We start from the raw sequence: 111564 nt of genomic DNA, 5'->3' as shown, positions 1-111564 counted from the left end.
TGGTCGTGGTCGGCGACGTGATCAGCTCGCCGTGGCGGTTCGTGGTGGACGAGAAGAACCAGGCGGTCTGCCGGCTGCTCGGGCTCGAGGTCGATGCCCACAGCATCGACCCGGAGCAGTTCGCGGACCTGGTCGCGCTCTTCGACGCGGCCGAGTTCGACGCGCGGGACAAGCGCCGGGCCGAGCAGAACATGCCGGCGTACGAGTTCTCCGCCACCGACCTCAGCCAGCCGGCACCGGTCGAGGTCGACCTGCTCGGAGCGGTCGAGGTGGATGCCCGCGGCACCATCGACGAGGGCCGGATCGCGCTGTCGACGGAGATCATCGCGTTCCTGTCCAGCCAGGACTACGGAGTCCACCCGAACGTGCTGGCCGGTGCGATCTGGCCGCGCGGCATCAGCGAGGAACTGCGCGACGCCGCGCTGGAGCACACCCGCCGCTGGGTCGGCGTGGACGCGATGTACGCCGACGAGTCCGGTCGCTGGATGCTGAACCGCAGCATCGTCCGGGTCGACTGGGACGTGTTCCGCACGCTGGCGAAGCAGGCGACGATGATGGACGACCCGCGCGGGCCGCTCTCGACGGCGCTCAGCCTGGTGCACGGGCCGGCCTGGTCCAACCTGCCGGCCGGCCGCTACTCCTGGCTCGCTGCCTCGGGCATCGAACGCCGGATGGTGGAGGCCGTCGTCGACGCCGCGCTGCGGCTCGCCGAGGCGTCCCTCAACCACAACGACGGCAACCTGGCCCGCACGTCCCTCCAGACCGGCCTGAGCTTCTCGCCGGCCTCGGAGGAACTCTGGCGAGCCACGCTCCGCCTCGCGTCGCACTTCGGCACCACCGCCGACGTCACCAACGTCGCCGGCCAGATGTACGCCGCCCTCGCCAAACACGGCGCCCCCCGCGGCCCCGAAGCCGAGACGGACGCCTTGGTCGACGAGTTGCTCCCGGGCTACCACCGGCCGGCCGCAGTCGCCTGAGCCTGACCAACAGAAACCGCCCTGCACTTCGGTGCAGGGCGGTTTCCGTTGAGCCGAGCGGGGTCAGAGCGTGGAGGCGGACCAGGTGTCGCACCTGGTCATGTCGCCGGACTCCATGCCTCTGGTGAACCAGCGCATGCGCTGTTCGGCGGTGCCGTGGCTGAAGCTTTCCGGGGTGACCTGGCCCTGGGTCTTGGACTGGATGCGGTCGTCGCCGACCGCGGCGGCGGCGTCGAGGCCGCGGGCGATGTCGTCCTGGGAGAGCTCGGTGATGAGCGGTTGGCCGCTCTTGTCCGGGACGGTGGTGGCGTGGTTGGTCCAGATGCCGGCCAGGCAGTCGGCCTGGAGCTCGGACCGAACCGAGTCTGAGGTGGGGCCGTTGCGGGTCTTGATCCGGCCGAGGATGCCGTACAGGTTCTGCACGTGGTGGCCGTACTCGTGGGCGACGACGTACGCCTCGGCGAACTCACCGCCCCTGGCGCCCAGGTCGGTCTGCAGGGTCTTGAAGAACCCGATGTCCAGGTACACCCGCTTGTCGGGCGGGCAGTAGAACGGCCCGACCGCGCTGGTCGCCGGGCCGCAGCCGGTGTTGACCGAGCCCTCGAACACTCGCATCGCCGCCGGGGTGTACTTCTTCCCGCGCCGGGGGAGTTCGCTGGCCCAGAAGCTCTGGATCGAGTTCTGGTAGAAGACGAACCGGCAGTCCTGGTTGTTCTGCAGGTCCGTGCCCTTCTTGCAGGAGTCGAGGTTGCCGGCCGCGGTGTTGCGGACGGCCGGCTCGTCGCTGCCGGTGCCGCCGGGCAGACCGCCGTTCAGCAGCAGGATGACGACCAGCAGGATGATGCCGCCGATACCGCCGCCCACCGGGATCATCCCGCCGGGCAGTCCGCCACCGCCTCCACCACTGCCGCGGGTGTCCTCGACACCGCTGGTGTCGAGATCCGCGTCCGGATTGAATTTCACAGCACTTAGACTAGACCTGAGTGCGGGGGATTCTGCCGTGTCGTGACGCTGCGCCGCCGACCCGCCACTGACCGAGCGACCCCGGACCCTGAGGACACCTGCCACCGCGATGATCACTGTCTCCAATCTCGAGGTTCGCGTGGGTGCCCGCCAGTTGCTCGCGCCCGCCTCGTTCCGGGTCGGCCCGGGCGACAAGGTCGGGCTGGTCGGCCGCAACGGCGCCGGCAAGACGACACTGACCAAGATCCTGGCCGGTGAGGGCCTGCCGGCCAGCGGCTCGGTCTCGTCCTCCGGTGAGATCGGCTACCTGCCGCAGGACCCGCGCACCGGCGACCTGGAGATCCTCGCGCGCGACCGGATCCTGTCCGCGCGCGGCCTGGACGACGTCGTACGCCGGCTGCGCAGCGCCGAGAAGTCGATGGCCAGCGCCGACGACAAGACCCGCGCCAAGGGCATGCGGCGGTACGAGCGCGCCGAGGCCGACCTGCACGCCGCCGGTGGGTACGCCGCCGAGGCCGAGGCGGCCCGGATCGCGGCGAACCTCGGCCTGCCCGACCGCGTCCTCGGCCAGCCGCTGGGCACGCTGTCGGGTGGTCAGCGCCGCCGGGTCGAGCTGGCCCGGATCCTGTTCGCCCAGGCCGAGACGCTGCTGCTGGACGAGCCGACCAACCACCTGGACGCCGACTCGATCATCTGGCTGCGCGACTTCCTGAAGACGTACCCCGGTGGCGTGATCATGATCAGCCACGACGTGAACCTGCTCGAGGAGACCGTCACCCGGGTCTTCCACCTGGACGCGAACCGGGCCGAGATCGACATCTACAACGTCGGCTGGAAGGCGTACCTGACCCAGCGGGAGACCGACGAGCGGCGTCGCAAGCGCGAGCGGGCGAACGCGGAGAAGAAGGCGACCCAGCTGGTCGACCAGGCGAACAAGATGCGCGCCAAGGCGACCAAGGCGGCCGCGGCCCAGCAGATGCTGCGCCGGGCCGAGCGGTTGATGTCGTCGCTCGAGGACGAGCGCAAGCAGGACCGCGTGGCGAAGATCGCGTTCCCGACGCCGGCGCCCTGCGGCAAGACGCCGTTGATGGCCCGCGAGCTGTCCAAGTCGTACGGCTCGCTGGAGATCTTCACCGACGTCGACCTCGCGATCGACAAGGGCTCGCGGGTCGTCGTACTCGGCCTCAACGGCGCGGGGAAGACCACGCTGCTGCGAGTGCTGTCCGGGATCGAGAAGTCCGACACCGGCGAGGTGATCGACGGCCACGGCCTCAAACTCGGGTACTACGCGCAGGAGCACGAAACGCTCGACGTCAACCGGACCGTGCTCGAGAACATGAAGTCGGCCGCCCCGGATCTGAACGAGACCCAGGCTCGCAGCGTGCTCGGCTCGTTCCTGTTCACCGGCGACGACTCGGACAAGCCGGCCCGGGTGCTGTCGGGTGGCGAGAAGACCCGGCTCGCTCTGGCCACGCTGGTCGTGTCCGCGGCCAACGTGCTTCTGCTCGACGAGCCGACCAACAACCTGGACCCGGCCTCCCGGGCCGAGGTGCTGAACGCGATCCGCTCGTACACCGGTGCGATCGTGCTGGTCACCCACGACGAGGGCGCGGTCGAGGCGCTCGAGCCGGAGCGTGTCCTGCTCCTGCCGGACGGCGTCGAGGACCTCTGGTCGCCCGACTACGCGGACCTGGTCTCGCTAGCCTGACCTACTCCGCAGTAATGTTTCCGCCATGACGGAACTCGGGCTGCGGTTTTCAGTGGACGGACCGGTCGCGCGCGTGGTGCTGGACCGGCCGGAGGTGCGGAACGCGCAGACTCCGGGGATGTGGCGAGCGCTCGCCGAGTTCGGTACGGCGCTGCCGTCCGACGTCCGCGTGGTGATCGTGTCGGGGGAGGGGCCGTCGTTCTCGGCCGGCCTCGACCGGCGGCTCATGATGGGCGAGAACGACCAGGGCGAGGAGCCGCTGCTCTCGCTCGGGGCGAAGCCGACCGCCGAGGTGTACGAGCTGATCGCCACCTTCCAGGCCGGCTTCTCCTGGCTCCGGCGGCCGGAGATCATCAGCATCGCGGCGGTTCAGGGGCACGCCGTCGGTGCGGGCTTCCAGCTGGCGCTGGCGTGTGACCTCCGGGTGGTGACCCCGGACGCGCGCTTCAGCATGCGCGAGCCGTCGCTGGGGCTGGTGCCCGATCTCGGTGGCACGCAGCCCCTGGTTCAGCTGGTCGGGTACTCGCGGGCGCTGGAGATCTGCGCGACCACTCGCTGGGTCGAAGCGGCCGAGGCGAAGGAGATCGGCCTGGCGAACATCGTCGTACCCGCCGAGGAGCTCGAGGCGACGGTGAAGGATCTGTCCGACGCGCTGCTCGGACCGCTCCCCGGCGCGATCCGCGAGACCAAGGCGTTGCTCCTCGGTGCCGCGGATCGCTCGTACGCCGACCAGCTCAAGGCCGAGCGAGAGGCCCAGGAGCGCCGGTTGAAGGAGCTCCTGGCCGCCTTCGGCTAGGGCCAGTTGCTGATCTGTACGTCGTTCGGCGAGGGGTCGCCCTTGCCGGTCTCGACGTACTTCTTCAGGCTCAGCAGGAAGCTCGCCCACTTGGTGCTGCAGTGGGACATGAACTCGACCGGCTCCTTCCAGCCCGCGTGCTTGAAGAGGACGATCGTGTAGTCGTCGACCTTCGAGAGCTTGAAGCCGACGTGGGTCCCGATCCACTCCTCGGGGCCGTCGACGACCTCCCAGCGGACGAACTCGCCGGGCTTCGTCTCCAGGACCTTCATGTCGAAGCCTTCACCGCCCGCGCCGGCGAAGCGGAACTGGATCACTCCGTCGACGTCGGTGTCGCCCTTGGTGTCCTCGGTCCACCAGCCGGCCAGGCCGTCGATCGTGGTGAGTGCCGCGGACGTGTCCTCGGGGGACGCGATGACGCCGACTCTGTGCAGGATGTCGTACATAGGAATAGCCCTTCTCAGTTGTCGCGGTTGCGCTGGATGGTCTCGGCGATCCGCTTGATGCGCTGCAGTCGCCGGTCCCAGCTCTCGCTGACGTTCGCCATCTGGGCGATCGCGCGCTCGAGCTGCGCCTCGTCCACGGTGTAGCGGCGTTCGCGTCCGGCCGGCGTGCCATGAACCAGCCCGGCCCGGTCGAGTACGGCGAGATGTTTGGCGACCGCCTGCCGGGTGACCGGCAGGTGATCGCTGAGACTGGTCGCGGTGCCGCCGCCATTCGCGAGCAGGAGATCGAGCATCCGCCGCCGGGTCGGATCTCCGACCGCCGACCAGAGCTCGTCGTCGATCACGGCGTGGACACCAGCCGGTCGACGTACGGCGGGAGCCGGGGGAGGAAGTAGTCCCAGCCGCTGACGTGGTCGTGATAGACCTCGTCGGGCTTCGCGGCCTCCTCGTACCCGGTCTCGGCGAACCGCAGCAGCGTGCCGCCGTCGGACGGGATCAGGTCGAACGTCACCAGCACCGAGTTCGCCGCGGTGGCGACCTCGCCGTCGTAGTCCCACCGGAACGAGAACCGCCGGGGCGGGTCGGCCTCGACGACGGTCAGTGGCACGACCATGGTGTCCGATCCTTGCTTGAACGAGACCGTCCCGGTCGCTCCCGGTACGGCGTCGAGCTCGGCGTCGTCGGGCCACCACTCGCGCAGGTGCTCCGGCGAGCTGACCACCTCGTAGACGACCTCCGGTGAGGCCTCCACCCGAATCTCCCGCTCGATGCTCCGCGCCATTCCGCTCACCCATCCCTTTCGCAACCTTTGGTTGCCTATGACTGTAGGGCACACTCATCTCATGCGCAACCATCGGTTGCATTAAGCTGAAGGGAAGTTCGGGGCGGCCTGGAGTGTTATCAAGGTCACCACACAGGGAGGGGACCGGATGTCAGGCATGATGCGCCCCGGAATGGGCGGGGGCGCGTACGGCTGGCGGCGCCAGGACACGTCCGTGGTCGGCCAGAAGCTGGCCAAGGGCACGCTGCGGCGGATCGTCCGGTTCGCCGCGCCCTATCGCTGGCACATCACGCTGTTCCTGGTGCTCGTGATCATCTCCGCGTTCCTGGTGATCGCCTCGCCGCTGCTGTTCAAGAAGATCGTCGACGACGGCATCAGCAAGGGAAACGCGCCGCTGGTGACCGCGTTGGCCCTGGTGGTCGCCCTGCTCGCGGTCGTCGAGGCGGCGCTCGGCCTGATGCAGCGCTGGTTCTCGGCGCGGATCGGTGAAGGGCTCATCTTCGACCTGCGCACCAAGGTCTTCTCGCACGTCCAGCGGATGCCGGTCGCGTTCTTCACCCGGACCCAGACGGGCGCGCTGGTGTCCCGGCTGAACAACGACGTGATCGGCGCCCAGCAGGCCTTCACCTCCACGCTGTCCGGCGTGGTCTCGAACATCATCAGCCTGATCCTCGTGGTCGGCGCGATGCTGGTGCTGAGCTGGCAGCTGACCGTGGTGGCGATCCTGATGCTGCCGGTCTTCCTGATCCCGGCCCGAGTCCTCGGTCGCCGGCTGGCCGCGATGACGCGGGAGCAGATGAATCTGAACGCCGAGATGTCGACCGCGATGACCGAGCGGTTCAGCGTCGGGGGAGCGCTGCTGGTCACGCTGTTCGGCCGTCCGGTGATCGAGAACCGCGACTTCGGCGAGCGCGCCGGCCGGGTCCGCGACCTGGGCATCCGGATCGCGATGCTCGGCCGGGTCTTCTTCACCGCGCTGACGCTGGTCGCCGCACTGGCGACCGCCCTGGTGTACGGCGTGGGCGGCAACCTGGCCGTCCGTGAGACGTTGACGATCGGGACCCTGCTCGCGCTGGTCGCACTACTCGGTCGGCTCTACGGTCCGTTGACCGCACTGTCCAACGTGCGCGTCGACGTGATGACCGCGCTGGTCTCCTTCGAGCGCGTCTTCGAGGTGCTCGACCTGGAGCCGATGATCAAGGACTCGCCGGACGCGCGGGACGTGCCCGCGGACGCCGCCGGCGTGGAGTTCGAGCACGTCGCGTTCTCGTACCCGACGGCCGAGCAGGTGTCACTGGCCAGCCTGGAGTCGGTCGCGGTCCTCGACAAGCGCGTGTCGGCGCAGGTGCTCGAGGATGTCAGCTTCGTCGTACGCCCCGGGCAGCTGGTCGCGCTGGTCGGCCCGTCCGGTGCCGGCAAGACCACGATCACCAACCTGGTCGCGCGTCTGTACGACGTGAGCGGCGGGGCGGTCCGGGTCGGCGGGCTCGACGTACGGGATGCGACGCTGCAGTCGTTGCACGACACGATCGGGTACGTGACGCAGGACGCGCACATGTTCCACGACACGATCCGGGCGAACCTCGCGTACGCGAAGCCCGGGGCCTCCGACGAGGAGATGATCGAGGCACTCCGGTCGGCGCAGATCTGGGAGCTCGTCTCGTCGTTGCCCGACGGGCTGGACACCGTGGTCGGGGATCGCGGTCACCGGCTGTCCGGTGGCGAGCGGCAACGACTCGCAATCGCCCGGTTGTTGCTGAAGGCACCGAGGATCGTCGTGCTCGACGAGGCCACCGCGCACCTGGACTCCGAGTCCGAGGTCGCCGTCCAGCGGGCGCTCGACACCGCGCTGGAAGGACGGACGTCGCTGGTGATCGCGCACCGGTTGTCGACCGTACGGAACGCGGACCTGATCCTGGTCGTTGACCGCGGCAACATCGTCGAGCGCGGCACGCACGAGCAGTTGCTGGCCCAAGGCGGCGAGTACGCCGACCTCTACCGCACCCAGTTCACCGAATCCGGCACGTCGGCGGGTGTCGGACTGTGATCAAGCTGGCGCTCGCCCTCGCGGTCGGTTACGCGGGCTTCAAACTCGCCTACCACTCCGAGGACGGCCGTCACTACGGCCGGACCGGCGAACGTGCGGTCCGGACGACGCTCGCACTGCTGATCGCCGCGCTGGCGGGCGGCGTCACCTATGTAGTACTCCTTCGGCATTAGGGCGCCGGAGTCTTCTCCGGGTCGTGCTCGAGCAGGTGCAGCACCGGTACGCCGAGGTGGCGCCGGGCCGAGTTCGTCCAGTCGAGGTGGAAGAACTCCGCGACCACGTGTGAGCGGGTCAGGATGATGACCTCCTGGCCTCGCACGTGCTTGACCGTGGCGACCAGGGCGTCGATCGGGCGGTCGTGGGAGATGCCGCCCTCGGCGTTCTGCCCGAGGTCGCGCAGCCGCTGGACACTCCGCCCGGTGCAGCCTTTCGCCTCGGTGTCGATCGCCTTCTGGGCCTCCGCGAGGTCCTGACGCTGGGTGGCGAGCCCCGGTCCGTACAGATCCGCGGTGCCGAGCGCGCTGATCGAGGCCTCCACGCCGGCCTCCGCGTTGTGACACGGCACGAGCACGTGGTACTTGACCGGCTCGGGCATGTCCTGGTGCAGGTCGACCACGCTTTTCGCGTCCGTCGCGGACAGTTCCTGTTCGACGAGCAGTACGACGTCGTACATCTCGTGACCTCCAGTTCCTACCAGTCGGTACCCCTCCATAGTGCCCCCAGAAGGACCGAAAGTACTCAACTGGATCGTTCCAGCCGCCGCCTTCCGTACGTGCGCAGCGCCCGCAGCAGATCCACCTCGCGGAACGCCGGCCAGTACAGGTCGCAGAACTCGATCTCGGACCGCGTCGCCTGCCACAGCAGGAAGTCCGACATCCGCAGCTCACCGCTGGTCCGGATCACCAGCTCCGGATCCGGCAGGCCCGGAACGTACAGGTGGCGGCTGATCTCGTCCTCGCTCAGCGACTCCGCGACCTCCGCCGCCGACCGCCCGCTCGCCGCCGCCTCCTCGAGCAGCGCCCGCACGGCATCCAGCACCTCGAGCCGCCCGCTGTACCCGATCGCGATGGTCAGCTCACCCGCGTCCGCCCGGTCCCGCGTCTCCTCGACCGCCTCCTTCAATGCCCGAGCCGTTGAGTCAGGCAACAAATCCGACTGCCCCGCGACATGCAGCCGCCACCGGTGGTCCCGCCGGACGTGATCGGCCAGCACGGTCTCGGTGAGCTGCATCAGGTAGTCGACCTCGGACGAGTCGCGCCGCCGGATGTTGTCCGCGGACGCGACCCACGCGGTGACACAGCGGATCCCGGCATCCGAGCACCACTGCAGGAACAACTCCAGGTGCTCCGCGCCGAACCGGTGCCCGACGCGTACGTCGTCGTAGCCGGCGCCCCGGGCCCAGCGGCGGTTGCCGTCCATGGCGATCGCGACGTGCTGCGGCATCGGCAGTCCGGCCAGTTGGCGCCGGAGGATCTTGGCGTACAGGCGGTGGAGCGGCTTCATCAGCGTTGGGCGCTGGAGAGGACGTCGGCGAGGTCGAACTTGAGGGGTTCTTCGAGTTGTTCGTAGGTGCAGGACTCGGGGGTGCGGTCGGGGCGCCAGCGGACGAACTGGGCGGTGTGGCGGAAGCGGATGCCTTCCATGTGGTCGTAGCGGACCTCGACGACGAGTTCGGGTCGCAGCGGGGTGAACGAGAGGTCCTTGCCGGCCTGCCAGCGGCTGCCTTCGGCGTTGCGCGGCGTACGAACGCCTTCCTCCTGCTTGGCCCACGCCCACGGGTGGTCGTCGAACGTGGTGACGAGGGGCTGCATCTCCTCGAAGAGCTCCTTGCGCCGCTCGAGCGGGAACGCGCCGATCACGCCGACACTCGCCAGCGTGCCGTCCTCGTTGTACAGCCCGAGCAGCAGCGAGCCGATCCGGTCCGGCCCACTCTTGTGCAGGCGGTACCCGGCGACCACGCAGTCCGCCGTACGCTCCGGCTTGACCTTGAACATGACCCGCTTGTCCGGCTGGTACGTACCGTCCAGCGGCTTCGCGATCAGCCCGTCCAGCCCGGCGCCCTCGAACTGCTCGAACCACTCCCCGGCCGTCTCGTGATCGGTCGTCGCCGGCGTCACGTGGATCGGCGCCTTCACGTCGGCGAGCGCGTCCAGCAGCGCCGTACGGCGTTCCGCGAACGGCCGCTCGGTGTAGTCGTCGTCGCCGAGGGCCAGCAGGTCGAACGCGACGAACCGGGCCGGGGTCTTCTCGGACAGCATGTTCACCCGGCTCGCGGCCGGGTGGATCCGCTGCTGCAGCACCTCGAAGTCGAGCCGGTCGCCGGACTCGCCGATCACGATGATCTCGCCGTCGATCGCGCACCGCTCCGGCAGGTTCGCCTTCACCGCCTCGACCAGCTCCGGGAAGTACCGCGTCATCGGCTTCTCGTTCCGGCTGCCGATCTCCACCTCGTCGCCGTCGCGGAAGATGATCGACCGGAACCCGTCCCACTTGGGTTCGTAGCTCATCGCCCCGCGCGGGATCTCCTTCACCGGCTTGGCGAGCATCGGTTTGACCGGCGGCATGACAGGCAGTCGCATCCCGTCATTCTCACCCAGCCCCAACTCATCGGCGACGGGGCGCGTCGGAGAAGTAGGACGAAATGACCAACTCGGGAGGTTGATCATGATGATCAAAGGTCTTGTGATGACGGCCGCACTCGCGGTGACCGCCCCGATCGCGCTCGGCGGCGCCGCTGCTCCGGCGGTCGCGACCAGCGCGCAGACGACGGTGACTTCCTGTCGAGGCTCCGTCGTGAGGCTCGACCCGGAGACGTACGCCGACCGCCTGGTGCGCGCGTGGGGCCGCGGAGACCGTGCGACGGCGGCCTGCTACGGCACCGCGAGCACTGTACGGGCGTTGTTCGCGCAGGCGTCGCCGGGCGGGATCCATTGGCGCCGGACCTCGGCCGAGGGCGCGGCCGGGACGATCTACGTGACCTACCACGATGACGCCCGTGGCGGGAATCTGACAGTGGGCGTGCAGAACGCGGCGCCCGAGCTGCGGGGGCCGGGTGGCTGGCACGCGGCGTACGCCGTCCGCTTCGTCGGCGAACCGCGCGCGTGGAGCCCGGTGCAGTGGTCCGACAACCTGGTCCGCGCCTGGGGCCGTGGTGACACGAAGTGGATGTCGTACTACGCGACGCCCGCGGTGACGAAGGCCCTGCGGAAGATCGCCACCGTCGGCGGTCCGTCATGGCAGCGCGTCGGGTCCGAGGGTGCGGCGGGCACGACGTACGTCACCTACCGGAACACCAGGACTGGTCACCGGCTCGTCGTCGGCATCTCCAACGTCTGGCTGTCGCGGGGTGACGCCCACGTCGCCTACCGGATCCAGTACCGCTGACCGCGCAGCCGGCGTGGTGGACAGTGAACCGGCCTGGACCGACAATTCAGTGCATGACCTCGGCGCCGCTGGAACGGACACGTCCGTCGGACAGCGAGCGCGATCGTGCTCTGGCCGTTCTCCGCGACGGCGCCGGTTCGGGCCGGTTGTCCCACGACACGTTCATCCGCCGGATGAACTTCGTGCTCCGCGCGCAGACCCGCGCCGAGCTCTCCGACGCGATCCGCGACCTGCCCCGGGCCGAACCACGGGTCGTCACCTGGACGAGGGAACTGCGGAGCAAGCTCCCACGCCTGGGACTCGAGCGTCCACCGGCCAGGAAGCCGGCGCGTCCGACAGTGATCGGCACCTGGCTCGCCAGCCTGCCGCATGTGTCTGTAGTCCGGCGGCCGGCTGCTCCGCCGCTGCCCGGTCTGGCACTGCCGGCCCCGGGCTCGCCGACCGTCCGGATCGGACGCGGCCCCGGTGCCACTCTGCGCCTGCCCGACGTCTCGGTCTCCCGGTGCCACGCCGAGCTCCGGCACGTCGACGACGGCTGGATGGTGCGTGACCTCGGATCGATGAACGGCACCCAGGTCAACGGCCTGCGGATCACGACCCCGGCCCGGGTCCGTCCCGGCGACCAGATCCAGTTCGGTGCCGTCGCGTACGTTCTCACCTGGACGGATCAGCCGTAGGACTTGCATCCGGTACCCAGGTACGGGTTTACCGTCGATCCATGAACGAGCACACCGTCTGGGTCCCCACCGCATGCACCCTCCCCACTGCGGAGCAGCCGTTCCGCGTGGCCGAGTTCGACCAACTCTTCGCCGACCACCTCCGCACGGCTGCCCGCCTCGATCCGCAGACCCTCGACCTGGTGCTCGCCCCCGAGTCCCGCGCCACCGCCGAAGCACTCACCACGAAGGAGAACGAGTGCTGCTCGTTCTTCACCTTCACCTTCAACGCCACGCCCACCGGCGACCTCCGCCTCCGCATCACCGTCCCGCCCACCCGAACCGCCGTACTCGACGGCCTGAGCGCCAGGCTCCCTGCATGAGATCCGGCCAGGTCGCGGCCGCCGCGGGCGTCAACCTGCAGACCCTCAGGTATTACGAACGCCGCGGACTGCTCGACGAGCCGGTGCGCAGCCTCGGTGGGCACCGGGACTACCCGGAGGACGCCGTCACCACGTTGCGGGTGATCAAGGCGGCCCAGCGGCTCGGGTTCACGCTGACCGAGGTGGCAGAGCTGCTCGACACCGCCAGACATCGGCACGCGGTCGGCGAGGGAGCCGGACTGCAGGCGCGGGCACGGACGAAACTGGCGGACGTGGAAGCGAAGATCGCCGACCTGACCGTGATCGCCGAGACCCTCCGCGCCGGGATCGCCGCCGGGTGCGACGACCTGGCCACCTGCGCCGGCGACCCGGACTGCCCGCTGCCGTTCACCAACCTCGACCGGGCGATCGGCCCGGCCGCGCCGGGCGGATCCGAACTTCGGCCGCATCCTCGGGGCGCGTGAATCAGCGCTCGGCGATGATGCGGCCGTCGGCGAGGAAGGGGTCGAACGAGCCGTGGGCGGCCGTGCCGTCCTTGGACGGGATGACCTCCTTGGAGTACTGCGCCAGGTACACGCGCCGGTTGCGGTCGGTGCGGTTGGGGCCGCTGCGGTGGATGACGACACTGGAGAAGACCACGATCGAGCCCGCCTTCGCGGTCATCGGGACACCGGTGTCGGGGCCGAAGTAGCAGACCAGGTCGTTGAGCGCGGGGTCCTGGATGTGCTTGATGTAGGACTTGATGCCGGACCGCGAGTACGGGAGCAGGTAGACCGAGCCGTTCTCCTCGGTGACGTCGTCGAGGGCGATCCAGCAGGTCAGGTAGGGCTCGTGGTCCTCGTGGACGTAGCCGGAGTCCTGATGCCAGGCGAACGCCGTGTCCGGGTCGCCGGCCTTGATCACGTACTGCTCCCAGAACAGGTACGCGTTCTCGCCGAGGGTCTTGCGGCAGATCTCGGCCATCGTGTCGCTGAACAGGAACTGCCGCAGTTCGGGCCGATCCTGGTAGATCATGCTGCTGAAGTACCGCTTGCCCCGGTGGTTGATACCGAGCGAGTCGGTGCCGGCCGCGTCCATCGCGGCGTCGAGCTTGTCGATCGAGTACTGCGCTCCGCCGCGCAGCAGCTCGAGCTGCTCGTCGGTGAGCACGCTGTCCAGCACGAAGTAGCCCTCGTCGCGGAACTGGGCCAGGTGCTCGGGGGTGACCAGGTCGATCGCTGTCATCGTGCAGTCCTCCGTCGGTCGGACTCTCCCTACCTGCTCGACGGTAGGGCGGCGGCGACGGGCAGAGAATGTCTCCGCGCGACCCGGACATGAACATTCTGGCGTTTCCACTGGGTACTGTTGCCGGCATGACCGAGCGGACGATCGTCACGATCGCCGAGGGGCCGGTGACCAGGCTGGGGCAGCTGGTGCTCGCCGGCGAGGTGATCGACGCGGAGCCGATCATGTCGTCGACGCTGCGGGTGATGGACGCGTACGTACTGTCCGTGCTGATCGATGGCGAGGGCAACTATCGCGACGCCGACGGGCGCGTCGAGCGGCTCCGGCCGGGCGCTCACACGCTTGTCCCGCCCGGGTTCCCGCACACGTACCACACGGATCCGGGGGAGCGGTGGACGGAGCTGTTCGTCGTCTTCACGGGTCCGGTGTTCGACGCGCTGGGCCGCCTGGCCGGGGCCGGCCCGCGCTACCCGGTGCCACTGCCGTCCATCGAGGCGCTGCGCACCGTTCTGCGTTCACCACCGCGGACGCGCCGCGTTGCGGAGCATCAGTTGCTGGCGCTGGCAGACTGGCTGATCGACGTCGAGGACACCGTGGAGAGCCCCGACGTGAGCATGGAGATCGTGGACGCGATGGGCCGGTTGGCCGACGATCTCACCGCGAGCACGGACCTGGCCGCCGTCGCGGCCGAGGCGGGCCTGAGCTACGACACCTTCCGGCGCCGGTTCGCGGCCCAGGTCGGTCAGACCCCGGCCGCGTTCCGGAGCGTACGCCGGTTGCAGGCGGCGGCCACGTTGTTGCGGCTGACCGACCTGACCCACCGGGAGATCGCGCGGACGCTGGGTTTCGCCGACGAGTTCCACCTCTCACGCCGGTTCCGCGCCCACTTCGGCGTCTCCCCGCGCGACTACCGCCGGACGTGAGCTCCCGGGGCGGGGGATGGCCGCCAGCAACTTGCGGGTGTACGGGTCCTTCGCCTCACCGATGACGTCGAGCGTCGGGCCCTGCTCCACCATCACGCCCTGGTTCAGCACCATCACCTCGTCGGCCAGCAGCCGGGCGCTGAGCAGGTCGTGGGTGATGTACAGCATGGCGATGCCGCGGTCGCGGACGAGTTGGTCGAGCAGGGCAACGATCTCGGCGCGGATGGACACGTCCAGCATCGAGATCGGCTCGTCCGCGACGAGCACTTCGGGCTCGGGGGCCAGCGCCCGCGCGATGACCACGCGCTGACGCTGTCCGCCGGACAGTTGGTGGGGCAGCTTGTCGAGGTACTGCTCCGCAGGGCTCATCCCGACCGTCTCGAGCAGTTCGGCCGCCCGCGCCCGGGCCTGGGCGCCGTCCAGGCCGAGGTGGTTGCGCAGCGGCCGGCTGAGCGCGTAGGCCACGGTCCTGGTCGGGTTGAGAGCGGAGAACGGATCCTGGAAGACCAGCTGGATGTGCCGCCGGTACCTCCGCAGCGCCCGGCCTCGCAGGTTGTCGACCGGCTCGTCCTTGAACCGGACCGATCCGGCGCTCGGCCGCTCCACACCGGTGAGGATGCGGGCGATGGTCGTCTTGCCGGAGCCGCTCTGGCCGACCAGCGCGGTGACCTGGCCCGGCCGCAGCGCGAACGACACGTCGTCCACGGCCTGGGTCACAGTTGTGCTCAGTCCGCGCCTGGTCTTGTAGACCTTGCTGACGCCGTTCACCACGAGCACCGGCTCGGCATCGACCCGCACCGGAACCGCGGCCGCGAACACCTGGTCGCGACTGGCGGGCCGCAGTTCGGGATGGTCGGTCCGGCAGGTGTCCACCGCCACCGGGCAGCGTGGCTGGAACAGGCAGCCGGCGTGCGACTGCGAGAGGTCCGGCGGCCGGCCCGGGATGAACTCGACCTCGACGACCTCGTCCCGCGGGTCGGCGTACGAACCGAGCAGGCCGGCGCTGTACGGGTGCAGGTGGCGGGCCACCATCTCCGCGGCCGGCTGGTCCTCGACGATCTCCCCGGCGTACATCACCATCACCCGGTCGGCGAGCTCGATCACCGTGCCGAGGTCGTGGCTGATGAACAGTACGGCGAACCCGAGCCGGGCCTGCAGCTCGCGCAGCCGGTCGAGGATCTCGCGCTGGACCACGACGTCCAGGCCGGTGGTCGGCTCGTCGAGCAGGACGAACCGCGGTTCGAGCGCCAGCGCCAGCGCGAGGGCGACCCGCTGCTTCATGCCGCCGGAGAGCTCGTGCGGGAACCGGCGCAGCACCGAGCGGTCCAGCGACACCATCTCGAGCAGCTCGGCGGCCCGGGCGTCGACGTCCAGGTCGTTGCCCAGGGCATCGGGATGCGCCTCGAACGTGTCGGCGAACTGGCGCCGGACGGTGATCACCGGGTTGAGCGAGTTCATACTCGACTGGAAGACGGTGGACAGGTCGACCCAGCGCTGCGATCGCAGCTCGTCCTCGGTCGTCGTGGTCACGTCCCGCCCGTCGAACCGGATCGTCCCGCCGGTGATCGCGGCCGGCTTGTCCAGCAAGCGCAGTACGGCGTTGCCGAGCGTCGACTTGCCGCAGCCGGACTCGCCGAGCAGGCCGACGAACTCGCCGTCGTGCACCTCGAAGCTGACCCGGTCGACCGCCCGGACGGCGGCGGAGTCACGCGGGCTGTACGTGACGCTCAGGTCGCTGACCTCCAGCAACGCCATGTCAGTCCTCCCTCAGGTGTGGGTTGCTCAGCGCGTCGATGCCGAAGTTCATCAGCGTGAACGACGTGATCAGCAGCGCCAGCACGAGTCCGGGCGCCACCAGCCAGGCCCACTGGCCGGTGGTCAGCGCGCCGCCGAGGCTGGCCTGGTTGAGCATGGTTCCCCAGCTCACGGTCTGCGGGTCGCCGAGGCCGAGGAACGCCAGCCCGGCCTCCGCGCCGATCGCGCCGAGCGCGGCACCCATGAAGCCGACCACGATCAGCGAGATCATGTTCGGCACGATCTCGAAGGCGATGATCCGCGCCGTGCTGTCGCCGGCGAACTTGGCCGCGGTGATGTAGTCCCTGGTCCGCAAGGTGATGATCTGCGAACGTTTGATCCGGGCGCCGAACGCCCATCCGGTGATGGTGATGACGAAGATGATCAGCCCGAGGCCCTTCACCGGCGCGTACCCGGCCAGCACGACCATCAGCGGCAGCACCGGCACCACCAGGCCGAGGTTGATGAAGAACGACAGCACCTCGTCCACCACGCCCCGCAGGTATCCGGCGGTGAGTCCGACGGCCATCGCGATGAGAGTGCTCAGCAGGCCGGCCACCAGCCCGACCACGAGTGAGGTGCGAGCGCCGTACACGAGTTGGGAGAAGACGTCCTCACCACGCGCCGTGGTGCCCAGCAAGTGTGCGGCCGACGGTCCCTCGGAGGCCCCGAAGTCGTCGGCCCGCGGGCCGTACGACGCGATCACCGAAGCGAACACGGCGACCAGGATGAACGCCGCGAGCATCAGCATGCCCACCCTGCACTTGCCGTTGCGCCACAAGATGACGAACCAGCCGGGCAGTCTGCTCGATCTGCCCGCGGCCAGTGCGGTGACCCGCACGCCCTCGGTGTCGAGGTTCGCCGATGTGCTCGTCATGTCGCCTCCGCCCTTCGCACCCGCGGATCCAGGAAGCCGTACGTCATGTCCGCGAGGAAGTTCGCGATCAGGACGCCGATGGTGGTGAACAGGAACAACGCCTGCATCAGCGGGTAGTCCTTGTTCGACACCGCTTCCAGCAGCAGCCGGCCCAGCCCGGGGTAGTTGAAGATGGTCTCGACCAGCACGGTGCCGCCGAGTAGCCCGCCGAGTGCGATCGCGAAGCCGGTGACGTTCGGCAGGATCGCGATCCGCGCGCCGTAGGTCAGCGCGATCCGGCGCTGCGGCAGGCCTCTGGCCCGGGCCAGCCGGGCGTAGTCCTCGCCGAGCGTCTGGACCATGTTGTTGCGCATCCCGATGATCCAGCCGATCGGTCCGGTGATCAGCAGGGCCAGCGCCGGCAGCACGCTGTGCTGGAACGCGTCGGAGAAGAACAGCCAGGTCCAGCTCGGGTTGCTGCCGCCGCCGTACCCGCCACCGTCGGGGAACCAGTTCAGCGTGATGGCGAACACGAAGATCAGCAGCAGCGCGACCCAGAAGAACGGCAGCGTGCCGACGAACGTCGACCCGAGCGTGATGACCGAGTCGACCCGGGAGTTCCGCCGGTACGCCGCCCACGCACCGAGCAGCGTGCCGATCGCGAACGACGCCAGCTGGGTGACGCCGACCAGGATCAGCGTCCACGGCAGCGCGGTGCCGATCATGTCGGTCACGGAGTACGGGTAGTACGAGTACGAGACGCCGAACTGACCGTGCACGACGGCCCCGAGGTAGTCCCAGTACTGCGACAACAGGTTCCCGTCCTGCGTCCCGAGCATCTTGCGGATCGCGGCGAGCTGCACCGGGTTGACCGCCTGGGTGTTGCCCTGGAGCCGCTGGAGAAGTGCCTGGGCGGGATCCCCCGGCTGGAGCCGGGGGATCAGGAAGTTCAGCGTCACCGCGGCCCACAGGGTGGCCACGAAGAAGCCGGTACGCCGGAGGAAGTACAGCATCGGTCAGCTCCCGGCCGGGACCAGGTGGGTCAGGACGACGAGGCCGTTGCCGCCGTCGGCGTACGCGTCCTGCTCGTTCGGCCAGCCCTCGGCCTTGGTGGTGTCGTACTGGAACCACTTGGCGCCGTACCAGATCGGGATCGTCGGCACCTGGTTCATCATGATGTCGACGAGTCCGGCCACGGCCTCCTTCTGCGACTTCTCGTCCGGCGAGACCTGCAGCTTGCCGAGCAGCTCGTCGGTCTTCGGGTCCTGCCAGCGGATTTCGTTGCTGGCGGCCTTCTTGCCGATCGGCGCGGTCCGGGCGCTGTTCAGCGGGTCGGCGAAGTTGGCGTACATGTTGCAGCCGCCGCCGAAGACGCCGAACATCATGTCGTAGTTGCCGGTGGCACGGTCCTGGTTGTGCGCGTCCGGCGTCGGCGTCTCCTTCTCGACGGTGAGGCCGAGGGCCTGCAGGTTCTTGATCAGGATGTCGGCGGCCGCCACCCAGTCGACGTACGAACCGGGGACCTTGAAGCTGAACGAGATCGGCTTGCCGTCCTTGCCGAGCCGGCGGCCCTTGCTGTCCTTGGTGTAACCGGCGTCGGTGAGCGCCTTGTCGGCCGCGGCCGGGTCGTACTTGATCAGGCCGTCGTCCGCGAGGCCCTGCGGCAGCCAGTCCTTCTGGCCCGGTACGACGAGTCCGCTCTGACTGGCCTGCGTCACGTAGCCGAGCTGGGCCTTGTCGATCACCTGCTGGTGGTCGAAGGCCGGCGTGAGCGCCTTGCGGAACGCGACGTCGTCGAACGGCGCCTTCGTCAGGTTCATGTAGACGCTGATAACGCCACCAGGCGCGTACCAGTAGTGGTGGTGCTGCGGGTCGCGGTCGACGTACGCCTTCTTGATGTCCTGGACGAACATCGCGTTGGTGTCGTACTCACCGCGGCTGAGCTTGAGCTGCTCGACCTGCCCGCCGGCGTCGGCCTTGTTGAACCGGAGCTCGTTGACCTTGATCTTGTCGGCCTGCCAGTAGTCCGGGTTGCGCTCGACGACCAGCTGGCGCGGGTTGAAGGACTTCAGCTTCATCGGGCCGGTGCCCACCGGTGCGGTCGCGTTCACGAACGTGGTCGGGTCGGCGACCTTCGACCAGACGTGCTCCGGCACGATCTTGACGCCGCTCACCTGGGTGAACACCGAGGCGCCGGGCTGCTTGAAGGTGAAGGTGACCTTGTCGTCACCGGTCGCCTTGACCGACGACAGGAACGTCCACACGCCCTGGGTGTCCAGGACGTCGTACTTCTTCAGCATGGTGAAGGTGAACTCGACGTCCTTGGCGGTGAACGGCCGGCCGTCGTTCCACTTGACCCCGTCGCGGATCGTGTAGACCAGCGTCTTGGGGTCGGACCATTGGTACGACGTCGCGAGCCACGGCAACGCCTTGCAGCTGTAGGTCTCGACGTACATCAGGCTCTCGTAGATGTAGTCGGTCGCGGCGAGCTTGGTGGCGTCGAGGTACGGGTTGTAGTTGGGCTTCGGTGTGGTGCCGCCACCGAAGTCGCCGTAGTTGAGGAAGTCGATCGTCCCGGCGCCGCCGGAGGAGGTCTTGGCCCCTTCGGTGCCCGTACATCCGGTGAGCAGCAGTGCCACGCTGACCGCTACCGCTGCCAGGGTCCTGCGCCATGGTCGTCTCGTCATCCGGGAGTCCTCCTCAGGGTGGTGTGTCCGGCCGCGGCCGGACGTTGGCGGTGCCCCCCATCGGTCCCCGTACTGCGATCCCCTCAGCTCGTCAGATTCAGGACGAACCCCCACAACCGCAGGAACTGCGCAGGATCAGCTCGGTGGGCAGCACGATGTCGCCGGCCGGCTGGCCGAGCGGATCGGCCAGCAGCCGCGCGGTCGTCGCGGCGAGCTCGCGGATCGGCTGCCTGATCGTCGTGAGTGCCGGCCGCACCAGGGCGGCCATCGGCATGTCGTCGAAGCCGGTGATCGCGATGTCCTCCGGCACCCGCAGCCCCCGGCCGAGTGCGCTCAGCAGCAGGCCGAGCGCCGTTTCGTCGTTCGCGCAAACCACCGCGTCGGGCCGGTCGTCGCGATCGAGCAACTGCTCCGCGGCGATGGCGCCGTCGGACTGCTGCAGCCCGACCCGGATCGGCTCGGCCGGCGGCTTGCGCCGGGCCGACTTGTGCGCGGCGAGGAACGCCTGCCAGCGTGCGGTCACGTCGGGGGAGCCGTCCGGCGTGCCGACGAAGGCCAGCCGGCGGTAGCCGTGGTCGACCAGCAGGTGCCGCGTGAGCTTCTTCATCGAGTCGTTGGCGACGCTGACCGAGGCCTGCGCGGGACCCGACTCGCTGGCCATCACCACCACGCGGATCTGCTCGGCCACCTTCGCGATCGCCTCGGTCGACACCGTCCCGCCATGGATCGCCATGCCGTCCACCCGGTCGGCCAGGTCGATCACGGTGGCGTCGGTGTCGGCGCGGGAGTGCGAGGCGAGCACCAGCACGCTGTCGCCGGTCTCCAGGGCCTCGGCCTCGAAGCCCTGGATCAGTTCGGAGAAGTACGGTCCGGACAGGCCGGGGAACACCAGGCCCAGGGCGCCGTGCCGGCGCTCGGCCAGCGCGCGACCGAAGTGGCTGGGCTTGTACCCGTGCTCCTCGATCACCCGCAGCACGCGCTCGCGAACCTCGGGGGAGACCGGCGTCGTTCCGCGCCAGACGCGCGACACGGTCGCCGGGGAGACGCCGGCGATCTCGGCGACCCGGCGTACCGTCACACGGCTGTTGCCCATCGGCAGAACTCCCGATACGTTGGTTGAAACCGGTTTCATGAGACCGGTTTCACGACCATAACCACGACCCCGCCGGTTGGGCAACACCTCCCGGCGCGGCGGCCCGGAACCGATCGAGACCCGGCGAGGACGTGACTGTGAGGACACCTGCGAACCCCCGATCGATACGGCTGGAACGGCGCCGGCTCCTGGTGGACGGCGTACCGAGGATCCTGATGGCCGGCGAGGTGCACTACTTCCGGCTGCATCGCGAGGACTGGGCCGACCGGCTCGACAAGCTCGTCGCCGCCGGCTGCGATGCGGTGGCCAGCTACATGCCGTGGATCGTGCACGAGACGGCCGCCGGCGAGGTGGATCTCAGCGGCGCCACCAGTGAATACCGTGACCTGCTCGGCTTCCTGGAGCTGGCTGCCGAGCGGGACCTGTTGGTGATCGCGCGGCCCGGCCCATTCGTGATGGCCGAGTTGAAGAACGAGGGCGTGCCGTTCCGCATCTACCGCGACCACCCGGACGCCGTACCGCTGGGATGGGACGGCAAGCCGGCCGCCACGGCCAGGCTGGACTACCTCGAGCCCGGCTACCTCGCCGAGGCCGAGCGGTGGTACGCCGCGATCATGCCGGTGCTCGCCGAACGCCTTGTCTGCAAGGGCGGACCGGTCGCCGCGGTCCAGCTGGACAACGAGGTCGGCATGCTCTCGTGGGTCTCGAACACGCCGGAGCTGACCGACCGCACGCTCGCCGACCTTGCCACGTGGGCATCACAGACCTGGGGCCTCTCCGGAAGCGTCGAGCGGTACGGCGTCGACCCGAGCGACACCGGGCGGTGGGCGGAGCGGTGGCGCGCGGGTGGCACCGACGGCGGCACGGTGGTGCAACAGCTGGCGCTGCATCACGATCTCGGTGCGCATCATCGGGACCGGTACGCGCGATATCTCCTGCGGCTGCGGGATGTCGCCGTGTCGCACGGCGTCGACGGAGTACCGTTCCTGGTCAACCTGCACGGCACGTCCGCGGGCCGTGGGCGGACATTCCCGATCGGCATCAGCCAGCTCTCCAAGTCGTACGCCGGGGTGCCGCAGATGACATCGGGCTCCGACCACTACATGCGCGACCTGACCGTCGAGAACGTGCCGGATCTGTATGTGATGAACGCGTTCATGGCCGCCGTCCACGATGCCGACCAGCCGATCACGTCGCTGGAGTTCGAGGCCGGCACCGGCGACTACGGCGAGGATCTGAGCTGGCTGACCAGTCCGGAGACCACCGAACTCAAGACGCGACTGTGTGTTGCCCAGGGCAACCGATTGATCAACTACTACCTGTTCGCCGGCGGGCACAACCCACCGCTGGACGAACCCGTTGGCGATGGCAACGACCGGATCGCGTTCACCGGTGAACGGCACGGCTTCGCAGCCCCGGTCGACCCCGAAGGCCGGCTGAGCCCGACCTACCCCGGTACGGCGAGCGCGGTGCGCGCCGTTCGCGGCGCCGAGCACCTGCTGGCCGACATGAACGAGGACTACGACGACGTCGCCCTCGGCTACGTCCCGGACCACTACCTGACGGAGTATCACCACCCGGACTCAGCTGTCCGCCGTCACCAGGTCGCCGACCTGGAGCGCTACCGGGGGATGGGCCCGCGCGACATCCTCGCCCGCGCACTCCTGCTGGGCGGCTACTCCTTCAGCGCCATCGACCTGTCGTCAGCCGAGCTGGATCCAGCAGGCCCCGCAATCGCTCTGGCAACACCACCGACCCTCGGCCGCCCGATCCAGGCTCGGCTAGCCACCTTCGTCCACGCCGGCGGCCGCCTCCTCCTTCACGGCCGCCTCCCCACCACCGACACCGACGGCACCCCCTGCACCGTCCTGGCCGACGCCCTCACCCTCCACTCAACCGGCGTCATCGAAGGCACCCCGGATCACTTCCCCTCGGTCCGCACCACCTCTTGGGCCGCCACGGAACCAGAAGTCCGAGTAGGCATGCTCGAACACCTAACGGCCGGAGGGGAATCGCCCGTCGCGGACTCGCCGGTTGTCGTGGAGGAATCGGTGGCCGGCGGGGGAGGGGTGGTGGTGCTTGCGGTGGATGTTGCCGATGGCTCGCCGGTGGCTGTGGAGGTTGCGGTGGCGGGCGGTGGACAGGCCGTGGTGCTCGCCTGTGATTACCCGTGTCACCTCGGCTTCTGGCGTGGTGTGCTGGAGCGTCTCGGCGTACGTCGTCGCATCATTGCCGACGGCAACACTCCGGGGCTGGTGACCACGAGCACGGTCGACGCGACCGGTCAGCGGCTGGTGCACCTGATCAACGTCGCGCCGGTGGCTCAGGAGTTCACGCTGACCGTCGACGGTGACTCGCTCGAACTCCACCTCGGCGCTCGCGAGGGCCTCATCCTGCCGATCGGCGTACGCCTCGACGACGCGGTCCTGCGCTGGTCCACCGCCGAGCTGGACGGCCCCGGCGACGGGTCAACTGTGCTGCTACGACGTACCGCCGCCCCGGGCCGCGCGCTGATCGAGACCACCCGCACCGTCTCCGTCGACGACAACAGCGACGCCACCATCACCCGAACCGACCAGGGCAGCCTCATCACCTGGCCCGCCTGCAAGGCCGGCGAACGCTTGACCGTCCACCTCTCCTGAATCCGTCCCTTCTAGGAAGGAACTTGCGACGATGACTCTCTCCATTGGTGTGCTCGGACTCGGCAGTGTGTTCTCCGGGCCGTATGCCGCCTTGATCAGCAAGCTCGAACTGGAAGGGCGGGTGCGGCTGACCGCGGGCTACGACCCGGATCCGGACAAGCGATCCGCGGCGGCCGACCGGTTCGGGATCGACACGTCGGCCGGGCGGCCGGAGGACCTGATCGGCCGAGACGATCTCGACATCGTGCTGGTGCTCACCAGCATGAACCAGCACGGCTCGCTGGCCCGGGCGGCTCTCGAGGCCGGCAAGCATGTCCTCGTCGAGAAGCCGATGTCCACGTCACTGGAGGAGGCCCGCGCGCTGCTTGAGGCCGCCGCGGCCGCGACGGGACAGCTCGTGTGTGCACCGCACATCGTGCTGTCGCCGACGTACCGGGAGATGCACCGGCGGGTTCGCGACGGCGAGATCGGCGATCTCCACCTGGCGCGGGCGAGGTGCGGCTGGTCCGGCCCGTGGTGGGGCCGCTGGTTCTACGAGTCCGGCGGCGGCGCGCTGTTCGACCTCGGTGTCTACAACCTCACCAGCTTGTGCGGGTTCTTCGGCCCGGTCCGGCGGGTCACCGCGATGGTCGGCACCGCCGTACCCAAGCGCGAGGTCAACGGCGAGCTCGTGACGGTCCGCGCCGACGACAACGCGCACATCGTGCTCGACTTCGGCAACGCCCGCTTCGCGTCCATCGCGACCGGGTTCACCATGCAAAAGTACCGGTCCCCGGCGATCGAGCTGTACGGCGCGACCGGCGTACTGCAGATGCTCGGCGACGACTGGGCGCCGGACGGGTTCGAGCAGTGGTCGAACGAGCGCGGATCCTGGGAACTGTACGGCGAACGCGACCCCCACTGGCCGTGGACCGACGGCCTCCGCCACCTGGTCGACTCCATCGAGAACGGCACGCCGACCATCACTCGCCCCGAACACGCCTTCCACGCCCTAGAAGTCATGCTCGCCGCCAAACGCTCCGCCACCGAAGCCCGCGTCATAGAGGTAACCAGCCCCTTCCCCGACCTCAACTACAACACCCCCACCCACCCCGACCACCCCACGCGCCCCACCCACGACCCCCGCACCACCTGAGCAGCACACCTGCCCACCCCCCAGCCCATACCTCTGACGGGTGCGGAGGCCACCATCCCTCACACCTGCTGGGGGTGCAGTGCCCACGCACACACCTGCTGGGGTTGCGGCGCCCGCGCGCTCATGCCTCCTGGGGGTGCGGTGCCCGCGCTCGCACCTGCTGAGCGGTGCGTCGTGCCCACCGCCAGCACCTGTTGGAGGCGCGGTGCCCAGCTCACACCTGCTGAGCGGTGCGTCGTGCGCACCGCCCGTACCTGCTGACGGCCTGCTCTCCCCGCACCTCCTGGGGTGCGCGTGTGCTGTCCGCGATCGGCGCGCCTCAGGTGGGTGGTTAGGGGATGAGGACGACTTTGCCGGTGGTGGCTCGGGTTTCCAGGGCTTGGTGGGCGGTGGCTGCTTCGGAGAGGGGGAAGGTTGTGGTGAGCGCGTGCCAGCGGCCGGTGGTGACCTCTTCGAGGGCGGCTGCTTCCAGGGCGCGCAGCTGTGACGTGAGCTTGGCGCCGATGGCCCAGCCGGCGGTCAGGCCGCGAGTCATCAGGTCCTGGTGGGTGAACTCGATCGAGCCGCCGCCGGACCAGCCGAACATCAGGACCCGGCCACCGACGCCGAGGAGGTCGAACGCCTGCTGGCCGTTCGGTCCACCGACTCCGTCGAGCAGGACCGTGATGTCCCGCTCGCCCAGCTCGGCCTTCAACTCGCGTGCCCACTCGGGATCCCGGTAGTCGAGCGCGTACTGCGCTCCCAGCGAGCGGACCGTCTCGACCTTCGCGGGACCGCCGGCCAGCCCGATCACCGTCGCGCCGACGTTCCGCCCGGCCTGGACCAGATAGCTCCCGATCCCGCCCGCGGCGGCGGTCACCAGTACGACGTCGTCCGCGGTGAGCCGCGCCTGGTTCAGGATCCCCGCGGTCGTCCGGCCGGTCCCGATCGCGGCGACCGCCTGCGCCGAGTCGACGTGGTCGGCGAGTTCGTACAGCGACTCCACCTTGGCCACCGCGCGTTCGGCGTACCCGCCTGGCACCATGCCGAGATGCACCACGACACGCTTGCCGATCCACGCCGGGTCGACGTCCGGCCCGACGACCGTGACGCGGCCGGCGACCTCGCGGCCGGGGATCGTCGGCAGCTCCGGGACCGGGATGGGGCTGCCGCCCATCGTGCCGGCCCGGATCATGGTGTCGACCAGGTGAACTCCGGCGGCCTCCACCTGGATGAGCACCATTCCCGGACCCGGCACCGGATCCGGGACCTCCTCGAAGCGCAGGTTCTCCGCCGGTCCGAACGCATGCAGTCTGATCGCCTTCATGGTCCGCAACGCTAGGACCTCAACTTTGCTTGAGGTCAACAGGTGCCGCTTTCTTACATTGTGTATTAAAGTGCGAGCCAGGGAGGGTGTCGTGGCGAAGATTCTGAAGGGTGCGACCGCACAGGAGACGCACAGCGCGATCCTGGATCTGATCCGCTCCAGTGGCACGGTCACCCGGGTCGACCTCGCGGAGCGGTCCGGCCTGACCGGGGCGTCCATCTCCCGGGTGGTCAAGCAGCTGCTCGCCGACGGTCTGATCATCGAGACCGGGCTCGGCGACCCGACCGGCGGCAAACGGGCGACGTTGCTCCAGTTCAACCCGCGCGCCCGGCACGCCGTCGGCATCTCGATCGACACCCCGAGTACGACGTACGTCGTCACCGACATGAGTGGCCGGGTGATCGAGCAGGTGTCGTCGCGCGGCATCGGCCGGGACGCGCCCACCACCGCGGTCAAGCGGATCACCGCCGAGCTCGAGGACCTCATCGTCAAGGCGGAGATCGAGCCGTCCACGCTGGTCGGGGTCGGCGTCGCGCTGGCCGGCCGGCAGGGCGGGGGAGGGCAGCGGCTGCTGCGGACGAACGCGTCGAAGTACGCCTGGGAGCCGTTCGCCGTCCGGGACACGCTGATGGCCGCGATCGACCATCCGATCGTGGTGGAGAACGACTCGACCTGCGCCGCGATCGGTGAGTTCTGGGCGGGCCGGATCCCGTCCGCGAACGACTTCGCCACTGTGTACATGGCGGCCGGTTTCGGCCTCGGCCTGGTCACCAACGGCGACGTCTACCGGGGCTCGTCGTCGAACGTCGGCGAGATCGGCCACATGGTGCTGGACGTGAACGGCCCGCAGTGCTGGTGTGGCGGCCAGGGCTGCCTGGAGAGCCTGGCGGCGCCGAGGGCCGTGGTGAAGCGCGCCGAGCAGGACGAGTCCCTGGTGAACGAGCTCGCCCTGCGCGGCCGGGAGACGGCGATCCGGTCCGACTTCGCGAAGATCGCCCGGCTCGCGGCGGCCGGGGATCCGCGCTGTGTGCGGTTGCTCGAGGAGTCCGCGACGTACCTGGCCAAGGCGTTGCTGTCGATCACGAACCTGCTCGACCTCGACCAGATCATCCTGGCCGGCCCGGGCTTCAGCGAGGCGGGTGACATCTACGTCCGGATCGCGACGACCGAGATCAACCGGTTGTCGTTCGTCCGTGCGATGCACCCGACCCGCGTCGAGCAGTCCAAACTAGGACCCAGCGCCGCTGCCCTCGGCGCCGCGTCCCTCGTCCTCCACAGCCAGCTGACCCCACATCAGAAGTCGAGCCGCTAGCTCAGGAAGTTCTTCAGCCAGAGCCCGCTCTTCTTCACGATGCGCTGCTGCGTGGCGTAGTCGACGTACACGATCCCGAAGCGCCGGCTGTACCCCCAGGCCCATTCGAAGTTGTCCAGCAGCGACCAGGCGAAGTACCCCTTCAGCGGGAAGCCTTCGGTCACCAGGTCCTGGCACACGGCGACGTGCTGCCGCAGGTAGTCGAGCCGCTCCTCGTCCTCGACCGCCCCGTCGGCGGTCAGCACATCCGGGTACGCCGATCCGTTCTCCGTCACGTACAACGGCAGGTCCGGCGCCAGCTTGTTGATCGTCACCAGGATGTCGCGCAGTCCGTTGGCCTCGATCGGCCAGCCCATCTGCGTCTGCGGCAGACCGGTGTCGACGGCAACGACATTCTCGCTGCCCGGTTGCGTCGACGGACCGGGGGTGGAGATCGGTCCGTCCGGCGCGGCCACCGTCGTCGGGCAGTAGTAGTTCACGCCGATGAAGTCGAGCGGCGCCGAGATCACCGCGAGATCGGCCTCCTGCTCGGCGAACCACTCGGTCATCCCGGTGTCCTCGAGAACGTCCGCCGGGTACGTGCCGGCGAGCAGCGGGTCCAGGAAGAGGCGGTTCCGCAGACCGTCCACCCGTCGCGCGGCGTCGCGGTCCGCATCCGACTCCGACGCGGCGTGGATCGGCGCGGGGTTGAGTGCGATGCCGTACGTACCCTCGCCGGACCGGATCGCGTTGAGCGTCAGGCCATGTCCGAGCAGTAGGTGGTGCACCGCCTTGAGCGCGTCGGAGCCCTCGGTCCGCCCGGGCGCGTGCTCGCCGTTCCCGTAGCCGAGGAACGCCGAGCACCACGGCTCGTTCAGCGTCATCCAATGCTTGATCACGTCGGACAGTGCGTCATGAGTGATCGCGGCGTAGTCGCGGAACCGCTCGGCCGTGTCCCGGACCAGCCAGCCGCCCGCGTCCTCCAGCGGCTGGGGGAGGTCCCAGTGGTAGAGCGTCGCGTACGGCGTGACGCCGTTCGCCAGGCACTCCTCGGCGAGCCGCCGGTAGAAGTCCAGCCCGGCCTGGTTCGTCGCTCCCGAACCGGCCGGGACGATCCGCGGCCAGGCGATCGAGAACCGGTAGGCCTTCAGACCGAGGTCGGCCAGCAGTCGCAGGTCCTCGCCGAACCGGTGGTAGTGGTCGTCCGCGACGTCACCGTTGGTGCCGTCGGAGATCCGGCCGGGGGTGTGCGCGAAGGTGTCCCAGATGCTCGGGCCGCGCCCGTCCGTGGAGACCGCGCCTTCGACCTGGTACGACGCGGTCGCCGCGCCCCAGGTGAAGCCGGGTGGGAAGCCGTTCGTCACGTCGTCTCCTTCGATCCTTCAACCCAGTATCGCTCGTGTGGAAGGAGGGTACCTAACCGGTTAAGTAGCTCGTCCGGCAGGTCGGTCGCCATCGCCTCGAGGAGGGCGTCGACCCGGGCCGGCTTGCTGATCCCGACCACCGTCCCGGTGATGCCCGGGGTGTCCACCGAGTGCCGGAGCGCGGCGGTGGCGAGGTCGGTCCCGAACTCCCGGCAGGCCTTGTCCATCGCCGCGACGGCCTCGAGAACGGCGGCGGGCGCCTCGCGGTAGGCGTACTTCGTGGCGCCTTGCGGGTTGGCGAGGATCCCGCCGCCGTAGATCGCCGCGTTGATCACCGCGATGCCCTCGTCGTTCGCACGCCGGAACAGCGGGCCGGCCGAGTGGTCGACCAGGCTCCACCGGTTGTGCACGAGCAGCACCTCGAAGCCGCCGAGGTCGAGATAGCGGCTCAGCTCGGTCGTGTTGCCGCCGGCCAGCCCGACATGCCCGATCTCGCCGTCGGCGTGCAGTTGCATGAGCGTGTCGACGGCTTCCCGCATCGAGTCGAAGTCGTGCCACTCCGGGTCGTGCAGGTGGACCAGCGGCAGTTCTTCGAGGCCGAGCCGTTCCTTGCTCTCGGCGATGCTTGCGCGGACCCGGGCGCCGGAGTAGTCGCCGTCCTTGGCGTCGACCTTGGTCGCCACCAGGAACCCGTCCGGGAGACCGCCGTACTCCTTGATGGCCCGGCCGATGCGGATCTCGCTCTCGCCCTCGCCGTACCCGTTGGAGGTGTCGATCCAGGTGAGCGGGCTGTCGAACACCCGCAGGATGAGGTCGACCGCCTCCTGCCGGGTGACGTCGTACCCGAAGACCGCGGGCATGCCGGCGATCCCACTGCCGCCGGCACAGACGGCGGACACGGTCAGACCGGTGGAACCGAGGGGTCGCAGCCAGTTGTCTGTCATGCCCCGGAGCCTACGGCGAACGCGAAGCCGTCGGGGTCGACGTAGACGGGCGTCCCGTCCGGCGCGGTCGCCGTGGTCAGACCGGTCGGCGGGTCGCCGGCGAGCTCGGCGTACGCGAAGCCGGCCACGTCGAGCTGCGGCTCGCGGGAGGTCTTGTCCACCTCGTAGGTGAAGACCTCGAGGACGGTGTCGCCGCCCTTGAGGTAGCCGATGCTGAAGCCGCGCTGGTCGTGCGGCTGCTCGATCGTGCCGATGAACGAGAAGCCGTAGTGCTCGTGGTAGTACTCGCTCGTCGTGGCCCGGTCCTCGATCGTCACGGCCACGTGGTCGAACCGCGGGCGCTGCGGTATGCCGAGCGCCCGTTCGCGGGCGACCCCGTCGGCGTCGAGCACAGCGGCGTACTGCAAATCGCCCTGAATCATCTCGAGCAGCGTGCCATCCGGGTCGTAGAAGAAGCAGATCCGGACCGCGCCCTCGGCATCGAGCGGGTCCAGCTTGAACTCCACCCCGGCGGCCTTGAGTACGTCGGCCCGCTCGTCGAGCCGGTCCACCTTGAAGCCGATGTGCCGGAACCCCTTCTGCAGGTCGTCCGGACTCCACGTGCTCTCGTCCCGGCCGTTGCCCACGGCCCGTAACTCGACCGTCGCGGTCACCGCGTCGAGGACGGCGCGCTCCGGCGTCGGCTCGCCGACCACGCGGAGCTCCAGGAACTTGGTGTAGTACTCGACCGAGCGCTGCACGTCCGTGCAGTTGACCACGACGTTCTTGATCGGCATAGCACCTCTCTCAGGATGAGCTAGTTCTTGACCGCGCCGAGCATCATCCCGGCGACGAACTGCCGCTGCATCCGGACGTACACGATGATGACCGGGACGACCGACAGCGTGAGGCCGGCGGTGAGCGCCGGCCAGTTGGTGGAGTACTGGCCCATCAGGGTGAACAGCACGGGTTGCAGGGGCAGTGAATCGGTGTTGCGCAGGACCGTGTTGGCGATCAGGAACTCGTTCCAGGTGGACAGGAACTGGAAGATCACCACGGTCGCGATCCCGGGCCGGGTCAGCGGCAGGATCACCTTCCGGAAGATGGTGAGCTCACTACCGCCGTCGACCCGGGCCGCCTCGATCAACTCATCCGGCAGCGTCTGGAAGAACGCCCGCATCAGGAACATCGCGAACGGCGCGGAGCCGGAGATGTAGAGCACCAGCAGACCGGTCTGGGTGTCGAGCAGCCCGAGTGACTTGAGCTCGAGGTAGAGCGGGATGATCAGCGCCGTCGACGGCATCATCAGCGTGGTCAGCAGCAGCACGAACAGCGTGTTGCGGAACGGGAAGTCGAGCTTCGCGAACGCATACCCGCTGAGCGTGGCGAACACGAGCACGCCGATCACGGTGACCGACGTGATCCAGACGCTGTTCCAGAAGTGCAGCGGGAACTCGATCGAGGTCCAGGCGTCCTTGTACGCCGTACCCGTGAGCTTCCGCGGGATGATCGGCCCGTTGAAGATCGTGTTCTGCTCACGCAACGAGGTGAGCAGCATCCAGACGAACGGGAAGGCCATCAGCACGCAGAACGGCAGCAGGACGAACGTCGCGAACGACTTCCCGACCCACGGCCGCTGTGCATTGGTCACGCTCATCGGTCCGCCCTCCTGGTCAGCCAGAGCTGGGCGATCACGGCCAGCGTGCAGAGGATCATCGTCACGACGCTGAACGCGCTCGCGTAGCCGAGCTGCGGGATCGAGCCCGACGTCGAGCCGAACGCGAGCGAGTACAGATAGGTGCCGAGCACCTCGCTCGCGTGGTTCGGGCCGCCGCCGGTCATCACGAAGATCACGTCGAACGCCTTGAAGCCGTTGAGCAGGCCGAGGCTGACGATCAGCCCGGTGACGACCCGCAGGCTCGGGACCGTGATGTGCCGGAACTGCTGGACGGTGTTGGCCCCGTCCATGGCCGCCGCCTCGTACAGGTTCGGGTCGATGCTCTGCAGGCCGGCGAAGTAGATCAGCATGCTGAAGCCGAGACCGCCCCAGACCGTCACCACGACGATGGCCGGCAGCACCGTCTTCTGGTCGGCCAGCCACGGATGCTGCAGGCTGTCCAGACCGATTGCCCCGAGCAACCGGTTGAGCGTGCCGATGTTCGGGTCGTAGATCAGCTTCCACAACACGGCGGACACGACGAACGAGACGATGCCCGGGATGAAGAGGATGGTCCGGACCAGCACCCCGACCTTCGACCACACCACGTTGACCAGCACGGCGGTGACGAGCCCGAGGAAGGTGAGCACCGCTGTGGTCACGCCGGTCAGCACCAGCGTGATGATCATCGCCCGGCGCGCGACCGGGTCGTTCAGCATCCGGCTGTAGTTGTCGAAGTGCACGAACCGGGGCGTACCGAAGCCACCCCACGAGGTGAGGCTCAGGTACGCCGTGTAGAGGATCGGCCAGAGCACGAACCCCAGGAACAGCACGAAGGTCGGCGCGACGAACAGGTAGCCCGCAAGCCGCTGCGACTTCCGCAGCGGCGAACCGAACCGGTACGACGGCCGCCGGGGGAGCGGCCGCCGACCGGCGGGTGGTGCCGCGCTCTTGCGCGGTCGGGAGAGCGCTGTCGCCATCCGATCAGCCGCCCTTGGCGTTTTGCACGGCCTGCTGCATCTCCTTGGCGACGGCGGCCGGTTCCCCCTTGCCGTCGAAGATCTTGGCCAGCGGATCCCCGGCCGCGACCGAGCCCGGACCGAACGGGATGTGCGGGCACCCGTCGCCGTCGAGCAGCCAGGACGTCATCTGCTTCATGATCGGCAGCTCGATCCGGCTCGCCGCGCTCTTGGTGGCCGGCATCGAGTTGGACTCGTTCATGGTGGGGGAGTACTCGTCCGCGGAGTACATGAACTTCAGGAACTCCAGCGCGGCGTCCTTGTTCTTGCTGTTCGCCGACACCGCCCAGCCGGCGCCGGCCTGGTTCGCGGTCCAGTGCCGCTTGCCGGCCGCGATCGCCGGGGTCTTCATCACCTTGTACTTCTTGTTGAAGGCCGGGGTCGCGTCCTTGGTCAGCCCCTGCGGCGTCCAGCTGCCGTTGAACAGCATCGCCGCCTTCTCGGTGTAGAAGATCTGCGGGGCCTGGTCGCCGCTGGTCCCGGTCGTGCCGGGCTGGAAGACGCCGCCGTTCACGATCTTCTGCTGCAGCTCGATCGCCTGGACGACCTTCGGGTCCTCGTAGGTGACCCCGTCCTTCAGCTGGTCGAGCTTGAGGTAGAAGGTCGGATCGTCGGCAACTTGCGTGATGAGTGGAAGGAAGAAGTCCAGGGAGCTCGTCGTCGGGTTGCAGCTGAGCGCCACCGGGAACTTGCCGGTCGCCTTGATCTTGGCCGCCGCCGCGATCAGGTCGTCCCAGGTCTCGATCTCGTCCTCGCCGACCCCGGCCTTCTTCAGCAGGTCCGGGTTGTAGAACAGGCCGAACGTCTGCGCCATCCAGCCGACCGCGTACTGCTTGCCGTCCAGGGTGTACTCCTGGTTGGCCGAGTCGAAGAAGTCCTTCAGGAAGTCGTCGCCGAGCTCCTGCTTCAGGTCCGCCGAGATGCCGCCGGTGCCGTAGGTCAGCGCCCGCGTGTGCGGCGCGAAGATCTCGGGGACGTCGCCGCCGGCCACCGCGGCCTGCAGCGCCGGCAGGTACTGGTCGGGAGTACCGAAGATCCGGTTCTCGATCGTGATGTTGCTGTGCGCCGCCTGGAACTTCTCGATCAGCTTCGGGAACTGGTCCTCCTGGTCGTTGTACCAGGACCACATCCGGACCACGGCCTTCCCGCCGCTCGTGGTGCCGCCCCCGCTGTCACTGCCACCGCAGGCGGCGAGCGCGGACCCCAGTCCGAGTGCGCCCACCGCTCCCTTGAGTACCGTCCGCCGCCGTACGTGCCGTTCGCCCATCGCCGACTCCTAGTCGCTCACCTCACGAACCTCACACCAACTTCCTAACTGAAAGTAAGAAAGTGGTCAAGGTCGGAAACGGATTTCCGAACTTTTCCAGGACGACGGGTGGTGGGCACAGGACGACGGGTGGGCTCAGGACGGCGGGTGGGCACAGGACGTCGGGTCGGGCTCATAGGGTGTGCGCATGGTGATTCGCCTGAGTGAGCGGTGGCCGGAGGTGAGTTCGGATCGGTTGCTGTCCGAGTGCGTCCCGCCGCCGAGGTTCGCCGACGTCCGGTTCACGACGTACCGGCCGGATCCGGACGAGCCCTCCCAAGCCGAAGCCCTGGGCGTACTCACCGAGCGAGGGGTGCAACTGGCGCGACCTCGCCGGACGCCGGGCCTGTGGTCGCGACTTCGTGGACGCGGAGCCACACCTGAGGGGAAGCCGGGGATCTACCTGGACGGCGGGTTCGGGGTCGGCAAGACGCACCTGCTCGCATCACTGTGGCACGAGGCTGCCGGACCGAAGATGTACTGCACGTTCGTCGAGCTCACCAACCTGGTCGGCGGCCTCGGTCTCCGCGCCGCCGTCGAGGCTTTGTCGTCGTACCGGCTGATCTGCATCGACGAGTTCGAGCTCGACGATCCGGGCGACACGATGCTGATCACCCGGCTGCTCGGTCAGCTGGTCGCCGCCGGCGTCGAGCTGGCCGCGACCTCGAACACGTTGCCGGACAAGCTCGGCGAGGGCCGGTTCCAGGCGATCGACTTCCTCCGCGAGATCCAGGCGCTCGCCGCGCACTTCGACGTACGCCGGATCGACGGCCCGGACTACCGGCACCGCGGGCTCCCGGTGGCCCCTGAGCCGTGGCCGGACGAGCGCGTCGAGCAGACCGCTGCCGAACGGCCGGGCGCGTCCTGCGACCACTTCGTCGACCTGCACCGGCACCTGGCCGAGCTGCACCCGAGCAAGTACGGCGCTCTGCTCGACGGGGTCGAAACCGTCGCGATCACCGACATCCGTCCGCTCACCGACGAGAACGTGGCGCTCCGGATGGTGGTGCTGGCCGACCGCATGTACGACCGCAACCTCCCGCTCCTGGCCGGCGGCGTACCGCTCGACCAGCTGTTCTCCGCGGACATGCTGAAGGGCGGCTACCGGAAGAAGTACCTCCGGGCGCTGTCCCGGCTGATCGCGCTGACACGCGAGTCGGCAGATCAAGCAGCGTCCTGAACCCTGTGGTTCATTGGACGCATGGTGATGCCCGCGGGGTGGCGTGCGGTCAGGCTGTGGCTGGTGCGGGGGCTGCTTACCTGTGCGGGTGCGCCGCGCTCATGCTCGTCGCGCTCGGCGCCGGCGGCAGGAACGTCGGACGTCCGCTGATCTCGGCGGTCGATGAGGCAGGATGGGCGGATGGCGAAGCAGAAGAAGGGGAAGGCGGAGGACGGCGGGCTGCTCGAGCAGTTGCGGGTGCCGTCCGGGCCGGTCGACCTGACGAAGTACGACACGCGCGCCACGCCCGGGTTCAGCGGGACCAAGGACGAGGGCAAGGACGCGCTGGACAGCCTCGGGGCGGAGGTGTCCGACTGGCAGGAGCGGCTCTTCGCCGAGGGGCGCAAGGGCGGCGAGCGGAGCGTGCTGCTCGTCCTGCAGGGGATGGACACGTCCGGCAAGGGCGGGGTGATCCGGCACGGTGCGGGGCTGATGGACCCGCAGGGGCTGAAGATCACGTCGTTCAAGGCGCCGACGGCGGCCGAGAAGCGGCGCGGGTTCCTCTGGCGGATCAAGCAGGCCCTGCCGTCGGAGGGGATGATCGGCATCTTCGACCGGTCGCACTACGAGGACGTGCTGATCGCGCGGGTGCGCAACCTGGTCACGCCGAACGTGTGGGACCGGCGCTACGGGCAGATCAACGACTTCGAGGCCGAGCTGACCGCGTCCGGCGTGACGCTCGTGAAGTGCTACCTGCACATCTCGCCGGAGGAGCAGAAGGCCCGGCTGGAGGCGCGGCTGGACGATCCGACCAAGCACTGGAAGTACAACACCGGCGACGTCGACGAGCGCCAGCTCTGGCCGGACTACATGGACGCCTACCACGCGGCGATCGAGCGGTGTAACACGCCTGAGGCGCCGTGGTACGTGATCCCCAGCGACCGCAAGTGGTACCGCAACTGGGCCGTCACCACCATCCTCCTGGAGACCCTGAAGTCACTCGATCCCCAGTGGCCGGAGGCGGACTACGACGTCACCACCGAGAAGAAGCGCCTGGCCGCGACCTAGTCCGTGCGATGCCCCGCGAGATCAGGCGCGGGGCATCAGCTGTCGGGGTCGAGGTTGTTCTTGCGGAGCAGGTTGCGGAGGTGGGCCACCTGTTCGTGGAGGCGTTCGTTCTCCTCCAGGACGGCGTTGAGCTCGGCCAGTAGATGGTGGCGGCGGCCGTACGTCGTCCAGGTGGAGCTGTCGTCGGCGAGCATGCCGGTGACGGCGGACTCGACGCGCTGGCGGCGGTCGAGCCAGTCCTGGACCTTGCGGCGGACCTCGTCGGGGTCGGAGGTCAGCTTGGTCAGGATCTGGCCGGCGACGCCCTCGCCGTCGCGCAGCAGCCCGAGCAGCAGGTGCTCGGTGTCGAGCTGGTCGGCGCCCCGCCGCCGGGCCTCGTCCCACGCGTACTCGAAGGTGGCCTTCGCCCGCGGCGTGAACGGGATCGACCCCGCCGTACCGCCCGCGGTCCCACGCCCCACGATCTCCACGATCAGGTTCCGCACCGCCGGAGCCGTGATCCCGCATCCTCCTGGCGACGTCCGCGACTCCTTCGGCCCGGTCAGCGCCCGCGCCGCGACGCCGTGCTCCTCCTCGATCAGCGCGAGCAGCAGGTGCTCGGTCCCGATGTAGACGTGGTCGAGCTTCCGCGCCTCCTCCTGGGCAAGCACGACGACCCGCCGGGCGGCGTCACTGAACCTCTCGAACATCTCGATTCCCCTCCACAACAAGTCGTCACCCCACTGCGTGACCTCGCTGTCCAGCAACAGATCGATCCGCAGTTCGTCGTGCAGGTCCTGGCCGGCGGCGTGCTCGAGCCGAGCCCGGATGAACTCGGCGACCTCGACCACGGAGACCTCGCCGGTCGTGATCCGATCCAGCAGGTCGTCCACCTCCTCGACCGGCTCCAGCCGCAGCTCGGCCCGATTCAGCGACGTGAACTGCAGGACCACCGCGACCGCCACCACCCGGTTCGCCCCGTCGAACGGCCGCTCCCGCACCAGCCCCGCGAGCAACACCCCGGCCGCTTCGGCCAACCCGCTGGTCCGTCGTACGTCGCCCAGCACCCGATCGACCGCGTCCAGGTCGGTCCGGCGTACGGCGTCCTCCGACTCGCAGCGCAACACGCGAGCCGCCACCGCGAGCACGTCGTACCGGCCGAGGTAGCGCATCAGTCGTCTCCGCGAAGCCGCCGCAGCGACTCCTCGTGCCGCGCCAGGTTCTCCTCGAGCAGCCGGCTGAACCGGGTGTCCTGCCGGCGCTGATCGACCAGCGCCGTGATCGCCTCCCGGGCGACATCCGACACCGATCGGCCTTCCACCGACGCAACGGTCTGCAGCCGCTCGGCCAACTCCGGGTCGAGCCGCAACAGGATGTTCTTGGTCGCATCCTTCGCCATAGATATCAAGATATCACGCTATCGATCGCCGGATAGGGTAGTCGTGTGGAGAACCTGCGGACGGATGTCGTGGTGGTGGGGCTGGGGGCGTTCGGGTCGGCGGCCTTGTGGCGGTTGGCGGCGCGCGGGGTCGACGTCATCGGGATCGAGCGGCAGGCGATCGGTCATCCGTTCGGGTCGTCGCACGGGACGACACGGCTGTTCCGGGTTGCCTGTATGGAGCATCCGGGGCTGACGCCGATCGCACGGAAGTCGCTGGCGTTGTGGACCGAGCTGGGGGATCGGACCGGTGAGACGTACGTCCGCCAGACCGGATCGCTCAACGTCGGCGGGCCGGACAGTCGCCCGGTGAAGGGTGCGCGTCAGGCGGCCGCCGAGGCGGGTGCGCCGACCACGGATCTCACGCATGACGAGCTGCACGAGCGGTTCCCGCAGTACCAGTTGGACGCGGACGACGTCGCCGTCTGGGATCCCGGGGCCGGGATCTGTTACGCCGAGCCGACCATTCGTGCTCACGTCGCGGAGGCTGAGCGGCTGGGGGCCACGGTCTTTGCGAACACGATGGTGACCGCGATCGACCTCGGCCCGAACGAGGTGACCGTACGGACGCCCACGATCGGCATCACCGCTGACCAGGTCGTCGTCGCCACCGGTGCCTGGTTGAGCAAGCTGGTCCCCGGGGTGCCGCTCTCACCTCGGCGTACGCCGCTGTTCTGGTTCCAGCCGAAGGACGCGGGCTCGGACGCGTTCCGGCTCGGCAACTTCCCGTCGTTCATCTGGGAGTTCGGGGACGGGCGCGGCCTGTGGGGGCACGGGTCCGACGAGGACTTCCTGGTGAAGGTCGGACTGGACGGCGCCGAGCGTGACCGCGGCGTCGATCCGGACGAGCTCGATCGCTACATTCATCCGCGCAAGGACATCACGGAGTTGTCGGCCGCGATCGCCGGAGCCTTCCCGGATCTCGATCCCGAGCCGGTCAAGCTGATGCCCTGCATGGTGACGGACTCGCCCGACGGTCAGTTCCTGGTCGGGCGGTACGACGAAGGCCTGGTGATCGCCGGCGGCGACAGCGGCCACGGCTTCAAGCACTGCGCCGGCATCGGTGAGCTGCTGGCCCAACTCACCACGAAGGAGACGCCGTACACCGACGTCTCCTTCGTGGACCCAATCCGCTTCACCTGAACCAATCCACTCCACCAACCTCGGCCTTCGGCCGGGGGAGGGATGGAGGCCCACGCAGGTTCTAGGCCGTACGCACCAGCTCGGGGCGGGCGATGACCGGGCGGGGGGCCGGGGTGAGGGTGAGGAGGTCGAGGCCGGCTACGCCGTAGCGGAGGAGGACCAGGCGGGCTACCTCGGCGCTGACGCCCAAGGGGCGGGATACGGCCACGGCGCCGGCGCGGCGGGCGGTCGACTCGGCGCGGTCGGGCAGGACGCCGGGGGCCAGGAACAGCGAGCCGACGGCGACGTGACGGCGGCCCTCCAGCCGCCACTGCAGGACGGCCTCGGCCGGCGACGGGGTCGCGGCGCAGGTGAAGGCCGCGGTCACCGGCAGCTTGTGCCGCTGACCCCACAGCCGCGCGAGGCGGGTCACGCTCGCGTTCGCCTGCGAGTCGCTCGATCCGGCGCACGCCAGCACCAGCGCGTCCAGCTCCCGCACCCGGCCGTCCTTGAGCTCGGCCCGCATCCGGCGATCCAGTACGTCGAGCAGCGACTCGTCGTACCCGAGGACGTCGGAGGCGATGATCCGCAGCCCCGGGAACCGGGTCCGCGCCTCGTCGACGACGGCCGGGATGTCGACCCGGGCGTGGAACGCCGACGACAGCAGCAGCGGCAGGATGACGACTTCCTCCACGCCCTCCGCGGCGAGCTTGCCGAGCTTCTGGTACGGCGTGGGCGGGCAGTGGTCGAGGAAGGAGGCTTCGATCCGCAGGTCGTCACGCAGGTCACGCAGGCACTTGACGAGGGCGTGGACGGTGGCGGCCGAACGCGGATCGCGGCTGCCGTGGGCGAGGACTACGAGAGCTGGAGCAGTCATAGCAGTTCCCCTTCTTCGTCGTCGATCATGCCGGCCGCGAGCGTCCACCCGTCGTGGGCGTCGATCAGCAGGAACGATCCGGTGATGGCGTTGCTGGAGTACGGGTCGGCGGCCAGCGGTGCGGCGACCTTGAGTTGCACCTTGCCGATGTCGTTGAGGTCGAGCCCGGTGGCGTCGATGACTCCGAGCGTGTCGAGGTCCAGCGCCCCGGTGATCTTGGTGACGATCGCCTGGGCGGTCGTCGTGGTGTGCTTGATCAGCAGCCGGGCGCCCACGGTCAGCGGGCGGTCCGACAGCCAGCACACGGTGGCGGCCAGTTCCCGGCGGGTGCCGGGGGAGGCCTCGGCGGCGACGATCACCGAGCCGCGGGCGACGTCGATGTCGTCGGCGAGCCGGACGGTGACGGCCTCGCCGGCGACCGCGGACGGCCGCTCGGCGACCGCGGTCGAGGTGGCGGTGACCACGGGCCGGTCGATGCCGGCGATCGACGTACGGCGGCCGGCCGGCAGCACGATCACCGGGTCGCCGACCGAAACGGTGCCGGAGGCAACGGTGCCGGTGTAGCCGCGGTAGTCGCGGTACTCGTCGTCGGTCTGCGGGCGGAGCACGTACTGGACCGGGAACCGCAGCGGCTGGTCGGACGAGTCGATCCGCCCGGTCGCGTTCTCGAGGTACTCCAGCAGCGTGGGGCCGTCGTACCACGGGGTCGCGGTCGAGGGTTCGACCACGTTGTCGCCGACCAGCGCCGACACCGGGATGGCCTGGATGTCGGCGATGCCGAGCTGGTCGGCGACCTCGTTGACGTCCTTGGCGATCTTGGTGAACCCGGCCTCGTCGTAGCCGACCAGGTCGATCTTGTTCACCGCGAGTACGACGTGCGGCACCCGGAGCAGGCCGGCCACGGCCAGGTGCCGCCGGGTCTGCTCGAGGACGCCGTGCCGCGCGTCGACCAGGATGATCACGACGTCCGCGGTGGACGCACCGGTCACCGTGTTGCGGGTGTACTGCACGTGCCCGGGGCAGTCGGCCAGGATGAACGAGCGCTTGTCGGTGGCGAAGTACCGGTAGGCGACGTCGATCGTGATGCCCTGCTCGCGTTCGGCGCGCAGGCCGTCGGTGAGGAGGGCGAAGTCGAAGTCACCGCCGCGGGCCTCGGACACCGTCTTCACGTGCGCGATCTGGTCGGCCAGGATCGCCTTGCAGTCGTGCAGCAGCCGCCCGACCAGGGTGGACTTGCCGTCGTCGACCGATCCGGCGGTGGCGAGCCGCAGCAGCTGGCGCTGGGCGAGCTGACGGGTCTGCTCTACAGCGGTACTCATCAGAAGTAGCCCTCCCGCTTGCGGTCTTCCATCGCGGCCTCGCTGACGCGGTCGTCGGCCCGGGTGGCGCCGCGCTCGGTCAGTTCACTGGCCGCGACCTCGATGACCACCTCGGCCGCGGACGCCGCGGTCGAGGCGACCGCGCCGGTGCAGGACATGTCGCCGACGGTCCGGTAACGGACCACCCGGCGCCGCACGGTCTCGCCGTCGCGGGGCTGCGAGTAGGGGCCGACGGCAAGCAACATGCCGTCACGCTCGAACACGTCCCGCTCGTGCGCGTAGTAGATGCTCGGCAGCTCGATGCCCTCGCGCTCGATGTAGTTCCACACGTCCAGCTCGGTCCAGTTGGACAGCGGGAACACCCGCACGTGCTCGCCGGGCCGGTGCTTGCCGTTGTACAGCGACCACAGCTCGGGCCGCTGGTTGCGCGGGTCCCACTGACCGAACTCGTCGCGCAGGCTGAAGATCCGCTCCTTCGCCCGGGCCCGCTCCTCGTCCCGCCGCCCGCCGCCGAACACCGCGTCGAAGCGGTGCCCGTTGATTGCGTCGAGCAACGGAACCGTCTGCAACGGGTTCCGGGTGCCGTCCGAGCGCTCGCGCAGCCGGCCGTCGGCGATGTAGTCCTCGACGCTGGCCACCTCGAGCCGCAGGCCCAGCGCGTTCACCGTCGCGTCGCGGTAGTCCAGGACCTCCTGGAAGTTGTGGCCGGTGTCGACGTGCAGCAGCGCGAACGGAACCCCGGCGGGCGCGAACGCCTTCCGGGCCAGGTGCAGCATGACGATGGAGTCCTTGCCGCCGGAGAACAGGATCACCGGGCGCTCGAACTCGGCCGCCACCTCGCGGAAGACGAAGATCGACTCGCTCTCGAGCGCGTCCAGCTCGGTGACCGTGGTGTTCAGGATCGCCTCCGGGGCATCGATGATGGCCGTCATGTGTGCAGCCCGCATTCGACCTTGCCCTGGCCGGCCCAGCGGCCGCTGCGCGGGTCCTCACCGGGGGCGACGCGCTGGGTGCACGGCTCGCAGCCGATCGACGGGTAGCCGTCGTACTGGAGCAGGTTGACCAGTACGCCGTTGTCCGCGATGTAGGTGTCCAGGTCGTCCTGGGTCCACGGCGCGATCGGGTTGAGCTTGACCATGTCGCGCTTGGCGTCGTATTCGATGACCGGGGTGTTCGCCCGGGTGGGTGCCTCTTCGCGGCGGATGCCGGTGACCCAGGCCTTGTAGCCGGAGAGGTACCGGTTGAGCGGCTCGACCTTGCGGAGGGCGCAGCACTTGTCGGGCTCGCGCGCGTACAGCTTCTCGCCGTACTCCGCGTTCTGCTCCTCGACCGTCTGCAGGGGGAGGGCGTTGATCAGGTTGATCGGCAGCGTCGCCGCCACCGCGTCCCGGGTGCCGATCGTCTCGGCGAAGTGGTAGCCGGTGTCGAGGAACAGGACGTCGACGCCGGGGGCCGCCTCGGCCGCGAGGTGGGGGAGGGCCCCGTCTGCCATCGAGGCGGTCACCACCAGTTCGTCACCGAAGGTCTCCCGCGCCCACGCCAGCAGTTCCTGCGCCGAGGCGTCGGCTAGTCGTTCGTTGGCCTCCTCGGCCAGCGTCTTCAGATCCGTACTCATTCCACCGTCACCCGCAACCCGATCATCTTCAGCTGGAACACCCGTGCACACGGCCGGCACTCCCACGCGCCGTGCCCTTCCTCCGACGGACGGAGGTCCTCATCGCCGCAATAGGGGCAGTACAGCGGCGCTGCGCGCTCACTCATTGCAAAGCCTCCTCATCAGCACGGGTGACCCACTGGGCGAAACGTTCGCCCTCGTTGCGCTCCTTCAGGTAGTTCTGGGTGACGCGCTCCACGTAGTCGGTGAGCCCGTCGGCGGTGACCTTGTGACCGCGCAGCTTCCGGCCGAAGCCGGCGTCCAGCCCGAGCCCGCCGCCGAGGTGGACCTGGTAGCCCGGCACCTGCTTGCCGTCGGCATCCATCACCAACTGGCCCTTGAGCCCGATGTCGGCGACCTGGATCCGGGCGCATGAGTTCGGGCAACCGTTCACGTTCACGGTGATCGGTACGTCGAGCTCCGGGATGCGCTCCTCCAGTTCGTCGATCAGCTGGGCCGCCTTCGCCTTGGTCTCGACGATCGCCAGCTTGCAGAACTCGATCCCGGTGCAGGCCATCGTGTTCCGCCGCCAGGCCGACGGCCGGGCCTGGAACCCGAGCGCGTCCAGGTCCGCGATCAGCGACTCGACCCGCGACTCCTCGATGTCGAGCACGAGCAGCTTCTGCTGCGCGGTGGTGCGGATCCGGTTCGACCCGTGCGCCGCGACGACGTCCGCGACCTTGGCCAGCAGCGTCCCGGACACCCGTCCCACGACCGGCGCGACGCCGACGTAGTACTTGCCGTCCTTCTGCTTGTGCACGCCGACGTGATCACCCTGGACGGCGGGCACCTCGGGTGCCGGGCCGTCGATCAGCTTCCGCTTGAGGTACTTGGTCTCGAGCACCTCGCGGAACGTCTCGACACCCCAGTCCGCGAGCAGGAACTTCAGCCGGGCCCGGGTCCGCAGCCGCCGGTAGCCGTAGTCACGGAAGATGCTGGTGACACCCCACCAGGCCTCGTGCACCTCCTCCAGCGGGATCCAGGTGCCGAGCCGCTGGGCGAGCATCGGGTTGGTCGACAGACCGCCGCCGACCCACAGGTCGAAGCCCGGCCCGTGCTCGGGGTGGACGACGCCGACGAACGCGATGTCGTTCACCTCGGGGACGACGTCGTGCGACGGGTGGCCGGTGAGCGCGGTCTTGAACTTCCGCGGCAGGTTGGAGAACTCGTTCGAGCCGATGTACTTCTCGACGATCTCGTCGATGGCCGGCGTCGGGTCGATGATCTCGTCCGCGGCGATCCCGGCGACCGGGCTGGCGATGACGACGCGCGGCACGTCACCACAGGCCTCGGTGGTGTAGAGCCCGACGGCCTCCAGCTTCTGCCAGATCGCCGGCACGTCCTCGATCCGGATCCAGTGCAGCTGGATGTTCTGCCGGTCGGTGATGTCGGCGGTGTCGCGCGCGTACGCGGTGGAGATCTCCGCGATCACCCGCAGCTGCTCGGTGCTGAGCTGGCCGCCCTCGACCCGGACCCGCAGCATGAAGTAGCGGTCGTCCAGCTCCTCCGGCTCCAGGGTCGCGGTCTTACCGCCGTCGATCCCGGGCTTGCGCTGGGTGTACAGGCCCCACCAGCGGAACCGGCCGCGCAGGTCGGCGGGGTCGATCGAGTCGAAGCCGCGGTGCGCGTAGATGTTCTCGATCCGGGCCCGGACGTTCAGGCCGTCGTCGTTCTTCTTGTTCTCCTCGTTCTTGTTCAGCGGCTCGCGGTAGCCGAGCGCCCACTGGCCTTCGCCCTTGCCCTTGCGTGGCCGGGCCGGCTTGCGGGTGGCAGGAGCAGACGTGACGCCAGTCATCCGGAGGGTGTCCTTGTCCTCGTGACAGGTGCGTCCGCGTGCGGCGGGCTCGAAGCGTCGTCGATTCGATGCGTTCCGCGCGGTGCGCACCCAGCGGTGATCGGGGGTGATCAGGGGCCGTCATCGGGCCCGGCGGGGTGGCTGTCAGAACATCGAAGGACAACAGATGGCGCTGCGCATCCGCCCGAGGTCGACATGAATGCGACCTACGAGGTGGGTGGAGAGGGCAGCGAGCATGCTCACAAGCGTCAGCGTCAGCGCCCCACAAAGCAACTCCCAATCCTGCATCGTGAGACGAAATCTCACCATGCGGCTATCTCTACCAGTCTGGTGGGGATTGATTCGCGCTCGTAGTCTGTTCCACAAGAATTCTTGTACAAGAATGCTTGTGGAATCTATCGTGCTCCCATGACCCCCGCGAACCGGCGTCCGGCCGACCCCTCGGTGATCGCCGCCATCCACCATCCGCTGCGCCGCCGGCTGATCGACCTGCTCGGCGTGGAGGGCCCCGCCACCGCCTCACAACTGGCCGATCGCACCGGCGAACTGGTCGGCAACATCAGTCATCACCTCAAGGTGCTGGCCGCGGCCGGAGTCATCGAGGAAGCGCCCGAGCTGGCCAGGAACCGCCGCGAGCGGTGGTGGCGCAGCGCCCGCGCGTCGTGGACCTGGTCGGTCGCCGACGCGGCCGGGGAACCCGCCGGCGAGCTCGTGGCAACAGTTTCCGAGGAGAGGAATGTCACGTACCACGCGGACAAGGTCCGGCACTGGTTCGACCTGCGCCACGAGTACGGCGAGGACTGGGTGCGGGCCGCCTTCGCGACGGACAGCTGGCTGACCCTGACACCGGAGCGCCTGACCGAGCTGTCCGGCCGGATCGCAGACCTGATCCAGGAGTACTACGAGAATCCGTCGTCCGAGCCGTCCGCGGTGCCGGTCTACGTCTTCGCCCACGGCGTCCCGGCTCGCCCGTGACCGGTCTCGCGGCCGCGGAGACGACCGCCATCCCGCCGCTGTGCCGGGACCGTCGGGTTCACGCCTGGATCCTCTCGGGAGCGATCTCGGAGGCGGGAGACGTGGCCTGGTACGTCGGTCTCGCCTGGAGTGCCGCCCAGGTCGCGTCACCCGCCGGTGCCGGCCTGGTGATGGGCATCGGGGCGTTGCCGCGGGCGCTGTTCCTGCTGTTCGGCGGTGCGCTGGCCGACCGCCTCGACGCCCGGCGCACGATGATCGCCGCGAACCTCGGCCGGATCGCCGTCCTCGTCGTCGCCGCGATCGTGGTCGCGTCCACCGGGGTCTCGCTGGGGTTGCTGCTCACGGTCGCGGTCCTGTTCGGCGCCGTCGACGCGCTGTACGGCCCGGCGTCGGGGACGCTGCCGCGGCGGCTGGTGCGCTCCGACGATCTGGTCCGGCTGGCCGCGAGCCGGCAGTTGGCCAACCGGCTGGCCGTGTTCGTCGGAGCTCCGCTGGGCGGCCTGTTGGTTGCGCACGGCGGCCTGGTGACGGTGATGGTCGTCGATGCCGTCTCGTTCGCGGTGATCGCCCTGGCGCTGGCCTTCGTCGTCCGGCCACGGTTCCCGCGGCCGGCGCCGAGCGGGCGTTCGATCCGTCGCGACCTGTCCGCAGGGTTCTGGTATCTGCGCCGCGATCGGATCGCCCGGACGCTGGTGATCGCGTTCTTCGGGCTGAACCTCTGTGTCGGACCGGTCCTCGCCGTGGGCCTGGTCCAGCGCACCCACCTAGAGGGCTGGGGATCCGCCGCCCTCGGCTGGTTCCAGGCCTGCTCCGGGATCTGTGCGGCGGTCGGTGCGGTGACCGCACTGCGGTGGAAACCGGCGCGGCCCGCGCGAGCCGGCCTGCTCGTGCTGATCGTCCAGGCGGCCGGTTGCGTGATGATCGGCTCGGTGCCGCGGCCGGTCGTGTTCGTCGCGATGGGGATGATCGGGTTCACCGCCGGCCTCGCGTCGGCGCTGCTGTCGGGCGCGTTCCAGCAGACCATCGAGCCGGCGTACCTCGGTCGCACCTCGAGCATCGTCAGCCTGTCCGACGAGGCCTTGATGCCGGTGGCGATGACCGGGTTCGGTGCGCTGATCTCCTGCACGAGCGTGCCGCTCGCGTGTGCGCTGCTCGGCACCACCTTCGCCGTACTGATGGTGTGGTCCGCGTCCCGCCTGCGCGGCTGAGCTCTGTACTCCGGTGGTGCGGTGCGCTACTTTCCGTGCAAACAATAGGAAACTTTCCTAACGGTTGGTCGGAGGGAGACAATCGTGAGGTCCTTGCGTCGGGTCGGATCGATGGTCGTGGCCGCGGGTCTGGTGGTGGGTCCGCTGAGCGCCGGCGCCGCCGGGACCGGTGGCGTGGTGCGGGTGAATCAACTGGGGTACGGCGCCTTGGACGGCAAGGCGGCGTACGTGATGACGCGGGATGCCGCGACGGGTGCGCGGTACCAGGTGGTCGACCGGTACGGGCATCGCGTGCTGAGCGGGCGGGTCGGCGGTGATGTGGGGGAGTGGAACGCGACGTACCAGCACGTCTACCAGCTCGATCTGTCCGCGTTGAAGGTGCCGGGTCGCTACCGGATCGAGGTCCCGGGTGTCGCGTCGTCGGCGTTCGAGATCAAGGCCGATGGGGATCGGCTGCTGACCGGGGCCAAGGACAAGGCGGTCACGTTCTTCACCGAGCAGCGCGACGGCGCGAACGTCGTCCCCGGGTCGCTCGGGCGGCAGCCGGCACACCTCACCGACCGGGCCGCGCAGGTGTACGACACACCGGTGTTCGTCGATCCGGACAGCGATCAGACCGTCGGAGAGCTCCGCCGGATCGGTGGTCCGGTGGATGTCGAGGGCGGCTGGTACGACGCGGGTGACTACCTGAAGTTCACCCACATCGCGGCGTACTCTGAATCGTTGCTGTGGGCATCGGCTCGGGACGCGCGCCGGCCGGATCGGCAGGTGCTGGCGGAGGCTCGGCACGGGCTGAGCTGGCTCGACAAGATGTGGGACTCACAGACGAAGACGCTCTACATCCAGGTCGGTGTGGGCACGGGCAACGTCGAGGAGACGTTCGTCGGCGACCACGACGTGTGGCGGTTGCCCGAGGTCGACGATCACCTGACCGATCCGTCCGAACGCTTCCTGCGGAACCGGCCGGTGTTCCGGGCGGCCGCGCCCGGCACGCCGATCAGCCCCAACCTGGCCGGTCGTACGGCGGCTGCCTTCGCGCTGGCCGCGCAGGTCGAGACGAATCGTGCGCAGGCCCGGCGTCACCTCGAAACGGCCGCCGAGATCTACGCGCAGGCGCAGACGAAGAATGTCGGGCAGCTGGTCACGTCGTTGCCGTTCGCGTTCTATCCGGAGACGGCCTGGCGTGACGATCTCGAGCTGGGCGCGACCGAGCTTGCCCTCGCCGCGGGCCGGCTGGGTGATCCGCGGGCGGGCGCTTGGCTGAAGCAGGCCGGCTACTGGGCCACGCAGTACATCGAGCACGAGGCGGGCGGCGACACGCTCAACCTGTACGACGTGAGCGCGTTGGCGCACGCGGATCTGATCAAGGCTGCTCGGTCGGACCGACCGCTGGTTCGCCGGCTCGTCGGGGATCTTCAGGCGCAGTTGCAGATCGGTGTGGACCGGGCGTCGGCGGATCCGTTCCGGGCGGGAGCGCAGTACGACAACTTCGACGCCGTGCCGCATGCGTTCGGGCTGGCCGCGACCGCGCAGCTCTACCGGAAGGTGACCGGCGATCGACGGTACGACGACTTCGGCAACCAGCAACTCGCGTGGAACTTCGGCGCGAACGCGTGGGGTGTGTCGTTCATGGTCGGCGTCGGCCAGAACGCCGAGCGCTGCCCGCACCACCAGATCGCGAACATCCTCGGCCGCGAGCTCACCGGCGCGGTCGTCAACGGCCCGAACTCCGAGGACCTCTTCGAGGAGGGCCTCGGCGATCACCTCGACGGCATGAACCCCTGTCCCGCCGACGGTGTCGACCGGTACGCCGAGTTCACCGGCCACGGATCCCGGTACGTCGACGACGTCCGCTCCTGGCAGGCATCAGAGCCGGCCGACGACTTCGCCGCGATCGCCGTGTACGCACTGACTCGCTAAACCCACCCGGTGCTTCAGCCCGACCGGGAGAACGTCCGCGCTGGTCGCCGACTGACTGCGGTGTCGATTGCGGCGGACGTGCGGTCGCAGTGCGGGCCGCTCTCGAGGTCCGTGGCCGGATCTCATGCGTTGGTGCGGGGATGCTCCGCGCGCCAGTTCTTGATCAGCTGGTCCAGGTCGGTCTTGATGAAGGCGAAGAAGTCGGCGGCCTCGGTGAGCCGTTGGCCGACGGGGGAGTCGGCACCGAAGAGGTCGGCGCCGGCGCGGCTGCTCGACTCCCACTCGCCGAGGGCCTCGTTGCGGCGTTCGAGGATCGCGGCGAAGACGTCCTCGCGGATCCGGTAGTGGTCCTTGCGTGAACCGGGCAACCGCTCGCGCGAGATGAACGAGACCTGCAGCAACTGCCGGACCGCGCCGGACACCGCGGGCTGGCTGATCTTGAGCGACTCGGCCAACTCGGCCGCGGTCATCGTGCCGGTCGGGCTGACCAGCATCCGGCCCATCACCCGGGCCGACATCGTCGGTACGCCGCTGTTCGCCAGCACTCCGGCGAAGCGCTCGACGAACTGGCTGATCTGTTCCGGACTGGGCTCCCGACTCATGGTTGAAGCTTACAGTAATTTGATGTATCGCAACTATCACAAACTTCTGATAACTTGAATTTCATGACCTCGACCTCCCACGCCGAAGGGCCGGCGCTGACCGGCGCCCCCCACTTCGGTGTCCTGCTCGCGCTCTGCCTCGCCGTCCTGGTCCTCGGCCTGGACACGACCGTGCTCAACGTCGCGCTGCCGACGCTGGCCGCCGACCTCGACGCCTCCACCAGCCAGCTGCAGTGGATGGCGAACAGCTACAACCTCGTCCTCGCGGCGCTGCTGCTGCCCGCCGGTCTCCTCGGCGACCGGTACGGCCGGCGCAAGATCATCGCGATCGCGCTGACACTGTTCGGCGCGGCCTCGCTGGCGTGTGCTCTGGCTGACTCGGCCGAGGCGCTGATCGCGGCCCGTGCCTTCCTCGGCATCGGCGCGGCGATGATCGTCCCGGTCGCGCTGTCGCTGATCACCGTGCTGTTCCGCACCGAGGAGGAGCGGAAGAAGGCGATCGGCTTCTTCGTCGTTGCCAACAGCATCGGTATGCCGCTCGGCCCGATCGTCGGCGGCCTGCTGCTCGACCACGCCGGCTGGCAGTGGATCTCATCCTGAACGTGCCGATCTCGCTGATCGCCGCCCTCGCGGTCACCCTGCTGGTCCCGGAGACGCGGAGCTCGCGGCGCCCGGCCATCGATTGGCTCGGGATCCTGCTCTCCAGCGCGGGTCTGGCGTCTTTGGTGTACGGCGTGACCAAGGCCGGCGAGACATCCTGGACCGACGGTGTCACCGTGCTGTTCCTGGGGCTCGCCGTCGTACTGATCGCCGGGTTCCTGTTGTGGCAGCGGCGGACCACCGAGCCGTTGATCGAACTGCGGTTGTTCCGCGAGCGGACCTTCACCGGGGGTGCGGTGCTGCTGACGGTCGCGGTGTTCGCGATCTTCGGGTTGCTGTTCACGATGCCGCAGTACTTCCAGGGCATCAACGGATCGGACGCGCTGCACACCGGGCTGAAGTTGTTGCCGTTCATCGGCGGGATGACCGTCGGCGCGAAGCTGGCCGAGCCCGTGGAGTCGAAGGTGGGGACCCGGCTGGTGGTGATGACCGGGTTCGTGGTGATGGCCGTCGGGTTCGTGCTCGGGGCCTTCACCGACCTCGGCACCGGGTACGGCTACACGGCGATCTGGTTCGTGGTGGTCGGGTTCGGCCTCGGGTGCTCGATGCCACAGGCAATGAACGCGGCGCTCGGTGTGCTCGACCCGGAGCGAGCCGGTACCGGATCCGGTCTCCTGCAGGCGTTCCGGCAGGTCGGCGGCACGATCGGCGTCGCCGTACTCGGCACCGTGCTGAACTCGGTCTACCGCCACAACGTCGACACGACCGGACTACCCGCGCAAGCCGCCGACGCGGTCGAGAGGGGCCTGGGCGGAGGGCTCGCGGTCGCAAGCGAGTCCGGCTCGTCCGGCTTGCTGGCCGATGTCCGCGATGCGTTCATGACCAGCCTGAACACGACCATGTGGGTCTCGGCCGCGATCGCGGCCGCCGGCGCGGTGCTGGCCGCCGTACTGATGCCACAACGGAAGACGCCCGCTCCCACGCGCGTGGGAGCGGGCGCGGTGGAACTCAGCTGAGCTCGAGGCCCGGGTAGAGCGGGTGCTTGTCGAGCATCTCGGCCGAGGCTGCCCGGGTCTTGTCCGCGACGCCGTCGGCGAGCACGTACTTCGCCTTGGACGGTGCACCGGCCGACGTGGTGGTCGGCGTGGTCGACGAGAGGACGTCGACGATCAGCTCGGCGACCCGGTCGAACTCGTCGGCGCCGAAGCCGCGCGTGGTCAGCGCCGGCGTACCGATCCGGACGCCCGAGGTGTACCAGGCACCGTTCGGGTCGCGGGGCACGGCGTTCCGGTTGGTCACGATGCCGGCGTCGAGCAGCGCCGACTCGGCCTGCCGGCCGGTGATGCCGTACGACGAGACGTCGAGCAGGACCAGGTGGTTCTCGGTGCCGTCCGTCACGAGCTTCACGCCACGCTTCATCAGGCCCTCGGCCAGCGTGACCGCGTTGTCCGCGATCGCCTGCGCGTATTCACGGAACGACGGCTGCCGGGCCTCGGCGAGCGCGACCGCCTTGGCCGCCATCGTCTGGCTGAGCGGGCCACCCAGCACCATCGGGCAACCCCGGTCGACGGAGTCGGCGTACTCGGGCTGGCAGAGCACCATGCCGCCGCGCGGGCCGCGGAGCGACTTGTGGGTGGTGGTCGTGGTGACGTGGGCGAACGGGACCGGGTCGAAGTCGCCGGTGAAGACCTTGCCCGCGACCAGACCGGCGAAGTGGGCCATGTCGACCATCAGCGTCGCACCGACCTCGTCGGCGATCTCGCGCATCGTGGCGAAGTTCACCTTGCGCGGGTACGCCGAGTAGCCGGCGATCAGGATCAGTGGCTTGAACTCGCGCGCCTTGCGGGCGACCTCGTCGTAGTCGAGCAGCCCGGTCTCCGGGTCGGTGCCATACGAGTGCTGGTTGAACATCTTGCCGGAGATGTTCGGCCGGAAGCCGTGGGTCAGGTGACCGCCGGCGTCGAGCGACATGCCAAGCATCTTCTGGTCGCCGAGCGCCTTGCGGAGCTTGGTCCAGTCCTCGTCGGTCAGGTCGTTGACGTGCTTCGCGCCCGCTTCGGCCAGGGCCGGCGACTCGATCCGCTGGGCCAGGATCGCCCAGAAGGCGACCAGGTTCGCGTCGATGCCGGAGTGTGGCTGGACGTAGGCGTGCGGAGCGTCGAACAGTGCCGTGGCGTGGTCGGCCGCGGTCTGCTCGACGGTGTCGACGTTCTGGCAGCCGGCGTAGAAGCGGTGCCCGATGGTGCCCTCGGCGTACTTGTCGGACAGCCAGTTGCCCATCGTCAGCAAGGTGGCGGGGGAGGCGTAGTTCTCGCTCGCGATCAGCTTCAGCGACGAGCGCTGGTCGGCCAGTTCGGCCTTGATCGCGCCGGCGATGGTCGGTTCCACCGCGCCGATCACCTCGAGCGCGTTGCGGTACGCGGCCGAAGCGGCGGCGGCATCGAAGGGTTGAGTCATCGTTGTCTCTCCTGCGGTTGCAGTGGGTCGAAGGCACCCAGGCGCACGGTGCCGACGGTTTTCGCTCCCCGGTGGTTCTCCACCTCAGCGCGCCAGTCGCGACGCGCTCACCCTATCGTGCGCTCGATGATCGCCGGGAACAGTGTGGTCCGCGGGAGGGTCCCGAAGACGCCGCCCCAGTCGTTGGCCAATCTCGAGGCGACGAAGGCGTCCGCGACCTCGGGCGTCGAGTGCCGGACCAGCAGTGACGCCTGCAGGCACAGGGCCATCCGCGCCGCCAGCGTGCGGGCGCCGGCCTCGGCTCCCTCGACGTCAGCAAGCGCTTGCAGTACGTCGTTCGCCGCGGCGTCGAGGCGCTGGTCGGCGCCGCGCGCCGCCCCCACCTCCAGCAGCCACGCCTCCAGTGACTCCGGCTTCCGCAGCGCCCGCAGCACGTCGAGCGCATTCACGTTGCCGGACCCTTCCCAGATCGAGTTCAACGGCGACTCCCGGAACAGCAGCGGCAGCCCGGACTCCTCCACGAACCCGTTCCCCCCGAGACACTCCAGGGCCTCGGCCACCATGAACGGAGTCCGCTTACAAACCCAGAACTTGGCGAGGGGCAGTGCGATCCGCCGGAAAGCCGCAGCCTGTTCATCACCGTTCACAGAAGCATCCACAGCAGCAGCAAGACGCATTCCCAGGGCGGTTGCTGCCTCGCTCTCCAGGGCCAGGTCGGCGAGCACGTTCTGCATCGCGGGCTTGTCGGCGAGCAGCCCGCCGAAGGCGGAGCGGTGCTTCGTGTGCCAGACCGCCTCCACCAGCGCGCGTCGCTGGAGGGCGGACGACCCCAGCACGCAGTCGAGGCGGGTGGCGGCGACCATTTCGATGATCGTGCGGACGCCGGCGCCCTCGTCGCCGAGGCGGTAGCCGATGGTGTTGTGGAACTCGACCTCGCTGGACGCGTTCGACCGGTTCCCGAGCTTGTCCTTCAGCCGCTGCAGCGCGAAGGTGTTCCGGTTGCCATCGGCAAGCACTCGCGGCACGACGAAGCAGCTCAGTCCGTCCGGCGCCTGCGCGAGGACCAGGAAGACGTCGACCTGCGGCGCGGAGCAGAACCACTTGTGCCCGTTCAGCTGGTACTCACCGTCGTCCCCGGCCGGCGTCGCGGTGGTCAGGTTCGCCCGGACGTCCGAGCCGCCCTGCTTCTCGGTCATCCCCATCCCGGCAAGGACTCCGGTCTTCTCGGCGGCCGGCAACCGGCGTACGTCGTACGACGTCGACGCGAGCTGCGGGATCCACTCCTTCGCCAGCCGCTCGTCCGCCCGCAGGGCGGGGACCGCGGCGTAGGTCATCGAGATCGGGCAGCCGTGCCCCGGCTCGACCTGGGACCAGATGTAGAACCCGGCGGCCCGGGTCAGGTGCGGCGACGGCGAGTCGCTCGTCCACGGCGCGGCCTGCAGCCCGAACCCGACGGCGCGCTCCATCAGCCAGTGCCAGGACGGGTGGAACTCGACCTCGTCGATCCGGTTCCCGTAGCGGTCGTGCGTGCGCAGCACCGGTGGGTGCTGGTTGGCCGGCAGAGCCTGGGCGAGGGCCTCTTCGGAGCCCGCGACCGCGCCGATCCGGTGCAGACCGGGGTCGCCGGACAGATCGGCGTACGGGCGCAGAGCGTCACCGAGCGCCGTGTCGCGCGTGAAGAAGTTCACCCCTTGCAGTGGGGGAGCCTGGTTCGTTACCGCGAATGGGTCCGCCATGTCAGTACGGTAAGCGGTATGGCACGTTCAGGGGCAGGACCCAGGGGTGGGAGCTCCCTCTCATTGGCATGGGTCCGCAAGATCCCCGCGACGACCTGGAAGCTGCTCACCCAGACCGTCGGTGTCTGTCTGCGCTACCGGGTCACCGGTCTCGCGGCCGAGGGGGCGTTCTTCGCCATCCTCTCGCTGCCGCCGCTGATCTTCGGTCTGGCCGGAAGTCTCGGGTACATCGCCAGCAGGTACTTCGAGGTCGAGACGATCGACGACATCAAACAGCAGATCGCCCAGCTGGCGGCCCGGGCGCTGACCGACGACTCGGTCCAGAGCGTGATCGTGCCGACCCTGAACCAGGTCCTGAACGGCGGCCGGCCGGACGTCATCTCGATCGGTTTCGTCCTCGCACTGTGGTCCGGCAGCCGCGCGCTGAACGTGTTCGTCGACACCATCACGATCATGTACGGGATGGGCGGCAAGCGCGGCATCGTCCGGACCCGGGCGCTGTCGTTCAGCCTGTACTGCGCGGCCCTCGTCATCGGTGTGATCGTGCTGCCGCTGGTGCTGGCCGGCCCGGACGCGGTCGACGCCCTGCTCCCGCACCGGCTCGACTTCCTGAACCAGCTGTACTGGCCCGTCGTGACGATCCTCTCCGCGGGCTTCTTGAACACCCTGTACCACCTGTCGGTGCCGGTGCGGACGCCGTGGGTGTCGGACCTGCCAGGGTCGTTCCTGGCGCTGTCGATCTGGATCCTCGGCAGCTTCGTGCTCCGCTGGATCCTGCAGAGCACAGTCGGCGGTACGTCGATCTACGGTCCGCTGGCCGCGCCCATCGCCGTGCTGATGTGGCTGTACATGACGGCGATCGCCGTACTGATCGGTGCGGCACTGAACGCGGTGGTCGACCGGCTGTGGCCGCACAAGGTGCGGGTTGCCGAGGTCAAGGCGGCGGCGGCCGAGGAAGAGGTCGAGCCGGTGATGAAGGCGGAGCCGGAGCGGCACCACGAGCACACACTGACCCCGGTAGAGCAGGACGAGCGGCCGGAGGCCGAGGTGGCCCGCAAGATCGAGGCCCTCGGCCCCCCGCCCGAGAAGACCCTCGCCGCCTCGCCGGACGGTGAGGCCGAACCCAGCCCGGAGCGCAAGCCCGCCTCGGTCGGAAAATCCGGTGCGCAGAGTGACGGCGACGACCTACGCTGACGGCATCGCGACAAGCGGTCCTCGATCAGGACCACCGGACTGGAAGGGAGGCGCAGCCATGAGCCACCAACGGGCCTACTGGGCCGTTGTCTCCCACACCGTCCGTCCGCTGAGCTGATCTCGCGGCCGGACCCTCTGAAAGGTTCGCCGCATGTCAGCAACGCTCCAGGCACTCGGACTCGACGTCTCCACGGCCGAGTACCTGCAGTCACTCCCGGACGACCTCGTGCCGGGACGCGTCACCCGGGTCGACAAGGGCCTGGCGACAGTACTCACCGAGAACGGACCGGTCCGGGCGACCTGGTCCGGTGCTCTCCTCGCCGCAATGGCAGGTGACCCCCAGGCCGGCCCATGTACAGGGGATTGGGCCGTACTGCGGTTCTGGCCGGACGACCGGATCACGCTGGAGTCCGTCGCACCACGCCGTACGGCGATCGTCCGCGCGGAGGTCGGAGGGTCGTCACGAGGCCAGGTGCTCGCGGCCAACGTCGATGTGATCGCTATCGTCGTCGGACTGGTCCCGGAGCCGAACATCGGCCGGATCGAACGCTTCCTCGCGCTGGCGTGGGAGAGCGGCGCGCGTCCGGTCGTCGTACTGACCAAAGCCGACCTCGTCGGTGACGCCGACGACATTGCCGACGACGTGGCGGGTGCTGCGCCGGGTGCCGACGTACTGGTGTGCAGTGCGACGACTGGTTTCGGGATGGACAGTGTGCGGTCGCTGCTGGACGGCAACGCGACTGTGGCTCTACTGGGGTCGAGTGGTGCCGGCAAATCGTCGCTGGTGAACGCACTGGCCGGTGTGGAGCTCCTGGACGTGCAGGACATCCGTGAGGACGGCAAGGGCCGTCATACGTCGGTGCGGCGTGAGTTGATCGCCCTGCCTCAGGGTGGTGTCGTCATCGACACGCCTGGGCTTCGGGGGATCGGTCTGCAGGAGGCGGGGGAGGGGCTGGCCGCGGCGTTCCCGGACATCACGGAGCTGGCCGAGAACTGCAAGTTCAAGGACTGCGTGCACGTCACCGAGCCTGGTTGCGCGGTCCAGGCCGCGCTGGAGGACGGGTCGTTGCCGTACCGGCGCTATGACAGCTGGGTGAAGTTGCAGCGCGAGGCGGCGTACATGGCTCGCCGTACCGACGCCCGGCTGCGGGCCGAGGCGAAGAAGGAGTGGGTCCGCGCGAGCAAGTCCTACCGCCGCGACCCCAAGCCTCGGCAGTGACCGTCTGGGCAGTGACCGGCTCGGCGGTGACCGGCCCGGCGGTGATGAAAGGATCGGAGGCATGGATCGCGCAGTGCTGGTCACAGGAGCCTCCAGGGGAATCGGTGCGGCTACGGCTCGAGCGTTCGCCGCAGCCGGTGACCGGGTAGCCGTGCACTACGGGTCCTCGCCCGATGCCGCTGCGGTGGTGCTGAAGGAGTTGCCAGGTTCCGGGCACGTGATGGTGCAGGCCGACCTGGCTGATCCCGCGGCGATCCGGACGATGGTCGACGACGCGGCGGGCGCTCTCGGCGGGATCGACGTACTCGTGAACAACGCCGGCGTCTACCACCCGCACCGCATCCGGGAGACGACGTACGCCGGATGGCAGCAGGCGTGGGCGGACACGCTGGCCGTGAACCTGGTCGGCCCGTCGAACGTCACCTGGTGCGCCGTCCGCCACATGGGCCGCGGCGGCCGGATCGTCAACGTCTCCTCCCGCGGCGCCTTCCGCGGCGAACCCAACCAGCCCGCGTACGGCGCCTCCAAGGCGGCGATCGTCTCCTTCACCCAATCTCTGGCGCGTTCGCTGGGCCCTGAGGGGATCGCCGTCACCGCGATCGCCCCCGGCTGGACCGTCACCGACATGGCCGCGATGCACCTCGACGGCGACGGGTACGACCGCCGCCGCCTCGAGAGCCCCCTCGAACGCGTCGCCGACCCCTCCGAGGTCGCCGCCGCGATCCTCTACCTCGCCTCCCCGGAAGCCGAGTTCGCCACCGGCACAGTCCTCGACTTCAACGGCGCCTCCCACCTCCGGATGTAATCCGGTCGGCAGACCCGCACGCGCTCCTCGGCGCTAGGTACGATCGAAAGGTGACAGCCCCCGGTCGTGGGACGGCGGCGCCACCGCAGGTGCTGAAGCTCTGCACGTCGGTCGACGGTGTGCGGATCGCTTATGCGCGGCACGGTTCGGGACCCCCGCTGGTGATCGCGACCTGCTGGCTGAGTCACCTGCAACACGACTGGCAGAGCCCCGTGTGGCGGCACTTCCTCGACGACCTCGGCCAGATCGCGACCGTGATCCGGTATGACGAACGCGGGTACGGGCTTTCCGATCGGGACGTCGATGACTTCCGGCTGGAGACGCGGGTCGCCGATCTCGAGGCGGTCGTCGACCATGCCGGACTCGACAGGTTCGCGCTGATGGCCATGGCACAGGGCGGTCCGCCCTCGATCGTCTACGCGGTGCGCCACCCCGAGCGGGTGTCCCGGTTGATGTTCTACGGCAGCTACGCGGCGACGTTCCGCGATCCGACGCCTGAGGACCTCGAGCTCAACGAGACGTTCGAACGGCTGATCAAGGTCGGCTGGGCCCGGCCCGAGTCGGAGTTCCGACGGGTTTTCACGTCACTGATGATCCCCGGCGCCACCGAGGAGCAGATGCGCTGGCTGGATGAGCTGCAGCGCGTGTCGGTCTCGGCGCAGACCGCCTTCGCGGCTCGTCGGGAACGCTTGCGCGACGACGCGATCGAACTGCTGCCGCAACTCGACGTCCCGACTCTGGTGCTGCATTCGCGGGGTGACCGGATGAACGGCTTCGAGGAGGGCCGGCGTCTCGCCTCGACGATCGCGGGTGCGAGGCTGGTGGTGCTGGAGAGCTCGAATCACATCGTGCTCGGCGACGAGCCGGCCTGGCAGGTCTTCGTCGACGAGGTGGCGGCGTTCATGGCGCCGGACCACCGGCCGGGGCCACGGGCAGTCGGTCCCGATGCGGCATCGCTCCTGTCGCCGCGAGAGCGCGACGTACTCCGCCTCGCCGCGGAAGGGCAGGACAACGAGGAGATCGCCCGATCCCTCAGCCTGAGCATCCGCACCGTCGAGCGGCACCTGCACAACACGTACCTGAAGCTCGGCGTCCAGGGAAAGTCTGCCCGCGCCGCGGCGGTCGCCAGGCTGATGACGCGCACCTGACGAGTACGCGTATACCGCCACCACCTGGTGGGCGGACACCTCAAGTTGCGCGCACGCACCGATGCGCGCCACGACGCCGCGTACCTACGGTCGGCTCATGACCACCATCGAGAGTCCCATCCGCAACGGCGTCGACACCGCGGCCCTGTTCGGCACGCTCGACGCCGTGAAGGGCGACAACGACATCGCGAAGTTCCGCTTCCAGGCCACCAACACGTGGCTGAGCGGTACCCACAACCGATCGGTGATCCACGCCTTCCACGGCGCCAAGCAGGAGCTCGCGCACCGGGAGCCGTTCACGTTCGACGCGGACCACCCGCCCGTTCTGGTCGGGTCCGACAACGGCCCCACGCCGGTCGAGTACCTCCTGCACGCGCTGGCCGCCTGCCTCACCGCGGGCATCGCCAACGTCGCGGCTGCCCGCGGGGTGAACCTGACCGAGGTGTCCTCGACTGTCGTGGGCGACATCGACCTGCTCGGCATCCTCGGGTTGTCCGATGAGGTCCGCAACGGCTACCAGCAGGTCCGGGTGAACTTCACCCTGCGGGGCGACGACCCGGACAAGCTGCGCTCCGTCGTTGAGCAGTCCCGCCTGCGGTCGGCCGTGTTCGACGTCGTCACCAACGGCGTGCCGGTGTCCATCGACGTCGACGCCGGCTGACGTCGGCTCTCGGCGGGAGACGACATGAGCCGCATCGAGCTCGACCACGATGTCGTGGTCGTCGGCGCCCGCGCGGCGGGTGCCGCCACGGCCTTTCTGCTGGCCCGGCACGGCTTGCGTGTCCTGCTGGTCGATCGCGGCCGGTACGGCACCGACGCCCTGTCGACCCACGCCCTGATGCGCGGCGCAGTGCTGCAGCTGACCCGGTGGGGATTACTCGACGAGATCATCGCCGCGGGCACACCGGCGGTGCGGCGTACGACTTTCCGGTACGCGGACGACGTTGTGCCGATCGTCCTCAAGGAGTCGTACGGCGTGGACGCGCTGTACGCGCCGAGGCGCACGGTCCTGGACCCGATCCTGGTCGACGCAGCCGCGGAGGCCGGCGCCGAGGTGCGATTCGGCATCGCCGTGACCGGCGTCGAGCGGGACCGTCGCGGTACCGTCACCGGCATCACCGGCCGGGCCCGTGACGGCGCGACCGTGCGGGCGGCGGCACGGATCGTCGTCGGAGCCGACGGCATCAGGTCGACGATCGCCGACGCCGTCGAGGCGCCGTACGAGCGCGTCGGGAAGTCGGTCGCCGCCGTGACGTACGGCTACTGGACCGGGCTCGAGACCGACGGCTACGAGTGGAACTTCAGGCCGGACGCGGCCTCCGGCGTGGTCCCGACCAATGACGGCCAGGCGTGTGTGTTCGCCAGCGCGTCACCCCGCCGGATCGGCCGAGGTGGACTGGAACCGCTCATGAGCATCGTCGCTCAGTCGCCGGGCGACCTCACGGCCCGGCTCGCCGCCGCCGCACCTCCGGCCGCCCTGCGGACCTTCACCGGCAGGCCCGGTTACCTGCGCCGCGCATGGGGCAACGGCTGGGCCCTGGTCGGCGACGCCGGCTACTTCAAGGACCCGCTGGGTGCGCACGGCCTGACGGACGCGCTCCGCGACGCCGAACTGCTGACCCGCGCGATAGTGGCCGTCGTCCGTGACGATGCGCCCGAACGCGAAGCCCTGTCCAACTACCAGACCACCCGCGACGCCCTGTCGACGACCCTCTTCGACGTGACGGACGCGATAGCCGGCCACCGCTGGACCGACACAGAAATCCCCGACCTCCTGCTCCAGCTAAACGCAGCCATGTCCGACGAACTCGAAACCCTGGCCGCCCTCCCACCCCTCCCCACCCCCGCCCACGCCCCCTGCTGAACCCCACCGACTTCGCGCAACGCCCAGCCACCGCCGGAACCATCGACGCGACGCCGAGCCAGAGCCGGAACCCTGCAAGCGGCGAGCAACCAGAGCCGGCAACTGTGAAAGACCGCCCAGCCACCGCCGGAACCGTTCACGCGGCGAGCAACCACAGCAGCCGAGCGAAGCGAAGGCGCAAGGGGGGTGCGGGTGGCGGAGCCCCCGCTCGCGGCAAGCGGAGCGCAGCCGCACAAACGACGAAGGCGACCCGGTCCGCGCTTTCCGCGGACACAGGTCGCCCCTCGCCTTCGTGGACGATACTGGGATCGAACCAGTGACCTCTTCCGTGTCAGGGAAGCGCGCTACCGCTGCGCCAATCGTCCAAGAACAACAACACTCTCAGGTTCTCACGAGAGGGTGTCGAGGTGGAGACGGGATTCGAACCCGTGTACACGGCTTTGCAGGCCGTTGCCTCGCCTCTCGGCCACTCCACCAGTGAGAAAGCCTGGCCTGCCGAACCCTCTCCGAGCGGACGACCGGGTTCGAACCGGCGACCTCAACCTTGGCAAGGTTGCGCTCTACCAACTGAGCTACGTCCGCATCGCTCCGGCGACTGTTTCCGCTCGGTGCGAGAGCAGAACAGTAGCGCACTTTTCGCCCATGCAAAAACCGGATTCCAGGGTGTCGCCATCCGGACGCGGCGAGCGTGAATCTGACCTCATCCGTCCCAACAGCCCCACCCGTCAGGCGCTGGTTTGTCCACTCGCCACGCCGATGCGATCAGGCTTCGAGTGGTGTGAGATCGGTGTCGCGGAGGTAGTCCGGATCGCCGCGGAGCTCGATCCCGGTGATGCGGCCGTCGGTGATGGTGAAGGAGAAGATGACTTGCGGTTCGCCGCGGTACGACCACACCAGCCCGGCCAGCCCGTCGACCAGCGTGAGCCGGGCGGCCTGCGCCCGTCCGGAGAACGTCTCGGCCACCGCCGCCGCACCCGACACCATCGCCGGCATCCCGCCACGCGCGACGACGGCCGGGTCGGCGCGCACCACGACCTCCGGGTCGAGCACCTCGAGCAAGGCCGTGAAGTCCCCACCACGAGACGCTGCGAGGAACGCGGTGACGATCTCCTTCTGCCGGATCGCGTCGGGTCCGGCCGGTTCCGGCGTACCTTGCACTCGCCGGCGGGCCCGGCTCGCGAGCTGCCGCGCTGCGGCCGGTGACTTGCCCAGGATCGGTGCGATGTCGTCGTACGGCACCGCGAACATGTCGTGCAGGACGAACGCCAGCCGCTCGGTCGGCGTGAGCGTCTCCAGTACGACGAGGAGCGCGAGACCGACCGAATCCGCCTGCACGGCCTCGAGCTCGGGATCGGGTACGGCGTCGTCCGCGAGCGCGGGGGAGTGGTCGCCGACCGGCCGCTCGGGCCGGCCGCGTCGCGTCCGCAGCATGTCGAGGCAGATCCGGCCGACCACCGTGGTCAGCCACCCGCCGAGGTTGTCGATCGAGCCCGAGTCGGACCGGCTGAGCCGAATCCACGCCTCCTGGACCGCGTCCTCGGCCTCGGGCGCGGAGCCTAGGATCCGGTACGCGACGCCGTGCAGGCGTTCCCGGTTCTCCTCGAACCGGGCCACCAGCCAGTCGTCCTGACCCATCCCGACCACATCCTTCGTACTGTCACACTTCCCGGCCCGGCGCCGTCATCCGATTGACGGAGCACCACCATCACATGTGACACCGACCCAGAGGAGCTGCACCATGACGGACCCGGCCCGCCCCCTGGCGGTACGCAAGCAGGATGTCCTGCGCCGCCTCGAGGACGACGTCGACGCTTGGGTCGCCACGGCTGCTTCGGACGGTACGCCGTACCTGATGCCGCTGTCCTTCCTCTGGGACGGGGAGTCCCTCCTCCTGTCGACGGCGGCCGGCAACCCCACCGCTCGGAACCTCGCGAAGAACCCCACGCTCCACCTGACGATCGGCCACACCCGGGACGTCGTACACATCACCGCCACCAGCGAAACCGTGCACGCGTCGGACCTCACGGACGCGGTCGGTGACGCCTTCGCCGAGAAGACCGGCTTCGATCCGCGGCCGCTCGCGAACTACCTCTACTTCCGCGCCACGCCGATCAAGATCCAGGCCTGGCGCGAAGCCAACGAGCTCAAGGGCCGCGTCCTGATGGAGTCCGGCGCCTGGCTCATTTGACCTTGAGTGCGGTCTAAGAGGCAGCCTGGCTAGATGCTCTCCACAACGCTTGGGAACGGCCGGACCGTCAGCGCACTGTGTCTAGGGGCGATGAACTTCGGCAGCTCCACGCCGCCTGAAACGGCGAGCGCGATCCTCGACCGCTTCGTCGCCGCCGGCGGAACCTTCATCGACACGTCCAACAACTACAACCAGTGGACCGGACACGGCGGTGAGAGCGAGGAGTTCCTCGGCAGCTGGATGCGGTCCCGGGGCAACCGCGGCCAGTTGGCGATCGCAACCAAATGCGGCGCCAGGACAACCAAACCCGGCAACCCCGACGACGCCCACTGGGAAGGCCTCGGCGCGACGGTCGTCGAGTCCGCGGTGAAGGGAAGCCTCGAACGGCTCGGCACCGATCGCATCGACCTCTACTACGCCCACATCGACGACCGCACCACCCCGCTGGACGAGACCGTCGCCGCTTTCGGTCGCCTGGCGGCCGACGGCACCGTCGACCTGGTCGGCTGCAGCAACCACACCGTCTGGCGACTGGACCGAGCCCGCCAGTTGGCCGCCGCGAAGGGCGTCGCTCCGTACTCCGTCATCCAGCAGCACTTCACCTACCTGTGGCCCAATCCGCCTTCCCTGCAAGGCGTACGGCGCCACGGCACGCCGCACTTCCAGCACGCCGGCATCGAACACTTCGACTACCTGGCCGAACATCCAGACATGACCCTGGTCGCCTACCAGCCGCTCCTGACCGGCGCCTACACCAACCCCACCCGCCCGTTCCCGGCCCAGCGCGGCTACGCCCACCCCACCGCCTACACCCGCCACGAGTCCCTCCGCGCGGTAGCCCGCGACCTCAACGCCACCCCCAACCAGGTGATCCTCGCCTGGCTCCTCCACCAGAACATCATCCCCGTCTTCGGCCCGTCCTCCCTCACCCAACTGAACGAGGCCCTAGACGCCCTCGATCTCGAACTCGACGCCGACATCCTGGACCGCCTCAACAACGCCTAGGCGCTCAAGCATCGGAATCCGGTCGCTGGATGGGAATGGTGCTGGCGGCACCACGGGGTTTTCGGTTAGCGCGCGACGGTAGGAGCCCGCGTGCCAGGGCGGGTTGGAGCAGTCGCGGCGAGCGATAGCGAGAGTAGCGACCGCGTGGGACGGACCAAGTACATGCGAAAGGCCGGTCCACTGGACCGGCCTTGGATACGGGGTGGGCGATACTGGGTTCGAACCAGTGACCTCTTCGGTGTGAACGAAGCGCGCTACCACTGCGCCAATCGCCCGTACTGTTGGTGCTGTTGTTGCCTTGTGGTGCCTTGCGGGTGAAACCATAGCGCATGATGTGAGCGACGATCTAATCGGGGCGGGCTACTCTTGCTGCAGGACGGAGACCCCGTCGCGTTGGAGACGTGATTGTGACTTTCTCGCACGACACCGAGCAGGCGCTCGGCACGCTGGTCCGGCTCGTCAACACCCTGCCCGGACCGAACAGCCAGGTCGACACGATGGAGACGCTCGAGGAGCTGGAGAAGTTCGTCCACGAGCGGGAGTTCAGTGCGGTCGACACGCTGACGGAGAAGGACCTGGCCGAGGTCCGCGACCTGCGGCCGTTGTTCTCGCCGGTCTTCACCACGGACTCCGACGCGACCGCGGCGGCGATGATCAACGCGATCGTCGCGCGCGGTACGACGACGCCGCGGCTGACGAATCACGACGGGCACCCGTGGCACATCCACTACTCGCGGGACGGCGCGTCGCTGGCGTGCCGGATCACGGTGGAGTGCGGGATCGCATTGGCCCAGGTGATCTCCGCCGGCGAACGCGAACGCCTCCGTCGCTGCGAGGCCCCGGACTGTGACGACGCGCTGATCGACCTGTCCCGCAACCGTTCCAAGCGGTACTGCGACGCCCGCACCTGCGGCAACCGTTTGCACGTGGCCGCCTACCGGGAACGCCGCAAAGCCTCCGGGGAGTAGAAGACCTCGCGCACGCGGCCGAAGTGATCGGTCGCGGTCGCGCGGTGCTCGACGTTCCGAAAGACCTTCAGGGGTTGGGTTCGTCGGCGGAGCGGTCCGCGAAGATCTTGGCGACCTGGGCGGTGATGGTGCCCGGGGCTGGGAGGTCGCGGTCGTCGACCCGGTGGATGGCCTGGATGTCGCGGGTCGTCGACGTGAGGAAGACCTCGTCCGCCTCGAACAGCCGCTCCAGCGGTACGTCGCGCTCGGTCGCGCCGAACCACTCGATGACGAGCGCGCGGGTGATACCGGCCAGCGCGCCGGACTCCAGGGTCGGCGTGACCAGCTCACCGTCGTACACGCAGAAGATGTTCGAACCCGTGCCCTCGCAGAGGTTCCCGACCGTGTTCGCGAAGATCGCCTCGCTGCCGCCCCGCTCCTTCGCATAGGCGAGGGCACGCACGTTCTCGGCGTACGACGTGGTCTTCAAGCCGGCGACCGCGCTGCGTTCGTTGCGGACCCACGGCACGGTGACGATCGCCGACGTCGGCGCGGGGCGCTTGATCGCCTGCGTCGCGACGAGCACCGTCGGGCCCGACGTACCGCGATCGGACGACAGCGGTGAGACACCACCTGTGTACGTGATTCGCAACCGGCCGAACGGGATGTCGGGATCGGCCTGCACGACCGTGGCGATGCCCTCCTCGATCCCGGCGACATCCGGCGCCGGCAGGCCGAGACCGACCGCGGACCGAACCAGCCGGTCGAGATGCCGCGTCACCGCGAACGGGCGGCCGTCGACGATCTTGATCGTCTCGAACACACCGTCACCGGTGGTGAGCCCGTGATCCAGGGGCGAGACCGTCGCCTCGTCGTCCTGCAGGGCGCCGTTGAGCCAGATACGCATGTGGTGCTCCTTCCGCGGAACACCTTAGTGCTAAGGCGATCCGGGCCGGCCGGGCCGTCCGAAGGTGACCGGACGATGACCGTACGTCGACGTCCGGGGGACCCCGGTTTTTGAAGTCGGGCGGAGATGGGCTAATGTTCTTCTCGCGCCGGGGGAAACACAAACCTCGGTCGCAACGCGGACGTAGCTCAGTTGGTAGAGCGCAACCTTGCCAAGGTTGAGGTCGCCGGTTCGAACCCGGTCGTCCGCTCGGAGAGGGTTCGGCAGGCCAGGCTTTCTCACTGGTGGAGTGGCCGAGAGGCGAGGCAACGGCCTGCAAAGCCGTGTACACGGGTTCGAATCCCGTCTCCACCTCGACACCCTCTCGTGAGAACCTGAGAGAGTTGTTGTTCTTGGACGATTGGCGCAGCGGTAGCGCGCTTCCCTGACACGGAAGAGGTCACTGGTTCGATCCCAGTATCGTCCACGAAGGCGATGGGCGAGGTGTGCCTGCGGAAAGCGCAGGCCGCCTCGCCTTCGTCATTTGTGCGGCTGCGCTGCGCTTGCCGCGAGCGGGGGCTCCGCCACCCGCACCCCCTTGCGCCTTCGCTTCGCTCGGCTGCTGTGGTTGCTCGCCGCGTGTACAGTTCCGGCTCTGGCTGAGCGATCCTTCACGGTTGCCGGCTCTGGTTGCTCGCCGCTTGACGCTTCCGGCGGTGGCTGGGCCATCTTTCACAGGCGCCGGCTCTGGTTGCTCGCCGCTTGCAGGGTTCTGGCGGTGGCTGGGCGTCGCTTGACGCTTTCGGCTGTGGCTGACGAGTCCGGCCCGGTTTGCTAGGTCAGGCAGCTCGCCCGGCGACAGGTGCCGGCTGGGGTTCGGCAATTCCGCACGGTTGTGGGCTTGGGGGCGGTCGCTCCTGGTGGGCTCGGGGATAACTGGTCGCAGGGGAGTGGGGACGGGTTGTAGTTTCTCGGGGGAGGTGGGGCGTGTGGTGCGGGTGGTTAGTGAGCGGTTGGTTTTGCGGTGGCCGGGGGTGGGGGACTTCGGGGAGCTGTGTGAGTTGTGGACTGATCCCCGGGTGGGGCGGTTCATGGGGGACTACGGGCCTCGGGATGTGGACGGGGTTCGGGAGTGGTTGGCGGGGATTGTGGGGGATGGGGGTCGGGCCGGGTCGCACGTGCAGTTCGTGGTGACGTTGCGGGCCGACGACGCCGTGGCGGGGTGGCTGGGGATGGGGTCCAGCGAGGATCCGCTGGCTGACTGGAACTTCGGGTACGCCGTCCGCGCGGAGTATCGGGGACACGGGTACGCGACCGAGGCGTTGCGGGCCGGGCTCGAGTACTGCCGGGGCGAGCTGGGGATCGGGACGTTGTGGGGTGCCTGCTTCGCGGGGAATGCGGCGTCGGCTCACGTGATGACCGGCGCGGGGATGCAGGAGGTCGGGCCGGACGCGGATGGCAGTCGGCGGTTCGTCTACCCGGCTCGCGGAGCTGCCTGAATCGGTCGGCGGAGCCGGCTGAGATGTACGATGGTCATCTAATTTCACGACTATCGAAGGAGACGGTGGTGGGCGGGCTTCCCGAGGTCATGCGGGGGTTGGAGCAGCCGGCGTTGGACGGGCCCGGCGTACTGCGGCTCGTGGAGGGGATCGCGGTCCCGGTCGCGCGGGCGGGGGACGTGCTGGTGCGGGTGGGGGCCGCTGGGGTGAACTTCGCGGATGTGATGCAGACGCGGGGAACGTACGACGGTGGGCCGGAGGCGCCTTACCTGGCAGGGTTCGAGGCTGCGGGGGAGGTGGTCGCGCTCGGGGACGGGGTGACCACGGTCGCGGTGGGCGCTCGGGTGATCGGGACCGGGTACGGCGCGTTCGCGGAGTACATGGTGATGGCGGCGGACTCGGTCGCTCCGGTGCCGGCAGGGTGGACTGATGAGCAGGCGCTGGGGCTCGTGTTGAACTGGGCGACCGCGCTGGCGGCGTTGCGGCCGTTGGGGCGGGTGAGTGCGGGGGAGACCGTGCTGGTTCACGCGGCGGCGGGTGCGGTCGGCCAGGCGGCTGTGCGGATCGCGAAGTACTACGGGGCGACCGTGATCGCGACGGCCTCCGCTGAGAAACATGAGGTGGTACGGCGGCTTGGGGCCGATCACCTGATCGACTACCGGACCGCGGATGTGACGTCTGACGTGTTGCGACTCACCGGCGGCCGGGGTGTGGACGTCGTACTCGAATCCGTTGGTGGCGAGACGTTCCGTGAGAGCGTGGCCGTAGCGAAGCGGGTGACGGGGAAGGTGATCGTGTACGGCGTTGCGGGTGGGCAGGCGTCGATCAGCAACTGGGAGCTGAACTTCAAGCACCAGGTGCACGTGATCGGACTGCACATCGGCGTACTGATTCAGCAGGCCCCGGAGATCTTCGCCGAGTTGATGGATGAGCTGAATCGGCTGATCGCCTTGGGTGTCTACCCGCCGGGCGAGCCGACCGTGTACGACTTGGCGGACGGACCGAAGGCGTTGGCCGAGTTGGAAGCCCGCGCGACGGTCGGGAAGATCGCGCTCAGGCCGTGATCGATTGGGCCACGCGCAGGCCCAGATCCTCGATGGCGAAGGTCGGGTGGGAGCGGCGTCGGACGGTCGAGCCGACTGAGCGTTCCGGGTCGTCGAAGCCGCCGCCGCGGAAAATGCGGTAGGAGCCGTACGTCGCTGGGTCGTAGAGGTCCCAGCACCATTCCCAGACGTTACCGAGCATGTCGTGGAGTCCCCACGCAGTGGGAGCCTTCTGGCCGACGGGATGTGCTCGCCCGTCGGCGTTGTCGGCGTACCAGGCGATGTCGTCGAGCGGACCGTAGCGGTACGCCGGGACCCCCGTGGTGCAGGCGTATTGCCACTCGGCCTCCGTCGGCAGGCGGTAGCCGGAGGAGATCCAGTCGCAGGTGACCTCTTCGCCGTCGATCGTGTACGCCGCCGGCAGGCCGTCCTCGGCTGACAGCTTGTTGCATAGGGCAACCGCGTCGTACCAGCTGACGCCGGTGAGCGGAACGTCGTCAGTCCCGACGACCGGGTAGCGGGCCAGCCGGAAGGCGGACAGTGTCACCTCCCAGTGGGTGCCGAGGCGGTCGTCCCGGAGGGCGATGGTGCCGGCCGGGAGGTCGACCAGGGGGAGCATCGTCCAACCGTACGTGCGTCAGTAGTACCTCCTCAGCTTCGGCCACAGCGTGGACCAGGGCTCGGTGGTCCCGGCGCACCGCGCGATCGCGGTGCCGTCCTCGTCGTTGGAGACGATGTTGTCGATCGTGCCCACCTGTGAGCAGTCCCGGAAGTGCTCTTCCAACGACGGTGTGCGCTCCTGCTCGACCAGGAGAACCGGCCCGGTGTTGGTGTCCGGCGGGCGACCCCAGTCGGCGAAGCTCATATGACCTGAGTACGCCGTGGGGAGCCCGTGGGAAGGCCCGTAGCGAAGGAGGGCGCCGGCCTCGCCGTAGTTGCCGGCGACGATCGTGGCGGTCGCACGTTGGTCCGGTGGGATCTGCTCCCAGGCGGTCGCGACGGTGGTCGTCAGCGTCTGCCAGCCGATCTGCTCGCCTTGCTCCTTGTTCACCGGGATGACGAAGTCGACCGCGGACGCGGGGAGCACCGGCAAGGTGAACAGCGCGGAGGTCAACGCGGTGAGCACCAGTGCGATGATCGCGAGAGGTCGGTGGCGATCGATCCAACCCAGGGTCGGCTCGGACCCGGCCGCTACGAGGACGAGGAGCAAGGGCAGGGCGTAGTACGCCTTCCCGCCGACCGCCAGGACGACGATGCAGAGCAGCGGATACGCCAAGGCCACGGATCGAGCCCAGGGCATCCGCCACAGTCGCAAGAAGCCGGCGATCCAGACGGGCACGAGGAACGGTGACAGCAGGAGAAGCTGGAGTGGGATGAACGTGATGCGGTTCTCGGTGCCGTCGTCCTGGCTGATGCCGTCTGCAACGGTCAGTTGTGGCCAGCCGTGCTGGAATTGCCACACCACGTTCGGCAGGGCGATGAGGGCGGCTATGGCGACGCCGGCCGGCAGCCACCAGGAGCGCAGCACGTCCCGTGGACCGACGGCGAGCAACGACAGCAACAGGGCGCCGATCGGGAGCACTACGAGGTACTTGTTCTCCAGGGCGATTCCGGCGGTGAGGCCTAGCGCTAGCCACCAGCGGCCGTCGCGGGTCCTCAGCAGCTTGATGGCGAAGAGGGCGATCAGCATCCAGGCCAGGAGGTCGTAGGTCGCCGTCGAGACCAGGTGGCCGACGCCGACGACGAAGCCGGATACCCCTGCGCAGACCGCGGCCAGCAGCTGGCCGCGGCGGTCACTGCCGAACTCTCGTGCGATCAGGGCGACCACGATGACTGTGATCATGCAGCTGATCGTGGAGAGCACGCGGAGGCCCATGACGGTGTCGCCGAAGACGGTGGTCGAGATGCGGGCGAGGAGTGGTGTCAGGGGTGGCTGGTCGATGTATCCCCAGGCGAGATGGCGGCCTGCGGCCATGAAGTAGAGCTCGTCGCGGTGGAAGCCGTACCGCCCGGAGAGCGCGGTCAGCACAGCCCCGACGACGACCGCGACGGACACGACGGGACGAGCTGCGAAGGCAGGCGCTGGTGGGCGGGTCATGCCGGAATGTTGTCAGCCGATCGGGTCCCTCACCAGGACCTGATCCGGAACTCTCCGGGACTTTTGTACGACCCGTGTGGGCGACGCGGATCAGGATCCGTGGTTGACATGCCATCACGATCACCGGCAGCGTCGTCAGGGGGATGATTTGATATGCCAACCGGATGACAGATGAGGTGGCGGCGTGGCGTTGCTGTACGAGCGGATCTGTGCGGATGTTCTCGAGCAGATCCGGCGGGGGGTCCTCCGGCCGGGAGATCGGGTGCCGTCGGAGATGGAGCTGGCCGCGCAGTTCGAGGTCAGCCGGATCACGTCGAAGCGAGCGCTCGAGGTGCTGCGGGAGGCCGGGCTGGTCGAGCGGATCCGCGGCAAGGGGACGTTCGTCGTACGCCGGCTGCCCGACCTGACCGGTGTCACGGTGCCACTGCGCGGCCGCCCGAGGCACGAGGCCCGCTCGATCGCGCTGATCGTGCCGGACATGTCCGAGGCCTACGGTCTGGACCTCCTGAACGCGATCGAGGAGCGCTGCGCGGAGTACGGCGCCCATCTGGTCGTACGGCGAACCCACGGGCGGCAGACCGACGAGGAGAAGGCCGTGGACTCGCTGGTGGCGTCCGTGGACGGTCTGATCGTGTTCCCGGTGCACGGCGACTTCTACAACGCCAGCCTGCTCCGGCAGGTGCTGGCCGGCTACCCGGTGGTCCTCGTCGACCGGCATCTGTCCGGGATCCCGGTCGCGGCGGTGCACACCGACAACGTGGCGGCCGCGCGGGCGCTGACCTCCCGCCTGCGCGATCAGGGGCACCGCCACATCGCCTTCCTCTCCCCACCACCCGTGAACACGTCCTCGATCGAGGAGCGACTGGAGGGGTTCCGCTCCGCGTTCGGCGAGCGCGGACAGGCCCACGAGCTGACCGATCTGCGCAGCACGTTGCCCGGCTCGACGACCACCGAGAGCGTGCGCGCGGACATGGAAGTGATCCGCGAGTTCCGCGACCGGATGCCTGAAGTGACGGCGTACTTCGCCTGTGAGTACAACCTGGCCCGGATGGTGGACCGTGCGCTGGACGGCGACCAGGTGGTCGCGTGCTTCGACTCACCGGGGGACTCCATCGGCGGACCGCCGTACCTGCACGTCAAGCAGAACGAGGCCGAGATGGGCCGGCGGGCGGTCGATCTGCTGCTGGCTCAGCTGCGGGGCGAGCCGGTGCCGAACCTGTCGCTGGTTCCGTTCGAGATAGTCGATGCCGTCGGCAACACCTGACTTTCGGCAGTACGGCGGGAGCCCTGCGACTGTGTAGCGTCTGGGGCATGAGGTGGCGGTGCCTGGGAGATGTCGGCCTGTGGGCCGCGCTGAGCCTCCTCGTGCTCGCCGAGAGCGGTGCCCGGAGCGATCCCTACTGGTTCCAGGCCGCGTGCATCGGCCTACTGTTCGTCGCCGTCTTCGGCCGCCGCAGCTGGCCGCTCGCGTCCCTGACTCTGGTCGCGGTGGCCGAGATTCTCATCCTGGCCTTCGCTCTGGGTACGACGAACGGCGTGCAGATCGCACTGGTCCCGGCGATCACCTTGCTGAGCTATCTGGCCGGCCGACGCGAGACGCAGCTCAAGCACTTCGTCATGGTCTGCAGTTGGTCGCTCGTAGGCATGCTCGCGCTCGCACTCCTCCTCCGGCGCCAGGCCCAGGCCACCGAGGCGATCCTGAGCTGGCTGCTGATGCTCCTGCTCGCCCTGCTGGTCGTCGTCCTGCCGTGGTTGATCGGCCGGTACCGCGCACAACAGGCGTTGCTGGAGTCAGCCGGTTGGGAGCGGGCCGAGCGGATCGAACGTGAGCAGCGGATGGCGATCGACCAGGAGCGGCTGCGAGAGCGCTCCCGGATCGCCGAGGACATGCATGATTCGGTCGGTCACGAGCTGAGTCTGATCGCGCTGCAGGCCGCCGCGCTGGAACTCGATCCCTCGCTGCCGGAGCAGCACCGGAGCGCCGCGACCTCCTTGCGCGAGGCGGCGGCCACCGTGACCGAACGGCTCGGCGAGATCGTCGGCGTACTGCGGGACGCGGACGCGCCGGTGATGCCGCATGACGAGACAGTCGGCGCGCTGGTCGACCGCGCCGCCGCGTCCGGTCTGGCGGTGCGCCTGATCGAGGAGGGTGAGGGGGAGCGCTCCCCGATGGTGGATCGGGCCGTGCATCGCGTCGTCCAGGAGTCGCTGACCAATGCCAGCAAGCACGCCCCGGGTGCGGCGGTGACGGTGACGGTGACATCCGGCAAGAACGACGTACGCGTCACTGTCGTGGACACCGGAGCCACGCGGGCCCTCCAGTCCAGGTCCACGAGCGGCGGTGGACTGGAAGGGTTGAAGGAGCGAGTCCGGCTGGTCGGCGGATCGTTGACCGCGGGGCCGCGAGCCGCCGGCGGCTTCGAGGTGGTCGCGACCATGCCCCGCGCAGGTGGTCGGCCGGAGCCGCCGGCCGTTCCCACCGCGGCGGTCGAGCGCGCCACGGTACGGCGGAGTGCGCGGCGCGGCCTGATCACCGCCATCGCCGCACCGCTGATCCTCGGGGCAGTCGTCGGAGTGGTTGCCCTCGGCTACTACCTGATGGCCGGGTACAGCTCGATCCTGCGGCCGAGCCAGTACGACGCCCTGACCCTCGGGCAGTCCGAGGACGAGGTGCGAGACGCACTGCCTGCGATGCAGATGATCGACCCGCCCACCGAGCGCTACGACCCGCCGGAGGGCTGGACCTGCAGCTACTACCGCCCGGACGGTCCCTTCTCGATCAACTACGCGTACCGCCTGTGCTTCAGCCGGGGCGTCCTCGTCGCCAAGGCGATCGCGCAGACCGGCTCGGTGCCACCGACCCCCGAGGGGAACAGATGATCAGGGTCCTGCTGGCCGACGACGAGGCGATGGTGCGGGCCGGCGTCCGCGCGATCCTCGGCACCGACGACACGATCGAGGTCGTCGCCGAGGCAGCGGACGGCGTGGAGGCCGTCGAGGCGGTACGGCGGCATCGGCCGGACGTCGCCGTACTCGACATCCGGATGCCACGGATGGACGGCCTGGCGGCGGGTGCCGAGATCCGGCGGACCGTGCCCGACACGGCAGTGGTCATGCTGACGACCTTCTCCGAGGACGCGTACATCGCCCGTGCGCTGGGCGACGGCGCGAGTGGCTTCCTGCTGAAGTCCGGCGATCCGCGCGATCCGCGCGAGCTGATCGCCGGCCTGAAAGCTGTCGCGGAAGGCGCCGCCTATCTGTCGCCGCGCGTTGCCCACCGCGTGATCGCCGAGCTCAGCGCCGGATCCGGTGGCGGAGCGATGGCCCGGGCCGCGGCCGCCAAGGAGCAGGTCGCCGTACTGAGTCCTCGTGAGCTGGAGGTGCTCGGACTGGTCGGTGCCGGATTGTCGAACGCCGAGATCGCCGCACGGCTCTTCCTGGTCGAAGGGACCGTGAAGGCGTACGTCAGCGCCATCCTGCTCAGACTGGCGGTGAAGAACCGGGTCCAGGCCGCGATCGTCGCCTACGAAGCCGGTCTGGTGAGCTCCTGAGCCGTCAGCTGACCTGCGGATACCGGTAATGGCGACGCTCCGGGTCGTGACATCGTGAGGACACCGTGTCATGGGATAGTGGACCCTCCCGGAGCCCTCACGCCTCCGGATTGCAACCAGCAGCCTCCAGGGGCACTGCCCCTCACAGAGAATCGGGGATCCAGGTCGTGACCGACTCGCACAACTCCGGACAGCACAAGGACCGGGAAGCGGCGGCGGCCGAGGTCCGGAGAATGTGGCAGCCGACCCCCTCCTGGACCCAGCCGGACCCGAACCAGGACGCCGACCCCGAAGCCGCCGAGACCGACGAGAAGCCGGACGCGCTGTCTGCGGATTGGTCCCGTCCGTCCGGTCAGCAGGCGCCCTGGACCCAGCCCCCGGCGCAACCGCCGGCCCCGTCCTGGACGCAGCCCGCCGGGGAGCCCACCGGCTCGTGGACCCAACCGGACCCGGAGCCGGACGATTTCGACGACTCGAGCGACACGGACGCCGTCGAAGCCACCCCGGAGCACCATGACGACACGGGTACGACGCCTGCCGCGGCGCAAGGCCCTGCGCCGAGCGCGCCGGTCTTCGGCGGCTCGTCCTTCCACGGCTCTCCCGCAGGACCCCCGGCGCAGGGCGGTCCGCAGCTGTCTCCGGCCGCGCAGCACTTCTTCCCGCAGGGCATCCCCGGTCAGCACGCACCGCAGCAGCAGCGCGAGGTGTCCTACCGCACCGACGAGCTGATGCAGGCCCTGCCGCTGCCGCGGGAGGCTCCGGCCGAGCGCGGCGTGCGGAGTGTGCTGAAGCTGCGTCCGGGCAGCGCCGAGCGCTCGGAACGGATCGCCCGCGCGACGGCCGCGACCGCGTTCCGGCGTCCCGTCACGATCGTCGTCGCAAACCCGAAGGGCGGCTCCGGCAAGACGCCGACCACGCTGCTGCTCGCCGGCGCGCTCGGTCAGGCCCGCGGCGGCGGCGTGGTGGCGTGGGACAACAACGAACTGCGCGGCAACATGCACCTGCGCACCCACGACACGAACGCCCGGTCCACCGTCACGGACATGCTCCAGGCGATGCAGATGCTGACCCAGCCGGATGCCCGGCTCGGCGACGTGGCGGCGTACCTGCGGCACCAGGTCGCCGGCCAGTACGACGTGCTGACGTCGGCGACCACGACGTACGCGCAGATCGAGGCGAAGGACTTCGACCAGATCCACCGGCTGCTGAGCCGCTTCTACAAGGTGCTCGTGATCGACACCGGGAACAACGAGGGCTCCAGCAACTGGCGTGAGGCGATGAAGGCGGCCGACGCCCTCGTCATCCCGATCAAGTGGAAGAGCCTGTCCTGCGCGGCCGCGGTGCAGATGCTCGAGGAGCTCGACAACCAGGGCCCGGAGGCGCAGCGGCTGATCCGTCGCGCGGTGATCGCGGTCTCCAACGGTCCCGGCGACGTGAACAAGGAGGTCGAGAAGCAGCTCCGCCCGTACTTCGAGTCCCGTGCGGCGGCCGTGATCGACATCCCGACCGACATGCACATCGCCGCCGAGGGTCCGCTCGACCACTCGGCCCTCCAGCCCGCCACCCGCCGCGCCGGCCTGGAGCTCGCGGCCAAGGTGTCCGAGCAGATCACGATCGCCCTGAACGTTCCTCGCTGAGCACGGCCAGAGTCAACCGGCCGAGGCGGTCCGGGTCCGCGACGACGTCGTACGACGTGATCCGGTCCGCCACGCTGGTGAAGGCGATCGCCAGGAACAGCTGCCCGTGCGGCGCGAGGACGGCCGTGAACGGTGCCGTGCCGCTCAGGCGCGTTCCGACGCGGTCTCAAGCGTCGCGGCTCGTTAGAACGCGGGTCCCGAGTGCTAGACCGCCAGCAGCCCACAGGAGCAGGACTACAGCGCTCAGAGTGGGGGAGAGCGGGTCGGTCGCGCCCGTCAGGTAGTTCTGGCCGGCGCCGCCTGGCAGCAGTGCCGCGAGCCAGACCAGCGCGCGCAGTGAGCTCTGGCCGAGCATCAGCGGCACGACCAGGAGCAGCAGGAACGCCGCGGTCAGAGTGCCGGCCGTACTGCGGACGACCCAAGCGATCCCCGCGGTGAACAGTCCGGCCGCGGTTGCGTAGAAGCCGACCGACAGCAGGTCCACCACGAGCCCGCTGCCGTCCCAGTCGGCCCATGGGCCCGCAGCCAGACCGCCCACGACGGATGCGACCCCGGCCAGGAGTAGTCCGTAGCCGAACAGCACCGGCGTCAGCACGGCAGCCTTCGCCAGTACGACGTTGCGCCGTACCGGAGTCCACTGGAGCGTGGAGCGGATGCTGCCGGTCGCGTACTCGGACGTCACCGTCAGCAGTGCGAACGCGGCCACGACCACCTGCACGATCAGGATGACCGAGGCGCCGAAACCACCCACTGCCTGCCGCTCGGCGAGCTCACCCGGCCCGAGGTGGGTGTTGTCGTACGCGACGTTGAAGCCGTACTGCAGGCCGAGCAGACCCGTCAGCAGCAGGGCCGACACGATGTTCAGCCAACTGGACCGGACCGTCCACAGCTTCGTCCACTCCGAGCGCACCGCGTTCATCTCTTCCCTGCTTCCATGAGGTCAGGCTCTACCTGAGCTTGAGGTTTCCGTTGACGACGGCGGTGCCGCACGACCTCGACGATGAGCGTCACCATGAGCGCCAGACCGATCCCGAGGATCACGCCCTTCAGCGGGTTGTCCTCGAAGGCCTTGCCGCCGATGTAGCCGACCAAGGTGCAGTACAGACCCCAGCTGGCCGCAGCCAGTCCGGCGTACGCCGAGAACTTCCGCAGGGGGTAGCGGACCGAGCCCATGGTCAGCGTGACCGCCGTACGACCGCCGGGGACGTAGCGGGCGACTACCAGGACCAGTCCGCCTCGCTCGGCCAACGCACGGCGTGCCCAGAGCACCGCTGCGTGCCGTTTGGTCCCTGGCTTCATCCGGTCGAGCAGCCGGCCGCCGGCGCCGCGGCCGAGCGCGTAGGACACGTGGTCCCCGACGAATGCGCCGATGGCCGCGACCACGATGACGGCGTACAGGTTGGGTTCACCGTTGGCCGCTGCGAACACCCCGGCGGTGACGACCAGCGTCTCGCTCGGGATGGCCGGGAAGAAGCCGTCCAGCGCGGCGAAGCCCCACAGTGCGAGGTAGATCCACCACGAGGACATCAGCTCTTCGGCGAAGTGCAGGAGCTGGTCACTCACGACGCCACCGCCACGCCGTACTCGACGCTGTCAGCGGTGAGCTCCATGTAGGCCTCTTCCAGCGACGCACGCTCGGTGTGCAGCTCATGCAGCCGTACGCCGAGCTCGTGAGCCAGATCGCCGACCCGCTCGACCGGTACGCCGGTCACGACCAGCCGGTCCTCCTCGGACTCCACCCGCTCCGCCTCGGTGATCAGCCGGTCGCGCAACACGGCTCGCTGCGCCGGATCCGGGATGCGGAGGCGCACCGTGGATCGAGACGACCCCGCGATCACCTCAGCCACCGGGGCGTCGGCGATCAGCCGGCCACGGCCGATCACGACGAGCTGATCGGCCGTCAGCTGCATCTCACTCATCAGATGGCTGGACACGAACACGGTCCGGCCCTCGGCCGCCAGTGAGCGCATCAGCTGCCGGACCCAGCGGACGCCGTCGGGGTCGAGGCCGTTCACCGGCTCGTCGAACATCAGCACCTCGGGATCGCCGAGCAGTGCGCCGGCGATGCCGAGCCGCTGGCCCATGCCGAGCGAGAACTGCCCGGCCCGCTTCCGGGCGACCGAGTCCAGGCCGACGATCGACAGCACCTCGTCGACCCGGCTGACCGGGAGACCGTTGCTGCGGGCCATCGCGATCAGGTGGTTGCGCGCGGTCCGGCGCGGGTGCAGCGCCTTGGCGTCGAGCAGTGCGCCGACCTTGGTCAGCGGTGCCGGCCAGGCCGCGTACGGGCGGCCGCCGACCAGCGCGGTGCCTTCGGTCGGGGTGTCGAGGCCGAGGATCATCCGCATCGTGGTCGACTTGCCGGCGCCGTTCGGGCCGAGGAAGCCGGTCACCCGGCCGGGGGACACGGTGAGGTCGAGGGCGTCCACGGCGCGGGTGTCGCCGTACCGCTTGGTCAGTCCTTCGAGAGTGATCACGCTCCCGAACCTAGGAATTCGGGCCCCCCGGCCACATCGGACCAAGGGCTGGTGCGACCCCCGACTTTCGTCAGGTCGTGGTGGCCTGTGGATACGCCGTCCGGGCGTCGTGGCGGAGTCGATACCATCTGTGGCGTGACCGGCAATCGGCCGGCTACGCGTACCCGAGGAGTGAACGTGTCGGAAGTCAAGGTCCATCTGATCGGCGTCGAGGGCGAGGCTGAGCGGAGTGTGACCGAGACGACGACGATCGGGGAGCTGTTCGCCGGGATCTTCGGTCAGGACCGCTCCGCCATCGCCGCCCGTGTCAACGGTGAGCTGCGGGACCTGTCCCGGGTGGTCGCCGACGGCGACGAGATCGAGCCGGTCAAGGCGGCGTCGGCGGACGGCCGGGCGATCATCCGGCACTCGACCGCGCACGTGCTCGCGCAGGCCGTGCAGGACCTGTTCCCGGAGGCCAAGCTCGGCATCGGCCCGCCGGTGGAGAACGGGTTCTACTACGACTTCGACGTCCCCACGCCGTTCACGCCGGACGACCTGGGCAAGCTCGAGAAGAAGATGCAGCAGATCATCAAGGAGCGGCAGCGGTTCAGCCGCCGGGTGGTCTCCGACGACGACGCGCGGGCCGAGCTGGCCTCCGAGCCGTACAAGCTCGAGCTGATCGGCATCAAGGGCTCCGCGGCCGACGCCGCCGAGGGGGCTTCGGTGGAGGTCGGCGGCGGTGAGCTGACGATCTACGACAACGTCCGGCGGGACGAGAGCGTCGCGTGGAAGGACCTGTGCCGTGGGCCGCACGTGCCGGCGACGGGGTATCTGGGCAACTTCAAGCTGATGCGGACGGCCGCGGCGTACTGGCGGGGGAGCGAGAAGAACCCGCAGCTCCAGCGGATCTACGGCACGGCGTGGGAGTCACGCGACGAGCTGAAGGCGTACCTGACCCGGCTCGAGGAGGCCGCCAAGCGCGATCACCGCAAGCTCGGCAGCGAGCTCGACCTGTTCAGCTTCCCCGACGAGATCGGCTCGGGGCTCGCGGTGTTCCACCCGAAGGGCGGCGTGCTGCGGAAGGTGATGGAGGACTACTCCCGCCAGCGGCACGTCGAGGACGGGTACGAGTTCGTCTACTCACCGCACATCACCAAGGCGCAGCTGTTCGAGACCTCGGGCCACCTGGACTGGTACGCCGACGGCATGTACCCGCCCATGCACCTGGACGAGGAGCGCGGCGCGGACGGGCAGATCCGCAAGCAGGGCCAGGACTACTACCTGAAGCCGATGAACTGCCCGATGCACAACCTGATCTTCGCCGCCCGCGGCCGGTCCTACCGGGAGCTGCCGCTGCGGCTGTTCGAGTTCGGCACGGTCTACCGGCTGGAGAAGTCCGGCGTCGTGCACGGCATGACGCGCGCCCGCGGCTTCACCCAGGACGACGCGCACATCTACTGCACCCGTGAGCAGATGCGCGACGAGCTGCGCAACCTGCTGACCTTCGTGCTCGGCCTGCTCGCCGACTACGGCCTGGACGACTTCTACCTCGAGCTCTCGACCAAGAACCCGGACAAGTTCGTCGGTTCCGACGAGGTCTGGGACGAGGCCACCGAGACCCTGCGGGAAGTTGCCGAGGGCTCCGGTCTGGAGCTGATCCCGGACCCGGGCGGCGCCGCGTTCTACGGGCCGAAGATCTCGGTCCAGACCAAGGACGCGATCGGCCGGACCTGGCAGATGTCGACGATCCAGCTGGACTTCAACCTGCCGGAGCGGTTCGAGCTGGAGTACACCGCGCCGGACGGCTCCCGGCAGCGGCCGGTGATGATCCACCGCGCGCTGTTCGGCTCGATCGAGCGCTTCGTCGCGGTGCTGACCGAGCACTACGCCGGCGCCTTCCCGCCCTGGCTGGCCCCGGTCCAGGTGATCGGGATCCCGATCACCGACGGCCACGTGGACTACCTGTACGACGTCGCCGCGCAGCTGAAGGCGCAGGGGATCCGGGTCGAGGTGGACTCCTCCGACGACCGGATGCAGAAGAAGATCCGGAACGCGCAGAAGTCCAAGGTGCCGTACATGCTGATCGCCGGGGACGAGGACATGGCCGCCGGGTCGGTGTCGTTCCGCTACCGCGACGGCTCGCAGAAGAACGGCATCCCGGTCGCCGAGGCCGTGGCCGAGATCGTCGAGGCCGTCCAGAAGCGCGTCCAGGTATGACGGGAACCCCTGACCCCTCCGACCCGCCGGAGTCGCCGTACGTCCCGGACGAGGTGGTGGCGCAGGACGGGGTCGGGGTGCCCGATCCGTTCATGCGGCTGTGGACGCCGCATCGGATGGCCTACATCGAGGGGGAGAACAAGCCGACCAGCTCGGAGGCCGGCTCGGGATGCCCGTTCTGCCGGCTGCCCGGGCTCCCGGATGCCGACGCGCTGATCGTGCACCGGGGCGAGGCGGCGTACGCCGTGCTGAACCTGTATCCGTACAACCCCGGTCACTTGATGGTCGTGCCGTACCGGCATGTCGCCGACTACACCGAGCTGACCGCCGACGAGGTCACCGATGTGGCCACGCTCACCCGGCAGGCGATGCACGCGATCCGCACGGTCTCGGCGGCGCACGGCTTCAACATCGGCATGAACCAGGGCGAGATCGCCGGTGCCGGGATCGCGGCCCACCTGCACCAGCACGTCGTACCGCGGTGGACCGGCGACACCAACTTCATGCCGGCCATCGCCCACACCAAGGTCCTGCCGCAACTGCTCCCCGACACCCGCGCCCTGCTCGCCAAGTCCTGGCCGACCGAGCCCTGACGCACAGATCGCCCCGTCTCGGCAGAGACGGGGCGATCGGCGTCGATCACTCGCCGGACAGCGGCGGGTCGGTGAACTTGGCCCAGCTGAAGTACGTCGGGTCCGTGAAAGTGCCCGGCGCCTTCCCGAGGCCCTTGACGACCGTCGCCAGACCGTTGGCATGGCCAATGGAGTACAGGTAGCCGGCGCCGGTGTCCCGGTCGATCCCGAGCACCACGGTGCCCTGTCCGCACGGCGCCGCCACCAGGGTCTCGAACACCTGCCAAGTGGACGGCCGGATCGGCTTCACCACGGACTGCATGATGTGCCCGCCCGCCACCGGGAACCGTGCGGTGTAGAGCCTGCCGGTGCTGTGCGTCATGAGGAACGTGTCGTACGTCGCCGTCTGGCTGATCAACGCCAGACCCTTCACTCCGCGGAAGTTGGACTGCCAGCCGTCGTAGTGCCGGTAGACGCGCCCGTTGTCGGTCTTGACGGTCCGGCGCTCCATGGTGCCGTCCAGTCGCAGCGACCACTCGGTGGTCCGTGTCCCGACCGACGATCGGTCGAGGCTCCGGTAGTTCTGCCATCCCGGCCCGACGCGGGTGAGCTGCTTCTGCGACACCGTCCCGCCGCCCGACGGCGTCCGGTACGACAGGTCGTAGAGGACAGACCCCAGTACGACCTCGCCGGTATGAAGCTCCGAGCCTTCACCCAGCCCGTAGCGGACGGCCGCACTCAGCTTCGCCTGACCGTCCGGGAAGATGTCCTTCCCGACGATCTTGTCGGGCACCTTGGTGACCGGCGAGGTCGCCGTGAAGGTCTGCATCCGGTGATCGCCCCCGGCGGTCACCGAGCCGACCGAGATCCGGCACGGCGCCGTCGTCGTCCTGTGCTCCGCCGTCGCCGTGCCGGTCGTGAGCAGTCCTGTGGTGAGTACCCCGGCGAGCACGAGGCCGCCGTACCTGGGCATGCTGCGCATTGCCACCACCCCCAAAACAAGGATTGTTGGTGGTTGGATGCCGGTCTGGGCCGGAAAGTTGGATCGCCCCACCCGCGGCGGCGGGTGGGGCGATCGGGTTCAGTGCGAGATCACTCGCCGGCCATGTTCGGGTCCGTGAACCCCTTCCAGTGGACGTAGACCGGGTCGGTGAACGAGCCCGGCACCTTGCCGATGCTCTTGATCACCGTGGCCGTGCCGTTGGCGTGGCCGATCGAGTACAGGAAGCCGGAGCCGGTGTCCTTGTCGATGCCGAGCAGCAGCGTGCCGGTGCCGCACGGCGCCGCCACCAGCGACTCGAACCCCTGCGAGGTCGAGCCGCGGACCTGCTTCACGACCCCCGGGATGATCTGCCCACCGGCCAGCGGCAGCCGCGCGGTGTAGAGCTTCCCGCTGGTCAGCGTCAGCAGGAACGTGTCGTACGTCGGCGTCTGGCTGATCAGTGTCATCGCCTTCACGCCCTTGTACCCGGACTGCCACCCGGTGATCCGCCGGGACGGGTGACCACTCGACCAGGTCACGTTCCGGCGGTAGATCGTCCCGTCGACGTGCAGCGAGTAGTCCGTCTGCCGCGAGCCGCTCGCGATGTCGACATACGACGTGTCGAGGGTCCCGTACACATCCCAGCCGCCGCCGATCCGGGTCACGGCCTTCTCGGTCACCGGCGCACCGCCACCCCGCGGCGTCCGGTACGTCGACTCGTAGAACGTCGACCCCATGATCACCGAACCGCTGTGGAAGTCGGTGTTGTCGACACTGGCCCCGAACTGCTGGGTCGCGCTGAGCCGGACGCCGCCGTCCGGGTAGATATCCTTGGCAACGGTGATCTCTCAGCGCAGGAACAGCGGCAGCAGCGGGTCGACGATCCCGGTCAGCGTGTCCAGCGTGATCGCGCGCGGCGGGTTGGTCAGGCCGGCGACCCGGACGACGCGGCGGCCCTGGCGAAAGACGAGCTCGCCCTGGTCGGGCAGGTAGTAGCCGGGCTGGCCGATCGGCGCGAGGCGGGGTGGTGGCGTCGTCTGTGCTTCCGGGATGGTCGGCTGGTCGAAGGCCTCCACGATCGACACCGTCGCGTCGAACGCTCCCCAGATACACGTCAAGGCGCCGTTGACCCGGTAGTCCCGCCGCAGTTGGACCTGCAGCCCGACGAACCGCTCGGCCGCCGAGTTCGAGACCTGGCACGCCGCGTCCGCCTGCCGCGCCGGCCGAAGAGTCTTCGGTACGGCGTCCCGCGCCGCGACAGCGATCTCCACGGCCTTGGCCCGGTCGATGCCCTCCGCCGTACTGCGGTCGATCCCCCCGGCCGGCGTGATCCGGACGGCGCGGTCGCCGACCCGGAAGACCAGGCGCGACTCGGCGATCCGGGCCTCCGGGCCGAGGTCGGGCAGCGGGTCGACGGTGCCGGCGCCGGTCATCAGCCGGCTGAGCGAGTCGGGCCGGCTCGGGAGCGCGCTGACGCCGATCGTCACGACGCGGTCCAGGACGAGCAGGGTGCACAGATCCATCGACGGGAGGCCGCCGTCGTTCCAGGCGTTCGGCTTGGCGGTGACGGGGACGCGGAGTTTCGCGGTCAGCGTGCGGGTGATCGCCGTACACACCTGCGGTCCGGGGGCGCCCGCCGTACCGTCCAGGCCCTCGGCCTGCGGGGGAGCGATCGCCGTGGGTACGTCGGCCGGGGCCCGGGTGATCCGTGGCTGGGAGTTGTCGGCCTTTCGCGCGACCGAGCATCCGGCGGTGGCCACCAGCACGGCGACCACACCCACCAGGACCCCTCGCATCCGCATCCGACCACCTCGCTCGCCTCCAGCATGGCCCGAACGGAGGCCTCCCGCAGGCCGAACCGAGTGCCTTGTCACCGGATGGTGATGCTCCTGGACTACGATCGCGTCGCCATGCTTAACAGATTCCGGCAGTTCTGGACCAAGGTGATCACCCCGATCGCCAACCTCCTGCTCAAGCTCGGCGTCAGCGCCGACGCGGTCACGCTGGTGGGCACCCTCGGGGTGTCCGCCGCCGCGCTGATCTTCTTCCCGCGCGGCCAGCTGTGGCTGGGCGTGGTGATCATCACCTGCTTCGTGTTCTCCGACCTGATCGACGGCCACATGGCCCGGACCTCGGGGACGTCGTCGAAGTGGGGGTCGTACCTGGACTCCACGCTGGACCGGCTCGGCGACGGCGCGGTCTTCGGCGGGCTGGTGATGTACTACGCCAACTCGAACGCCGGCGACTCCACGCTGATGGCCGCGGTCACGCTGTGGGCGCTGGTGATGGGCGCGACCACGTCGTACGCGCGGGCGAAGGCGGAGAGCCTCGGCCTGAAGGCGAGCGGTGGACTGGCCGAGCGGGCCGACCGGCTCGTCTCGGTGCTCGTGATCGCCTTCTTCTCCGACGTCCTCAACCTGCCGATCCTGCTGAAGATCGTCCTCTGGGCGCTCGCCGTCGCCAGCACGATCACCGTGATCCAGCGGTCGCTCTCGGTCCGCAAGCAGGTCCAGGCCGACCCGGCCAACGCGGGCCTGGACACCCCACCGCCGCCGCCTCCGGCCGAGCCCGACGCGAAGAGCTGACGGGTGGGCAGCCTTCGCCAGCGGGCTGTCGATCTGGCTTTCGCCCTCGCCTGGCTCCTGGTGCGCCGCCTGCCCGAGCGGACCGTCACCTGGCTGTTCCGCCAGGCCGCGGATCGCGTCGTACGACGCAACGGCCGGGGTGTACGGCGATTGCGCGGCAACCTGGCCGTGGTTCGTCCGGAGGCGAGCCCGAGTGAGCTCGACGCGCTGACGCTGGCGGGGATGCGCTCGTACCTGCGCTACTGGCAGGAGGCGTTCCGGCTGCCGGAGTGGACGGACGAGGAGATCGTCGGGCGGGTCCGGACGGTCAACGAGAAGCTGCTGCGCGATGCGTACGCCGCCGGTCGCGGTGTGATCTGTGCGCTGCCACACCTGGCGAACTACGACCACGCGGGCGCCTGGGCGGGCCTGACCGGCATGCCGGTCTCCACGGTGGCCGAGCGCTTGCAGCCTGAGTCGCTGTTCGACCGCTTCATCGCCTACCGCAAGAAGCTGGGGATGGAGGTCCTCCCGTTGACAGGCGGTGACGAGGACGTCACCGGCGTACTTGCCGCCCGCCTGCGCGCGGGTGGATTCGTCTGCCTGGTCGCCGATCGGGACCTGTCCGAGAGCGGTGCCCCGGTGACCTTCTTCGGCCGCCCGTCCCGGATGCCGGCCGGTCCCGCCGCCCTCAGCCTGCGCACGGGCGCACCCCTGATCCCGGCCACCCTGCACTACGACGGCCCCGACCTGGTCATCACCTTCCACGACACGATCGACCCTGACGGCGGCACTACCGCGATGACCCAACGCTGCGCCGACGCTTTCGCCGCAGGCATCGCCGCCCACCCCCAGGACTGGCACATGCTGCAGAGGATTTTCCTGGACGGGTAAGAATCGTCCCGTGAGGATCGGTGTGGTGTGTCCGTACTCGCTGGGGACACCCGGCGGGGTGCAGAACCACGTCCGGGATCTCGCCGAGGCGTTGCTGCAGGTCGGGCACGAGGTGTCGGTGCTGGCTCCGGTGGACGCCGCCGACACGGTTCCGTCGTACGTCGTGTCGTCCGGGAAGGCGGTCGGGGTTCCGTACAACGGGTCGGTCGCGCGAGTGACCTTCGGACCGCGCACGGCGGCTCGGGTGAAGAGCTGGCTGGCCGACGGTGACTTCGACGTGGTCCACGTGCACGAGCCGACCACGCCGAGTGCGTCGATCATTGCGCTCTGGTCGGCGGGTGGACCGTTCGTGGCGACGTTCCACACCTGGCAGGTCCGGTCCCGGGCGATGAGTGCGGCGTCGAGCCTGCTGCGGCCGGCGCTGGAGAAGATCGACGCCCGGATCGCCGTCTCCGAGAATGCCCGGTCGATGATGGTCCAGCACATCGGCGGCGAGGCCGTCGTCATCCCGAACGGGCTGTACACGGACCGCTTCAAGGGCAGCCCGCGGCGTGAGTGGCAGGGCACCGACGGCACCATCAGCATCCTCGGCCGCTTGGACGAACCTCGGAAGGGACTCGGCGTCCTGATGAAGGCGGTCCCCGCGCTGGTCACGGAGCGCCCGGGACTGAAGATCCTGGTGGCCGGCGCCGGGCAGGCCGACGAGGCGCGGCGGCTGCTTCCGGCGCACTGTCACGACAATGTACTGTTCCTCGGCGCCGTCGATGACGAGGCCCGGGCGGACATGCTGGCCGGCTCGGATCTCTACATCGCGCCGCATCTGGGCGGCGAGAGCTTCGGCATCGTCCTGCTGGAGGCGATGGCGGCCGGAGCTCCCGTGCTGGCGAGTGATCTGGCGGCGTTCCGCCAGGTGCTCGACGGCGGCGCGCTGGGGGAGCTGTTCGAGCCGGGCAACGTGCAAGAGCTCACCACGCGCGCATTGCGGCTCCTGGATGCGCCCAAGGAGCGTGACCACCTCCGCGCCGCCGGACTGAGCGCCGTACCGCGGTATGACTGGTCGGTGCTGCTCCCGGAGTTGATGTCCGTCTACGAGCTCGTGGCCCGGCGGTAGCGCTCCGCCAGCACCTGCAGGTACTCCGTGAGCTCCGGAGGTCCCTCGCGTACGACGAAGTCCGCGTCGAGCAGACTCAGGTGGACCGCCAGGCTCTGCACAGTGTCCGCCCCCGTCTCAAGCAGACACGTGTGCGCGTCGATCGGCTCGACCACTCCGACCGCGGGCGTCAGCCGTTCGGCCAGCGCAGCCGCCGGAATGTGTACGACGACCGCTGCGCGGTACCTCCAGGCCGCTGCGGACACTCGGCGGGACACGTACGCCGCAACGTCGCCACCCTCGGGCAGCTCACGCGGACTGAACCGCGGACCGGTCGGAATCCGCGGCTGCACCCGATCGACCCGAAACGTGCGCCAACCCTGCTTCTCGAGGTCGAACGCGACCAAGTACCAGCGCCGACCCCAGTTGACCAGCCGATGCGGCTCGACCCGCCGGAGCGTCGATTCACCGCCGTGAGCCGAGTAGTCGAACCGCAACTGCTCCCGATCCCGGCACAGCCCGGCCAACTGGGTCAGCAACTCAGGATCCACCTGCGGGCCGCCGGCATCCGGCGGAACCTGCACGGTGTAGCTGGCCAGCGTGCTGACGCGTCTGCGTAGCCGAGACGGCAGCACCTGCTCCAGCTTGGTCAGAGCGCGCAGCGACATCTCCTCGACCCCGGCAACGCCCGCAGCCTTCCGCAGTCCGACCACGACCGCCACGGCCTCGTCATCGTCCAGCAGCAGCGGCGGGAGCGTTCCCCCGGCGCCCAGCCGGTAGCCGCCCACCGAGCCGCGCGTCGCGTCGACCGGGTAGCCCAGCGCCCGCAGCCGCTCGATGTCGCTGCGGACCGTCCGCGGACTCACCTCCAGCTTCGCGGCGAGCTCGGCGCCGGTCCAGTCGCGGGGCGACTGCAGCAAGGTCAGCAGCTTCAGCAGTCTGGCGGAGGTCTCGATCATGGCGGAAAGTCTGGCATGCCATTAGGAAGCTAACCCGCCTAATGGACTCCTAGCGTTGCAGCATGACGAACAACACCGAGATCCGACCCTTCCGCATCGAGATTCCGCAGGCCGACCTGGACGACCTGCGCGACCGCCTGGCCCGGACCCGCTGGGCCGGGGAGCTCGACATCGACTACACCGACGCCGTCCGGACCGGACCGCTCCCGCCCGAGTGGGAGTACGGCGTACCGCTGTCCTACGTGCGACGGCTGACCGAGCAGTGGCTGACGACGTACGACTGGCGGAAGTGGGAGGAGCGGCTGAACTCCTACCCGCAGTTCGTGACCGAGATCGACGGGCAGAACGTGCATTTCCTGCACGTCCGCTCGGCCGACCCGGACGCGATCCCGCTGGTCCTGACGCACGGCTGGCCGAACACCTTCCTCGAGTACGTCGACCTGATCGAGCCGCTGACCGCTCCGGCGAACGGCGAGCAGGCGTTCCACCTGGTCATCCCGGACATCCCGGGCTTCGGCTTCTCCGGCCCGACCCACGACCGGGGCTGGAACCGGTATCGCACCGCGGCCGCGTGGGCCGAGCTGATGCGCCGGCTCGGGTACGAGCGGTACGGCGCGCACGGCAACGACGGCGGTTCGTACGTGTCGCCGGAGGTCGGACGGGTCGATCCGGAGCACGTGATCGGGGTGCACGTGACGCAGCTGTTCTCGTTCCCGACCGGTGACGCGACCGAGCTGGAGAACCTCACCGAGGCTGAGCAGGGGTATCTGCAGTTCCTCCAGTTCTTCAACGACAACATGGGTGGCTACGCGAAGTTGCAGGAGCAGACGCCGCAGAACGTCGCGCACGCGCTGGCCGACTCGCCGACCGGGCAGCTGGCGTGGGTCGCGCAGTTGCTGAGCGGGTGCAGCGACGAGCACGTGCTGACCAACGCGACCATCTACTGGCTGACGAACACCGGTGCGTCATCGGCGCGCTTCTACTACGAGGACAAGCACGCCGACCACCCGAAGGAGCCGACCACCGCGCCGACCGGGCTGGCCAGTTTCGCGTTCGACTTCCGGCCGCTGCGCCGGTTCGCCGAGCGGGATCACGCGAACATCGTGTCCTGGCACGAGTTCGACCGCGGCAGCCACTGGGCGACGCAGGACGCGCCGGATCTGCTGCTGCGGGATCTCCGGGAGTTCTTCGCGTCGCTGAAGTGATCAGCGGCGGTCCCGGAACGCGTTGAGGAGTGCGCTGCGGGCGTCACCCGGCAGGGCGTCGGCGGGCAGGTCGGTGAGGGCCTGGGCCGTCCGACGGATCTGCTCGAGGTAGCGCCCGCAGCCGTCGCACAGGGCGAGGTGGTCGATGAAGTCCTGCTCCGCGTCGGTGCTCAGGGCGCCCTCGAGGAACGCGGTGACCTGCTCGACGAACTCACGACATTCCAGCTCGCTCATGAGTAGTACTCCTCCAGTCTGCCGCGCAGGAACGCGCGCGCTCGATGCAACAGCACCCGCTGGTTGGCCGGCGTGATCCCGAGCAGCTCGCAGACTTCGTCGTACGGGCAGCCCTCGACATCGCGCAGTACGACGACCAGCCGCTGGCGCTCGGGGAGCTCGGCCAGCGCCTTGGTCAGGTACGCGCGGACCTCGCCGGTCAGCAGACCCTGCTCGGGTGACGGCCAGGCCGGCGGGAACTCCCACCAATGGCCGGGGAACGGGTCGCCGGCCGGGCGGAAGCGGCTCGGGTCCACGGTCGGTCCGGAGTCGTCGACGCTGCTCAGCGGGACGACCTTGTGCTCGCGGACGCCGCGCCGCTTGGCCGTGTTGGTGAGGATCCGGTAGACCCAGGTCTTCAGCGAGGACCGGCCCTCGAACCGGTCGATGCCCTCGATCACCGCGAGCCACGTCTCCTGCACGACCTCCGCGGCCGACTCCTCGGTGGACACGAACGACCGGGCCAGCCGCAGCATCCCGCCGGACCACCCGTCCAGCAGCAGCGCGAACGTGTCCTCGTCGCCGATCCGCAAGCGCTCGAGGAGTACGTCGTCAGCCGGAAGGCCAGCCATCGGCTCAGCGTACTGGGACCGCATGCCGCTGGACCCAGACGAGTGCGGCGCCGGCCAGGGCGACCGCGCCGGTGATCATCCAGCCGGACACGGAGACCCCGGCGTGCTTGCTCAAGGCACCGAAGACGAGCGCGAACGGCGTGAACAGCAACCACGAGACCGCACTGATCCCGGAGGCCACTCCGGTCCGGATCGTCGACGGTACGGCGTCGTGCAGCAGGCGGCTCAGATGGATGCCGATCACCACCAGCAGGAACGTCAGCGCGACCATCGCCGCTGTCAGCGCAACCAGGCTGCGGCTCGTCGTCATGGTCAGACAGGCCGCGAGCATGGTCAGTACGACGATGGCCACCGGGAGCGCCCGGTCGAGCTGGAGCCGGCTCGCGAGCAGGCCGCCGATCCCGAGCATCCCGACCAGGAGGGCCCAGAACGGTCCGTAGTACGAGGCCTGTGTCTGCAGGGCGATCAGCCACAGCGGCCCGAACTCGAACATCGCCTGCAGGAGCATCGCCGCCAGGAGTGTGGCCGTCGCGATCGGCACGAGCCGGCCGCGGTGAGTGATCGCGCGGTACGTGACGACCAGGTGATCGCGCAGCGAGGTCCGCTCGCTCGCCTGGTGCAGCCTGGGCTCGCGGAACCGGCTCAGTGCGACGAGGTACAGCACCGCGAACGGCAGCGTCAGGAAGTAGGTCGCCCGTGGCGAAAGCGCGGCCGCGATCCACCCGCCGGCCAGGGCGCTGGCCACCAGGGCGACGCTCTCGACGAACCGCACCCAACCGATCCTGCGCTCGTACTCCGCGCTGTCGCCGGTCTCCTCGAGCACCACGTCGTACACGATCGCCTCGACGGTCCCGGAGTACATCGCGAAGTAGATCCCGAGGATGAGCGCCGCGACGATGTAGGTCACCACGTTCTGGCTGATCGCGCCGATGAACACGCTCACCAGGAGCGCGACCCCGGCCACCATCAGCACACCGCGCCGCGACCACCGATCGGCCAGTACACCGGAAACCACTTCCGCGACCGGCACCAGCGCCGCGTACGCCGCGGCCATCAGGCCGATCGTCGCCGCGTCGAAGCCGATCCCCACCAGGAACAACTTCTCGACCGGCACCCAGAAGCCGACCCCCTGCAGGAACCCGGCGACCCACAACGGCGTGAGCCGTGTACCCACGCGGGCTGTTCTCTGCAACATGAGGACTCCAAGGCTGAGCGGATCCGGTCAGCCTTGGAGTGTCACGAGGGTGCGGAAGCGTTACACCAGCTTTTCGGCGGTGGCCTTGATCGCGTCGAAGTCACCCGGCGTCGGGTGCCAGGGGAGCCGCAGCGGGTCGTCCTGGTAGCGGGGGATGACGTGCAGGTGGGTGTGGAACACGGACTGCCACGCGGCCTCGCCGATGCAGCTGAGGAGGTTGGCGCCGTCGGCGTTCAGGCGCTCGATCACCCGGCCGACCAGCGATTGCGCGAGCAGCGTCGTGGCGGTGAGGTCCTCGGCCGCAGCCTCGCGAAGATCGGTGGAGTGGGCCCGCGGGACCACCAGCAGGTGACCGGGGGTCGCCGGGTTGATGTCCATGAAGGCGATCGCCCGGTCGGTCTCGGCCACCCGCGTCGACGGGATGGTGCCGGCCACGATCCCGCAGAAGAGACAGTTCTCGCTCATCGGCCCAGGCTATACACTGCGCGAGCCGAACCCGCCCACCTCGAGGAGCCCGATGCCGGACGAACTCCTGCGGCCGACCATCGCGGCCGGCGAGCGCCGTACGGCGCGCCCGTGGCGGCTGCTGTACATGGGGTACGTCGCGGTGCTCGGCGGGATCCTGCCCGTCACCTGGCTCTCGTTCGTGAACAGCCGCCGCCTCGGAGTCAGCCCGGTCCGGCGACTGCTGATCGTCGTGATCGGGATTGCCGGACTGGTCGCCGAGATCCTGCTGGCCGGCTGGCTGTTCGGCGGCGACGACAGCCAAGGGCTGGCGCGGCTGACGCCGGTCCGGGTGATCGCCGCACTGGCCTACCTGGTCCAGATGCGCCTGCAGCTCCCGATGGAGCGTGCGTTCCAGCTGCGTGGCGGCGAGCACGCCACCCGGTTCGGCGCCGGCCACATCGTCCTGATCGGGGCCGGCGCGATCGTCGAGGCCGTCATCGTGCTGGCGGCGGGATCATGACCGAACCGGCGGAGTCCCGCCTGCAACTGGCCGGCCACTGGCTCCAGATCGGCCGTCCCGAGCGGGCCCTGACCGAGCTCGACGCGCTGCCCGGCGACGCCGCGCTCGACGTCCGCGCGTACCTGTTCCGCGGTTCGGCGCTGCACCAGCTGGACCGGAACGCCGAAGCGATCGACGTCCTGCAGGACGGGCTCGGGCGGCACGGACCGTTCCCGCCGCTCCTGCAGGTGCTGGGCTACGCGCTGCGGGCCGAGGGTCGCCTGTCCGAGGCCGAGTCGGTCTTCCTGCAGGGGCTGAGTCTCGACCCCACCGACCCCGATCTGCTGATCGGGTATGCCCGCGTGTGCCTGGCCGCCGGACAGGTGCAGAAGGCGAGCGCGCTGGTCGAGCGGGCGGCGTCGCAGGCTCCGGAGAGCGTCGTGGTCTCGGCGGCCCGGGCCGAGGTCGCGTTCGCGCTCGGCAAGGACCGGGACATGCGCCGGCACAGCGTGGAAGCGCTGTCGCACGATCCCGAGGACCCGCACGCGCGGGCGCTGCACGGCACCGCCTCGATGCTGACGGGTGACGCCCGCTCCGGGTACGACTCGCTGCGGTCCGCGGCCGCGTCCCAGCCCGGTGACGCCGACCTGCGTGCCGCCGCGCGTGAGGCCAAGCTGGTCAACCATCCGTTGATGCTGCCGCTGCGCCCGTTCGCACGGTTCAACCCGCTGGTCGTCTGGATCGGCGCGGTCGCGATCATCTACGGCCTCCGGATCGCCGGTCTGGGCCCGCTGTCGTTCGGGTTCGCGATGATCTGGCTGGTGTTCTGCGTGTACTCCTGGGTGGTCCCACCGCTGGTCCGCCGCTGGATCAACAGGAAGTGGGGCCGATGACCAACGACCGGATTGCCGCGTTGCGGAAGGCGGTTGAGGCGAACCCGGACGACCTCCTGCTCCGGCTGGTGCTCGCGGAGTCGCTCACGACGGCCGGCGAGACCGAGGAGGCGCTGGACCAGTACGTCGTGGTGCTCGATCAGCACGGGTTGCCCGACGACCAGTTCGTGCCGGTGGGCGAGTTGGCCGCGGCGAACGGGCGGCTCGCCCTCCTGCGCAGTCTGCTCGAGGCCGCACGGCAGCAGGGTGTGGTCGAGGGGACCGGCCGGCTCCAGCAGCTCGTCGACGGGATGATCGCCGAGCGCAGCGGCGTACGGATCAAGGTCGGCCCCGAGGCGGAGACGCCGTACGACGTGGAGACGCCGAAGGAGACCACCACCTTCGACCAGGTCGGCGGGATGGAGGAGATCAAGCGGGTCATCCACCGGATGGTGATCCTGCCGCTCAGCCGCCCGGAGCTGTACGAGAAGTACGGCCGGAAGTCCGGCGGCGGCGTGATGCTCTACGGGCCGCCCGGCTGCGGGAAGACGCTGCTCGCGCGGGCGACCGCGGGGGAGTGCGGGCTGCCGTTCGTCAACGTCCGGATCGAGGACGTGATGGACCCGTACCTCGGCGTCTCCGAGCGCAACCTGCACGCCGCCTTCGAGCGCGCCCGGGCGAACGCGCCGTGCGTGCTGTTCCTCGACGAGCTCGACGCGCTGGCCTTCGCGCGGCACAAGCACGGCGGATCCGAGGCGCGCCGGTTGGTCGACGTCCTGCTCCAGGAGCTCGATGCGATCGGCTCCGAGAACGACGGCCTGCTGGTCCTCGCCGCCACCAACGCGCCGTGGGACGTGGACGAGGCGATGCTGCGACCGGGCCGCTTCGACCGGGTGATCTTCGTCCCGCCGCCGGACGAGCCCGCGCGGGCCGACATCCTGTCACTGCTGGTGAAGGACGTGCCGGCCGACGGTCTGGACCTGAAAGCGCTGGCCGCTCAGACGCCGATGTTCAGTGGTGCGGACCTGCGCGCGCTGATCGAGCGCGGCGTCGACCGCGTGATCGACGAGGCTCTGTCGACGGGTGGCGAGCCGCCGTTGGGCATGCGGCACCTCGCCGAGCCGCTCACCACGGTCAAGCCGTCGACGCTCGAGTGGCTGCACCGCGTGCGCTCGTACATCGAGTTCGCCAACCAGAGCGAGCGGTACGACGACGTCGCGGCGTACCTCAAGTCGCGGGACGTCCGCCGCCGGCTCAGCCGAGACACCAAGGGCTGAGCCGGCCCGGCAGACTCAGGACGACGACTTCACCCTGGACGCGGCGGAGTCCGGCATCGGTTCGTAGCGGGCGAACTGCCGCGTGAACGACGCGGCACCGTGCGACAGCGACCGGAGGTCGATCGTGTAGCGGGTGATCTCCACCTGCGGCACCTCGGCCTTCACCAGCGTCCGGTCCTCCCCGACCTTGTCGGTGCCGAGCAGTCGCCCGCGCCGGCCGGACAGATCGCTCATCACCGCGCCGACCAGGTCGTCCGGAATGAGGACCGACACCAGGTCGACCGGCTCCAGGAGGTTCACCTTCGTCGCCGCGGCAGCCTCGCGCAGCGCCAGCCCACCGGCCATCTGGAACGCCATGTCCGACGAGTCGACGCTGTGAGCCTTCCCGTCGAGCAGGGTGACGCGGATGTTCACCATCGGATACCCGGCGGAGACACCCCGCTCCATCTGCGCCCGGACGCCCTTCTCGACACTCGGGATGAACTGGCGCGGTACGGCGCCGCCGACCACCTTGTCGACGAACTCGAACTCCGCGCCCTCCGGGAGCGGCTCGACCTCGATGTCACAGACGGCGTACTGACCGTGGCCGCCGGACTGCTTCACGTGGCGCCCGTGGCCCTTCGCCTTCCCGCCGAACGTCTCCCGCAGCGGCACCCGCAGCTCGACGGTGTCGACGGTCACGCCGTACCGGCTGGACAGGGCGTCCAGCACGACGTCGGAGTGAGCCTCACCCATGCACCAGAGCACGATCTGGTGGGTCTCCGGGTTCTGCTCGATCCGCAGCGTCGGATCCTCGGCGGCCAGCCGCTGCAACCCGACACTCAACTTGTCCTCGTCGGTCTTCGCGTGGGCCTGGACGGCGATCGGCAGCAACGGCTCGGGCATGTTCCACGGCCTGAGCAGGAGGGGATCGGCCTTGTCGGACAACGTGTCGCCGGTCTCGGCCCGGGTCAGCCGCCCGATCGCGCACAGGTCGCCCGCGACCACGGCCGACGCCGGCCGCTGGACCTTGCCGAGCGGGAACGACAGCGTGCCGATCCGTTCGTCCTCGTCGTGGTCGGCGTGGGAGTTCGCCTCACCGAAGAAGGACGTGAAATGGCCCGACACGTGAACCGTCGTGTCGGGCCTGATGGTGCCGGAGAACACCCGGACCAGGCTGACCCTGCCGACGTAGGGGTCCGACGTCGTCTTCACCACCTCGGCGAGCAGCGGCCCGTCCGGGTCGCAGGTCAGCCCCTTGCGCGGCACGCCGTGCGGGGTGAAGACCTCGGGCAGCGTGTGCTCGGGCGGTGACGGGAAGCCGCTGGTGGCCACCTCGAGCAGCTCGAAGGTGCCGACACCGGAGGCGCTGCAGACCGGGATGACCGGGAAGAACGAGCCCCGCGCGACCGCGTGCTCGAGGTCCTCGATCAGCACCTTCTGGTCGATCTCCTCGCCACCGAGGTAGCGGTCCATCAGCGACTCGTCCTCGGACTCCTCGATGATCCCCTCGATCAGGGTGCCGCGCAGCTCCTCGATCTCGTCGGCGTACGACGGATCCGGGGCTGAGGTCGACCGTTTGCCGTCCGCGTAGCCGTAGTAGGTCTGGGACAGCAGCCCGATCAGCCCGTCACCAGCGGGCAGGTAGAGCGGCAGCACCTTGTCGCCGAACGCGGCCTGCGCGGCGTCGAGCGCGGTCTGGTAGTTCGCCCGGGCGTGATCCAGCTTGGTGATCACGACGGCCCGGGGCATCCCGACCTGGTCGCACTCCTGCCAGAGCGATTTGGTCGGCTCGTCGACGCCCTCGCTCGCCGAGATCACGAACAGCGCGCAGTCCGCCGCGCGCAGCCCGGCCCGCAGTTCGCCGACGAAATCGGCGTACCCGGGGGTGTCGATCAGGTTCAGCTTGACGCCGTCGTGCGGCAGCGAGGCGAGCGACAGGCCCACCGATCGCTGCTGCCGGATCTCGGCGTCGTCGAAGTCGCACACCGTGGTTCCGTCCAGGACGGTGCCGGGTCTGTTCAGGACGCCGGAGGCCACCAGCAAGGCCTCGACGAGGGTGGTCTTGCCGGACCCGGACGAGCCGACGAGCACCACGTTGCGGATGGCGTCCGGGCTGTCCACAGCGGGCGCGGCTCCGGTGCCTTGGGAAGTATTCGCCTTGTCTGCCATGACGTTCCTCCTGGTCCACCCACCATTCCCCCAACCGCCACTTCGCACAAGAGCCATCACGTTCCGGATTCGCCGCGGCCGCCCGCCGGGCGTCCCACTCCCGGACCCCCGCGCTCGGTAGTGTCGCGGCCATGCGAAGGGCACTCGGGGTCGTCATCAGCACGCTGGTCGCCGGACTGGCACTGGCCGGCTTCGCGTTGCCGGCGTCGGCCGCGGCCGGTGACGAGGTGAAGAACTTCACGATCGGCTACACGGTCGGCGCCGACGGCGTGCTGCACGTGAAGGAGACGATCGCGTACACCTTCGCCAGCACCGGCCGGCACGGCATCTACCGCGACCTGGTCACCCGGGAGCCGTACAAGGACGACGACACGAAGGACCAGAAGTACGAGGTCTCGAACCTCGGGGTGTCCGCGAGCCCGGGAGTGTCCGACGAGTTCAGCACCGAGACGACGTCGTCCAACCAGGGCCGCTACGAGACCATGCGGATCAAGATCGGCTCGGCGAACGAGACCATCTCCGGGTACGACGCGACGTACGTGATCACGTACGACGTGCGCGGCGCGCTCCGGCACTTCGCCGACCACAGCGAGCTGTACTGGGACGCGACCGGCACCGCCTGGGACGCGGTGATCAACCAGGCCGACGTCAGCGTCACCGTTCCCGGCGGTGTCCAGAAGACGGACTGCTTCTACGGCCCGACCGGTTCGACCCAGGAATGCACGAGCACCGTGAGCGGTGGGAAGGGCGTCTTCGGAGCGACCGACCTCGGCCACGGTGACGGCATGACGATCGTCGCCGGGATCACGGCCGGCGCGGTCAGCAACGACGCGCCGATCGTTGTCGACCCGCCGAGCTGGCTGGAGCGCAACGGGCTCTCGTGGGCCGCGCTGGCCGGTTCGGGCGCGGTGAGCCTGGCCGCGATCGCCGCCGCGGTCCTGTACTCGAGGAACGGCAACAAGGACCAGCGGTACGCCGGGATGCCGCCGGGCACGTTCCCGCCGGACGGGGTCGTGGCCGAGCCGGTGAAGGACGACCTGCGCGAGGACCAGATCCCGGTCGCGTTCGCGCCGCCGAAGATCCCGGTCGCCGAGGGCGGTCTGCTGATCGACGCGAAGGCGACGACCACGGAGACCGCGGCGACGCTCATCGACATGGCGGTGCGTGGCGGCGTACGGATCGAGAACACCGGCAACGACCAGAAAGCGGTGCTGCTGAATCCTGCGGTCGCGACGGCGCCGCACGAGCAGGTGCTGCTGTCCGGGCTGTTCCCGTCACTGCAGCCGGGGTCGGAGGTGCTGCTGCGCCGCGGTGCGGTGGGCGATCACACGATGCGGCGGGCCCATGACGGGATGATCCGGGCGCTGCGGGATCAGGTGAAGCAGCGCGGGTGGTATGTGCGGATGCCGCGAGCGGGCGGCGGTTCGGCGTTCAAGAACGGCACCGGCTGTGCGTGCATGGGGATGATCGCGATCTGGGTGTTCGGCGCCGGCCTGGCCGGGACGATCACCGGCGCGGCGACCGGCGGGCTCGGCCGGGCGGTGGTCGTCGCGGTCCCGGTGATCGCGGTGATCGTTGCCATCGGCATCTGGATCGCGAAGCGCGGGAAGGGCCAGCGGAACCCGGCCGGACGCGCGGTGGCCGACCAGCTGATCGGGTTCCGGCTGTACCTGGCGACCGCGGAGGCGGATCAGCTGCGGTTCGAGGAGGGGGAGGACATCTTCAGCAAGTACCTCCCGTGGGCGATCGCCTTCGAGCTGGCCGACCGCTGGCAGAAGGTGTGCGAGCAACTCGTCGCCGCCGGCCGGCTGACCCCTGACCCGTACTGGTACGTCGGCCCGTCCTACTACAGCTCCGGCTGGACCGCCGGCGCGGTCAGCTCCACCGTCGCCCACAGCTTCGACCCCCCGCCCGCCCCGGCCAGCAGCGGCGGAGGCGGCGGCAGCTCCTCCGGCTTCAGCGGCGGCTCCTCCGGCGGCGGAGGCGGCGGTGGAGGCGGCGGCAGCTGGTAGCCACCGCCTCGACACAAGGCGTCAGACCGTTCCGCCGGCGGCGGGGGGAGCGGTCGGGTCGTTGCTCGCGGCTCCGACGACCTCGCGGGCCATGAAGTCCTCGAGGTGGAAGAGGTTGTCGCCGGCCCGCTTCGCGACGTTGACCAGTGTCTTCATCGCGGCGACCTCCTCGACCTGCTCCTTGAGGAACCACTGCATGAACTGCTCACCGATGTAGTCCGCCTCGTCGCGCGCCGTCCGGGCCAGCGTCTCGACCTGCTTGGTGACGGTGATCTCCTGCGCGAGCGCCAGTTCCAGCGGCTCGAGCGCGGTCTTGAAGTCCGACGCGACCTCGCCGACCGACGGGATGGTCGGCCGGATGTCCTTGTCCAGCAGGTACTGGACCATCATCATCGCGTGGTTCCGCTCTTCCAGCGCCTGCTTGTAGAAGTGCGACGCGAGCTGCGGAAGGTCCTGGTCGTCGAACCACACCGCCACGGCCACATACTGCTGGGACGCGGTGAATTCGTTGCCGATCTGCTCTTGCAGAAGCTTTTCGTACGTGCTCATTGACCTAATCTAGTGGCCGGGACCGGTTTTCTCACCCTTGCCAAGGCTCGCCTAATCGACTCGATTCCGTCCCAGTCCGACCACCTCGGTGCCGCCACCGGGCAGGCTGATCCGCACCGTCGTCCCGTCCACCGCGACATCGATGCCCTCGGCAAGCGCTTCCGGCCGGAGCGCGTCCCGGGTCAGCAGGACGGCGCTCACGAGCACGAGCGGCTCGCCGTCGTGCGGAGCTGTCAGGTACGGCGTAGCCGAGTGCACACCGAACGCGTTCGCCCCGAGACCCCGGTGCACGCCGGCTTCGTCGTACCCGTGCAACCCGACGACCGCGGAGAGCAACCCGTCCTCGTTCCGCGCCGCTGCGGACTCCGGACCAGCTGTTGCCTCAGGCAATGACTCGCCCGCGACCGCGAATCCGCCGCTGCGCACCATCGACCCGGCCGGCCCGTCCACCAGCGCACACCGGATCTCCCAGCCGGCGTGGACGACCGAGGCCGTCTCGATCCGCCACGGTCCGTCCGTGCCCAGCCACGCTTTGTGCCAGGAGGACGCCGTGCGCCCGCTGACGCCGATCCGCCGGATCCGCCCGCGTGAGCTGGACCGGCCGTCCGCGTCGACCAGCGAGATCAGGTTGTCGATCCGCGGCGCGTGGTCGGACAGCTCCGGCCCGGCGTGGTTCGCGTAGGCCAGCCGGTTGTAGTGCGCGTCGCCCTCCGGCTCGACACCCTCCGGCTCGGCGAGAGGGGCGTGGTCGGCGCCATGGTTGACCAGTTGCACGATCTGGTCGTGCCGGCTCGCGTGCACGATCCACCCCGGCGCCGGCATCGCCCGTACCTGATCCGCATCGTCCAGCGGGATCGAGTCCTCCGGATCCGTCCACACCGGGTGCTCCGGCGGCAGGATCAGTCCGATGAACCCCTTCGAAGCCCAGTACGGCGAGCCGGGGCCGGAGTACTGCTGGGTCGTCGGCAGGAACGTGTCGTACCACCCGAGGGTCAGCAGACCGCGCTCATCCGGCACACCGTGCTGCACGAAGTGCCGTGCGATCCCCGAGCACAGTCGCCGCGTCTGACCGGGCGACAGGGGAGTGGAGTCGAGCACCGCTCCCATCCAGTACGGCGTTGCCGCGGCCATCCGATAGGTCAGGGAGCGGCCCTGGTAGATCGGCGCTCCGTCGTTGCCGACCAGATGCACCGCGTCCTCCAGGAACAGCCGGATCCGGTCCCGGTACAGCTTCAAGCGGTCCTCGTACGCCGCACCCGGCGTGGCAGCCGCCATCCGGGTCCACAGCCCGGGGTAGAGGTGCATGGCCCAGCCGATGTAGTTGTCGAAGTTCTGCCCGTCGCCGTCGGAGTACCAGCCGTCGCCGACGTACCAGTCCTCGATCCGGTCCAGGCCGCCGTCGATGTCCTCCTGCGAGTACGGCGCTCCGACCGACGCGAGGAACTGCTCGCTCACGACCTGGAACAGCCGCCAGTTGTTGTCGTGCGTGGTGGAGCCGTTGAAGCCGCCCAGCCACTCGGCGACGTGCTCCTGCGCACGGGTGTCGAGCCGGTCCCAGATCCACTCCCGGGTCTCGTGCAGCGCGACCGCGATTGCCGCCGCCTCCACCATCTGCTGCGACCGCGGGGTGAGCCGCAGCCAGGCCTCCGGGTGGTCCGGATTCGCTCCGTTCGCGACGCCTCGCGCGTACCGCTCGATCAGTTGCTCACAGCCCTTGCCCTGGACGCCGGCGATCCGGAACGCGGCCAGCATGAACGACCGCGCGAAACCCTCCAACGCGTCGGACGCCGTACCCGACCGGCTCGGCCGGCCGGGCAGTGCGATCAGCGAGGCGCCGGGGGAGAAGTAGGGGATGAGCGAGTCGAGCAGGTGGTCCGCGAGCGCCTCCCAGTGCGCACGGCTCCAGCCGGTCTGGCGGGACAGAACGCGATCGGTGTCCGGCAGGACGAGGCGGGTCATGCGAGTCTCCCGAGTTCGGCTTGGCTGATGGCGTGTTCCAGGGGCAGGCCGGTGGCGAGGCGTTCGAGTTCGCTCACGGCGAGCTCGCCGAGGCGGGCGATCTCGTTGCCGACGGCACCGGCGACGTGCGGGGTGACGAAGACGTTCGGCAGGTCGAGCAGCGGCGAGTCCGGCGGCAGTGGCTCCGGGTCGGTGACATCGAGGACGGCGTCGATCCGGCCGGACACGCACTCCCGGAGGAGGGCCTCGGCGTCGATGATCTTGCCGCGCGCCGTGTTGATCAGGACCGCGCCGTCCTTCAGCAGACCGAGCAGGCGGGCGTCGACCAGGCCTACGGTCTCCGGAATGAGCGGCGCGTGCACGCTGAGGATGTCGCTGCGACGGAAGAGGGTGTCGTTGTCGACCAGCTCCGCACCGAGCCCGGCGGCCTCGGCCGCGGTCAGGTACGGGTCGCTGATCAGGACGTCCAGATCGAAACCGCGCAGCCGCTCGGCCACCATCCTGGCGATCCGCGACGCTCCCAGCAGACCGACGGTCGAGCCGTAGCTGCCCGGCATTCCGTGCGGGTCCGCCTTCCGCCGTTCCAGCCGGTACTGCGCCGCGAGCCGGAAGGCCCGCTTCCCGGCGAGCACGATCGCCGCGACCGTGAACTCGGCCACCGGCAGCGCGTTCGCGGTGGCCGCCGACGACACCTGGATCCCGCGGTCGAACGCGACCGGGTCGACGATGGCCTTCACCGAGCCGGCCGCGTGCAGGATCGCCTGCAGCTTGGGCGCCTCGTCCAGCACCTCCGGCCCGATCCGCGGGCAGCCCCAGCCGGTGATCAGGACGTCGACCTCCGGCAGCGCGGCCCGGATCGCGGGGTCGGCCAGGAAGCTGCTCCCGGGACCGACCGGCAGCACGGTCGCGACCGCCTCCAGGCGCGCGCGGACGCGCGGGACCAGGACGCGGTCCCGGCTGGCGTCGTTCATGGCCAGCATGACGGTCAGGGCGGAGTCTGGGTCGTCGCTCACCCCACCAACCTAGCAAGCGCTTTCCGAAGCTGTCTTCCCGCGGGCCGAATCTTGGAAGTTGCTGAAAGATCCGGACGGCCGGAATGTGGGCCCGCACGTTCGGCGTTAACAGGTGAAAGGGCAGGATAGAGGGGCCTACCCGCCCTGTTGGCCACTGTGTGAAGGAGACGACGATGCTGCGACCGGACGACCTCTACGAGATCGTCGACGAGTCGGTGGCGACCGGCCCGGCGGCGACGCCGAAGGTCTTGGTGCACTCGCTGGACGGGTTCATGGACGCCGGTCAGGCCGGCCGGGTGACGGCCGACCATCTGCTCGAGGTCCTGGACAGCCGGCTGCTCGCGCGGTTCGACGTGGATCTCCTGCACGACTACCGGGCCCGGCGGCCCGAGGTGACGTTCGCCGAGGACCGGTTCATCGACTACACCCCACCGCAGCTGAACCTGCACCTGCTGACCGACGACGCGGGCGTCGAGTTCCTGCTGCTCGAGGGCGTCGAGCCGGACAATCACTGGAACCGGTTCGCCGGCGCGGTCCGGCAGCTGATCGAGCTGTACAACGTCACGCTCACGATCGGCGTCCACGGCATCCCGATGGGCGTCCCGCACACCCGTCCGCTCGGCCTGACCGCGCACGCGACGCGGCCCGAGCTCGTCACCCGGTCGAACATCTGGGACGGCGAGATGCGGCTGCCCGCGAGCGCCGGCACGATGCTGCAGGTGCGCCTGGGCGAGGCCGGCAAGGACGCGATGGGCTTCGCGGTGCACGTCCCGCACTACCTGGCGGAGAACCGCTTCCCGGGTGCCGCGCTGGCCCTGGTGCACGCGATCTCGGCCGCGACGGGGCTGCTCCTCCCTAGCAAGGCTCTGCTCGACGAGGCCGCCGTCACCGGCCGGCTGGTCGACGAGCAGGTCGAGGCTTCGGAAGACGCGTCCGCGGTGGTCAACGCCCTCGAGACTCAGTACGACGCCGCCGCCGGCTCGCTCAGCCGCAAGAGCCTCCTGGCGGACTCCACCCCGTCCGCCGAGGAGCTGGGCGCCGAGGTCGAGCAGTTCCTCGCCGAACTCAACCGCGACGACGACCAGTAATCCGACCTGGAGCCCCGGCAGGGAGCCGGGGCTGTCAGGATGAGGCATGCCTGAGTCGCTGGAGGATCTGGTCGAGCTGCTCGACCTGGAGATGATCGACGTCGACCTGTTCCGGGGGCGTCAGCCGGATACGTCGATGCAGCGGGTGTTCGGTGGTCAGGTGCTGGGGCAGGCATTGGCCGCCGCGAGCCGGACCGTGGACCCGGAGCGCGTCGTGCACTCGCTGCACGGTTACTTCCTGCGCGCCGGCGACACCGCCGTACCGATCGTCTACCGCCCGGAGCCGACCCGGGACGGCGGATCGTTCAGCAGTCGCCGGGTGGTGGCGTCGCAGAACGGGAAGCCGATCTTCTACATGTCCGCGTCGTTCCAGCGGCCGGAGCCCGGTCTCGATCACCAGGATCCAATGCCGGACGACGTCGTACCGCCGGAGGAGGCGCCGCGGCTGGCGACCGTTCTCGAGGCCCGGTCGGGCCGGCCGGCGGCCGACTGGGACAAGGAGTGGGCGGCCCTCGACGTACGCCTGGCCGGAGTGACCGGCCGCCAGTTCTGGATCCGGGCCGCGGGCAAGCTTCCCGACGATCCCGCCTTGCACGCCTGCCTTCTCGCCTACGCCAGCGACCTGACGTTGCTCGGGGCAAGCTTGTTGCCGCACGGCATCGTGATCGGCGACCGCCGGATCCAGCCCGCCTCGCTCGACCACGCGCTCTGGTTCCACCGCCCGTTCCGCGCCGACGAGTGGCTCCTCTACGACCAGTCGTCCCCCTCGGCCTCCGGCGCCCGCGGCTTCGCCACCGGCCGCCTCTACACCGAGTCCGGCAGCCTGATCGCCTCGGTCGCCCAGGAGGGCCTGATCCGCCCGGTCGGCCTCGACCTGGATGCCGAAGGCTGAAGAGCGACCAGAAGTTCTGCTACCGTGGAGGCATGTTGCAGCGCGCAGTAGTGACGACGACGCCGAGGTTCGTCCCGGCGCGCTGACACCTGACTGTCTGACAAAGCCCCGGGGCGAGTGCCCCGGGGCTTTGTCATGTCTCCGTGGGTTGCTCGCCCCCAACCCGTGGAGGAAACCATGTACGACCACCGCAAGCTCGGCCGCGAACTCGGCCTGTTCGACTCCGACCCGCTGATCGGCGCCGGCCTGCCGTACTGGCTGCCCGCCGGTGCCGCCGTCCGGCACGCCTTGGAGAGCTACATCGCCGAGGTGGAACGAAGAGCCGGGTACCAGCAGGTGTACTCACCCGTGCTCGCCAAGCGCGAGCTGTACGAGATCTCGGGCCACTGGGCCAAGTACCACGAGGACATGTACCCGCCGATGGACATGGGCGGTGAGCAACTGGTTCTGCGGCCGAGCATCTGCCCGCACCACGCGCTGATGTACCGCTCCCGTTCGCACAGCTATCGCGAGCTCCCGCTCCGGTACTCCGAGCTCGGCGGGCAGTACCGCGCCGAACTGTCCGGAGCGATCGGCGGCCTGAGCCGGGTCCGCGCGATGCAGCTCAACGACGCGCACATCTTCTGCCGCCTCGACCAGGTCGCGGAAGAGGCGGAGAGCGCCCTCCGGCTGATCAACCAGGCGTACGCCGACATGGGCATCAGCGCGTCCCGCTACGTGCTCGCGCTCCCGTCGGAGGACGCCGACTTCAACAGCCCGTCGAGCAAGTACGTCGGCGACGCCGCGAGCTGGGCACAAGCCGCCGGCCTGCTCCGCGACGTCCTGAAGAACGCCGGCCTCGACTACGAGGACGCACCCGGCGACGCCGCGTTCTACGGGCCGAAGATCGACATCCAGATGATGGATTCGGCCGGCCGCGAGTTCAGTCTCTCGACCATCCAGATCGACTTCCACCAGCCTGCGGCGTTCGGCCTCGAGTACGTCGGTGCCGACGGCAACAAACACCGGCCGGTGATGGTGCACCGGGCGATCGTCGGGAGCATCGAGAGAGCGGTTGCTCAGCTGATCGAGGTGCACGGCGGCGCGTTCCCGGCGTGGCTCGCGCCGGTGCAACTCGTCGTACTCCCGATCTCCGACGACGAGGAGGACCTCGCCGTCGAGGTCGCCCGCCGGGCGTCGGACCGGGGGCTGCGGGTCGAGATCGCGCACGCGGACGAGGGCAGCCTCGGCGCTCGCATCCGGGAGAACCGGCTGGCGCCGTACCAGGCCGTCATCGGTGCGCGTGAGGCGGCGGCCGGCCAGGTGGCCCTTCGTGCGCGCGGCGGTCGGCAGTCGCCCGCGGCGGACATCGGGAGGGTCCTCGACGACGTCCGCGACAACTGCCGACCGCCCGCGCTCCGATGAGCGGGCGAGGTCAGGCTGGATTCTGCGCGCGCCGGCGCAGGATCCAGGTCGCGATCGGTACCACGATGATCGTCCCGATCAGGGCACTCAGGAGTCCGCCCCAGTCGAAGATGTCGTCGTCACCGATGCCGAGGCCCAGCGTGAAGATCACATAGCCGAGCAGGGCGCCGAGCAGGCCGAGTCCGATCGACACCAGCCAGGACTTCGGCCCGCTCATGTGCCGGAAGGCGTCGCCGGGAACGAGCATCCGGGCGATGACTCCACACACCAAGCCGAGTAGCAGTGCTCCTATCATGTCCACCCCTCCTTGGTTCGGAGTGTCCTCCTCGTTCCCGGCGGAGTCGAGTAGGTCAGCTCTCCTGCAGCTGTCCGATCAAGTGGGTGAGCTCGTGCTTCTCGTCGTACAGGGCGAAGTCGGTGGTCCTGCCGGTCTGCTCGAAGCCGAACTGCACCCGGGACGGCAGCAGCAGCGGCTTGCGGAAGTCGACGCGGACCGTGAAGGCGTCCGGTAGTTTCCCGGCGCGCTGGATCGAGGCGAGCGCGGCGGCCTTGGCCCACATGCCGTGCGCGATCTGGCGCGGGAACCCGAACGCCTGCGCGGTCAGCTTGAACAGGTGGATCGGGTTCCGGTCGCCGGACGCGGCGGCGTACCGGCGGCCGAGGTTGCCGCGCAGGTCCCACCAGGCGGTGGGGTCGAGCTCGGGGTCCTTCAGCAGGTCGACGTGCGCCGACTCCGTCCCGGACGCGCGGCTGAGCAGCGTGGTCAGGTCGGTCCACACGGCCTCGCCGTCGACGCTGACCTCGCTGACCACGTCGAACACCGTGCCCTTGGGATGCGGGCGTTCCGGCGTACTGTGCACGCGGATGGCCGGCTCGGCGTGAATCGGGATCGGCTGCTTCTGGGTGATCGTGTTGGACAGGTGCACGATGCCCATCGGCTTGTACGGGAACGACGGGTCCGACATCAGGTCCAGGTGCAGCGGGAACGCCAGGACGTGCAGGTACGTCGGCGGTAGCGCCGGGCCGGCCGGGAACCCGGTGACGTCGCGGTACGCCGACAGGTGGTCCTGGTCGATCGCGGAGCGGGGGAGCTCCAGCGTGAGGCCGTCCGCGTCCGGCTCGTAGTCGGCCCGTCGCAACGTGGCCTTGACCGTCCGCGCGTAGAGCGCGCCGAATCCGGGGGAGTCGTCGTACCGTCGGGTCGGCATGTCAGGCGCCCAGCATGCTCTGGCCGCAGACCCGGACCACGTTGCCGGTCACGCCGGCCGACGCCGGATCGGCGAACCAGGCGATCGTCTCGGCCACGTCGATCGGCAGCCCGCCCTGCTGCAGCGAGTTGATCCGGCGGCCGACCTCGCGGATCGTGAACGGGACCTTCGCGGTCATCTCGGTCTCGATGAAGCCCGGGGCGACCGCGTTGATCCGGATGTTGCGCTCGGTCAGCTTCGGTGCGAGCGCTTGGACCAGGCCGATCACGCCGGCCTTCGAGGTGGCGTAGTTCGTCTGGCCGTTGTTGCCCGCGATCCCGGCGATGCTGGCGACGCCGATGATCGAGCCGCCGTCGCGGAGCGAGCCGGACTCGAGCAGATGCTGCGTGATCCGCTCGGGTGCGCGCAGGTTGACGTCGAGCACGGCGTCCCACGCGTCGGTGCGCATGTTCGCCAGCCGCTTGTCCCGGGTGATGCCGGCGTTGTGGACGACGATGTCGAGCCCGCCGTGGTGCTCCTGCGCGTGGGCCGCGATCCGCTGCGCCGCGTCGACCGCGGTGACGTCGAGGAGGAGCTCGCTGCCGCCGATCTTCGAGATCACCTTGCGCAGCGCGTCCGCGTTCTGCGGTACGTCGACGCCGATCACGGTGGCGCCGTCCCGGGCCAGCGTGCCGGCGATCGCCGCGCCGATGCCCCGCGCGGCGCCGGTCACCAGTGCGACGCGACCGGCGAGCGGCCGATCCGGGTCCTTGCTGACCAGGGGACCGGTCCCGATCCGGGCGACCTGGCCGTCGACGTACGCCGACTTGGGGGAGAGGAAGAAGCGGAGGGTCGAGTCCAGCTGCTCGTGGGCGTCCGGAGCGACGTACACGAGATTGACCGTGGCGCCGCGCTTCACCTCCTTGCCGAGGCTTCGCGTGAAGCCCTCGAGGGCGCGCTGCGCGATCTGCTGCTCGGTGGACTGCGCGAGCTCCGGCGTCCGGCCGATGACGATCACGCGCCCGGCCGGCGCCAGCTGGCGGATGACGGGGGAGAAGAAGCGCTGCAGGCTGGTGAGCTCGGCCGTCGAGGTCGCGCCCGTGGCGTCGAAGACCAGCGCCTTCGGCCGGATCTCGCTCGACGCGACGCCCTCGGTCGCCGTACTGAAGGGGGCTCCGATGTCGCGCAGCAGCGCCTGGATCGCCTTGCCGGCGTCGGTCTCGGTGATCGCGCCGAACACCACCGGCCCGTCGATCACCGGCGAGCCCTCGATCCAGCGCGGCAGCGGCGTCGGGTCAGGCAGACCCAGGTTCTTCACCAGGGTCTGGCCGAGCGGCGTCCGGGTGAAGGTCTGGTAGCGGTCCGTCATTCTCTGCTCCTACTTCTCGAGGATGGCGACGACACCCTGGCCGCCCGCGGCGCAGATCGAGATCAGGCCCCGGCCACCGCCGTTCTCGTCCAGTTGCTTGGCCAGCGCGGCGACGATCCGTCCGCCGGTCGCCGCGAACGGGTGACCCGCGGCCAGCGAGCTGCCGTTCACGTTCAGCTTGTCCCGGTCGATCTCGCCGAGCGGGGCGTCCAGGCCGAGCCGTTCCTTGCAGAAGATCGGGTCCTCCCACGCCTTCAGGGTGGCCAGCACCTGGGACGCGAACGCCTCGTGGATCTCGTAGTAGTCGAAGTCCTGCAGCGTCAGGCCGGCTCTGGCCAGCATCCGCGGTACGGCGTACGCCGGGGCCATCAGCAGCCCTTCGGCGCCCTTCACGTAGTCGACCGCGGCGGTCTGCGAGTGGGTCAGGTAGGCGAGCGGCCTGAGGCTGTGCTTCTGTGCCCATTCCTCGGTCGCCAGCAGCACGGTCGACGCACCGTCGGTCAGCGGGGTCGAGTTGCCGGCCGTCATGGTCGCGGTCTCGCCCTTGCCGTACACGGTCTTGAGCGTCGCCAGCTTCTCCAGACTCGTGTCGGGGCGGAGGTTCTGGTCCTTCTCGAGGCCGAGGTACGGCGTGATCAGATCCTGCTGGAAGCCGCGGTCGTAGGAGGCGGCCAGGTTGAGGTGGGATCTCAGGGCCAGCTCGTCCTGCGCCTCCCGGGTGATACCCCACTCGAGCGCGGTCAGGGCCGCGTGGTCACCCATCGACTTCCCGGTCCGCGGCTCGGCGTTGCGGGGGATCTCCGGGACGACGTCCTTCGGCCGGACCCGCGCCAGTACCTTCAAACGGTCCTGGAACGTCTTGGCCCGGTTGAGGTCGAGGAGGATGTTGCGGAGCTTGTCGTTGACCGCGATCGGCGCGTCGGACGCAGTGTCCACGCCACCGGCGATCCCGGCGTCGATCTGGCCGAGGGCGATCTTGTTGGCGACCAGGATCGCCGCCTCGAGACCGGTGCCGCAGGCCTGCTGGATGTCGTACGCCGGGGTGGTCGGGGCGAGCTTGGAGCCGAGGACCACCTCGCGGACCAGGTTCCAGTCGCGGGCGTGCTTGAGGACGGCACCGGCGACCACTTCGCCGAGCTCCTGACCACCCAGACCGGTCCGGTCCACCAGGCCGTTGAGCGCGGCGGTGAGCATGTCGGAGTTGGAGGCGTGCCGGTAGGTCTTGTCCTGCCGGGCGAACGGGATCCGGTTCCCGGCGACGACGGCCACCTTGCGCGGTTCGGTCACGGTTTCTCTCCTGCTCTGCTGGAGCGGGTGGTGCTTCTGGGAAGGGCTTTTCGGCCCACTGCGGTCGCGAGGGTGGCGGTGATCGCGGTCGCCCGGACGGTGGCGACATCGGCATGATGCACCACCGGGTGGCCCGGCCGGCCGCTCGACACGATCAACCCGACCCTTGCCATGTGCAACGACCCGAGGGTCTGGGTGTACAGATGGTTGGCCAGGTAGTTGGGGTCCACCTCGTCGAACACGCCGGCCCGCTGACCGGCTTCGAGGATCTTCGCGATCCGGGCCAGCGCGGCGGCCATCGCCGTACCGAGCTTCACCATCACCGGCTCGGTGATCTCGCCGAACAGCTCGTCACCGGTGCGCCGGAGCAGGCTCATCGCGCAGTCGGCGAAGGCCGGATACTCCAGGCAGAAGTCGACGAAGACCTCGGACAGGGCCTTGAGCCGGTTCAGCGGAGCCTTGCGCGGATTGTCGACCTCGTCGAGCCGCTCGTCGAGCTCGCCCAGGTAGTCGACCAGGGTGAGCGCGAACAGCTCCTCCTTGCCGGCGAAGTGCCGGTAGATCAACGCCTTGTTGATGCCGACCCGCTTGGCGATATCGTCGATCTGCGCGTCGATCGTGCCCCGCTCGTCGAACAGCTCCCGGGTCGCCCGGATGATGTCCCGCTCCCGGTCGCGACGACGCTCCGCCGTGGTCCGGCGGCGTCCGATCGCGAGCAGCGCGGAGCTCATGGCTCGATCTTAGCCACAGCGGTACCCCCTGGTGCAAACGACGGTTACACTCGTCGGTAACATCTGGCTGCTGAGTGTTCCCCTGCTTCGGAGGATGTTTGATGACCACCCCCAAGGCGACTGTCTCCGCCGACGTGATGGCGCTCGCCGGTGAACTGGGCGCCGAGCGGTCCAAACCGGGCTGGAGCACCTTCTCGCTCGCTCTGAACGACGAACAGCGCGAGATCCGCGACTGGGCCCACACCTTCGCCGCCGAGGTCATCCGCCCCGCCGCCGCCGAATGGGACGAGCGCGAGGAGACGCCGTGGCCGGTGATCCAGGAGGCCGCGAAGATCGGTCTGTACGGCCTGGAGGCGAACGTGAACCTCTTCGTCGACCCCTCCGGGCTGCTGATGCCGTTGGTCCACGAGGAACTGTTCTGGGGTGACGCCGGCATCGGGATGTCGCTGAAGGGCACCGGCCTGGCGTCGTCCGCGATCTTCTCGAACGGCACGCCCGAGCAGTGGAGCCAGTGGATGGGCCGGTGCTATGGGACGCCCGACGACGTCCGCGTGGCCGCTTTCTGCTCGTCCGAGCCGGGTGCGGGGTCCGATGTGTCCGCGATCCGTACGCGTGCGACGTACGACGAGGCGACTTCCGAGTGGGTGATCAACGGGCAGAAGGCGTGGGCGACGAACGGCGGGATCGCCGACATCCACGTGGTGGTCGCCACGGTCGATCCTTCGCTCGGGACCAAGGGGCAGGCGGCGTTCGTCGTACCCAAGTCCGAAGTCCGCGGGCTGGAGCAGGGCACGAAACTGCGCAAGCACGGCTTGCGTGCCTCCCACACCGCCGACGTCTTCTTCGACAACGTCCGCATCCCCGCCGGCAACGTTCTCGGCGGCAAGGAGAAACTCGACGAGCGCCTCGCCCGCGCCCGCTCGGCTGACAATCGCCAGGGCCGCAACGCCTCGATGGCCACCTTCGAGATCACCCGCCACATCGTCGGCGCCCAAGCCATCGGCATCGCCCGCGCCGCCTACGAGGTCGCCCTCGACTACGCCAAGACCCGCGAACAGTTCGGTCGCCCCATCATCGACAACCAGGGCATCGCCTTCAAGCTCGCCGACATGGCCATGGAGATCGACGCCGCCCGTCTCCTGGTCTGGCGAGCCGCCAACATGTCCGCAGCCCTGATGCGCGGCGAAACCCCCGACTACCGCCACGGCGAAGGCTCCATGGCCAAACTGAAAGCCGGCGAGGTAGCCGTCCGCGTCACCGAGGAAGCCATCCAAATCCTCGGCGGCAACGGCTACACCCGCGAGTACCCGGTCGAACGCATGCACCGAGACGCCAAGATCTACACCATCTTCGAAGGCACCTCAGAAATCCAGCGTCTAGTGATCGCCCGGGCGATCTCCGGTATGCGCATCCGCTGACGTTTCCGCAGGTCAGAGGCCGATTGCAGGACCTTCGAGGTGCGGGCCACCGTCCGGCTCCCTGTAGGTACTAGGGGAGTGGTCGGCGGCCCGTTCCGTGACAGTTCCGTGCGAGAACGTGGAGAAGAGCCGCGCCAGTCGGGCGTCCACCGCCTTCCGTGCCCGCTCATGCGACGACGGAAGCATGTGGGTGTACAGGCGGAGCGTGAAGCCCGGGTCGCCGTGACCTAGGTACTCGGCAAGTTCCTTGATGTTGACGCCGTCGGCCAGGGTGATGCTCGCGTAGTAGTGCCGCAGCGCGTGCATGCCGGTATCGCGGCTGGTCTTGTACTGTCGGCGGCCGCGGGCGTCCTTCCCTGGCATCGGAATCATGCCCGCCTGGGCAAGCGCTGCCTTCCAGACCAGCTCGTCGTACGTGCGAGCCCGGATGTGCTTGTCGTCCGTCCACCGGAACAGGAGCTTTACCGACAGAGGCTTCCCATCGAGTCTCTCCCACGGCAGGGTGTACGGCCGGGGTGTGGTCGCTTCGATGTGCTGTTTGAGTGTCATTGCCGTTCCCTCAGACAGTGGCACCGTCCGCTCGGTGTCGTTCTTGGGCAGGGCGAACACGAAGTCGCTGCCCAGCTTCTTCACCTGCCGCCGTACGTGGATGACCATCTCGTCGAAGTCGACATCCTCCTCAGCGAGCCCGAAAAGCTCGCCCTGACGCAGTCCAGATGCCGCGCCGACGGACGCGATCGGCCGGTACAGCGGTGGATGACATTCGACGATCCGGAACACGGTCTCGTCGCTCCAAGCGACGACCCTGCCGCTCTTCTCCGCGGGGACCTTCACGACCCGCGCCTTGGCCGGATTCCGTTTGATCGACTCGTCGTCGACAGCGACCTCTAAGGTCCCGTGGAGAACGATGAACGCCGTACGCGCGGTCGACGATCCGAATCGCGCGTCCAGGTCCGCGATCCAGCCGGCGATCTCAGACGGCTTGATGCTCCTCAACTGCCGCTTCCCAAAGACAGGCGCCACATGCAGCCGCAGCGAAGACTCGTACCTCATGATGCTCGCCGGATCCACCACACGCGACTTCAGCCATCGCTCGGCCACCACCTCGAACCGCACCTTGCCGGCGCTCGGATCGATGTACTCCCCACGAGCCCGATCGGTCTCCATGGCCGCCCCGTGCCGCTCAGCAGCGACCTTCGTACTGAAAACCTTCGTCCGCTCGTTTCCTTCCGGATCCAGCCACCCCGCCATCCATCGCTTCCCGCGCCCCCACCTCGCACTCCGCTCACGCCTAACCGACCCATCGGCCCGCTTCACCGGATGAGTCCAGAGATCCTTCGCATAAGCCATCGCACTCACACCCTCCAGTCGACTGTTGAACCCTGAGGGTTCAACGTCTCGGGCGGATGTAGAAGGACGTGCAAAACGGCTAGGCAAAGAAGCTGAACCCCACCCGAAGTCGGTCGAGTTCACGCACCGACTGTCGCCACGCCGCGCAGGTCGTTCCTGGATGTCGTCCGTCGGCCGTTCTTCGTGAGGGTGCGTGTTCGAGGAGGGACACGCACACTAACCACACGCCTCAAGCTCAACGTCTGAGCCCAGGGAGAGGGCGGTGAGGCGAACCCCGTAACCGCTGATTTCTAGCTGAGGCTACTTACCGTTTCTCGATAGTGAGCAAAAGCTCTTATTGGCAAGGGATTCGGGGCTGGTCTGGTGTGCATCGGTTCTTATCACTTGCCATCCTCTCGCGCTGATTGAGGTGCGTAAAGAGGTGCGTAGGACCTCCACCGGAACGTGAGGTCGGCCTGCGTGGCCGAAGCCGAGCCCGGGTTCCGCAGGCTCGCCGTTGGTGCCTGTTGCGGTGCACGGCTGTGGGCCTACTCGAGCCGGGCGCGCATAGCTGTTGGCGGAACCACATCGGCGGCAGATCTGCAGCTGGAAAGTCGGCAGATTTAAAGGCGCATCCAGCTCCATCGCTGCCACGCGGCGGCTGCTGACCGGAACTCGTCCGATTGTGTTGTTGTAGCCGAACGTGGCGGTGTTGTCGCGGTAATGCATCAGCTCCACGCGGCG

General features: G+C 69.2%; 106 protein-coding genes, 7 tRNA genes and 1 riboswitch (1 of these 114 running past the window's edge). Of the genes, 53 read left to right on the top strand and 60 right to left on the bottom strand.

Annotated features, from left to right (window positions below; translation table 11 throughout):
• Positions 1-977, top strand: the 3' end of a protein-coding gene (locus ACZ6O0_RS16970; protein ID WP_465765844.1) for a hypothetical protein. It extends 2089 nt beyond the left edge of the window; only the last 977 of its 3066 coding nucleotides appear in the window; its start codon lies off the left edge, out of view; it ends in the stop codon at positions 975-977.
• 63 nt (positions 978-1040) lie between these two features.
• Here the strand turns inward: ACZ6O0_RS16970 and ypfJ are convergent, their stop codons facing one another.
• Entirely contained in the window at positions 1041-1940 is a 900-nt protein-coding gene (gene ypfJ, locus ACZ6O0_RS16965; protein WP_465765843.1) for a KPN_02809 family neutral zinc metallopeptidase, read from the bottom strand.
• A 109-nt stretch (positions 1941-2049) separates the two neighbouring features.
• Here ypfJ and abc-f point away from each other — a divergent pair, with 109 nt between their 5' ends.
• Positions 2050-3648 (top strand): ribosomal protection-like ABC-F family protein, encoded by a 1599-nt coding sequence (gene abc-f / locus ACZ6O0_RS16960; RefSeq protein WP_465765842.1) that lies wholly within the window; start codon positions 2050-2052, stop codon positions 3646-3648.
• A 25-nt stretch (positions 3649-3673) separates the two neighbouring features.
• Entirely contained in the window at positions 3674-4444 is a 771-nt protein-coding gene (locus ACZ6O0_RS16955) for an enoyl-CoA hydratase/isomerase family protein (RefSeq protein ID WP_465765841.1), read from the top strand.
• Here ACZ6O0_RS16955 and ACZ6O0_RS16950 read toward each other — a convergent pair.
• The 3 genes from ACZ6O0_RS16950 to ACZ6O0_RS16940 are packed head-to-tail and all read right to left on the bottom strand — an operon-like array spanning position 4441 to position 5671.
• On the bottom strand, positions 4441-4890 hold the full coding sequence (locus tag ACZ6O0_RS16950) for an SRPBCC family protein (RefSeq protein WP_465765840.1): 450 nt from the start codon (positions 4888-4890) through the stop codon (positions 4441-4443). The two genes, ACZ6O0_RS16955 and ACZ6O0_RS16950, sit on opposite strands and share 4 nt — an antisense overlap.
• Positions 4891-4904: 14 nt before the next feature.
• A complete protein-coding gene (locus ACZ6O0_RS16945) occupies positions 4905-5234 on the bottom strand; it encodes an ArsR/SmtB family transcription factor (protein WP_360372101.1) in 330 nt (109 codons plus the stop codon).
• On the bottom strand, positions 5231-5671 hold the full coding sequence (locus ACZ6O0_RS16940; protein WP_465765839.1) for an SRPBCC domain-containing protein: 441 nt from the start codon (positions 5669-5671) through the stop codon (positions 5231-5233). The genes ACZ6O0_RS16945 and ACZ6O0_RS16940 overlap by 4 nt, the downstream gene beginning before the upstream one ends.
• Before the next feature lie 148 nt (positions 5672-5819).
• Here ACZ6O0_RS16940 and ACZ6O0_RS16935 point away from each other — a divergent pair, with 148 nt between their 5' ends.
• Positions 5820-7718, top strand: a complete 1899-nt coding sequence (locus ACZ6O0_RS16935) for an ABC transporter ATP-binding protein (RefSeq protein WP_465765838.1) — start codon at positions 5820-5822, stop codon at positions 7716-7718.
• On the top strand, positions 7715-7891 hold the full coding sequence (locus ACZ6O0_RS16930; protein ID WP_465765837.1) for a hypothetical protein: 177 nt from the start codon (positions 7715-7717) through the stop codon (positions 7889-7891). The genes ACZ6O0_RS16935 and ACZ6O0_RS16930 overlap by 4 nt, the downstream gene beginning before the upstream one ends.
• On the opposite strand, the gene ACZ6O0_RS16925 is transcribed toward ACZ6O0_RS16930, so the two are convergent.
• The 3 genes from ACZ6O0_RS16925 to ACZ6O0_RS16915 all read right to left on the bottom strand — a co-directional run bounded on the left by ACZ6O0_RS16925 (position 7888) and on the right by ACZ6O0_RS16915 (position 10297).
• Positions 7888-8391 (bottom strand): hypothetical protein, encoded by a 504-nt coding sequence (locus ACZ6O0_RS16925; RefSeq protein ID WP_465765836.1) that lies wholly within the window; start codon positions 8389-8391, stop codon positions 7888-7890. The genes ACZ6O0_RS16930 and ACZ6O0_RS16925 overlap by 4 nt on opposite strands.
• Before the next feature lie 65 nt (positions 8392-8456).
• Positions 8457-9221, bottom strand: coding sequence for a polyprenyl diphosphate synthase (gene uppS, locus ACZ6O0_RS16920; protein WP_465765835.1), 765 nt, complete (start codon positions 9219-9221; stop codon positions 8457-8459).
• Positions 9221-10297, bottom strand: coding sequence for an ATP-dependent DNA ligase (locus tag ACZ6O0_RS16915; protein WP_465765834.1), 1077 nt, complete (start codon positions 10295-10297; stop codon positions 9221-9223). The genes uppS and ACZ6O0_RS16915 overlap by 1 nt, the downstream gene beginning before the upstream one ends.
• A 106-nt stretch (positions 10298-10403) precedes the next feature.
• Here ACZ6O0_RS16915 and ACZ6O0_RS16910 point away from each other — a divergent pair, with 106 nt between their 5' ends.
• From ACZ6O0_RS16910 to ACZ6O0_RS16895, 4 genes are read left to right on the top strand one after another with little or no spacing between them, the layout of a single operon-like run.
• On the top strand, positions 10404-11102 hold the full coding sequence (locus tag ACZ6O0_RS16910) for a hypothetical protein (protein ID WP_465765833.1): 699 nt from the start codon (positions 10404-10406) through the stop codon (positions 11100-11102).
• Positions 11103-11155: 53 nt separating this feature from the next.
• Positions 11156-11779 (top strand): FHA domain-containing protein, encoded by a 624-nt coding sequence (locus ACZ6O0_RS16905; protein WP_465765832.1) that lies wholly within the window; start codon positions 11156-11158, stop codon positions 11777-11779.
• Positions 11780-11820: 41 nt separating this feature from the next.
• A complete protein-coding gene (locus ACZ6O0_RS16900) occupies positions 11821-12141 on the top strand; it encodes a hypothetical protein (RefSeq protein ID WP_465765831.1) in 321 nt (106 codons plus the stop codon).
• Complete coding sequence (locus tag ACZ6O0_RS16895; protein ID WP_465765830.1) at positions 12138-12605, top strand: MerR family transcriptional regulator; 468 nt, start codon at positions 12138-12140, stop codon at positions 12603-12605. The genes ACZ6O0_RS16900 and ACZ6O0_RS16895 overlap by 4 nt, the downstream gene beginning before the upstream one ends.
• A 1-nt stretch (position 12606) precedes the next feature.
• On the opposite strand, the gene ACZ6O0_RS16890 is transcribed toward ACZ6O0_RS16895, so the two are convergent.
• Positions 12607-13365 (bottom strand): phytanoyl-CoA dioxygenase family protein, encoded by a 759-nt coding sequence (locus ACZ6O0_RS16890; RefSeq protein ID WP_465765829.1) that lies wholly within the window; start codon positions 13363-13365, stop codon positions 12607-12609.
• 128 nt (positions 13366-13493) lie between these two features.
• Here ACZ6O0_RS16890 and ACZ6O0_RS16885 point away from each other — a divergent pair, with 128 nt between their 5' ends.
• Positions 13494-14288: a helix-turn-helix transcriptional regulator gene (locus ACZ6O0_RS16885; RefSeq protein ID WP_465765828.1), complete on the top strand. Its 795-nt coding sequence runs from the start codon at positions 13494-13496 to the stop codon at positions 14286-14288.
• On the opposite strand, the gene ACZ6O0_RS16880 is transcribed toward ACZ6O0_RS16885, so the two are convergent.
• From ACZ6O0_RS16880 to ACZ6O0_RS16860, 5 genes are all read right to left on the bottom strand, one after another.
• Positions 14232-16043 (bottom strand): ABC transporter ATP-binding protein, encoded by a 1812-nt coding sequence (locus ACZ6O0_RS16880; RefSeq protein ID WP_465765827.1) that lies wholly within the window; start codon positions 16041-16043, stop codon positions 14232-14234. The two genes, ACZ6O0_RS16885 and ACZ6O0_RS16880, sit on opposite strands and share 57 nt — an antisense overlap.
• A gap of 1 nt (position 16044) precedes the next feature.
• Positions 16045-16959: an ABC transporter permease gene (locus ACZ6O0_RS16875; protein WP_465765826.1), complete on the bottom strand. Its 915-nt coding sequence runs from the start codon at positions 16957-16959 to the stop codon at positions 16045-16047.
• Entirely contained in the window at positions 16956-17951 is a 996-nt protein-coding gene (locus ACZ6O0_RS16870) for an ABC transporter permease (RefSeq protein WP_465765825.1), read from the bottom strand. The genes ACZ6O0_RS16875 and ACZ6O0_RS16870 overlap by 4 nt, the downstream gene beginning before the upstream one ends.
• A gap of 3 nt (positions 17952-17954) precedes the next feature.
• On the bottom strand, positions 17955-19625 hold the full coding sequence (locus ACZ6O0_RS16865; protein ID WP_465765824.1) for an ABC transporter substrate-binding protein: 1671 nt from the start codon (positions 19623-19625) through the stop codon (positions 17955-17957).
• Positions 19626-19722: 97 nt separating this feature from the next.
• A complete protein-coding gene (locus tag ACZ6O0_RS16860) occupies positions 19723-20718 on the bottom strand; it encodes a LacI family DNA-binding transcriptional regulator (protein ID WP_465765823.1) in 996 nt (331 codons plus the stop codon).
• A 137-nt stretch (positions 20719-20855) separates the two neighbouring features.
• On the opposite strand from ACZ6O0_RS16860, the gene ACZ6O0_RS16855 reads away from it, so the two are divergent.
• On the top strand, positions 20856-23360 hold the full coding sequence (locus ACZ6O0_RS16855; RefSeq protein ID WP_465765822.1) for a beta-galactosidase: 2505 nt from the start codon (positions 20856-20858) through the stop codon (positions 23358-23360).
• A 31-nt stretch (positions 23361-23391) separates the two neighbouring features.
• Entirely contained in the window at positions 23392-24495 is a 1104-nt protein-coding gene (locus tag ACZ6O0_RS16850; protein ID WP_465765821.1) for a Gfo/Idh/MocA family protein, read from the top strand.
• Positions 24496-24826: 331 nt separating this feature from the next.
• Here the strand turns inward: ACZ6O0_RS16850 and ACZ6O0_RS16845 are convergent, their stop codons facing one another.
• Positions 24827-25801 (bottom strand): zinc-binding dehydrogenase, encoded by a 975-nt coding sequence (locus tag ACZ6O0_RS16845; RefSeq protein WP_465765820.1) that lies wholly within the window; start codon positions 25799-25801, stop codon positions 24827-24829.
• A gap of 91 nt (positions 25802-25892) precedes the next feature.
• Here ACZ6O0_RS16845 and ACZ6O0_RS16840 point away from each other — a divergent pair, with 91 nt between their 5' ends.
• The gene (locus ACZ6O0_RS16840) at positions 25893-27113 is read left to right on the top strand and encodes an ROK family transcriptional regulator (RefSeq protein WP_465765819.1); all 1221 of its coding nucleotides are present in this window, start codon (positions 25893-25895) and stop codon (positions 27111-27113) included.
• Here ACZ6O0_RS16840 and ACZ6O0_RS16835 read toward each other — a convergent pair.
• The 6 genes from ACZ6O0_RS16835 to ACZ6O0_RS16810 are packed head-to-tail and all read right to left on the bottom strand — an operon-like array spanning position 27110 to position 33322.
• Positions 27110-28456: a GH1 family beta-glucosidase gene (locus ACZ6O0_RS16835; RefSeq protein ID WP_465765818.1), complete on the bottom strand. Its 1347-nt coding sequence runs from the start codon at positions 28454-28456 to the stop codon at positions 27110-27112. The two genes, ACZ6O0_RS16840 and ACZ6O0_RS16835, sit on opposite strands and share 4 nt — an antisense overlap.
• Entirely contained in the window at positions 28453-29400 is a 948-nt protein-coding gene (locus tag ACZ6O0_RS16830; protein ID WP_465765817.1) for an aldo/keto reductase, read from the bottom strand. The genes ACZ6O0_RS16835 and ACZ6O0_RS16830 overlap by 4 nt, the downstream gene beginning before the upstream one ends.
• Positions 29397-30176: a VOC family protein gene (locus ACZ6O0_RS16825; protein WP_465765816.1), complete on the bottom strand. Its 780-nt coding sequence runs from the start codon at positions 30174-30176 to the stop codon at positions 29397-29399. The genes ACZ6O0_RS16830 and ACZ6O0_RS16825 overlap by 4 nt, the downstream gene beginning before the upstream one ends.
• Positions 30177-30196: 20 nt before the next feature.
• Positions 30197-31036, bottom strand: a complete 840-nt coding sequence (locus ACZ6O0_RS16820) for a carbohydrate ABC transporter permease (protein WP_465765815.1) — start codon at positions 31034-31036, stop codon at positions 30197-30199.
• On the bottom strand, positions 31033-32016 hold the full coding sequence (locus ACZ6O0_RS16815; RefSeq protein WP_465765814.1) for a carbohydrate ABC transporter permease: 984 nt from the start codon (positions 32014-32016) through the stop codon (positions 31033-31035). The genes ACZ6O0_RS16820 and ACZ6O0_RS16815 overlap by 4 nt, the downstream gene beginning before the upstream one ends.
• A gap of 4 nt (positions 32017-32020) precedes the next feature.
• A complete protein-coding gene (locus ACZ6O0_RS16810; protein WP_465765813.1) occupies positions 32021-33322 on the bottom strand; it encodes an ABC transporter substrate-binding protein in 1302 nt (433 codons plus the stop codon).
• A 187-nt stretch (positions 33323-33509) separates the two neighbouring features.
• On the opposite strand from ACZ6O0_RS16810, the gene zapE reads away from it, so the two are divergent.
• On the top strand, positions 33510-34541 hold the full coding sequence (gene zapE, locus ACZ6O0_RS16805) for a cell division protein ZapE (RefSeq protein WP_465765812.1): 1032 nt from the start codon (positions 33510-33512) through the stop codon (positions 34539-34541).
• A gap of 180 nt (positions 34542-34721) precedes the next feature.
• Positions 34722-35588: a polyphosphate kinase 2 family protein gene (locus tag ACZ6O0_RS16800; protein ID WP_465765811.1), complete on the top strand. Its 867-nt coding sequence runs from the start codon at positions 34722-34724 to the stop codon at positions 35586-35588.
• Positions 35589-35623: 35 nt separating this feature from the next.
• On the opposite strand, the gene ACZ6O0_RS16795 is transcribed toward ACZ6O0_RS16800, so the two are convergent.
• The gene (locus tag ACZ6O0_RS16795; RefSeq protein ID WP_465765810.1) at positions 35624-36739 is read right to left on the bottom strand and encodes a Clp protease N-terminal domain-containing protein; all 1116 of its coding nucleotides are present in this window, start codon (positions 36737-36739) and stop codon (positions 35624-35626) included.
• Positions 36739-36966 (bottom strand): ribbon-helix-helix protein, CopG family, encoded by a 228-nt coding sequence (locus ACZ6O0_RS16790; protein WP_465765809.1) that lies wholly within the window; start codon positions 36964-36966, stop codon positions 36739-36741. The genes ACZ6O0_RS16795 and ACZ6O0_RS16790 overlap by 1 nt, the downstream gene beginning before the upstream one ends.
• Positions 36967-37011: 45 nt before the next feature.
• On the opposite strand from ACZ6O0_RS16790, the gene solA reads away from it, so the two are divergent.
• Complete coding sequence (solA, locus tag ACZ6O0_RS16785; RefSeq protein WP_465765808.1) at positions 37012-38148, top strand: N-methyl-L-tryptophan oxidase; 1137 nt, start codon at positions 37012-37014, stop codon at positions 38146-38148.
• Positions 38149-38209: 61 nt separating this feature from the next.
• Here solA and ACZ6O0_RS16780 read toward each other — a convergent pair whose 3' ends face one another.
• From ACZ6O0_RS16780 to ACZ6O0_RS16755, 6 genes are read right to left on the bottom strand one after another with little or no spacing between them, the layout of a single operon-like run.
• On the bottom strand, positions 38210-39004 hold the full coding sequence (locus ACZ6O0_RS16780) for a sirohydrochlorin chelatase (RefSeq protein WP_465765807.1): 795 nt from the start codon (positions 39002-39004) through the stop codon (positions 38210-38212).
• On the bottom strand, positions 39001-40323 hold the full coding sequence (locus ACZ6O0_RS16775) for a sulfate adenylyltransferase subunit 1 (RefSeq protein WP_465765806.1): 1323 nt from the start codon (positions 40321-40323) through the stop codon (positions 39001-39003). The genes ACZ6O0_RS16780 and ACZ6O0_RS16775 overlap by 4 nt, the downstream gene beginning before the upstream one ends.
• Positions 40323-41255 carry a sulfate adenylyltransferase subunit CysD gene (gene cysD / locus ACZ6O0_RS16770; protein WP_465765805.1) on the bottom strand — a complete coding sequence of 311 codons (933 nt, stop codon included), beginning with the start codon at positions 41253-41255 and terminating at the stop codon, positions 40323-40325. Before cysD ends, ACZ6O0_RS16775 begins: the two co-directional genes overlap by 1 nt.
• A complete protein-coding gene (locus ACZ6O0_RS16765) occupies positions 41252-41938 on the bottom strand; it encodes a phosphoadenylyl-sulfate reductase (protein ID WP_465765804.1) in 687 nt (228 codons plus the stop codon). Before ACZ6O0_RS16765 ends, cysD begins: the two co-directional genes overlap by 4 nt.
• Positions 41935-42084 carry a hypothetical protein gene (locus ACZ6O0_RS16760; protein ID WP_166665480.1) on the bottom strand — a complete coding sequence of 50 codons (150 nt, stop codon included), beginning with the start codon at positions 42082-42084 and terminating at the stop codon, positions 41935-41937. The genes ACZ6O0_RS16765 and ACZ6O0_RS16760 overlap by 4 nt, the downstream gene beginning before the upstream one ends.
• Complete coding sequence (locus ACZ6O0_RS16755) at positions 42081-43772, bottom strand: nitrite/sulfite reductase (RefSeq protein ID WP_465765803.1); 1692 nt, start codon at positions 43770-43772, stop codon at positions 42081-42083. Before ACZ6O0_RS16755 ends, ACZ6O0_RS16760 begins: the two co-directional genes overlap by 4 nt.
• Before the next feature lie 408 nt (positions 43773-44180).
• On the opposite strand from ACZ6O0_RS16755, the gene ACZ6O0_RS16750 reads away from it, so the two are divergent.
• The 3 genes from ACZ6O0_RS16750 (at position 44181) to ACZ6O0_RS16740 (ending at position 47875) form a co-directional block, all read left to right on the top strand.
• Positions 44181-44747, top strand: coding sequence for an ArsR/SmtB family transcription factor (locus tag ACZ6O0_RS16750; RefSeq protein WP_465765802.1), 567 nt, complete (start codon positions 44181-44183; stop codon positions 44745-44747).
• Positions 44744-45955 (top strand): MFS transporter, encoded by a 1212-nt coding sequence (locus tag ACZ6O0_RS16745; protein ID WP_465765801.1) that lies wholly within the window; start codon positions 44744-44746, stop codon positions 45953-45955. Before ACZ6O0_RS16750 ends, ACZ6O0_RS16745 begins: the two co-directional genes overlap by 4 nt.
• An 84-nt stretch (positions 45956-46039) precedes the next feature.
• Positions 46040-47875 carry a glycoside hydrolase family 9 protein gene (locus tag ACZ6O0_RS16740; protein WP_465765800.1) on the top strand — a complete coding sequence of 612 codons (1836 nt, stop codon included), beginning with the start codon at positions 46040-46042 and terminating at the stop codon, positions 47873-47875.
• Between the two features lie 122 nt (positions 47876-47997).
• On the opposite strand, the gene ACZ6O0_RS16735 is transcribed toward ACZ6O0_RS16740, so the two are convergent.
• Complete coding sequence (locus ACZ6O0_RS16735; protein WP_465765799.1) at positions 47998-48477, bottom strand: GbsR/MarR family transcriptional regulator; 480 nt, start codon at positions 48475-48477, stop codon at positions 47998-48000.
• 63 nt (positions 48478-48540) lie between these two features.
• Here ACZ6O0_RS16735 and ACZ6O0_RS16730 point away from each other — a divergent pair, with 63 nt between their 5' ends.
• The gene (locus tag ACZ6O0_RS16730; protein ID WP_465765798.1) at positions 48541-49077 is read left to right on the top strand and encodes an MFS transporter; all 537 of its coding nucleotides are present in this window, start codon (positions 48541-48543) and stop codon (positions 49075-49077) included.
• Positions 49062-50093 (top strand): MFS transporter, encoded by a 1032-nt coding sequence (locus ACZ6O0_RS16725; protein ID WP_465765797.1) that lies wholly within the window; start codon positions 49062-49064, stop codon positions 50091-50093. The genes ACZ6O0_RS16730 and ACZ6O0_RS16725 overlap by 16 nt, the downstream gene beginning before the upstream one ends.
• On the opposite strand, the gene ACZ6O0_RS16720 is transcribed toward ACZ6O0_RS16725, so the two are convergent.
• The gene (locus ACZ6O0_RS16720; RefSeq protein WP_465765796.1) at positions 50086-51534 is read right to left on the bottom strand and encodes a glycine hydroxymethyltransferase; all 1449 of its coding nucleotides are present in this window, start codon (positions 51532-51534) and stop codon (positions 50086-50088) included. The two genes, ACZ6O0_RS16725 and ACZ6O0_RS16720, sit on opposite strands and share 8 nt — an antisense overlap.
• 28 nt (positions 51535-51562) lie before the next feature.
• Positions 51563-51644: riboswitch (ZMP/ZTP riboswitch) on the bottom strand.
• The gene (locus ACZ6O0_RS16715; protein WP_465765795.1) at positions 51642-53270 is read right to left on the bottom strand and encodes an acyl-CoA dehydrogenase family protein; all 1629 of its coding nucleotides are present in this window, start codon (positions 53268-53270) and stop codon (positions 51642-51644) included. It overlaps the preceding riboswitch by 3 nt.
• A 63-nt stretch (positions 53271-53333) precedes the next feature.
• On the opposite strand from ACZ6O0_RS16715, the gene ACZ6O0_RS16710 reads away from it, so the two are divergent.
• The 6 genes from ACZ6O0_RS16710 to ACZ6O0_RS16685 all read left to right on the top strand — a co-directional run bounded on the left by ACZ6O0_RS16710 (position 53334) and on the right by ACZ6O0_RS16685 (position 59500).
• Positions 53334-54464: a YihY/virulence factor BrkB family protein gene (locus ACZ6O0_RS16710; RefSeq protein ID WP_465765794.1), complete on the top strand. Its 1131-nt coding sequence runs from the start codon at positions 53334-53336 to the stop codon at positions 54462-54464.
• Positions 54465-54615: 151 nt separating this feature from the next.
• Positions 54616-55683, top strand: a complete 1068-nt coding sequence (rsgA, locus tag ACZ6O0_RS16705) for a ribosome small subunit-dependent GTPase A (RefSeq protein WP_465765793.1) — start codon at positions 54616-54618, stop codon at positions 55681-55683.
• 61 nt (positions 55684-55744) lie between these two features.
• The gene (locus ACZ6O0_RS16700; protein WP_465765792.1) at positions 55745-56488 is read left to right on the top strand and encodes an SDR family NAD(P)-dependent oxidoreductase; all 744 of its coding nucleotides are present in this window, start codon (positions 55745-55747) and stop codon (positions 56486-56488) included.
• A gap of 50 nt (positions 56489-56538) precedes the next feature.
• The gene (locus tag ACZ6O0_RS16695) at positions 56539-57636 is read left to right on the top strand and encodes an alpha/beta fold hydrolase (protein ID WP_465765791.1); all 1098 of its coding nucleotides are present in this window, start codon (positions 56539-56541) and stop codon (positions 57634-57636) included.
• A gap of 97 nt (positions 57637-57733) precedes the next feature.
• A complete protein-coding gene (locus ACZ6O0_RS16690) occupies positions 57734-58297 on the top strand; it encodes an OsmC family protein (RefSeq protein WP_465765790.1) in 564 nt (187 codons plus the stop codon).
• Between the two features lie 24 nt (positions 58298-58321).
• Positions 58322-59500: an NAD(P)/FAD-dependent oxidoreductase gene (locus ACZ6O0_RS16685; RefSeq protein ID WP_465765789.1), complete on the top strand. Its 1179-nt coding sequence runs from the start codon at positions 58322-58324 to the stop codon at positions 59498-59500.
• Positions 59501-59793: 293 nt separating this feature from the next.
• On the opposite strand, the gene ACZ6O0_RS16680 is transcribed toward ACZ6O0_RS16685, so the two are convergent.
• From ACZ6O0_RS16680 to ACZ6O0_RS16665, 4 genes are all read right to left on the bottom strand, one after another.
• Positions 59794-59865, bottom strand: a tRNA-Val gene (locus ACZ6O0_RS16680).
• A gap of 40 nt (positions 59866-59905) precedes the next feature.
• Positions 59906-59976: transfer RNA gene (locus ACZ6O0_RS16675), tRNA-Cys, on the bottom strand.
• A gap of 33 nt (positions 59977-60009) precedes the next feature.
• Positions 60010-60082: transfer RNA gene (locus ACZ6O0_RS16670), tRNA-Gly, on the bottom strand.
• Positions 60083-60262: 180 nt separating this feature from the next.
• Positions 60263-61135, bottom strand: coding sequence for a sigma-70 family RNA polymerase sigma factor (locus tag ACZ6O0_RS16665; protein WP_465765788.1), 873 nt, complete (start codon positions 61133-61135; stop codon positions 60263-60265).
• A gap of 103 nt (positions 61136-61238) precedes the next feature.
• Between ACZ6O0_RS16665 and ACZ6O0_RS16660 the strand changes: the two genes are divergently transcribed.
• Positions 61239-61688: a pyridoxamine 5'-phosphate oxidase family protein gene (locus ACZ6O0_RS16660; RefSeq protein ID WP_465765787.1), complete on the top strand. Its 450-nt coding sequence runs from the start codon at positions 61239-61241 to the stop codon at positions 61686-61688.
• Between the two features lie 33 nt (positions 61689-61721).
• Positions 61722-62693, top strand: coding sequence for an aldo/keto reductase (locus ACZ6O0_RS16655; protein ID WP_465765786.1), 972 nt, complete (start codon positions 61722-61724; stop codon positions 62691-62693).
• 203 nt (positions 62694-62896) lie between these two features.
• Here the strand turns inward: ACZ6O0_RS16655 and ACZ6O0_RS16650 are convergent.
• Positions 62897-62968, bottom strand: a tRNA-Val gene (locus tag ACZ6O0_RS16650).
• 132 nt (positions 62969-63100) lie between these two features.
• On the opposite strand from ACZ6O0_RS16650, the gene ACZ6O0_RS16645 reads away from it, so the two are divergent.
• Positions 63101-63661 carry a CGNR zinc finger domain-containing protein gene (locus ACZ6O0_RS16645; protein WP_465765785.1) on the top strand — a complete coding sequence of 187 codons (561 nt, stop codon included), beginning with the start codon at positions 63101-63103 and terminating at the stop codon, positions 63659-63661.
• A gap of 67 nt (positions 63662-63728) precedes the next feature.
• Here the strand turns inward: ACZ6O0_RS16645 and ACZ6O0_RS16640 are convergent, their stop codons facing one another.
• Positions 63729-64547: an aminotransferase class IV gene (locus ACZ6O0_RS16640; RefSeq protein ID WP_465765784.1), complete on the bottom strand. Its 819-nt coding sequence runs from the start codon at positions 64545-64547 to the stop codon at positions 63729-63731.
• Positions 64548-64724: 177 nt separating this feature from the next.
• On the opposite strand from ACZ6O0_RS16640, the gene ACZ6O0_RS16635 reads away from it, so the two are divergent.
• From ACZ6O0_RS16635 to ACZ6O0_RS16615, 5 genes are all read left to right on the top strand, one after another.
• Positions 64725-64797, top strand: a tRNA-Gly gene (locus tag ACZ6O0_RS16635).
• Between the two features lie 33 nt (positions 64798-64830).
• Positions 64831-64901, top strand: a tRNA-Cys gene (locus tag ACZ6O0_RS16630).
• Between the two features lie 40 nt (positions 64902-64941).
• Positions 64942-65013 (top strand) — tRNA-Val (locus ACZ6O0_RS16625).
• Positions 65014-65446: 433 nt separating this feature from the next.
• Positions 65447-66025: a GNAT family N-acetyltransferase gene (locus tag ACZ6O0_RS16620; RefSeq protein ID WP_465765783.1), complete on the top strand. Its 579-nt coding sequence runs from the start codon at positions 65447-65449 to the stop codon at positions 66023-66025.
• Positions 66026-66093: 68 nt separating this feature from the next.
• Entirely contained in the window at positions 66094-67089 is a 996-nt protein-coding gene (locus tag ACZ6O0_RS16615) for an NADPH:quinone oxidoreductase family protein (RefSeq protein ID WP_465765782.1), read from the top strand.
• On the opposite strand, the gene ACZ6O0_RS16610 is transcribed toward ACZ6O0_RS16615, so the two are convergent.
• Complete coding sequence (locus ACZ6O0_RS16610; RefSeq protein WP_465765781.1) at positions 67079-67687, bottom strand: formylglycine-generating enzyme family protein; 609 nt, start codon at positions 67685-67687, stop codon at positions 67079-67081. The genes ACZ6O0_RS16615 and ACZ6O0_RS16610 overlap by 11 nt on opposite strands.
• Before the next feature lie 18 nt (positions 67688-67705).
• Positions 67706-69166, bottom strand: a complete 1461-nt coding sequence (locus ACZ6O0_RS16605; RefSeq protein WP_465765780.1) for an ArnT family glycosyltransferase — start codon at positions 69164-69166, stop codon at positions 67706-67708.
• A 184-nt stretch (positions 69167-69350) separates the two neighbouring features.
• On the opposite strand from ACZ6O0_RS16605, the gene ACZ6O0_RS16600 reads away from it, so the two are divergent.
• From ACZ6O0_RS16600 to ACZ6O0_RS16585, 4 genes are all read left to right on the top strand, one after another.
• Positions 69351-70430, top strand: coding sequence for a GntR family transcriptional regulator (locus ACZ6O0_RS16600; protein ID WP_465765779.1), 1080 nt, complete (start codon positions 69351-69353; stop codon positions 70428-70430).
• A 47-nt stretch (positions 70431-70477) separates the two neighbouring features.
• Positions 70478-72046 carry a sensor histidine kinase gene (locus ACZ6O0_RS16595; RefSeq protein WP_465765778.1) on the top strand — a complete coding sequence of 523 codons (1569 nt, stop codon included), beginning with the start codon at positions 70478-70480 and terminating at the stop codon, positions 72044-72046.
• The gene (locus ACZ6O0_RS16590; RefSeq protein ID WP_465765777.1) at positions 72043-72717 is read left to right on the top strand and encodes a response regulator transcription factor; all 675 of its coding nucleotides are present in this window, start codon (positions 72043-72045) and stop codon (positions 72715-72717) included. The genes ACZ6O0_RS16595 and ACZ6O0_RS16590 overlap by 4 nt, the downstream gene beginning before the upstream one ends.
• A gap of 167 nt (positions 72718-72884) precedes the next feature.
• Complete coding sequence (locus ACZ6O0_RS16585) at positions 72885-74354, top strand: MinD/ParA family ATP-binding protein (RefSeq protein ID WP_465765776.1); 1470 nt, start codon at positions 72885-72887, stop codon at positions 74352-74354.
• Between the two features lie 166 nt (positions 74355-74520).
• Here ACZ6O0_RS16585 and ACZ6O0_RS16580 read toward each other — a convergent pair whose 3' ends face one another.
• The 3 genes from ACZ6O0_RS16580 to ACZ6O0_RS16570 are packed head-to-tail and all read right to left on the bottom strand — an operon-like array spanning position 74521 to position 76831.
• Positions 74521-75273, bottom strand: coding sequence for an ABC transporter permease (locus tag ACZ6O0_RS16580; protein ID WP_465765775.1), 753 nt, complete (start codon positions 75271-75273; stop codon positions 74521-74523).
• The gene (locus ACZ6O0_RS16575) at positions 75270-75917 is read right to left on the bottom strand and encodes a DedA family protein (protein WP_465765774.1); all 648 of its coding nucleotides are present in this window, start codon (positions 75915-75917) and stop codon (positions 75270-75272) included. The genes ACZ6O0_RS16580 and ACZ6O0_RS16575 overlap by 4 nt, the downstream gene beginning before the upstream one ends.
• Positions 75914-76831 carry an ABC transporter ATP-binding protein gene (locus tag ACZ6O0_RS16570; RefSeq protein ID WP_465765773.1) on the bottom strand — a complete coding sequence of 306 codons (918 nt, stop codon included), beginning with the start codon at positions 76829-76831 and terminating at the stop codon, positions 75914-75916. The genes ACZ6O0_RS16575 and ACZ6O0_RS16570 overlap by 4 nt, the downstream gene beginning before the upstream one ends.
• 177 nt (positions 76832-77008) lie before the next feature.
• Here ACZ6O0_RS16570 and thrS (ACZ6O0_RS16565) point away from each other — a divergent pair, with 177 nt between their 5' ends.
• Together thrS (ACZ6O0_RS16565) and ACZ6O0_RS16560 are read left to right on the top strand one after the other, a co-directional pair.
• A complete protein-coding gene (thrS, locus tag ACZ6O0_RS16565; protein ID WP_465765772.1) occupies positions 77009-79030 on the top strand; it encodes a threonine--tRNA ligase in 2022 nt (673 codons plus the stop codon).
• A 92-nt stretch (positions 79031-79122) separates the two neighbouring features.
• Positions 79123-79623, top strand: coding sequence for an HIT family protein (locus ACZ6O0_RS16560; RefSeq protein ID WP_465766419.1), 501 nt, complete (start codon positions 79123-79125; stop codon positions 79621-79623).
• A 46-nt stretch (positions 79624-79669) separates the two neighbouring features.
• On the opposite strand, the gene ACZ6O0_RS16555 is transcribed toward ACZ6O0_RS16560, so the two are convergent.
• From ACZ6O0_RS16555 to ACZ6O0_RS16545, 3 genes are all read right to left on the bottom strand, one after another.
• Complete coding sequence (locus tag ACZ6O0_RS16555) at positions 79670-80584, bottom strand: hypothetical protein (RefSeq protein WP_465765771.1); 915 nt, start codon at positions 80582-80584, stop codon at positions 79670-79672.
• A gap of 110 nt (positions 80585-80694) precedes the next feature.
• Positions 80695-81321: a hypothetical protein gene (locus tag ACZ6O0_RS16550; RefSeq protein ID WP_465765770.1), complete on the bottom strand. Its 627-nt coding sequence runs from the start codon at positions 81319-81321 to the stop codon at positions 80695-80697.
• A 111-nt stretch (positions 81322-81432) separates the two neighbouring features.
• Positions 81433-82386 (bottom strand): hypothetical protein, encoded by a 954-nt coding sequence (locus tag ACZ6O0_RS16545; protein ID WP_465765769.1) that lies wholly within the window; start codon positions 82384-82386, stop codon positions 81433-81435.
• 108 nt (positions 82387-82494) lie between these two features.
• Between ACZ6O0_RS16545 and pgsA the strand changes: the two genes are divergently transcribed.
• From pgsA to ACZ6O0_RS16530, 3 genes are read left to right on the top strand one after another with little or no spacing between them, the layout of a single operon-like run.
• A complete protein-coding gene (gene pgsA / locus ACZ6O0_RS16540; protein WP_465765768.1) occupies positions 82495-83169 on the top strand; it encodes a phosphatidylinositol phosphate synthase in 675 nt (224 codons plus the stop codon).
• A gap of 3 nt (positions 83170-83172) precedes the next feature.
• Positions 83173-84042, top strand: coding sequence for a phosphatidylinositol mannoside acyltransferase (locus tag ACZ6O0_RS16535; RefSeq protein ID WP_465765767.1), 870 nt, complete (start codon positions 83173-83175; stop codon positions 84040-84042).
• 10 nt (positions 84043-84052) lie between these two features.
• Positions 84053-85153, top strand: coding sequence for a glycosyltransferase family 4 protein (locus ACZ6O0_RS16530; protein ID WP_465765766.1), 1101 nt, complete (start codon positions 84053-84055; stop codon positions 85151-85153).
• Here ACZ6O0_RS16530 and ACZ6O0_RS16525 read toward each other — a convergent pair.
• On the bottom strand, positions 85129-86091 hold the full coding sequence (locus ACZ6O0_RS16525) for a helix-turn-helix transcriptional regulator (protein ID WP_465765765.1): 963 nt from the start codon (positions 86089-86091) through the stop codon (positions 85129-85131). The genes ACZ6O0_RS16530 and ACZ6O0_RS16525 overlap by 25 nt on opposite strands.
• A gap of 62 nt (positions 86092-86153) precedes the next feature.
• Between ACZ6O0_RS16525 and ACZ6O0_RS16520 the strand changes: the two genes are divergently transcribed.
• Positions 86154-87296, top strand: coding sequence for an epoxide hydrolase family protein (locus tag ACZ6O0_RS16520; RefSeq protein ID WP_465765764.1), 1143 nt, complete (start codon positions 86154-86156; stop codon positions 87294-87296).
• Here ACZ6O0_RS16520 and ACZ6O0_RS16515 read toward each other — a convergent pair whose 3' ends face one another.
• From ACZ6O0_RS16515 to ACZ6O0_RS16500, 4 genes are all read right to left on the bottom strand, one after another.
• On the bottom strand, positions 87297-87530 hold the full coding sequence (locus tag ACZ6O0_RS16515) for an anti-sigma factor family protein (RefSeq protein ID WP_465765763.1): 234 nt from the start codon (positions 87528-87530) through the stop codon (positions 87297-87299).
• The gene (locus ACZ6O0_RS16510) at positions 87527-88141 is read right to left on the bottom strand and encodes an RNA polymerase sigma factor (RefSeq protein WP_465765762.1); all 615 of its coding nucleotides are present in this window, start codon (positions 88139-88141) and stop codon (positions 87527-87529) included. The genes ACZ6O0_RS16515 and ACZ6O0_RS16510 overlap by 4 nt, the downstream gene beginning before the upstream one ends.
• Positions 88142-88145: 4 nt before the next feature.
• The gene (locus ACZ6O0_RS16505) at positions 88146-89315 is read right to left on the bottom strand and encodes an MFS transporter (protein ID WP_465765761.1); all 1170 of its coding nucleotides are present in this window, start codon (positions 89313-89315) and stop codon (positions 88146-88148) included.
• 81 nt (positions 89316-89396) lie between these two features.
• A complete protein-coding gene (locus ACZ6O0_RS16500; RefSeq protein WP_465765760.1) occupies positions 89397-89801 on the bottom strand; it encodes an HIT family protein in 405 nt (134 codons plus the stop codon).
• Between the two features lie 52 nt (positions 89802-89853).
• Between ACZ6O0_RS16500 and ACZ6O0_RS16495 the strand changes: the two genes are divergently transcribed.
• Genes ACZ6O0_RS16495 through ACZ6O0_RS16485 form a run of 3 tightly spaced genes read left to right on the top strand, consistent with a single transcriptional unit; the run spans position 89854 to position 92431 of the window.
• Positions 89854-90303, top strand: coding sequence for a hypothetical protein (locus ACZ6O0_RS16495; RefSeq protein WP_465765759.1), 450 nt, complete (start codon positions 89854-89856; stop codon positions 90301-90303).
• Complete coding sequence (locus tag ACZ6O0_RS16490) at positions 90300-91175, top strand: tetratricopeptide repeat protein (RefSeq protein WP_465765758.1); 876 nt, start codon at positions 90300-90302, stop codon at positions 91173-91175. The genes ACZ6O0_RS16495 and ACZ6O0_RS16490 overlap by 4 nt, the downstream gene beginning before the upstream one ends.
• Positions 91172-92431 (top strand): tetratricopeptide repeat protein, encoded by a 1260-nt coding sequence (locus ACZ6O0_RS16485; protein ID WP_465765757.1) that lies wholly within the window; start codon positions 91172-91174, stop codon positions 92429-92431. The genes ACZ6O0_RS16490 and ACZ6O0_RS16485 overlap by 4 nt, the downstream gene beginning before the upstream one ends.
• A gap of 15 nt (positions 92432-92446) precedes the next feature.
• On the opposite strand, the gene ACZ6O0_RS16480 is transcribed toward ACZ6O0_RS16485, so the two are convergent.
• Complete coding sequence (locus ACZ6O0_RS16480; protein ID WP_465765756.1) at positions 92447-94582, bottom strand: elongation factor G-like protein EF-G2; 2136 nt, start codon at positions 94580-94582, stop codon at positions 92447-92449.
• A 131-nt stretch (positions 94583-94713) separates the two neighbouring features.
• On the opposite strand from ACZ6O0_RS16480, the gene ACZ6O0_RS16475 reads away from it, so the two are divergent.
• The gene (locus ACZ6O0_RS16475) at positions 94714-96594 is read left to right on the top strand and encodes a DUF2207 domain-containing protein (RefSeq protein WP_465765755.1); all 1881 of its coding nucleotides are present in this window, start codon (positions 94714-94716) and stop codon (positions 96592-96594) included.
• Positions 96595-96615: 21 nt separating this feature from the next.
• On the opposite strand, the gene ACZ6O0_RS16470 is transcribed toward ACZ6O0_RS16475, so the two are convergent.
• Genes ACZ6O0_RS16470 through ACZ6O0_RS16460 form a run of 3 tightly spaced genes read right to left on the bottom strand, consistent with a single transcriptional unit; the run spans position 96616 to position 100115 of the window.
• Complete coding sequence (locus tag ACZ6O0_RS16470) at positions 96616-97143, bottom strand: ferritin (protein WP_465765754.1); 528 nt, start codon at positions 97141-97143, stop codon at positions 96616-96618.
• A 51-nt stretch (positions 97144-97194) separates the two neighbouring features.
• A complete protein-coding gene (locus ACZ6O0_RS16465) occupies positions 97195-99102 on the bottom strand; it encodes a DUF2264 domain-containing protein (RefSeq protein WP_465765753.1) in 1908 nt (635 codons plus the stop codon).
• Entirely contained in the window at positions 99099-100115 is a 1017-nt protein-coding gene (locus ACZ6O0_RS16460; RefSeq protein WP_465765752.1) for a hydroxyacid dehydrogenase, read from the bottom strand. Before ACZ6O0_RS16460 ends, ACZ6O0_RS16465 begins: the two co-directional genes overlap by 4 nt.
• Positions 100116-100288: 173 nt before the next feature.
• On the opposite strand from ACZ6O0_RS16460, the gene ACZ6O0_RS16455 reads away from it, so the two are divergent.
• From ACZ6O0_RS16455 to thrS (ACZ6O0_RS16445), 3 genes are all read left to right on the top strand, one after another.
• On the top strand, positions 100289-101203 hold the full coding sequence (locus tag ACZ6O0_RS16455) for a proteasome assembly chaperone family protein (RefSeq protein WP_465765751.1): 915 nt from the start codon (positions 100289-100291) through the stop codon (positions 101201-101203).
• A gap of 46 nt (positions 101204-101249) precedes the next feature.
• A complete protein-coding gene (locus ACZ6O0_RS16450; protein ID WP_465765750.1) occupies positions 101250-102095 on the top strand; it encodes an acyl-CoA thioesterase in 846 nt (281 codons plus the stop codon).
• A 177-nt stretch (positions 102096-102272) separates the two neighbouring features.
• Entirely contained in the window at positions 102273-103499 is a 1227-nt protein-coding gene (gene thrS / locus ACZ6O0_RS16445; protein ID WP_465765749.1) for a threonine--tRNA ligase, read from the top strand.
• A 10-nt stretch (positions 103500-103509) separates the two neighbouring features.
• On the opposite strand, the gene ACZ6O0_RS16440 is transcribed toward thrS (ACZ6O0_RS16445), so the two are convergent.
• From ACZ6O0_RS16440 to ACZ6O0_RS16420, 5 genes are read right to left on the bottom strand one after another with little or no spacing between them, the layout of a single operon-like run.
• Positions 103510-103794 (bottom strand): GlsB/YeaQ/YmgE family stress response membrane protein, encoded by a 285-nt coding sequence (locus ACZ6O0_RS16440; protein ID WP_465765748.1) that lies wholly within the window; start codon positions 103792-103794, stop codon positions 103510-103512.
• Between the two features lie 55 nt (positions 103795-103849).
• A complete protein-coding gene (locus ACZ6O0_RS16435) occupies positions 103850-104707 on the bottom strand; it encodes a MaoC/PaaZ C-terminal domain-containing protein (RefSeq protein WP_465765747.1) in 858 nt (285 codons plus the stop codon).
• 1 nt (position 104708) lies between these two features.
• A complete protein-coding gene (locus ACZ6O0_RS16430) occupies positions 104709-106055 on the bottom strand; it encodes a 3-oxoacyl-ACP reductase (RefSeq protein WP_465765746.1) in 1347 nt (448 codons plus the stop codon).
• A gap of 9 nt (positions 106056-106064) precedes the next feature.
• Complete coding sequence (locus ACZ6O0_RS16425) at positions 106065-107342, bottom strand: acetyl-CoA C-acetyltransferase (RefSeq protein WP_465765745.1); 1278 nt, start codon at positions 107340-107342, stop codon at positions 106065-106067.
• Complete coding sequence (locus ACZ6O0_RS16420; RefSeq protein WP_465765744.1) at positions 107339-108073, bottom strand: TetR/AcrR family transcriptional regulator; 735 nt, start codon at positions 108071-108073, stop codon at positions 107339-107341. Before ACZ6O0_RS16420 ends, ACZ6O0_RS16425 begins: the two co-directional genes overlap by 4 nt.
• Positions 108074-108174: 101 nt before the next feature.
• Here ACZ6O0_RS16420 and ACZ6O0_RS16415 point away from each other — a divergent pair, with 101 nt between their 5' ends.
• Positions 108175-109491, top strand: a complete 1317-nt coding sequence (locus tag ACZ6O0_RS16415; RefSeq protein ID WP_465765743.1) for an acyl-CoA dehydrogenase family protein — start codon at positions 108175-108177, stop codon at positions 109489-109491.
• Positions 109492-109503: 12 nt separating this feature from the next.
• Here the strand turns inward: ACZ6O0_RS16415 and ACZ6O0_RS16410 are convergent, their stop codons facing one another.
• Complete coding sequence (locus ACZ6O0_RS16410; protein ID WP_465765742.1) at positions 109504-110841, bottom strand: tyrosine-type recombinase/integrase; 1338 nt, start codon at positions 110839-110841, stop codon at positions 109504-109506.
• Positions 110842-111564: the final 723 nt, after the last annotated feature.

The sequence above is a fragment of the Kribbella sp. NPDC048837 genome, assembly GCF_055586945.1.
This window is presented reverse-complemented; position numbering and strand designations above follow the sequence as displayed.

What these genes read in the sequence shown, in the direction of transcription:
- ACZ6O0_RS16750 (WP_465765802.1), top strand. Translation starts at nt 44,181, where the DNA reads ATGACCCCCGCGAACCGGCGTCCGGCCGACCCCTCGGTGATCGCCGCC.
- ACZ6O0_RS16775 (WP_465765806.1), bottom strand. Translation starts at nt 40,323, where the DNA reads ATGAGTACCGCTGTAGAGCAGACCCGTCAGCTCGCCCAGCGCCAGCTG.
- ACZ6O0_RS16895 (WP_465765830.1), top strand. Translation starts at nt 12,138, where the DNA reads ATGAGATCCGGCCAGGTCGCGGCCGCCGCGGGCGTCAACCTGCAGACC.
- ACZ6O0_RS16890 (WP_465765829.1), bottom strand. Translation starts at nt 13,365, where the DNA reads ATGACAGCGATCGACCTGGTCACCCCCGAGCACCTGGCCCAGTTCCGC.
- ACZ6O0_RS16440 (WP_465765748.1), bottom strand. Translation starts at nt 103,794, where the DNA reads ATGATAGGAGCACTGCTACTCGGCTTGGTGTGTGGAGTCATCGCCCGG.
- ACZ6O0_RS16655 (WP_465765786.1), top strand. Translation starts at nt 61,722, where the DNA reads ATGCTCTCCACAACGCTTGGGAACGGCCGGACCGTCAGCGCACTGTGT.
- ACZ6O0_RS16760 (WP_166665480.1), bottom strand. Translation starts at nt 42,084, where the DNA reads ATGAGTGAGCGCGCAGCGCCGCTGTACTGCCCCTATTGCGGCGATGAG.
- ACZ6O0_RS16640 (WP_465765784.1), bottom strand. Translation starts at nt 64,547, where the DNA reads ATGCGTATCTGGCTCAACGGCGCCCTGCAGGACGACGAGGCGACGGTC.
- ACZ6O0_RS16765 (WP_465765804.1), bottom strand. Translation starts at nt 41,938, where the DNA reads ATGAGTACGGATCTGAAGACGCTGGCCGAGGAGGCCAACGAACGACTA.
- ACZ6O0_RS16590 (WP_465765777.1), top strand. Translation starts at nt 72,043, where the DNA reads ATGATCAGGGTCCTGCTGGCCGACGACGAGGCGATGGTGCGGGCCGGC.
- ACZ6O0_RS16900 (WP_465765831.1), top strand. Translation starts at nt 11,821, where the DNA reads ATGAACGAGCACACCGTCTGGGTCCCCACCGCATGCACCCTCCCCACT.
- ACZ6O0_RS16955 (WP_465765841.1), top strand. Translation starts at nt 3,674, where the DNA reads ATGACGGAACTCGGGCTGCGGTTTTCAGTGGACGGACCGGTCGCGCGC.
- ACZ6O0_RS16830 (WP_465765817.1), bottom strand. Translation starts at nt 29,400, where the DNA reads ATGACAGACAACTGGCTGCGACCCCTCGGTTCCACCGGTCTGACCGTG.
- ACZ6O0_RS16925 (WP_465765836.1), bottom strand. Translation starts at nt 8,391, where the DNA reads ATGTACGACGTCGTACTGCTCGTCGAACAGGAACTGTCCGCGACGGAC.
- ACZ6O0_RS16810 (WP_465765813.1), bottom strand. Translation starts at nt 33,322, where the DNA reads ATGGGCGAACGGCACGTACGGCGGCGGACGGTACTCAAGGGAGCGGTG.
- ACZ6O0_RS16490 (WP_465765758.1), top strand. Translation starts at nt 90,300, where the DNA reads ATGACCGAACCGGCGGAGTCCCGCCTGCAACTGGCCGGCCACTGGCTC.
- ACZ6O0_RS16715 (WP_465765795.1), bottom strand. Translation starts at nt 53,270, where the DNA reads ATGGCGGACCCATTCGCGGTAACGAACCAGGCTCCCCCACTGCAAGGG.
- ACZ6O0_RS16910 (WP_465765833.1), top strand. Translation starts at nt 10,404, where the DNA reads ATGACGGCCGCACTCGCGGTGACCGCCCCGATCGCGCTCGGCGGCGCC.
- ACZ6O0_RS16880 (WP_465765827.1), bottom strand. Translation starts at nt 16,043, where the DNA reads ATGGCGTTGCTGGAGGTCAGCGACCTGAGCGTCACGTACAGCCCGCGT.
- ACZ6O0_RS16800 (WP_465765811.1), top strand. Translation starts at nt 34,722, where the DNA reads ATGGCGAAGCAGAAGAAGGGGAAGGCGGAGGACGGCGGGCTGCTCGAG.
- ACZ6O0_RS16700 (WP_465765792.1), top strand. Translation starts at nt 55,745, where the DNA reads ATGGATCGCGCAGTGCTGGTCACAGGAGCCTCCAGGGGAATCGGTGCG.
- ACZ6O0_RS16580 (WP_465765775.1), bottom strand. Translation starts at nt 75,273, where the DNA reads ATGAACGCGGTGCGCTCGGAGTGGACGAAGCTGTGGACGGTCCGGTCC.
- ACZ6O0_RS16450 (WP_465765750.1), top strand. Translation starts at nt 101,250, where the DNA reads ATGCCTGAGTCGCTGGAGGATCTGGTCGAGCTGCTCGACCTGGAGATG.
- ACZ6O0_RS16665 (WP_465765788.1), bottom strand. Translation starts at nt 61,135, where the DNA reads ATGGGTCAGGACGACTGGCTGGTGGCCCGGTTCGAGGAGAACCGGGAA.
- ACZ6O0_RS16510 (WP_465765762.1), bottom strand. Translation starts at nt 88,141, where the DNA reads ATGGCTGGCCTTCCGGCTGACGACGTACTCCTCGAGCGCTTGCGGATC.
- uppS (WP_465765835.1), bottom strand. Translation starts at nt 9,221, where the DNA reads ATGAAGCCGCTCCACCGCCTGTACGCCAAGATCCTCCGGCGCCAACTG.
- ACZ6O0_RS16820 (WP_465765815.1), bottom strand. Translation starts at nt 31,036, where the DNA reads ATGAGCGTGACCAATGCACAGCGGCCGTGGGTCGGGAAGTCGTTCGCG.
- ACZ6O0_RS16935 (WP_465765838.1), top strand. Translation starts at nt 5,820, where the DNA reads ATGTCAGGCATGATGCGCCCCGGAATGGGCGGGGGCGCGTACGGCTGG.
- ACZ6O0_RS16470 (WP_465765754.1), bottom strand. Translation starts at nt 97,143, where the DNA reads ATGAGCACGTACGAAAAGCTTCTGCAAGAGCAGATCGGCAACGAATTC.
- ACZ6O0_RS16495 (WP_465765759.1), top strand. Translation starts at nt 89,854, where the DNA reads ATGCCGGACGAACTCCTGCGGCCGACCATCGCGGCCGGCGAGCGCCGT.
- ACZ6O0_RS16550 (WP_465765770.1), bottom strand. Translation starts at nt 81,321, where the DNA reads ATGGGGTCGACGTTCTACGAGTCGACGTACCGGACGCCGCGGGGTGGC.
- ACZ6O0_RS16500 (WP_465765760.1), bottom strand. Translation starts at nt 89,801, where the DNA reads ATGAGCGAGAACTGTCTCTTCTGCGGGATCGTGGCCGGCACCATCCCG.
- ACZ6O0_RS16690 (WP_465765790.1), top strand. Translation starts at nt 57,734, where the DNA reads ATGACCACCATCGAGAGTCCCATCCGCAACGGCGTCGACACCGCGGCC.
- ACZ6O0_RS16720 (WP_465765796.1), bottom strand. Translation starts at nt 51,534, where the DNA reads ATGACTCAACCCTTCGATGCCGCCGCCGCTTCGGCCGCGTACCGCAAC.
- ACZ6O0_RS16410 (WP_465765742.1), bottom strand. Translation starts at nt 110,841, where the DNA reads ATGGCTTATGCGAAGGATCTCTGGACTCATCCGGTGAAGCGGGCCGAT.
- ACZ6O0_RS16815 (WP_465765814.1), bottom strand. Translation starts at nt 32,016, where the DNA reads ATGGCGACAGCGCTCTCCCGACCGCGCAAGAGCGCGGCACCACCCGCC.
- ACZ6O0_RS16475 (WP_465765755.1), top strand. Translation starts at nt 94,714, where the DNA reads ATGCGAAGGGCACTCGGGGTCGTCATCAGCACGCTGGTCGCCGGACTG.
- ACZ6O0_RS16730 (WP_465765798.1), top strand. Translation starts at nt 48,541, where the DNA reads ATGACCTCGACCTCCCACGCCGAAGGGCCGGCGCTGACCGGCGCCCCC.
- ACZ6O0_RS16605 (WP_465765780.1), bottom strand. Translation starts at nt 69,166, where the DNA reads ATGACCCGCCCACCAGCGCCTGCCTTCGCAGCTCGTCCCGTCGTGTCC.
- ACZ6O0_RS16415 (WP_465765743.1), top strand. Translation starts at nt 108,175, where the DNA reads ATGACCACCCCCAAGGCGACTGTCTCCGCCGACGTGATGGCGCTCGCC.
- zapE (WP_465765812.1), top strand. Translation starts at nt 33,510, where the DNA reads ATGGTGATTCGCCTGAGTGAGCGGTGGCCGGAGGTGAGTTCGGATCGG.
- cysD (WP_465765805.1), bottom strand. Translation starts at nt 41,255, where the DNA reads ATGACGGCCATCATCGATGCCCCGGAGGCGATCCTGAACACCACGGTC.
- ACZ6O0_RS16465 (WP_465765753.1), bottom strand. Translation starts at nt 99,102, where the DNA reads ATGACCCGCCTCGTCCTGCCGGACACCGATCGCGTTCTGTCCCGCCAG.
- ACZ6O0_RS16525 (WP_465765765.1), bottom strand. Translation starts at nt 86,091, where the DNA reads ATGATCGAGACCTCCGCCAGACTGCTGAAGCTGCTGACCTTGCTGCAG.
- thrS (WP_465765749.1), top strand. Translation starts at nt 102,273, where the DNA reads ATGTACGACCACCGCAAGCTCGGCCGCGAACTCGGCCTGTTCGACTCC.
- rsgA (WP_465765793.1), top strand. Translation starts at nt 54,616, where the DNA reads ATGTCAGCAACGCTCCAGGCACTCGGACTCGACGTCTCCACGGCCGAG.
- ACZ6O0_RS16885 (WP_465765828.1), top strand. Translation starts at nt 13,494, where the DNA reads ATGACCGAGCGGACGATCGTCACGATCGCCGAGGGGCCGGTGACCAGG.
- ACZ6O0_RS16660 (WP_465765787.1), top strand. Translation starts at nt 61,239, where the DNA reads ATGACGGACCCGGCCCGCCCCCTGGCGGTACGCAAGCAGGATGTCCTG.
- ACZ6O0_RS16950 (WP_465765840.1), bottom strand. Translation starts at nt 4,890, where the DNA reads ATGTACGACATCCTGCACAGAGTCGGCGTCATCGCGTCCCCCGAGGAC.
- pgsA (WP_465765768.1), top strand. Translation starts at nt 82,495, where the DNA reads ATGCTTAACAGATTCCGGCAGTTCTGGACCAAGGTGATCACCCCGATC.
- ACZ6O0_RS16520 (WP_465765764.1), top strand. Translation starts at nt 86,154, where the DNA reads ATGACGAACAACACCGAGATCCGACCCTTCCGCATCGAGATTCCGCAG.
- ACZ6O0_RS16545 (WP_465765769.1), bottom strand. Translation starts at nt 82,386, where the DNA reads ATGCGGATGCGAGGGGTCCTGGTGGGTGTGGTCGCCGTGCTGGTGGCC.
- ACZ6O0_RS16560 (WP_465766419.1), top strand. Translation starts at nt 79,123, where the DNA reads ATGCGGCTGTGGACGCCGCATCGGATGGCCTACATCGAGGGGGAGAAC.
- ACZ6O0_RS16735 (WP_465765799.1), bottom strand. Translation starts at nt 48,477, where the DNA reads ATGAGTCGGGAGCCCAGTCCGGAACAGATCAGCCAGTTCGTCGAGCGC.
- ACZ6O0_RS16795 (WP_465765810.1), bottom strand. Translation starts at nt 36,739, where the DNA reads ATGCGCTACCTCGGCCGGTACGACGTGCTCGCGGTGGCGGCTCGCGTG.
- ACZ6O0_RS16480 (WP_465765756.1), bottom strand. Translation starts at nt 94,582, where the DNA reads ATGGCAGACAAGGCGAATACTTCCCAAGGCACCGGAGCCGCGCCCGCT.
- ACZ6O0_RS16780 (WP_465765807.1), bottom strand. Translation starts at nt 39,004, where the DNA reads ATGACTGCTCCAGCTCTCGTAGTCCTCGCCCACGGCAGCCGCGATCCG.
- ACZ6O0_RS16555 (WP_465765771.1), bottom strand. Translation starts at nt 80,584, where the DNA reads ATGCGCAGCATGCCCAGGTACGGCGGCCTCGTGCTCGCCGGGGTACTC.
- ACZ6O0_RS16860 (WP_465765823.1), bottom strand. Translation starts at nt 20,718, where the DNA reads ATGGGCAACAGCCGTGTGACGGTACGCCGGGTCGCCGAGATCGCCGGC.
- ACZ6O0_RS16595 (WP_465765778.1), top strand. Translation starts at nt 70,478, where the DNA reads ATGAGGTGGCGGTGCCTGGGAGATGTCGGCCTGTGGGCCGCGCTGAGC.
- ACZ6O0_RS16905 (WP_465765832.1), top strand. Translation starts at nt 11,156, where the DNA reads ATGACCTCGGCGCCGCTGGAACGGACACGTCCGTCGGACAGCGAGCGC.
- ACZ6O0_RS16430 (WP_465765746.1), bottom strand. Translation starts at nt 106,055, where the DNA reads ATGACGGACCGCTACCAGACCTTCACCCGGACGCCGCTCGGCCAGACC.
- ACZ6O0_RS16870 (WP_465765825.1), bottom strand. Translation starts at nt 17,951, where the DNA reads ATGCTGTACTTCCTCCGGCGTACCGGCTTCTTCGTGGCCACCCTGTGG.
- ACZ6O0_RS16790 (WP_465765809.1), bottom strand. Translation starts at nt 36,966, where the DNA reads ATGGCGAAGGATGCGACCAAGAACATCCTGTTGCGGCTCGACCCGGAG.
- ACZ6O0_RS16845 (WP_465765820.1), bottom strand. Translation starts at nt 25,801, where the DNA reads ATGAAGGCGATCAGACTGCATGCGTTCGGACCGGCGGAGAACCTGCGC.
- ACZ6O0_RS16865 (WP_465765824.1), bottom strand. Translation starts at nt 19,625, where the DNA reads ATGACGAGACGACCATGGCGCAGGACCCTGGCAGCGGTAGCGGTCAGC.
- ACZ6O0_RS16685 (WP_465765789.1), top strand. Translation starts at nt 58,322, where the DNA reads ATGAGCCGCATCGAGCTCGACCACGATGTCGTGGTCGTCGGCGCCCGC.
- abc-f (WP_465765842.1), top strand. Translation starts at nt 2,050, where the DNA reads ATGATCACTGTCTCCAATCTCGAGGTTCGCGTGGGTGCCCGCCAGTTG.
- ACZ6O0_RS16420 (WP_465765744.1), bottom strand. Translation starts at nt 108,073, where the DNA reads ATGAGCTCCGCGCTGCTCGCGATCGGACGCCGCCGGACCACGGCGGAG.
- ACZ6O0_RS16825 (WP_465765816.1), bottom strand. Translation starts at nt 30,176, where the DNA reads ATGCCGATCAAGAACGTCGTGGTCAACTGCACGGACGTGCAGCGCTCG.
- ACZ6O0_RS16915 (WP_465765834.1), bottom strand. Translation starts at nt 10,297, where the DNA reads ATGCGACTGCCTGTCATGCCGCCGGTCAAACCGATGCTCGCCAAGCCG.
- ACZ6O0_RS16455 (WP_465765751.1), top strand. Translation starts at nt 100,289, where the DNA reads ATGCTGCGACCGGACGACCTCTACGAGATCGTCGACGAGTCGGTGGCG.
- ACZ6O0_RS16610 (WP_465765781.1), bottom strand. Translation starts at nt 67,687, where the DNA reads ATGCTCCCCCTGGTCGACCTCCCGGCCGGCACCATCGCCCTCCGGGAC.
- ACZ6O0_RS16515 (WP_465765763.1), bottom strand. Translation starts at nt 87,530, where the DNA reads ATGAGCGAGCTGGAATGTCGTGAGTTCGTCGAGCAGGTCACCGCGTTC.
- ACZ6O0_RS16850 (WP_465765821.1), top strand. Translation starts at nt 23,392, where the DNA reads ATGACTCTCTCCATTGGTGTGCTCGGACTCGGCAGTGTGTTCTCCGGG.
- ACZ6O0_RS16940 (WP_465765839.1), bottom strand. Translation starts at nt 5,671, where the DNA reads ATGGCGCGGAGCATCGAGCGGGAGATTCGGGTGGAGGCCTCACCGGAG.
- ACZ6O0_RS16435 (WP_465765747.1), bottom strand. Translation starts at nt 104,707, where the DNA reads ATGCCGACCCGACGGTACGACGACTCCCCCGGATTCGGCGCGCTCTAC.
- ACZ6O0_RS16875 (WP_465765826.1), bottom strand. Translation starts at nt 16,959, where the DNA reads ATGACGAGCACATCGGCGAACCTCGACACCGAGGGCGTGCGGGTCACC.
- ACZ6O0_RS16755 (WP_465765803.1), bottom strand. Translation starts at nt 43,772, where the DNA reads ATGACTGGCGTCACGTCTGCTCCTGCCACCCGCAAGCCGGCCCGGCCA.
- ACZ6O0_RS16485 (WP_465765757.1), top strand. Translation starts at nt 91,172, where the DNA reads ATGACCAACGACCGGATTGCCGCGTTGCGGAAGGCGGTTGAGGCGAAC.